The organism is Streptomyces sp. NPDC002032, from assembly GCF_042890765.1.
Lineage (GTDB): Bacteria > Actinomycetota > Actinomycetes > Streptomycetales > Streptomycetaceae > Streptomyces.
In genome coordinates this window covers 55,948-169,607 of the sequence record NZ_JBIASM010000009.1, presented here as the reverse complement: position 1 = coordinate 169,607, position 113,660 = coordinate 55,948, and the positions used below count along the sequence as shown (strand labels likewise).

The 113,660-nt window shown below is 72.9% G+C and carries 109 protein-coding genes and 1 riboswitch (2 of these 110 only partly in view); of the genes, 83 read left to right on the top strand and 26 right to left on the bottom strand.

The genetic code is table 11. The features are described 5' to 3' along the window. Nucleotides 1–644 carry the 3' portion of an HNH endonuclease family protein gene (locus ACFYYT_RS22050; RefSeq protein ID WP_351821061.1) on the top strand. 70 nt of this gene lie to the left of the window's left edge, so 644 of the gene's 714 nt are visible here — the last part of the coding sequence; its start codon lies off the left edge, out of view; it ends in the stop codon at nt 642–644. On the opposite strand, the gene ACFYYT_RS22045 is transcribed toward ACFYYT_RS22050, so the two are convergent. Beyond that, nucleotides 638–1,567: a DUF2470 domain-containing protein gene (locus ACFYYT_RS22045; protein WP_351821058.1), complete on the bottom strand. Its 930-nt coding sequence runs from the start codon at nt 1,565–1,567 to the stop codon at nt 638–640. The genes ACFYYT_RS22050 and ACFYYT_RS22045 overlap by 7 nt on opposite strands. 55 nt (nt 1,568–1,622) lie before the next feature. On the opposite strand from ACFYYT_RS22045, the gene rpsD reads away from it, so the two are divergent. Then, nucleotides 1,623–2,234 carry a 30S ribosomal protein S4 gene (gene rpsD / locus ACFYYT_RS22040; protein ID WP_030294564.1) on the top strand — a complete coding sequence of 204 codons (612 nt, stop codon included), beginning with the start codon at nt 1,623–1,625 and terminating at the stop codon, nt 2,232–2,234. Nucleotides 2,235–2,251: 17 nt separating this feature from the next. Here rpsD and ACFYYT_RS22035 read toward each other — a convergent pair whose 3' ends face one another. Further along, a complete protein-coding gene (locus tag ACFYYT_RS22035) occupies nt 2,252–4,399 on the bottom strand; it encodes an AAA family ATPase (protein WP_351821055.1) in 2,148 nt (715 codons plus the stop codon). 147 nt (nt 4,400–4,546) lie between these two features. Between ACFYYT_RS22035 and ACFYYT_RS22030 the strand changes: the two genes are divergently transcribed. The 14 genes from ACFYYT_RS22030 (at nt 4,547) to nusB (ending at nt 17,740) form a co-directional block, all read left to right on the top strand. After that, entirely contained in the window at nt 4,547–4,999 is a 453-nt protein-coding gene (locus ACFYYT_RS22030; RefSeq protein WP_351821052.1) for a DUF948 domain-containing protein, read from the top strand. A gap of 8 nt (nt 5,000–5,007) precedes the next feature. Further along, nucleotides 5,008–5,361: a DUF6167 family protein gene (locus ACFYYT_RS22025; RefSeq protein WP_351821050.1), complete on the top strand. Its 354-nt coding sequence runs from the start codon at nt 5,008–5,010 to the stop codon at nt 5,359–5,361. Next, nucleotides 5,361–8,045: an alanine--tRNA ligase gene (alaS, locus tag ACFYYT_RS22020; protein WP_351821047.1), complete on the top strand. Its 2,685-nt coding sequence runs from the start codon at nt 5,361–5,363 to the stop codon at nt 8,043–8,045. Before ACFYYT_RS22025 ends, alaS begins: the two co-directional genes overlap by 1 nt. Before the next feature lie 2 nt (nt 8,046–8,047). Continuing rightward, the gene (gene ruvX / locus ACFYYT_RS22015) at nt 8,048–8,518 is read left to right on the top strand and encodes a Holliday junction resolvase RuvX (RefSeq protein ID WP_351821045.1); all 471 of its coding nucleotides are present in this window, start codon (nt 8,048–8,050) and stop codon (nt 8,516–8,518) included. Nucleotides 8,519–8,644: 126 nt separating this feature from the next. Continuing rightward, nucleotides 8,645–10,429 carry an endolytic transglycosylase MltG gene (gene mltG, locus ACFYYT_RS22010; protein ID WP_351821042.1) on the top strand — a complete coding sequence of 595 codons (1,785 nt, stop codon included), beginning with the start codon at nt 8,645–8,647 and terminating at the stop codon, nt 10,427–10,429. A 6-nt stretch (nt 10,430–10,435) separates the two neighbouring features. After that, nucleotides 10,436–11,263: a shikimate dehydrogenase gene (locus ACFYYT_RS22005; RefSeq protein WP_351821039.1), complete on the top strand. Its 828-nt coding sequence runs from the start codon at nt 10,436–10,438 to the stop codon at nt 11,261–11,263. Between the two features lie 213 nt (nt 11,264–11,476). Continuing rightward, nucleotides 11,477–12,661, top strand: coding sequence for a chorismate synthase (gene aroC / locus ACFYYT_RS22000; RefSeq protein WP_351821036.1), 1,185 nt, complete (start codon nt 11,477–11,479; stop codon nt 12,659–12,661). Between the two features lie 35 nt (nt 12,662–12,696). Further along, nucleotides 12,697–13,179, top strand: a complete 483-nt coding sequence (locus tag ACFYYT_RS21995) for a shikimate kinase (protein WP_351821146.1) — start codon at nt 12,697–12,699, stop codon at nt 13,177–13,179. After that, nucleotides 13,176–14,267, top strand: coding sequence for a 3-dehydroquinate synthase (gene aroB, locus ACFYYT_RS21990; RefSeq protein WP_351821033.1), 1,092 nt, complete (start codon nt 13,176–13,178; stop codon nt 14,265–14,267). Before ACFYYT_RS21995 ends, aroB begins: the two co-directional genes overlap by 4 nt. Continuing rightward, a complete protein-coding gene (gene aroQ, locus ACFYYT_RS21985) occupies nt 14,264–14,704 on the top strand; it encodes a type II 3-dehydroquinate dehydratase (protein ID WP_266837915.1) in 441 nt (146 codons plus the stop codon). The genes aroB and aroQ overlap by 4 nt, the downstream gene beginning before the upstream one ends. 46 nt (nt 14,705–14,750) lie before the next feature. Further along, nucleotides 14,751–15,497 carry an AAA family ATPase gene (locus tag ACFYYT_RS21980; RefSeq protein WP_351821029.1) on the top strand — a complete coding sequence of 249 codons (747 nt, stop codon included), beginning with the start codon at nt 14,751–14,753 and terminating at the stop codon, nt 15,495–15,497. 72 nt (nt 15,498–15,569) lie between these two features. Beyond that, nucleotides 15,570–16,676, top strand: coding sequence for an aminopeptidase P family protein (locus ACFYYT_RS21975; protein ID WP_351821027.1), 1,107 nt, complete (start codon nt 15,570–15,572; stop codon nt 16,674–16,676). Nucleotides 16,677–16,735: 59 nt separating this feature from the next. After that, complete coding sequence (gene efp, locus ACFYYT_RS21970; RefSeq protein WP_351821024.1) at nt 16,736–17,302, top strand: elongation factor P; 567 nt, start codon at nt 16,736–16,738, stop codon at nt 17,300–17,302. A gap of 3 nt (nt 17,303–17,305) precedes the next feature. Then, nucleotides 17,306–17,740, top strand: a complete 435-nt coding sequence (nusB, locus tag ACFYYT_RS21965; RefSeq protein ID WP_351821021.1) for a transcription antitermination factor NusB — start codon at nt 17,306–17,308, stop codon at nt 17,738–17,740. 213 nt (nt 17,741–17,953) lie between these two features. On the opposite strand, the gene bldD is transcribed toward nusB, so the two are convergent. Continuing rightward, nucleotides 17,954–18,454 (bottom strand): transcriptional regulator BldD, encoded by a 501-nt coding sequence (bldD, locus tag ACFYYT_RS21960; RefSeq protein WP_007263032.1) that lies wholly within the window; start codon nt 18,452–18,454, stop codon nt 17,954–17,956. A gap of 265 nt (nt 18,455–18,719) precedes the next feature. Between bldD and pyrR the strand changes: the two genes are divergently transcribed. The 14 genes from pyrR (at nt 18,720) to ACFYYT_RS21890 (ending at nt 35,254) form a co-directional block, all read left to right on the top strand. Beyond that, on the top strand, nt 18,720–19,316 hold the full coding sequence (pyrR, locus tag ACFYYT_RS21955; protein WP_351821018.1) for a bifunctional pyr operon transcriptional regulator/uracil phosphoribosyltransferase PyrR: 597 nt from the start codon (nt 18,720–18,722) through the stop codon (nt 19,314–19,316). A 104-nt stretch (nt 19,317–19,420) separates the two neighbouring features. Continuing rightward, nucleotides 19,421–20,410: an aspartate carbamoyltransferase catalytic subunit gene (locus ACFYYT_RS21950; RefSeq protein WP_351821015.1), complete on the top strand. Its 990-nt coding sequence runs from the start codon at nt 19,421–19,423 to the stop codon at nt 20,408–20,410. A 2-nt stretch (nt 20,411–20,412) separates the two neighbouring features. Next, a complete protein-coding gene (locus ACFYYT_RS21945) occupies nt 20,413–21,699 on the top strand; it encodes a dihydroorotase (RefSeq protein WP_351821012.1) in 1,287 nt (428 codons plus the stop codon). Further along, nucleotides 21,696–22,277, top strand: a complete 582-nt coding sequence (locus ACFYYT_RS21940) for a hypothetical protein (RefSeq protein ID WP_351821009.1) — start codon at nt 21,696–21,698, stop codon at nt 22,275–22,277. Before ACFYYT_RS21945 ends, ACFYYT_RS21940 begins: the two co-directional genes overlap by 4 nt. Beyond that, nucleotides 22,274–23,431, top strand: a complete 1,158-nt coding sequence (carA, locus tag ACFYYT_RS21935; protein WP_351821006.1) for a glutamine-hydrolyzing carbamoyl-phosphate synthase small subunit — start codon at nt 22,274–22,276, stop codon at nt 23,429–23,431. The genes ACFYYT_RS21940 and carA overlap by 4 nt, the downstream gene beginning before the upstream one ends. Next, nucleotides 23,424–26,732: a carbamoyl-phosphate synthase large subunit gene (gene carB, locus ACFYYT_RS21930; RefSeq protein ID WP_351821003.1), complete on the top strand. Its 3,309-nt coding sequence runs from the start codon at nt 23,424–23,426 to the stop codon at nt 26,730–26,732. The genes carA and carB overlap by 8 nt, the downstream gene beginning before the upstream one ends. Nucleotides 26,733–26,824: 92 nt before the next feature. After that, nucleotides 26,825–27,934 (top strand): quinone-dependent dihydroorotate dehydrogenase, encoded by a 1,110-nt coding sequence (locus tag ACFYYT_RS21925; RefSeq protein WP_351821143.1) that lies wholly within the window; start codon nt 26,825–26,827, stop codon nt 27,932–27,934. Next, nucleotides 27,931–28,773, top strand: coding sequence for an orotidine-5'-phosphate decarboxylase (pyrF, locus tag ACFYYT_RS21920; RefSeq protein ID WP_351821000.1), 843 nt, complete (start codon nt 27,931–27,933; stop codon nt 28,771–28,773). Before ACFYYT_RS21925 ends, pyrF begins: the two co-directional genes overlap by 4 nt. Nucleotides 28,774–29,051: 278 nt before the next feature. Further along, on the top strand, nt 29,052–29,375 hold the full coding sequence (locus ACFYYT_RS21915) for an integration host factor (protein WP_030234009.1): 324 nt from the start codon (nt 29,052–29,054) through the stop codon (nt 29,373–29,375). 61 nt (nt 29,376–29,436) lie between these two features. After that, on the top strand, nt 29,437–30,000 hold the full coding sequence (gmk, locus tag ACFYYT_RS21910) for a guanylate kinase (protein WP_351820997.1): 564 nt from the start codon (nt 29,437–29,439) through the stop codon (nt 29,998–30,000). 58 nt (nt 30,001–30,058) lie between these two features. Next, nucleotides 30,059–30,331, top strand: a complete 273-nt coding sequence (rpoZ, locus tag ACFYYT_RS21905) for a DNA-directed RNA polymerase subunit omega (protein WP_004948662.1) — start codon at nt 30,059–30,061, stop codon at nt 30,329–30,331. Nucleotides 30,332–30,429: 98 nt separating this feature from the next. Beyond that, nucleotides 30,430–31,665 carry a bifunctional phosphopantothenoylcysteine decarboxylase/phosphopantothenate--cysteine ligase CoaBC gene (gene coaBC, locus ACFYYT_RS21900; RefSeq protein ID WP_351820994.1) on the top strand — a complete coding sequence of 412 codons (1,236 nt, stop codon included), beginning with the start codon at nt 30,430–30,432 and terminating at the stop codon, nt 31,663–31,665. Nucleotides 31,666–31,861: 196 nt separating this feature from the next. Beyond that, nucleotides 31,862–33,070: a methionine adenosyltransferase gene (gene metK, locus ACFYYT_RS21895; protein ID WP_351820992.1), complete on the top strand. Its 1,209-nt coding sequence runs from the start codon at nt 31,862–31,864 to the stop codon at nt 33,068–33,070. Nucleotides 33,071–33,154: 84 nt separating this feature from the next. Then, the gene (locus ACFYYT_RS21890; protein ID WP_385323427.1) at nt 33,155–35,254 is read left to right on the top strand and encodes a primosomal protein N'; all 2,100 of its coding nucleotides are present in this window, start codon (nt 33,155–33,157) and stop codon (nt 35,252–35,254) included. A gap of 131 nt (nt 35,255–35,385) precedes the next feature. On the opposite strand, the gene ACFYYT_RS21885 is transcribed toward ACFYYT_RS21890, so the two are convergent. Next, complete coding sequence (locus ACFYYT_RS21885; protein ID WP_351820986.1) at nt 35,386–35,925, bottom strand: hypothetical protein; 540 nt, start codon at nt 35,923–35,925, stop codon at nt 35,386–35,388. Between the two features lie 251 nt (nt 35,926–36,176). Here ACFYYT_RS21885 and fmt point away from each other — a divergent pair, with 251 nt between their 5' ends. The 7 genes from fmt (at nt 36,177) to ACFYYT_RS21850 (ending at nt 42,064) form a co-directional block, all read left to right on the top strand. Then, entirely contained in the window at nt 36,177–37,121 is a 945-nt protein-coding gene (gene fmt / locus ACFYYT_RS21880; protein WP_351820983.1) for a methionyl-tRNA formyltransferase, read from the top strand. Nucleotides 37,122–37,232: 111 nt separating this feature from the next. Beyond that, nucleotides 37,233–38,726 carry an RsmB/NOP family class I SAM-dependent RNA methyltransferase gene (locus tag ACFYYT_RS21875; protein ID WP_388608950.1) on the top strand — a complete coding sequence of 498 codons (1,494 nt, stop codon included), beginning with the start codon at nt 37,233–37,235 and terminating at the stop codon, nt 38,724–38,726. A gap of 237 nt (nt 38,727–38,963) precedes the next feature. Beyond that, complete coding sequence (gene rpe / locus ACFYYT_RS21870) at nt 38,964–39,650, top strand: ribulose-phosphate 3-epimerase (protein WP_351827181.1); 687 nt, start codon at nt 38,964–38,966, stop codon at nt 39,648–39,650. A gap of 137 nt (nt 39,651–39,787) precedes the next feature. Then, the gene (locus ACFYYT_RS21865) at nt 39,788–40,801 is read left to right on the top strand and encodes a sugar-binding transcriptional regulator (RefSeq protein ID WP_281205210.1); all 1,014 of its coding nucleotides are present in this window, start codon (nt 39,788–39,790) and stop codon (nt 40,799–40,801) included. Nucleotides 40,802–40,897: 96 nt separating this feature from the next. Further along, nucleotides 40,898–41,119 (top strand): CarD family transcriptional regulator, encoded by a 222-nt coding sequence (locus tag ACFYYT_RS21860; protein ID WP_030157491.1) that lies wholly within the window; start codon nt 40,898–40,900, stop codon nt 41,117–41,119. Between the two features lie 82 nt (nt 41,120–41,201). After that, nucleotides 41,202–41,660 carry a ribonuclease domain-containing protein gene (locus ACFYYT_RS21855; protein WP_351827178.1) on the top strand — a complete coding sequence of 153 codons (459 nt, stop codon included), beginning with the start codon at nt 41,202–41,204 and terminating at the stop codon, nt 41,658–41,660. Beyond that, complete coding sequence (locus ACFYYT_RS21850) at nt 41,657–42,064, top strand: barstar family protein (protein WP_351827176.1); 408 nt, start codon at nt 41,657–41,659, stop codon at nt 42,062–42,064. Before ACFYYT_RS21855 ends, ACFYYT_RS21850 begins: the two co-directional genes overlap by 4 nt. 124 nt (nt 42,065–42,188) lie before the next feature. On the opposite strand, the gene ACFYYT_RS21845 is transcribed toward ACFYYT_RS21850, so the two are convergent. From ACFYYT_RS21845 to ACFYYT_RS21825, 5 genes are all read right to left on the bottom strand, one after another. Then, nucleotides 42,189–42,674, bottom strand: a complete 486-nt coding sequence (locus ACFYYT_RS21845; protein WP_351827174.1) for a group II truncated hemoglobin — start codon at nt 42,672–42,674, stop codon at nt 42,189–42,191. Continuing rightward, entirely contained in the window at nt 42,671–43,000 is a 330-nt protein-coding gene (locus ACFYYT_RS21840; protein WP_351827171.1) for an antibiotic biosynthesis monooxygenase, read from the bottom strand. The genes ACFYYT_RS21845 and ACFYYT_RS21840 overlap by 4 nt, the downstream gene beginning before the upstream one ends. Nucleotides 43,001–43,077: 77 nt before the next feature. Then, nucleotides 43,078–43,569: a hypothetical protein gene (locus tag ACFYYT_RS21835; protein WP_351827170.1), complete on the bottom strand. Its 492-nt coding sequence runs from the start codon at nt 43,567–43,569 to the stop codon at nt 43,078–43,080. A gap of 55 nt (nt 43,570–43,624) precedes the next feature. Next, nucleotides 43,625–45,274, bottom strand: coding sequence for an FAD-dependent oxidoreductase (locus ACFYYT_RS21830; RefSeq protein WP_351827186.1), 1,650 nt, complete (start codon nt 45,272–45,274; stop codon nt 43,625–43,627). Between the two features lie 98 nt (nt 45,275–45,372). Then, entirely contained in the window at nt 45,373–45,645 is a 273-nt protein-coding gene (locus ACFYYT_RS21825; protein WP_388608943.1) for a UBP-type zinc finger domain-containing protein, read from the bottom strand. Nucleotides 45,646–45,922: 277 nt separating this feature from the next. Between ACFYYT_RS21825 and ACFYYT_RS21820 the strand changes: the two genes are divergently transcribed. The 28 genes from ACFYYT_RS21820 (at nt 45,923) to ACFYYT_RS21685 (ending at nt 74,554) form a co-directional block, all read left to right on the top strand. Then, a complete protein-coding gene (locus ACFYYT_RS21820; protein ID WP_351827167.1) occupies nt 45,923–46,747 on the top strand; it encodes a type 1 glutamine amidotransferase domain-containing protein in 825 nt (274 codons plus the stop codon). A 33-nt stretch (nt 46,748–46,780) separates the two neighbouring features. Further along, nucleotides 46,781–48,430, top strand: coding sequence for a thiamine pyrophosphate-binding protein (locus ACFYYT_RS21815; RefSeq protein ID WP_351827165.1), 1,650 nt, complete (start codon nt 46,781–46,783; stop codon nt 48,428–48,430). Between the two features lie 36 nt (nt 48,431–48,466). Next, complete coding sequence (locus ACFYYT_RS21810) at nt 48,467–48,898, top strand: nuclear transport factor 2 family protein (protein ID WP_351827162.1); 432 nt, start codon at nt 48,467–48,469, stop codon at nt 48,896–48,898. Between the two features lie 13 nt (nt 48,899–48,911). Beyond that, nucleotides 48,912–49,367: a nuclear transport factor 2 family protein gene (locus ACFYYT_RS21805; RefSeq protein ID WP_351827159.1), complete on the top strand. Its 456-nt coding sequence runs from the start codon at nt 48,912–48,914 to the stop codon at nt 49,365–49,367. Nucleotides 49,368–49,371: 4 nt separating this feature from the next. Next, nucleotides 49,372–49,776: a nuclear transport factor 2 family protein gene (locus ACFYYT_RS21800; protein WP_351827156.1), complete on the top strand. Its 405-nt coding sequence runs from the start codon at nt 49,372–49,374 to the stop codon at nt 49,774–49,776. Nucleotides 49,777–49,792: 16 nt separating this feature from the next. Next, complete coding sequence (locus tag ACFYYT_RS21795; protein WP_351827153.1) at nt 49,793–51,409, top strand: GMC oxidoreductase; 1,617 nt, start codon at nt 49,793–49,795, stop codon at nt 51,407–51,409. Next, on the top strand, nt 51,402–52,013 hold the full coding sequence (locus ACFYYT_RS21790; RefSeq protein WP_351827151.1) for a DJ-1/PfpI family protein: 612 nt from the start codon (nt 51,402–51,404) through the stop codon (nt 52,011–52,013). Before ACFYYT_RS21795 ends, ACFYYT_RS21790 begins: the two co-directional genes overlap by 8 nt. Before the next feature lie 11 nt (nt 52,014–52,024). Next, the gene (locus tag ACFYYT_RS21785; RefSeq protein WP_351827148.1) at nt 52,025–52,447 is read left to right on the top strand and encodes a VOC family protein; all 423 of its coding nucleotides are present in this window, start codon (nt 52,025–52,027) and stop codon (nt 52,445–52,447) included. Nucleotide 52,448: 1 nt separating this feature from the next. Beyond that, complete coding sequence (locus tag ACFYYT_RS21780; RefSeq protein WP_351827146.1) at nt 52,449–54,272, top strand: AGE family epimerase/isomerase; 1,824 nt, start codon at nt 52,449–52,451, stop codon at nt 54,270–54,272. 37 nt (nt 54,273–54,309) lie between these two features. After that, the gene (locus ACFYYT_RS21775) at nt 54,310–54,660 is read left to right on the top strand and encodes an STAS domain-containing protein (RefSeq protein ID WP_351827143.1); all 351 of its coding nucleotides are present in this window, start codon (nt 54,310–54,312) and stop codon (nt 54,658–54,660) included. Continuing rightward, entirely contained in the window at nt 54,657–56,801 is a 2,145-nt protein-coding gene (glgX, locus tag ACFYYT_RS21770; RefSeq protein WP_351827142.1) for a glycogen debranching protein GlgX, read from the top strand. Before ACFYYT_RS21775 ends, glgX begins: the two co-directional genes overlap by 4 nt. 27 nt (nt 56,802–56,828) lie before the next feature. Continuing rightward, nucleotides 56,829–57,140 carry an STAS domain-containing protein gene (locus ACFYYT_RS21765; RefSeq protein ID WP_351827139.1) on the top strand — a complete coding sequence of 104 codons (312 nt, stop codon included), beginning with the start codon at nt 56,829–56,831 and terminating at the stop codon, nt 57,138–57,140. 38 nt (nt 57,141–57,178) lie between these two features. After that, nucleotides 57,179–57,625: an ATP-binding protein gene (locus ACFYYT_RS21760; RefSeq protein ID WP_385315405.1), complete on the top strand. Its 447-nt coding sequence runs from the start codon at nt 57,179–57,181 to the stop codon at nt 57,623–57,625. After that, nucleotides 57,607–58,866, top strand: coding sequence for a PP2C family protein-serine/threonine phosphatase (locus ACFYYT_RS21755; RefSeq protein WP_351827134.1), 1,260 nt, complete (start codon nt 57,607–57,609; stop codon nt 58,864–58,866). The genes ACFYYT_RS21760 and ACFYYT_RS21755 overlap by 19 nt, the downstream gene beginning before the upstream one ends. Beyond that, nucleotides 58,866–59,612, top strand: coding sequence for a MinD/ParA family protein (locus ACFYYT_RS21750; RefSeq protein WP_351827132.1), 747 nt, complete (start codon nt 58,866–58,868; stop codon nt 59,610–59,612). Before ACFYYT_RS21755 ends, ACFYYT_RS21750 begins: the two co-directional genes overlap by 1 nt. A 70-nt stretch (nt 59,613–59,682) precedes the next feature. Further along, nucleotides 59,683–60,423 carry a type 1 glutamine amidotransferase domain-containing protein gene (locus ACFYYT_RS21745; RefSeq protein WP_351827129.1) on the top strand — a complete coding sequence of 247 codons (741 nt, stop codon included), beginning with the start codon at nt 59,683–59,685 and terminating at the stop codon, nt 60,421–60,423. A gap of 61 nt (nt 60,424–60,484) precedes the next feature. Continuing rightward, complete coding sequence (locus tag ACFYYT_RS21740) at nt 60,485–61,969, top strand: aldehyde dehydrogenase family protein (protein ID WP_351827126.1); 1,485 nt, start codon at nt 60,485–60,487, stop codon at nt 61,967–61,969. A 9-nt stretch (nt 61,970–61,978) separates the two neighbouring features. Continuing rightward, nucleotides 61,979–62,599, top strand: a complete 621-nt coding sequence (locus tag ACFYYT_RS21735) for an NAD(P)-binding domain-containing protein (protein WP_351827124.1) — start codon at nt 61,979–61,981, stop codon at nt 62,597–62,599. Further along, on the top strand, nt 62,590–63,126 hold the full coding sequence (locus ACFYYT_RS21730) for a (2Fe-2S)-binding protein (protein WP_351827121.1): 537 nt from the start codon (nt 62,590–62,592) through the stop codon (nt 63,124–63,126). The genes ACFYYT_RS21735 and ACFYYT_RS21730 overlap by 10 nt, the downstream gene beginning before the upstream one ends. A gap of 5 nt (nt 63,127–63,131) precedes the next feature. Further along, a complete protein-coding gene (locus tag ACFYYT_RS21725) occupies nt 63,132–65,621 on the top strand; it encodes a xanthine dehydrogenase family protein molybdopterin-binding subunit (protein WP_351827119.1) in 2,490 nt (829 codons plus the stop codon). Beyond that, complete coding sequence (locus ACFYYT_RS21720; RefSeq protein ID WP_351827118.1) at nt 65,618–66,439, top strand: FAD binding domain-containing protein; 822 nt, start codon at nt 65,618–65,620, stop codon at nt 66,437–66,439. Before ACFYYT_RS21725 ends, ACFYYT_RS21720 begins: the two co-directional genes overlap by 4 nt. A 38-nt stretch (nt 66,440–66,477) precedes the next feature. Then, entirely contained in the window at nt 66,478–67,770 is a 1,293-nt protein-coding gene (locus ACFYYT_RS21715) for an MFS transporter (protein WP_351827115.1), read from the top strand. Then, the gene (locus ACFYYT_RS21710) at nt 67,767–69,269 is read left to right on the top strand and encodes an ATP-binding protein (protein ID WP_351827112.1); all 1,503 of its coding nucleotides are present in this window, start codon (nt 67,767–67,769) and stop codon (nt 69,267–69,269) included. The genes ACFYYT_RS21715 and ACFYYT_RS21710 overlap by 4 nt, the downstream gene beginning before the upstream one ends. A 109-nt stretch (nt 69,270–69,378) precedes the next feature. Continuing rightward, entirely contained in the window at nt 69,379–69,720 is a 342-nt protein-coding gene (locus ACFYYT_RS21705) for a nuclear transport factor 2 family protein (protein WP_351827110.1), read from the top strand. Nucleotides 69,721–69,811: 91 nt separating this feature from the next. Continuing rightward, a complete protein-coding gene (locus tag ACFYYT_RS21700; RefSeq protein ID WP_351827104.1) occupies nt 69,812–70,456 on the top strand; it encodes a TMEM175 family protein in 645 nt (214 codons plus the stop codon). Between the two features lie 73 nt (nt 70,457–70,529). Then, on the top strand, nt 70,530–71,825 hold the full coding sequence (locus tag ACFYYT_RS21695) for a transposase (protein ID WP_351827101.1): 1,296 nt from the start codon (nt 70,530–70,532) through the stop codon (nt 71,823–71,825). Continuing rightward, nucleotides 71,825–72,964 (top strand): XdhC family protein, encoded by a 1,140-nt coding sequence (locus ACFYYT_RS21690; protein WP_385315423.1) that lies wholly within the window; start codon nt 71,825–71,827, stop codon nt 72,962–72,964. The genes ACFYYT_RS21695 and ACFYYT_RS21690 overlap by 1 nt, the downstream gene beginning before the upstream one ends. A gap of 147 nt (nt 72,965–73,111) precedes the next feature. Then, the gene (locus ACFYYT_RS21685) at nt 73,112–74,554 is read left to right on the top strand and encodes a GuaB1 family IMP dehydrogenase-related protein (protein ID WP_351831524.1); all 1,443 of its coding nucleotides are present in this window, start codon (nt 73,112–73,114) and stop codon (nt 74,552–74,554) included. Here ACFYYT_RS21685 and ACFYYT_RS21680 read toward each other — a convergent pair. The 6 genes from ACFYYT_RS21680 to ACFYYT_RS21655 form a co-directional block, all read right to left on the bottom strand. Next, the gene (locus ACFYYT_RS21680; protein WP_351831522.1) at nt 74,551–75,867 is read right to left on the bottom strand and encodes a histidine kinase; all 1,317 of its coding nucleotides are present in this window, start codon (nt 75,865–75,867) and stop codon (nt 74,551–74,553) included. The genes ACFYYT_RS21685 and ACFYYT_RS21680 overlap by 4 nt on opposite strands. Continuing rightward, nucleotides 75,864–77,591 (bottom strand): cation acetate symporter, encoded by a 1,728-nt coding sequence (locus ACFYYT_RS21675; protein WP_351831519.1) that lies wholly within the window; start codon nt 77,589–77,591, stop codon nt 75,864–75,866. The genes ACFYYT_RS21680 and ACFYYT_RS21675 overlap by 4 nt, the downstream gene beginning before the upstream one ends. Before the next feature lie 85 nt (nt 77,592–77,676). Continuing rightward, nucleotides 77,677–77,952 (bottom strand): hypothetical protein, encoded by a 276-nt coding sequence (locus tag ACFYYT_RS21670; RefSeq protein ID WP_351831517.1) that lies wholly within the window; start codon nt 77,950–77,952, stop codon nt 77,677–77,679. Between the two features lie 267 nt (nt 77,953–78,219). Continuing rightward, nucleotides 78,220–79,053, bottom strand: coding sequence for a LytTR family DNA-binding domain-containing protein (locus tag ACFYYT_RS21665; RefSeq protein ID WP_351826750.1), 834 nt, complete (start codon nt 79,051–79,053; stop codon nt 78,220–78,222). Nucleotides 79,054–79,151: 98 nt separating this feature from the next. Then, entirely contained in the window at nt 79,152–80,108 is a 957-nt protein-coding gene (locus tag ACFYYT_RS21660; RefSeq protein WP_351826751.1) for an SCO0930 family lipoprotein, read from the bottom strand. Nucleotides 80,109–80,225: 117 nt separating this feature from the next. After that, nucleotides 80,226–81,251, bottom strand: coding sequence for a GDSL-type esterase/lipase family protein (locus ACFYYT_RS21655; protein WP_351826752.1), 1,026 nt, complete (start codon nt 81,249–81,251; stop codon nt 80,226–80,228). Between the two features lie 352 nt (nt 81,252–81,603). Here ACFYYT_RS21655 and ACFYYT_RS21650 point away from each other — a divergent pair, with 352 nt between their 5' ends. The 3 genes from ACFYYT_RS21650 to ACFYYT_RS21640 all read left to right on the top strand — a co-directional run bounded on the left by ACFYYT_RS21650 (nt 81,604) and on the right by ACFYYT_RS21640 (nt 88,241). Then, on the top strand, nt 81,604–83,058 hold the full coding sequence (locus tag ACFYYT_RS21650; RefSeq protein ID WP_351826753.1) for an amino acid transporter: 1,455 nt from the start codon (nt 81,604–81,606) through the stop codon (nt 83,056–83,058). A gap of 10 nt (nt 83,059–83,068) precedes the next feature. Further along, nucleotides 83,069–83,524, top strand: coding sequence for an Lrp/AsnC family transcriptional regulator (locus tag ACFYYT_RS21645; protein ID WP_007262967.1), 456 nt, complete (start codon nt 83,069–83,071; stop codon nt 83,522–83,524). A 73-nt stretch (nt 83,525–83,597) separates the two neighbouring features. Further along, on the top strand, nt 83,598–88,241 hold the full coding sequence (locus ACFYYT_RS21640) for a hypothetical protein (RefSeq protein ID WP_351826754.1): 4,644 nt from the start codon (nt 83,598–83,600) through the stop codon (nt 88,239–88,241). A gap of 39 nt (nt 88,242–88,280) precedes the next feature. Here the strand turns inward: ACFYYT_RS21640 and ACFYYT_RS21635 are convergent, their stop codons facing one another. The 5 genes from ACFYYT_RS21635 to ACFYYT_RS21615 form a co-directional block, all read right to left on the bottom strand. Next, nucleotides 88,281–88,577 (bottom strand): WhiB family transcriptional regulator, encoded by a 297-nt coding sequence (locus ACFYYT_RS21635; protein WP_351826755.1) that lies wholly within the window; start codon nt 88,575–88,577, stop codon nt 88,281–88,283. Between the two features lie 84 nt (nt 88,578–88,661). Then, on the bottom strand, nt 88,662–90,029 hold the full coding sequence (locus tag ACFYYT_RS21630; RefSeq protein WP_351826756.1) for an NtaA/DmoA family FMN-dependent monooxygenase: 1,368 nt from the start codon (nt 90,027–90,029) through the stop codon (nt 88,662–88,664). A 51-nt stretch (nt 90,030–90,080) separates the two neighbouring features. After that, nucleotides 90,081–91,256 carry an LLM class flavin-dependent oxidoreductase gene (locus tag ACFYYT_RS21625; protein WP_351826757.1) on the bottom strand — a complete coding sequence of 392 codons (1,176 nt, stop codon included), beginning with the start codon at nt 91,254–91,256 and terminating at the stop codon, nt 90,081–90,083. Between the two features lie 64 nt (nt 91,257–91,320). Beyond that, the gene (locus ACFYYT_RS21620) at nt 91,321–91,455 is read right to left on the bottom strand and encodes a hypothetical protein (protein ID WP_362861649.1); all 135 of its coding nucleotides are present in this window, start codon (nt 91,453–91,455) and stop codon (nt 91,321–91,323) included. 82 nt (nt 91,456–91,537) lie between these two features. Further along, complete coding sequence (locus ACFYYT_RS21615; RefSeq protein WP_351826759.1) at nt 91,538–92,281, bottom strand: GNAT family N-acetyltransferase; 744 nt, start codon at nt 92,279–92,281, stop codon at nt 91,538–91,540. A gap of 148 nt (nt 92,282–92,429) precedes the next feature. Between ACFYYT_RS21615 and ACFYYT_RS21610 the strand changes: the two genes are divergently transcribed. The 4 genes from ACFYYT_RS21610 (at nt 92,430) to ACFYYT_RS21595 (ending at nt 96,469) form a co-directional block, all read left to right on the top strand. After that, nucleotides 92,430–92,528 carry a putative leader peptide gene (locus tag ACFYYT_RS21610; RefSeq protein WP_351826760.1) on the top strand — a complete coding sequence of 33 codons (99 nt, stop codon included), beginning with the start codon at nt 92,430–92,432 and terminating at the stop codon, nt 92,526–92,528. 609 nt (nt 92,529–93,137) lie between these two features. Further along, nucleotides 93,138–93,767: a cell envelope biogenesis protein OmpA gene (locus tag ACFYYT_RS21605; protein WP_351826761.1), complete on the top strand. Its 630-nt coding sequence runs from the start codon at nt 93,138–93,140 to the stop codon at nt 93,765–93,767. Nucleotides 93,768–93,911: 144 nt separating this feature from the next. Further along, the gene (locus ACFYYT_RS21600; RefSeq protein ID WP_351826762.1) at nt 93,912–94,712 is read left to right on the top strand and encodes a carbon-nitrogen hydrolase family protein; all 801 of its coding nucleotides are present in this window, start codon (nt 93,912–93,914) and stop codon (nt 94,710–94,712) included. A 59-nt stretch (nt 94,713–94,771) separates the two neighbouring features. Then, entirely contained in the window at nt 94,772–96,469 is a 1,698-nt protein-coding gene (locus ACFYYT_RS21595) for an NAD(P)/FAD-dependent oxidoreductase (RefSeq protein WP_351826763.1), read from the top strand. Nucleotides 96,470–96,564: 95 nt separating this feature from the next. Here ACFYYT_RS21595 and ACFYYT_RS21590 read toward each other — a convergent pair whose 3' ends face one another. From ACFYYT_RS21590 to ACFYYT_RS21575, 4 genes are all read right to left on the bottom strand, one after another. Continuing rightward, nucleotides 96,565–96,966 carry a hypothetical protein gene (locus ACFYYT_RS21590; protein WP_351826764.1) on the bottom strand — a complete coding sequence of 134 codons (402 nt, stop codon included), beginning with the start codon at nt 96,964–96,966 and terminating at the stop codon, nt 96,565–96,567. 9 nt (nt 96,967–96,975) lie between these two features. Further along, nucleotides 96,976–97,653: a DUF5995 family protein gene (locus tag ACFYYT_RS21585; RefSeq protein WP_351826765.1), complete on the bottom strand. Its 678-nt coding sequence runs from the start codon at nt 97,651–97,653 to the stop codon at nt 96,976–96,978. A gap of 77 nt (nt 97,654–97,730) precedes the next feature. Next, nucleotides 97,731–99,164 carry a solute carrier family 23 protein gene (locus tag ACFYYT_RS21580; protein WP_351826766.1) on the bottom strand — a complete coding sequence of 478 codons (1,434 nt, stop codon included), beginning with the start codon at nt 99,162–99,164 and terminating at the stop codon, nt 97,731–97,733. Nucleotides 99,165–99,239: 75 nt separating this feature from the next. Beyond that, nucleotides 99,240–100,463 (bottom strand): MFS transporter, encoded by a 1,224-nt coding sequence (locus tag ACFYYT_RS21575; protein ID WP_351826767.1) that lies wholly within the window; start codon nt 100,461–100,463, stop codon nt 99,240–99,242. Between the two features lie 55 nt (nt 100,464–100,518). On the opposite strand from ACFYYT_RS21575, the gene ACFYYT_RS21570 reads away from it, so the two are divergent. Next, the gene (locus ACFYYT_RS21570) at nt 100,519–101,694 is read left to right on the top strand and encodes an ROK family transcriptional regulator (RefSeq protein ID WP_351826768.1); all 1,176 of its coding nucleotides are present in this window, start codon (nt 100,519–100,521) and stop codon (nt 101,692–101,694) included. Nucleotides 101,695–101,793: 99 nt separating this feature from the next. On the opposite strand, the gene ACFYYT_RS21565 is transcribed toward ACFYYT_RS21570, so the two are convergent. Further along, entirely contained in the window at nt 101,794–104,151 is a 2,358-nt protein-coding gene (locus tag ACFYYT_RS21565; protein ID WP_351826769.1) for a chitinase C-terminal domain-containing protein, read from the bottom strand. A 311-nt stretch (nt 104,152–104,462) separates the two neighbouring features. Next, a riboswitch (FMN riboswitch) is annotated at nt 104,463–104,592 on the top strand. A 152-nt stretch (nt 104,593–104,744) separates the two neighbouring features. Here ACFYYT_RS21565 and ribD point away from each other — a divergent pair. From ribD to ACFYYT_RS21515, 10 genes are all read left to right on the top strand, one after another. Continuing rightward, nucleotides 104,745–105,884, top strand: coding sequence for a bifunctional diaminohydroxyphosphoribosylaminopyrimidine deaminase/5-amino-6-(5-phosphoribosylamino)uracil reductase RibD (gene ribD / locus ACFYYT_RS21560; protein ID WP_388608911.1), 1,140 nt, complete (start codon nt 104,745–104,747; stop codon nt 105,882–105,884). Next, nucleotides 105,885–106,523 (top strand): riboflavin synthase, encoded by a 639-nt coding sequence (locus tag ACFYYT_RS21555; RefSeq protein WP_351826770.1) that lies wholly within the window; start codon nt 105,885–105,887, stop codon nt 106,521–106,523. Further along, nucleotides 106,520–107,173: a nicotinamide mononucleotide transporter family protein gene (locus ACFYYT_RS21550; RefSeq protein WP_351826771.1), complete on the top strand. Its 654-nt coding sequence runs from the start codon at nt 106,520–106,522 to the stop codon at nt 107,171–107,173. The genes ACFYYT_RS21555 and ACFYYT_RS21550 overlap by 4 nt, the downstream gene beginning before the upstream one ends. Beyond that, nucleotides 107,170–108,471: a bifunctional 3,4-dihydroxy-2-butanone-4-phosphate synthase/GTP cyclohydrolase II gene (locus ACFYYT_RS21545; protein ID WP_351826772.1), complete on the top strand. Its 1,302-nt coding sequence runs from the start codon at nt 107,170–107,172 to the stop codon at nt 108,469–108,471. The genes ACFYYT_RS21550 and ACFYYT_RS21545 overlap by 4 nt, the downstream gene beginning before the upstream one ends. Nucleotides 108,472–108,561: 90 nt before the next feature. Further along, entirely contained in the window at nt 108,562–109,047 is a 486-nt protein-coding gene (gene ribH / locus ACFYYT_RS21540) for a 6,7-dimethyl-8-ribityllumazine synthase (RefSeq protein ID WP_007262951.1), read from the top strand. Nucleotides 109,048–109,082: 35 nt separating this feature from the next. Next, complete coding sequence (locus ACFYYT_RS21535) at nt 109,083–109,364, top strand: phosphoribosyl-ATP diphosphatase (RefSeq protein WP_351826773.1); 282 nt, start codon at nt 109,083–109,085, stop codon at nt 109,362–109,364. 75 nt (nt 109,365–109,439) lie between these two features. Further along, on the top strand, nt 109,440–110,288 hold the full coding sequence (gene hisG / locus ACFYYT_RS21530; protein ID WP_351826774.1) for an ATP phosphoribosyltransferase: 849 nt from the start codon (nt 109,440–109,442) through the stop codon (nt 110,286–110,288). 54 nt (nt 110,289–110,342) lie between these two features. Then, a complete protein-coding gene (locus ACFYYT_RS21525) occupies nt 110,343–110,807 on the top strand; it encodes a PH domain-containing protein (RefSeq protein WP_351826775.1) in 465 nt (154 codons plus the stop codon). 200 nt (nt 110,808–111,007) lie between these two features. Continuing rightward, on the top strand, nt 111,008–112,369 hold the full coding sequence (locus tag ACFYYT_RS21520) for a hemolysin family protein (RefSeq protein ID WP_351826776.1): 1,362 nt from the start codon (nt 111,008–111,010) through the stop codon (nt 112,367–112,369). After that, nucleotides 112,366–113,418, top strand: a complete 1,053-nt coding sequence (locus ACFYYT_RS21515) for a hemolysin family protein (protein WP_351826777.1) — start codon at nt 112,366–112,368, stop codon at nt 113,416–113,418. The genes ACFYYT_RS21520 and ACFYYT_RS21515 overlap by 4 nt, the downstream gene beginning before the upstream one ends. A gap of 26 nt (nt 113,419–113,444) precedes the next feature. On the opposite strand, the gene ACFYYT_RS21510 is transcribed toward ACFYYT_RS21515, so the two are convergent. After that, nucleotides 113,445–113,660: the 3' end of an AAA family ATPase gene (locus tag ACFYYT_RS21510; protein WP_351826778.1), read on the bottom strand. The gene runs 1,746 nt beyond the window's last position; 216 of the gene's 1,962 nt are visible here — the last part of the coding sequence; its start codon lies off the right edge, out of view — the gene reads right to left on this strand; it ends in the stop codon at nt 113,445–113,447.

Genomic DNA, 113,660 nt, shown 5'->3' with positions numbered 1-113,660 from the left:
ACCCGGGGGAGGCTCGGGCCAGTGCCGCCGCCCTCGTGGGGAGGGTGCCGCTCGCGTCCGCCGGCTTCCCGCCGGACGCGGCCACCGCGCGGGCGCGGCTGGCCGGGCTGAAGGTCGAGTGGGGCAAGAACTGGCAGACGTACAAGAGGGAGGAGTTCGGCCGCTACTGGTCGGACGAGACCGATGCCGTTGGCGGACGCAACGGCTGCGACACCCGGGACGACGTGCTGCGCCGGGATCTGAGCGAGCTGCGCGAGGGGGACCGCAACCCCTGTGTAGTGGTGTCCGGGGTGCTGCACGATCCGTACACCGGCGGGGAACTCCCCTACACCTACCGGCGCGCCTCGCAGATCGAGACGGACCACGTGGTGGCGCTCGGTGCCGCCTGGCGGGGCGGCGCGTACGCGTGGACGCCGCAGCGCAGGCTGGAGTACGCCAACGACCTGGACGTGCTGCTCGCCGTGGACAAGCGGACGAACCAGGACAAGGGCAGCAGGACCGCCGACAAGTGGCGGCCGCCGCGGCAGGCGTACTGGTGCGAGTACGGCCGCCGGTACACCGGCATCAAGGCCAAGTACGGCCTGTCGGTGACCCCGCCGGAGAAGGCGGCCCTCCAGGAGCTGCTGGGCTCCTGCCCTCAGTGAGCGGCGGCCGCGAAGAGCTGGTGCACCGCCCGGCGCAGGCCGCAGATGTCCGCCACCGGCTCCGGGAAGTCGAAGCGGGCGTCGAAGGAGTCGAAGGAGGAGCGGCCCGTGCCGGTGAAGCGCACCCGCAGGCCGAGCCGGTCCAGGGCGAGGGGGACGGCCCTCAGCCCGGCGCCGGCCCGGGGGCCCAGCAGGCCGCACAGGTCGGCGACCCGCTCCGCGTGGGCGGCGTGCAGGTGCTGGAGCAGCTCCGCCTCGTGCGCGGCCATCGGGTCCGGCGCGGCGCCGGCCAGTTCCCCGGGGTCCACGCGCTCGGCGCCCCACAGGTCGTCCACCGCGATCTCGCCGACCTCCAGGCGGAGCATCATCCAGGCGGGGCGGACCGGCCGCGGGCCGTCGCCGGGCGGCTCCGGGGACTCGGACAGGCCCAGCAGCTCGCCCACCGGCCGCCGCTCGGCGAGCAGCGCGGCGCACCCGGCCCGGTCGGCTCCGCGCACCGGGGTCAGCCACCCGGCGAGCCGGGCGCGGCCCCGTATACGATGGGGAACGGACACCGGCGCCACGTCCGTGATCTCGATCACGGCGGTGAGGTCGTCGTCCTGGGCGTGAGCGGCTGCCCTGGCAGCTGCGGATTCCCCGGAAACTAGGAGAATCACGTCCCCGTCCGGGGTGACGGTCCGTGTGACCGGCGCCCCTTTCCCGAGTTCGTCGGGCTCGTGCGTGTCACGAGCATCCGGCAGGGTGAGGGATACTGAGGCGTTGGACTCTACGAGGGTTCGTACGCGTTCGGCTCCGGTGAGCTGCCGAACGCCTTCCCTGGGACGCGGCTGACCTTGCTTATCGTCGGCGCAAGCGGATTCTGTTTCGTCTGAATCCGGACTGCGCTGCGCACTGGGCAGGGGGATCCCATGTGGTCGAGACATTACGTCCTCCTCGCTAAGGTAAGCCTCACCTAACTTACATGGAGGTAGGTTCCACGTGAACCAGAAGCGACCCAAGGTCAAGAAGTCGCGTGCCCTCGGCATTGCGCTGACCCCGAAGGCCGTCAAGTACTTCGAGGCCCGCCCCTACCCGCCGGGCGAGCACGGCCGTGGCCGCAAGCAGAACTCGGACTACAAGGTTCGTCTGCTGGAGAAGCAGCGTCTGCGCGCTCAGTACGACATCTCTGAGCGTCAGATGGCCCGCGCGTACGACCGCGCCAAGAAGGCCGAAGGCAAGACGGGCGAGGCGCTGGTCGTCGAGCTCGAGCGTCGCCTCGACGCCCTGGTCCTGCGTTCGGGCATCGCCCGGACCATCTACCAGGCCCGCCAGATGGTCGTTCACGGCCACATCGAGGTCAACGGTGGCAAGGTCGACAAGCCGTCGTTCCGTGTCCGCCCGGACGACGTCATCACGGTGCGCGAGCGCAGCCGCGAGAAGGTTCCGTTCCAGGTTGCCCGTGAGGGTGGCTACGCAGGCGAGGGCGAGACCCCGCGCTACCTGCAGGTCAACCTGAAGGCCCTGGCCTTCCGCCTGGACCGCGACCCGAACCGCAAGGAAATCCCGGTCATCTGCGACGAGCAGCTCGTCGTCGAGTACTACGCCCGCTGATCCAGCGGCCGTAGCCCTCACAGGCTGGTCCCGGCCCGCCGTCCCCTCCGGGGGGCGGCGGGCTTCCGCGTTCCCGCGCCCCGCTCGCCGCCCGCCTCCGCGCGCAGCACCAGCGCCGCCGGCGTCAGCTGCCGGCCCTCGGCGGCGTACGCCGCGTACCGCTCCGGGCCCAGCAGCTCGCCCGCCCGCTCCCGGCACATCAGCCGGGGCGCGTTGAAGTACCCCGACCCGAACAGGCGCAGGCCCACCCCCTCCCACATCGGCTCCGCCGCGCCCTGGAGCACCGCCGCCTCGGCCGCGGCGCCCTCGGCGACCGTGACCAGGGCCAGCAGCTCCACCGCCAGCACCAGCCCGACCAGGTCGCGGAAGGTGTGGTTGACGCCCACGCACTCGGTCAGCAGCCGCCGCGCACCGGCCGTGTCCCCCGCGTCCAGCGCCGCGTACGCCAGCACGTAGAGCGCGTACGCCTTCGTCCAGCGCTCCCCGCGCTCCTCGCAGATGTCCCGGACCTCCTCGCACAGCGCCACCGCCCCCGCCAGGTCCCCCTGGAAGGCCAGCGCCATCGCCAGCTCCACCTGGCACATCAGCACGTTGCTGTTGAGCTCGCCCGTCTCCCGGTAGCGCTCCAGCGCGGTTCCCAGCAGTTCCCCGGCCCGGACCATGTCGTCCGAGACCAGCGCCAGGCAGCCCAACCGGTGCACCGCGTACGCGGCCGCCACCCGGTTCCCGGTCCGCTCGGCGCCGGCCCGGCACTCGTGCAGCGCGCCCAGGGACGCCACGGAGTCGCCCTGGAGCGCGGCGACGTAGCCGAGCACCCACAGCGCCTTCAGCCGCGAGCCCTCGTACTCCTCCTCCACCGGACCGCACTCCAGGGTCCGGTCCAGCCAGTGCCGCCCCTCGGTCAGCCGGCCGCAGCCCGCCCAGTAGAACCACAGCGTGCCCGCCAGGTACTGGCCCAGGTGCGGCTCCCCGGGCTCGTCCAGGCAGCACTCCAGCGCGAGCCGCAGGTTGGCCAGCTCCGCCTCCGCCAGCGCGGCCACCTCCGCCTGCCGCGGGCTGAACCAGTCCAGCTCGCACCAGGTGGCCAGTCCCACATACCAGTCCCGGTGCCGCCGCCGCAGCCGGCCGGCGTCCCCCAGCGACTCCAGCCAGCCCGCCCCGTAGACCCGTACGGTCTCCAGCATCCGGTAGCGCACCCCGGCCGGGGTGTCCTCGCGGGTCAGCAGCGACTGCGCCAGCAGCTCCCCGACCAGATCGACCACCCGGTCCACCGGCAGGTCGGGGCCCGCGCACACGTACTCGGCGGCCTCCAGGTCGAACAGCCCGGCGAACACCGACAACCGGGCCCACAGCAGCCGCTCCTCGGCGGTGCACAGCTCGTGGCTCCACCCGATCGCCGTCCGCAGCGCCCGGTGCCGGGGCAGCGCCCCGCGCGTCCCGCCCGTCAGCAGCGCGAAGCGGTCCTCCAGCCGGGCCAGCACCTGCTCCGGCGACAGCGCCCGCAGCCGGCCGGCCGCCAGCTCCAGGGCCAGCGGGATCCCGTCGAGCCGCGCGCACAGCTCCGTCAGCGCGGGCCGGTTCGCCGCCGTCACCGCGAAGGCCGGGTCCGCGGCCGCAGCCCGGGCGGTCAGCAGCTCCAGGGCGTGCGGCGGGTCCAGCGGGGCCAGCGGGAGGACCGACTCCCCTTCCACCCCGAGCGGGCGGCGGCCCGCGGCGAGCACCCGCAGGCCGGGGGAGCCCAGCAGCAGCTCCCGCACCAGCTCCGCCGTCTCCTCCACCAGCTGCTCGAAACCGTCCAGGACCAGCAGCAGCCGCCGCTCCGCGAGGTGTCCGGCCAGGACGGTCCGGGGCGGCCGGGTGGTGTGGTCGGTCAGCCCGAGGGCCTCGGCCAGGGTGAACTCCAGCAGCGCGGGATCGCGTACGGAGGACAGTGCGGCCAGCCACACGCCGTCGCAGTAGCGTTCCTGCGCCCCTTCGGCGGCGGTCCGGGCGGCCGCGAGGGCCAGCCGGGACTTGCCGACGCCGCCCACCCCGGTCACCGTCACCAGCCGGGAGGACTCCAGGAGCCGGTCCAGTCCGGCGAGTTCACCACCCCGGCCGACGAAGGCGCTCAGCTCCGAGGGAAGATTGCCGGACGGCCCTCGTCGAGGGGGTCTCTGTCGCATGGGACACGGAGGGTACTGCTCCGGACGCGCTCCGTACAAGGCGGTGGCGCCGGGCCCCGGATTCCGGTACTGCGGCGGATCTCCGGCGCGATAGGGTCGGAGGACGACTTTTCCCCGTAGGTTCGCAGATTCAGGAAGCGGTGCAACGTGTCCGGTGGTGAGGTGGCCGGGATCCTCGTGGCCGTCTTCTGGGCCATCCTGGTCTCCTTCCTCGCCGTGGTGCTGGTGAGGCTCGCCCAGGTGCTCAAGGCGACGACCCAGCTCGTCGCCGACGTGACCGAGCAGGCCGTTCCGCTGCTCGCGGACGCCTCGAACACCGTCCGCTCCGCGCGCACCCAGCTCGACCGGGTCGACGCGATCGCGAGCGACGTCCAGGAGGTCACCTCCAACGCCTCCGCCCTGTCCTCCACCGTGGCCTCCACCTTCGGCGGCCCGCTGGTCAAGATCGCGGCCTTCGGCTACGGGGTCCGCAAGGCCCTGGGCAAGGCGGACGACGTACCGCAGAAGACCGACCGGCGTACGCGCGGTGACGGCGGCCGCCGTACCGTGATCGTCGGCCGTACCGTGCCGGGCGCCCGGCGCCGGAAGCAGAAGGGCTGAGACCGCCTATGTTCCGCCGAGCCTTCTGGTTCACCGCAGGCGCCGCCGCCGGCGTGTGGGCCACCACCAAGGTCAACCGCCAGCTGAAGAAGCTGACGCCTGAGAGCCTCGCCGCCCAGGCCGCCGACAAGGCGGTGGAGGCGGGGCACCGCCTCAAGGACTTCGCCCTCGACGTCAAGGCGGGAATGACGCAGCGCGAGGACGAGCTGAACGACGCACTGGGGCTGACCCAGGACCCCGACCGCCCCGACAACGTCACGGCCCTCCCCGGGCCGCGGCGGCTGCGGGCGATCGAGCACCACCGGAACGACCAGACCACTGACCGATCGAAATTTTCGTACAACCGGAATGAGGACCACTGATGGAGTCGGCTGAAATCCGCCGCCGCTGGCTGAGCTTCTTCGAGGAGCGCGGTCACGCCGTTGTCCCTTCGGCGTCGCTCATCGCGGACGACCCGACTCTGCTGCTGGTGCCCGCGGGCATGGTGCCCTTCAAGCCCTACTTCCTGGGCGAGGTCAAGCCGCCGGCCCCGAGGCTGACCAGCGTGCAGAAGTGCGTCCGCACGCCGGACATCGAAGAGGTCGGCAAGACCACCCGCCACGGCACGTTCTTCCAGATGTGCGGCAACTTCTCCTTCGGGGACTACTTCAAGGAAGGCGCCATCAAGTACGCCTGGGAGCTGCTCACCAGCTCCGTGGCGGACGGCGGCTACGGCCTGGAGCCCGAGAAGCTCTGGATCACCGTCTACCTCGACGACGACGAGGCCGAGACGATCTGGCGTGACGTCATCGGCGTCCCCGCCGAGCGCATCCAGCGCCTGGGCAAGAAGGACAACTTCTGGTCCATGGGCGTCCCCGGACCCTGCGGCCCGTGCTCGGAGATCAACTACGACCGCGGCCCCGAGTTCGGCGTCGAGGGCGGCCCGGCCGTCAACGACGAGCGCTACGTGGAGATCTGGAACCTGGTCTTCATGCAGTACGAGCGCGGCGCGGGCGACGGGAAGGAAGACTTCCCGATCCTCGGCGACCTGCCGTCGAAGAACATCGACACCGGCCTCGGCCTCGAACGCCTCGCGATGATCCTGCAGGGCGTGCAGAACATGTACGAGACCGACACCCTGCGCGTGGTCATGGACAAGGCCACCGAGCTCACCGGCGTCCGGTACGGCGCCGCCCAGGGCACCGACGTCTCGCTGCGCGTGGTCGCCGACCACATCCGCACCTCCGCCATGCTCATCGGCGACGGCGTCACCCCCGGCAACGAGGGCCGCGGCTACGTGCTGCGCCGCATCATGCGCCGCGCCATCCGCAACATGCGCCTCATGGGCGCCACCGGCCCGGTCGTCCAGGACCTGATCGGCGTCGTGATCGACACGATGGGGCAGCAGTACCCGGAGCTGATCACCGACCGCAAGCGCATCGAGACCGTCGCGCTCGCCGAGGAGGCCGCCTTCCTCAAGGCCATCAAGGGCGGCACGAACATCCTCGACAGCGCCGTGACCGAGACCAAGGCCACCGGCGGCACGGTCCTCTCCGGCGACAAGGCGTTCCTGCTCCACGACACCTGGGGCTTCCCGATCGACCTCACCCTGGAGATGGCCGCCGAGCAGGGCCTCTCCGTGGACGAGAGCGGCTTCCGCCGCCTGATGCAGGAGCAGCGCGACCGCGCCAAGGCCGACGCCAAGGCCAAGAAGACCGGCCACGCGGACATGTCCGCCTACCGGGAGATCGCCGACGGCTCCGGCGCCACCGAATTCACCGGCTACGCCACCACCCAGGGCGAGTCCACCATCGTCGGCCTGCTGGTCAACGGCGTCTCCGCGCCCGCCGCCTCCGAGGGCGACGACGTCGAGGTCGTACTGGACCGCACCCCCTTCTACGCCGAGGGCGGCGGCCAGCTCGCCGACCAGGGCCGCATCAAGCTCGACTCCGGCGCCGTCATCGTCGTGCGCGACGTGCAGCAGCCCGTCCCGGGCGTCTCCGTCCACAAGGGCTCCGTCCAGGTCGGCGAGGTCACGGTGGGCGCCTCCGCGTACGCCGCGATCGACATCAACCGCCGCCGGGCCATCGCCCGTGCCCACTCGGCCACGCACCTGACCCACCAGGCGCTGCGCGACGCCCTCGGCCCCACGGCGGCCCAGGCCGGTTCCGAGAACTCGCCCGGCCGCTTCCGCTTCGACTTCGGCTCCCCGAACGCCGTCCCCGGCACGGTCCTCACCGACGTCGAGCAGAAGATCAACGACGTCCTCTCCCGCGAGCTCGACGTCACCGCCGAGATCATGAGCATCGACGAGGCGAAGAAGCAGGGCGCCATCGCCGAGTTCGGCGAGAAGTACGGCGAGCGCGTGCGCGTCGTGACCATCGGCGACTTCTCCAAGGAGCTGTGCGGCGGCACGCACGTCGGCAACACCGCCCAGCTGGGCCTGGTGAAGCTGCTCGGCGAGTCCTCCATCGGCTCCGGCGTGCGCCGCGTCGAGGCCCTGGTGGGCGTGGACGCGTACAACTTCCTCGCCAAGGAGCACACGGTCGTCGCCCAGCTCCAGGAGCTGGTCAAGGGCCGTCCGGAGGAGCTGCCGGAGAAGATCGCCTCCATGCTCGGCAAGCTGAAGGACGCCGAGAAGGAGATCGAGAAGTTCCGCGCGGAGAAGGTCCTCCAGGCCGCCGCCGGTCTGGCCGCGGGCGCCCAGGACATCCGCGGTGTCGCCCTCGTCGTCGGCACCGTCCCGGACGGCACCGGCGCCGACGACCTGCGCAGGCTGGTCCTCGACGTCCGCGGGCGGCTCGGTCAAATGTCGGGGCAGGGCGACCGCCCGGCCGTCGTGGCCCTCTTCACCACCGCGAACGACCGCCCGCTGACCGTGATCGCCACCAACGAGGCGGCCCGCGAGCGCGGCCTCAAGGCCGGTGACCTGGTCCGTACGGCCGCCAAGACCCTCGGTGGCGGCGGCGGCGGCAAGCCGGACGTGGCCCAGGGCGGCGGCCAGAACCCGGCCGCCATCCCGGAGGCCATCAGCGCCGTCGAGCGCCTCGTCGTCGAGACGGCCTGACGATGACGCTGCGCCGTGGCCGCAGACTGGCCATCGACGTCGGAGACGCCCGGATCGGGGTCGCCTCGTGCGACCCCGACGGGGTGCTCGCCACACCGGTGGAAACCGTGCCGGGCCGGGACATCCCGTTCGCCCACCGGCGGCTGCGGCAGCTCGTCGAGGAGTACGAGCCCCTCGAAGTCGTGGTCGGCCTCCCCCGCTCGCTCAGCGGGCGGGAGGGGCCGGCCGCGGCCAAGGTGCGCGTCTTCGCGAACGAACTCGCCAAGGGCATCAAGCCGGTGACGGTACGTCTGGTGGACGAGCGGATGACCACGGTCACCGCGGCCCAGGGGCTGCGGGCTTCGGGCAGGAACGCCAAGAAGGGCCGTGCGGTCATCGACCAGGCGGCCGCAGTGGTGATCCTCCAGAACGCTCTTGAGACCGAACGGGTATCAGGTAATCCGCCCGGCGAGTGCGTCGAAGTGGTTGTCTGATCGCGATACGGTAACGTTCCGCGCGATGTGGCGGCATTCGAACAGCCGTCGCCCACCACTTCAGAGGCGGAACCGGGTGCCGCGGCAACGAAGCCGCTGCCTCCGTCTCGCGGCTCTAGGGGACCGATGACTGAGTATGGCCGGGGCCGCGCCCCCGAACCCTGGCACCCGGAGGACCCCCTCTACGGGGACCAGGGCTGGACCGGGCAGGCGACCCAGCAGGGTCAGGAGCCCTACGCAGGCGGCCAGCAGCAGTATCAGCACGAGCCGCAGTACCAGGGGCCCCAGCACCCGGAGCCGCAGTACCAGCAGTACCCCCAGCAGTACCCGGAGGGGGAGCAGCAGTACCCCCAGCAGCAGCAGTACGTGCCGCAGGACCAGCAGCTCCACCAGCAGCAGCACCAGCCCCAGCCCCAGCCGGTCTACGACGGCCAGGGCTGGGACACCGGGCAGGAGCCGCAGGTCCAGTACCAGGCCGCGGCGCAGGTCCATGCCCAGGCGCAGGCGCAGGCGCCGGGCCAGTTCCAGGGCGAGGCGCCGGGCCAGTACCAGGGCGGGCCCGCGCCGGTGGACCCGTACGCGGGCGTGGACCCGTACGCCCAGCCCGTCGCCGTGGGCTATCCCGGCGAGGCCCCCGACCTCTACACCACCCCCGACGCCTTCCCGCCGCCGCGGCCCCCCGGCCGGCGCCACCTCGACCCGGACCCGGCCGACGAGCCGCTGCCCGAGGAGCCCGAGGAGTCCCTCCTCCCCGCCGACGCCGACGACGAGCCCCCCGGCCGCGGCGGCCGCCGCGCGGGCCGCGGCAAGGGCGGCAAACCCAAGCGCAGCGGAGCGGCCTGCCTGGTCGCGGCCCTCGTCATCGTCGCCGTCGTCGGCGGTGGCGGCTACTACGGGTACTCGTACATCAAGGACCGCTTCGGTGCCACGGAGGACTTCGCCGGCAGCGGCTCGGAGGAGTCCATCGACATCGAGATTCCCAAGGGGGCGGGCCTCGGACAGATGGGCCGCATCCTGAAGGAAGCGGGGGTCGTCGCGAGCGCCCAGGCCTTCGTGGACGCGGCCAACGCCAACCCCAAGGGCAAGTCCATCCAGCCCGGCGTCTACACACTGAAGAAGAAGATGTCGGGTTCGGCGGCCGTCGCCGTCATGATCGACCCGACCAAGCTCAACGTCATCACCGTCACCGAGGGCATGCGCAACACCAAGGTGTACGAGGCGATCGACAAGAAGCTCGGCAAGCCGGCCGGCACCACCAAGGACATCGCGGCGCGCGAGGCCAAGAACCTGGGCCTGCCGGCCTGGGCGGGCAACGACCCGAAGCTGATCGACCCGCTGGAAGGCTTCCTCTATCCGACGCGCTATGACCTCGGCAAGGACAGCACCCCCGAGTCTTTGCTCAAGCAGATGGTCAAGAACGCGACGGCCAAGTACACGGAGCTGAACGTCGAGGGCAAGGCAAAGGAACTGGGCCTCGAGAACCCGCTCCAGGTCGTCACGGTCGCCAGCCTCGTCAACGCCGAGGGCAAGAACCACGACGACTTCCGGAAGATGGCGGAGGTGGTCTACAACCGCCTCAAGAAGTCGAACGACGTCACGAACCAGAAGCTCCAGTTCGACTCGACGTACAACTACGTCAAGAACCAGAGCGAGATCAACTTCAATCTGAAGGAAGCCCAGGCCTTCGACCACCCGTACAACACGCACGTCGTCAAGGGACTGCCGCCCGGCCCCATCGGCAACCCCGGCCTGGAGGCGCTGACCGCTACGCTCAACCCGGACCACGGCGGCTGGATGTTCTTCGTGTCGGTCGACGGTCACACCACGACCTTTACCAAGACGTACGACGAGCACCTCAAGCTCGTCGCCGAGTTCCAGGAACGGCAGAAGCAGCAGAAGAGCGGCGGGTAGCGGAACATGTCAGAAATACGGGCCGCGGTGCTGGGTTCGCCCATCGAGCACTCCCTCTCACCGGTGCTGCACCGCGCCGCCTACCGGGAGCTCGGCCTCGGTGACTGGTCCTACGACCGGTTCGAGATCGACGAGGCCGCGCTCCCCGGGTTCGTGGCCGGGCTCGGCCCCGAATGGGCGGGGCTGTCCCTGACCATGCCGCTCAAGCGGGCGGTCATCCCGCTGCTCGACGCGGTCAGCGACACCGCCGCCGCCGTGGAGGCGGTCAACACGGTCGTCCTCACCCGGGACGGCCGCCGCCTCGGCGACAACACCGACGTCCCCGGGATCGTTGCCGCGCTCAACGAGCGCGGCGTCGAGAAGGTCCCCGCAGCCGCCGTCCTCGGCGCCGGGGCCACCGCCTCCTCGGCGCTGGCCGCCCTCGGGCGGATCTGCACCGGCGAGGTCACCGCGTACGTCCGCTCCGCCGCCCGCGCCGCCGAGATGCGCGAGTGGGGCGAGCGGCTCGGCGTCACCGTCCGGACGGCCGACTGGTCGCGGGCGGCCGAGGCGCTGGCCGCGCCGCTGGTCATCGCGACCACCCCGGCCGGGGCCACCGACTTCCTCGCCGAAGCCGTGCCGAAGACCCCGGGCACCCTCTTCGACGTCCTCTACGACCCCTGGCCCACGGCGCTGGCCGCCGCCTGGACGGGCCGCGGCGGGACCCTGCTCGGCGGCCTGGACCTGCTGGTCCACCAGGCCGTCCTCCAGGTCGAGCAGATGACCGGGGCCGCCCGCGGCCCCCTCGCGGCCATGCGGGCCGCCGGCGAAGCCGCCCTGCGCGCCCGCCACTGAGCCACCGCCGGGTCGCCGCCGGGCGGGGGCGGTCGCCCCGCACGCGTAGGGAACGGATAGCTCCGCGGGTCAGGGTGGGCGCCGTACCCGTCGTCCGACTGCTGGACCGGGACCGGTGCACCCGCCCGGACGTGGGAGGATCGGGTGAGGCGGGTCAGGGCCGCGCACCCGGTCGCGCCGTTGCAGTGCCAGGCGCGAGCATGAGGAGCATCGTTGAGCAGGTTGCGTTGGCTGACCGCAGGAGAGTCGCACGGACCGGCCCTGGTCGCGACGCTGGAGGGCCTTCCCGCCGGCGTCCCGGTCACCACCGAGCTGGTGGCGGACCACCTGGCCCGGCGCCGGCTCGGCTATGGCCGCGGTGCCCGGATGAAGTTCGAGCAGGACGAGATCACCTTCCTCGGCGGCGTCCGGCACGGGCTGTCGCAGGGCTCCCCGATCGCGGTCATGATCGGCAACACCGAGTGGCCCAAGTGGGAGACCGTCATGTCGGCCGACCCGGTCGACCCCTCGCTGCTCAAGGACACCGGCCGCAACGCGCCGCTGACCCGCCCGCGCCCCGGCCACGCCGACCTCGCGGGCATGCAGAAGTACGGCTTCGACGAGGCCCGGCCGATCCTGGAGCGCGCCAGCGCCCGTGAGACCGCCGCCCGCGTCGCCCTCGGCGCCGTCGCCCGCTCCTTCATCAAGGAGGTCGCGGGCATCGAGATCGTCTCCCACGTGGTGGAGCTCGCCGCGGCGAAGGCCCCCTACGGAGTCCTCCCGACCCCCGCCGACGTCGACAGGCTCGACGCCGACCCGGTGCGCTGCCTCGACGCCGACGCGTCGAAGGCGATGGTCGCCGAGATCGACCAGGCCCACAAGGACGGCGACACCCTCGGCGGCGTCGTCGAGGTCCTCGCCTACGGGGTGCCCGTCGGCCTCGGCTCGCACGTCCACTGGGACCGCCGCCTCGACGCGCGCCTCGCCGCCGCCCTCATGGGCATCCAGGCCATCAAGGGCGTCGAGGTCGGCGACGGCTTCGAGCTGGCCCGCGTGCCCGGCTCTCAGGCGCACGACGAGATCGTCTCCACCCCCGAGGGCCTCAAGCGGACCACCGGCCGCTCCGGCGGCACCGAGGGCGGTCTGACCACCGGTGAGCTGCTGCGCGTACGGGCCGCCATGAAGCCCATCGCGACCGTGCCGCGCGCCCTCGCGACCGTCGACGTGGCGACCGGCGAGGCGACGGTGGCCCACCACCAGCGCTCCGACGTGTGTGCCGTGCCCGCCGCGGGCATCGTCGCCGAGGCCATGGTCGCGCTCGTGCTCGCCGACGCCGTGGTCGAGAAGTTCGGCGGCGACTCGGTCGGCGAGACCCGCCGCAACGTGCGCTCCTACCTCGACAACCTGCAGATCCGGTGACCGCCGCCGGACCGCTGGTCGTCCTCGTCGGACCCATGGGGTCCGGCAAGTCCACGGTGGGGGCCCTGATCGCCGAACGGCTCGGCGTCGCCTACCGGGACACCGACGCCGACATCGTCGCCGCCACGGGCCGGGAGATCTCCGACCTGTTCGTCGACGAGGGCGAGCCGTACTTCCGCGAGCTGGAGCGGCAGGCCGTCGCGGCCGCCGTCGCCGGGCACACCGGAGTCCTCGCCCTCGGCGGCGGCGCCGTCCTCGACGGGGGCACCCGCGCCCTCCTCGGCGGACTGCCCGTGGCCTACCTGTCGATGGACGTCGAGGAGGCCGTGCGCCGCGTCGGGCTCGGCGCCGCCCGCCCGCTGCTCGCCGTCAACCCGCGCCGCCAGTGGCGCGAGCTGATGGACGCCCGGCGCCACCTGTACACCGAAGTCGCGCGCGTCGTGGTGACCACCGACGACCGCACCCCCGAAGAGGTCGCCCAGGCGGTCCTCGACGCTCTGGAGTTGAAGGACGTATGACAGACCAGGTGACGCGGATCAACGTCGGCGCCAGCGCCGGACACGACGCGTACGACGTGCTGGTGGGCCGGCAGCTGCTCGGCGAGCTGGGCGGCCTGATCGGTACGAAGGCCCAGCGGGTCGCCGTGATCCACCCCGAGGCCCTCGCCTCGACGGGTGAGGCGCTGCGCGACGACCTCGCGGCGCAGGGCTACGAGGCCGTCGCCATCCAGGTGCCGAACGCCGAGGAGGCCAAGACCATCGAGGTGGCGGCGTACTGCTGGAAGGCGCTCGGCCAGTCCGGCTTCACCCGCACCGACGTGATCGTCGGCGTCGGCGGCGGCGCCACGACCGACCTCGCGGGCTTCGTCGCGGCCTCCTGGCTGCGCGGGGTGCGCTGGATCGCGGTGCCGACCACCGTCCTCGCGATGGTCGACGCGGCCGTCGGCGGCAAGACCGGCATCAACACCGCCGAGGGCAAGAACCTCGTCGGCGCCTTCCACCCGCCGGCCGGGGTGCTCTGCGACCTCGCGGCCCTGGACTCGCTGCCGGTCAACGACTACGTCAGCGGCCTCGCCGAGGTCATCAAGGCCGGATTCATCTCCGACCCGGTGATCCTCGACCTGATCGAGTCCGACCCGGCGGCCGCCCGCACGCCCGCGGGCCCGCACACGGCCGAGCTGATCGTGCGCTCCATCCGGGTCAAGGCCGACGTGGTCTCCAGCGACCTCAAGGAAGCCGGACTGCGCGAGATCCTCAACTACGGCCACACCCTGGCGCACGCCATCGAGAAGAACGAGCGCTACAAGTGGCGGCACGGCGCCGCCGTGTCCGTCGGCATGGTCTTCGCGGCCGAGCTCGGCCGGCTGGCGGGCCGGCTCGACGACGCGACGGCGGACCGGCACCGCGAGGTCCTCGCGGCCGTCGGGCTGCCGCTGACCTACCGCGGCGACCAGTGGCCCAAGCTGCTCCAGACCATGCAGGTCGACAAGAAGTCCCGCGGCAACCTGCTGCGCTTCATCGTCCTGGACGGCCTGGGCAAGCCCACCGTCCTGGAGGGCCCGGACCCGGCGCACCTGATCGCCGCGTACGGCGAGGTCTCCGCGTGAGCCGCAAGGTGCTCGTGCTGAACGGCCCGAACCTGGGCCGCCTCGGCTCCCGCGAGCCCGACGTCTACGGGGCCACCTCGTACGCCGGTCTCGTCGAGAGCTGCCGCACCCTGGGTGCGGAGCTCGGCTTCGACGTGGAGGTCCGCGAGACCAACGACGAGGGCGAACTGGTGCGCTGGCTGCACGAGGCCGCCGACGGCAAGGTCCCCGTCGTGATCAACCCGGGCGCCTTCACGCACTACTCGTACGCCATGCGGGACGCGGCGGCGCAGCGCACCGCGCCGCTGATCGAGGTGCACATCTCCAACCCGTACGCCCGCGAGGAGTTCCGGCACACCTCCGTCATCGCGGCCGTGGCCACCGGCACCGTGGCGGGCTTCGGGCTGGGCTCCTACCGGCTGGCGCTGCGTGCGCTGGCGGAAGAGGTCACGGCCTGAGATAACGTTCTCGCATCAGTCGCCTGAACGAGACGGAGTGGCGCGGATGCAGCACGGAGTGGGGGGCTGGAGTCCGCCGACGGGTCAGCACCCGGCGGCGCCCCCGCCGCCGCCGATACCCCCCGCGCAAGGCTGGCCGGTGACGCCGGTGACGCCGGTGCCCGAGGCCACGGGGCACATCCCGCTGCCCCCCGCCGTGGCCGTGCCGCCCGCGCCCCCCGCTCCGGGCACCGGCGGCGCGACCCTCGCGGTGCTGCTCATCGGCCCGGCGGGGGCCGGCAAGACCACCGTGGCGCGGCACTGGGCGAACACCCGCCCGGTGCCGACCGCCCACATCAGCCTCGACGACGTCCGCGAATGGGTGCGCTCCGGCTTCGCGGACCCGCAGTCCGGCTGGAACGAGCACTCCGAGGCCCAGTACCGCCTGGCCCGCCGCACCTGCGGCTTCGCCGCCCGCAACTTCCTGGCCAACGGGATCTCCTGCATCCTCGACGACGCCGTCTTCCCCGACCGCCCCGTGGTGGGGCTCGGGGGCTGGAAGCGGCACGTGGGGCCCGGGCTGCTGCCCGTGGTGCTGCTGCCCGGCCTGGAGATCGTCCTGGACCGCAACGCCGCCCGCTCCGGCAACCGCCGGCTCTCCGACGAGGAAGTCGCCCGCATCCACGGCCGGATGGCCGGCTGGTACGGCTCGGGGCTGCCGATCATCGACAACTCCCACCTCGACGTGGAGGGCACCGCCCGGGCCCTGGACGAGGCCCTCGCACGGGCTCTGGCGGCCCCCGGGAGCTGGTAGCCGGCCCCCCGCAGGCCTCGTCCGGCCGCGCTCGCCGGGCCGGATGCGCGGGGCGCTCGTACGCTCGAAGACATGTCAGACGTGTACGCGACCCGCAGGGGGCTGCTCCGCGACCGCTGTACGGCCGCGGGCAGCTCCGCCGCACTGATCACGCGTCCGGCGAACGTCCGCTACCTCGCCGGGGCGTCCCCGCTGGGCGCCGTCCTGCTGGTCGGGCCCGCCGACGACGTGCTGTTCTGCGCCGCCGCACCCACCGGCGAGGCGGACGAGGGGCGGCTCGACGAACGGCTGCGCCTGTCCGTCCTGCCCAATGCCGGAGCGGACCCGGCCGTGGCCGCGGCCGATCTGGCCGCCGCCGGCAGCGCCGAGTCCCTCGCCGTCGAGGAACACCACCTGACCGTCGGCCGCCACCGGGCCCTGCGCTCGGTCGCGCCCCGGCTGCGGCTGGCCGACCTCGGTTCCGCCGTGGAGCAGCTGCGCCTCGTCAAGGACGAGGAGGAGATCGCCTGCCTGCGGATCGCCGCCGAGATCGCCGACCAGGCCCTCGGCGAGCTGCTGGAGTCGATCCTCGTCGGCCGCACCGAACGCCACCTGGCGCTGGAGCTGGAACGCCGCCTCGTGGACCACGGCGCCGACGGACCGGCCTTCCCGACCTCCGTCGGTACCGGCCCGCACTCCGGCCGCTCCCGGCACCGGCCCTCGGACCGGCGGGTGGAGGAGGGCGACTTCCTCTCCGTCTGCCTCGGCGCGAACTACCGGGGCTACCGCTGCGAGATCGGCCGGACCTTCGTGATCGGCACCACCCCCGCCGACTGGCAGATCGAGCTGTACGAGCTCGTGTTCGCCGCCCAGCGGGCCGGCCGGGAGGCCCTCCTGCCGGGCGCCGCCTACCGCGACGTGGACCGCGCGGCACGCTCCGTGCTGGACTCCGCGGGGCACGGAGAAGCCCTCGCGGGGTGGATGGGACACGGGGTGGGCCTCGAAATCGACGAGGACCCGCAGCTTGCACCTACGGCAATGGGTAAACTGGACGCTTGCGTGCCGGTCACCGTCGAACCGGGGGTTCACCTCCCGGGCCGGGGAGGTGTCCGGATCGATGACACGCTCGTCGTACGCCCCGAGGCGGACGGCGGTCCCGAGCTACTCACCATTACGACCAAGGAGCTGCTCGCGCTCTAGCCCGCGTGGCCGGGCTGTGCGCGCACCCGTGGTCTTCCAGTGCAGGAGATTCCGCAACCGTGGCTTCCACGAACGACCTCAAGAACGGCATGGTGCTGAAGCTCGACGGGGGCCAGCTCTGGTCCGTCGTCGAGTTCCAGCACGTCAAGCCCGGCAAGGGCCCGGCCTTCGTGCGTACCAAGCTGAAGAGCGTCATGTCCGGCAAGGTCGTCGACAAGACGTTCAACGCCGGCACCAAGGTCGAGACGGCCACCATCGACCGCCGCGACATGCAGTTCTCGTACATGGACGGCGACTACTTCGTCTTCATGGACATGAGCACCTACGACCAGCTGATGGTCGACCGCAAGGCCGTCGGCGACGCCGCCAACTTCCTCATCGAGGGCTTCACCGCCTCCGTGGCCCAGCACGACGGCGAGGTGCTCTACGTCGAGCTCCCGGCCGCCGTCGAGCTGACCATCCAGCACACGGACCCGGGCGTCCAGGGCGACCGCTCCACCGGCGGCACCAAGCCCGCCACGCTGGAGACCGGCTACGAGATCCAGGTCCCGCTGTTCGTGACCACGGGCGAGGTCGTCAAGGTCGACACCCGCACGAGCGACTACCTCGGCCGGAAGAGCAACTAACCCGTGGCTGCTCGGAGCAATGCGCGCAAGCGCGCCTTCCAGATCCTGTTCGAGGCCGACCAGCGCGGGGTTCCCGTGCGCGAGGTCCTCGCGGACTGGATCCGCCACTCGCGGTCGGACGACCGGCAGCCGCCGGTCAACGAGTTCACGATGAACCTCGTCGAGGGGTACGCCGACAAGGTGAACCGGATCGACGAGCTGATCGTCACCTACGCCGTGGACTGGGACCTCGACCGCATGCCGGTCGTGGACCGCAACATCCTGCGGCTGGGCGCCTACGAGCTGATCTGGGTCGACGAGACCCCGGACGCCGTGGCGATCGACGAGGCGGTCCAGCTGGCCAAGGAGTTCTCGACGGACGAGTCGCCCTCGTTCGTGAACGGACTGCTGGGCCGGTTCAAGGACCTCAAGCCGAAGCTGCGGCGCAGCGAGAGCTGACACGGAGCACCGCGCCGTACGGAAGGGCCCGCAACGCACGCGTTGCGGGCCCTTCCGGCTGCCCGGGCCGGGACGGGGCCGTTTCCGGCCACCGGGGGCGCGGAGCGCGGGGCGCGCACAGACGAAACCGGCGGGTGCCGGGACCCGTGAAGGGGTCCCGGCACCCGCCGGTAAACGTTTCTGCTGGCCGCTGGCCGCTGGTCCTGCCGGGGACTAGATGTCCTCGTGGGCCACCGCGCGGCGCGCGTCCGCGTCCAGGACGCCCCAGCTGATGAGCTGCTCGGTCAGGACGGAGGGGGACTGGTCGTAGATGACGGCCAGGGTGCGCAGGTCGTCCTGGCGGATCGACAGCACCTTGCCGTTGTAGTCGCCGCGCTGGCTCTGGATCGTCGCCGCGTAGCGCTGGAGCGGGCCGGCCTTCTCGGCGGGAACGCCCGCCAGGCGCTCCAGGTCCAGGCGCAGCTTCGGCGGCGGCTCGGCCGCTCCGCCGGGAGTGGTGCCCGGCAGCAGTTCCTGCACCGGAACCCCGTAGAAGTCCGCCAGCTCGGCAAGGCGCTGGACGGTCACGGCGCGGTCCCCGCGCTCGTAGGACCCGACCACCACGGCCTTCCAACGGCCCTGGGACTTCTCCTCGACACCGTGGAGGGAGAGGCCCTGCTGGGTGCGGATGGCGCGGAGCTTGGCCCCGAGCTGTTTGGCGTATTCGCTGGACATAACGCTCCCGGACGCTGTGACGCTGTGACGACATGGACGACAGGCGACATGGTTGACATGCGGCTCCGTCGCGCGGCTGGTAACTCACTGTGAGGTTACGCAGCGTTACGTGGATGCGTCAAGCCGAATGCTCCGCGACACCCGCGCGCGGGGGGTCCCGGACCGCCCCCGTGCGCGGCCGGGCGCCCGGTCCTGGTACCGTGGACGGCGTACATCAGACGTCCTTTAAGGTCCGTCCCGTGAGGCGGAGAAGGAGGTCCTTTTCATGGACAGCCAGACTTCCCGTGCTTCCCAGGAAGCCGGATCCGAGGCGGCGCGCCCCGTACTGGAGGCGCAGGACATCGCCCGGGTCCTGACCCGCATCGCCCACGAGATCGTCGAACGCGCCAAGGGCGCCGACGACGTGGTGCTCCTCGGCATTCCCACCCGCGGCGTGTTCCTCGCCGGCCGGCTGGCCGCCAAGCTCGAAGAGATCACCGGCACGAAGATCCCGGTCGGCTCCCTCGACATCACCATGTACCGCGACGACCTGCGCCTGAAGCCCGCCCGGGCGATCGGCCGCACGGAGATCCCCGGCGACGGCATCGACGGCCGGCTGGTGGTCCTCGTCGACGACGTGCTCTTCTCCGGCCGCACCATCCGCGCGGCCCTCGACGCCCTCGGCGCCATCGGCCGGCCGCGCGCCGTGCAGCTCGCGGTCCTCGTCGACCGGGGCCACCGGGAACTGCCGATCCGCGCCGACTACGTCGGCAAGAACCTCCCCACGTCGCTGCGGGAGACCGTCAAGGTCCAGCTCCAGGAGGAGGACGGCCGCGACGCCGTACTGCTCGGGCAGCGGACCGACCAGGCCTCCGGGCAGTAGCCCGTACGGACGCCGGGCCCCCGCACGGGGGTCCGCGCCGCAGCCTGCCCTGCCCGCGTTCCAGTCAGCCCGCCTGTCTGCCTCCCGACTTACGGAGTAACCGGATGAAGCGCCACCTCATCTCGGCCGCCGATCTCACGCGCGACGACGCCGTCCTCATCCTCGACACCGCCGAGGAGATGGCCCGCGTCGCGGACCGGCCGATAAAGAAGCTGCCCACCCTGCGCGGCCGCACCATCTGCAACCTGTTCTTCGAGGACTCCACCCGCACCCGGATCTCCTTCGAGGCGGCCGAGAAGCGCCTCTCCGCCGACGTGATCAACTTCGCGGCGAAGGGCTCCAGCGTCTCCAAGGGCGAGTCCCTCAAGGACACCGCCCAGACCCTGGAGGCCATGGGCGTGGACGCCGTGGTCATCCGGCACAGCGCCTCCGGCGCCCCCTACCGGCTCGCCACCTCCGGCTGGATCGACGCCCCGGTGATCAACGCGGGCGACGGCACCCACCAGCACCCCACCCAGGCCCTGCTCGACGCCTTCACCATGCGCCGACGCCTCGTCGGCCGGGACGCCGGGCTCGGCAAGGGGCTCGACGGCCGCCGGATCACCATCGTCGGCGACGTCCTGCACAGCCGCGTGGCCCGCTCCAACGTGGACCTGCTGCACACCCTGGGCGCCGAGGTGACCCTGGTCGCCCCGCCCACGCTGGTGCCCGTCGGCATCGAGTCCTGGCCGTGCGGGATCTCGTACAGCCTCGACGAGGTGCTGCCGAAGTCGGACGCCCTCATGATGCTGCGCGTACAGCGCGAGCGGATGAACGCCGCCTTCTTCCCGACCGAGCGCGAGTACTCGCGCCGCTACGGCCTGGACGCCGCCCGGATGGCCCGGATGCCCGAGGACGCCATCGTGATGCACCCCGGCCCGATGGTCCGCGGCATGGAGATCACCGCCGAGGTCGCCGACTCCGACCGCTGCACGGTCGTCGAGCAGGTCGCCAACGGCGTCTCGGTCCGCATGGCCGTCCTCTACCTCCTGCTCGGAGGCTCCGAGCCCGCCGTCACCACCACCGCCGCCCCGCGCACCGAGGAGAACAAGTAACCATGAGCAAGATCCTTATTCGTGGCGCGAAGGTGCTCGGCGGCGAGACGCGGGACGTCCTGATCGACGGCGAGACCATCGCCGAGGTCGGCAGCGGCCTGTCCGCCGAGGGCGCGACCGTCATCGAGGCCGAGGGCAAGACCCTGCTCCCGGGCCTCGTCGACCTGCACACCCACCTGCGCGAGCCCGGCCGCGAGGACTCCGAGACCGTCCTCACCGGCACCCGCGCCGCCGCCTGCGGCGGCTACACCGCCGTCTTCGCCATGGCCAACACCTTCCCCGTCGCCGACACCGCCGGCGTCGTCGAGCAGGTCTGGCGCCTGGGCAAGGAATCCGGCTACTGCGACGTGCAGCCCATCGGCGCCGTCACCGTCGGCCTGGAGGGCAAGCAGCTCTCCGAGCTGGGCGCCATGCACGAGTCCGCCGCCCGCGTCACCGTCTTCTCCGACGACGGCAAGTGCGTGGACGACGCCGTGATCATGCGCCGCGCCCTGGAGTACGTGAAGGCCTTCGGCGGCGTCGTCGCCCAGCACGCGCAGGAGCCCCGCCTCACCGAGGGTGCCCAGATGAACGAGGGCGTCGTCTCGGCCGAGCTGGGCCTCGGCGGCTGGCCCGCGGTCGCCGAGGAGTCGATCATCGCGCGCGACGTCCTCCTCGCCGAGCACGTCGGTTCCCGGGTGCACATCTGCCACCTGTCCACCGCCGGCTCCGTCGAGATCGTCCGCTGGGCCAAGTCCCGCGGCATCGACGTCACCGCCGAGGTCACCCCGCACCACCTGCTGCTCACCGACGAGCTCGTGCGCTCGTACGACCCGGTCTACAAGGTCAACCCGCCGCTGCGCACCGAGCGCGACGTCATGGCCCTGCGCGAGGCGCTCGCCGACGGCACGATCGACATCGTCGCCACCGACCACGCCCCGCACCCGCACGAGGACAAGGACTGCGAGTGGGCCGCCGCCGCCATGGGCATGGTGGGCCTGGAGACCGCGCTCAGCGTCGTCCAGCAGACGATGGTGGAAACCGGACTGCTCGACTGGGCGGGCGTCGCCGAGCGGATGTCCTTCGCCCCGGCGCGCATCGGCGGCCTCCCGAACCACGGACGGCCCGTCTCGGCAGGTGAACCCGCCAACCTGACCTTGGTCGATACCTCGTACCGTGGTGTCGTGGACCCCGCGCACTTCGCCTCCCGCAGCCGCAACACGCCTTACGAGGGCCGTGAGCTGCCGGGGCGCGTCACTCACACCTTCCTGCGGGGCCGGGCAACGGTCGTGGACGGGAAACTGGCGTGACACCTGCAGTGATCCAACTGGCCGCCGAGGCCGCCGAACGACGGTCGGCGGAGGTGACGGACTGGGGCGCCCGCATCGCGTGGGTGGCCGGTCTGCTCGTCTTCATCGCGTTCGTGTACTGGCTGATGCGGCAGGGCTGGAAATGGCGCGGCGCACTGCAGAGCGATCTGCCGGAGCTGCCCGCCGCCCCCGGCGGGCTCCCCGCGCACCGCCTGGCCCTCACCGGCCGGTACCACGGGTCCACCACCGCCGGGCAGTGGCTCGACCGGATCGTCGCCCACGGCCTGGGAGTGCGCAGCCGGGTCGAGCTCACGCTCACCGACGCGGGCCTGGACGTGGTCCGTCCGGGTGCCACCGACTTCTTCGTACCGGCCGCGCAACTGCGCGGCGCCCGCCTCGACAAGGGAATCGCGGGCAAGGTACTCACCGAGGGCGGTCTCCTCGTCGTCACCTGGGCGCACGGCGACAAGCTGATCGACTCCGGATTCCGCTCCGACCGCGCGGCCGAACACGCCGCCTGGGTCGAAGCCATCAACCTCATGAACCCATCCATCACGACGGAAGGCGCCGAACGATGACGACCTCCACCAGGGGAGCAGCCAAAGCTCCCGCCGTACTCGTCCTGGAGGACGGTCGGATCTTCCGCGGCCGCGCCTACGGCGCTGTGGGGGAGACCTTCGGCGAGGCCGTGTTCTCCACCGGCATGACCGGCTACCAGGAGACCCTCACCGACCCGTCGTACCACCGGCAGGTCGTCGTGATGACCGCCCCGCACGTGGGCAACACCGGCGTCAACGACGAGGACCCCGAGTCCTCCCGCATCTGGGTGGCGGGCTACGTGGTCCGCGATCCCGCCCGCGTCCCCTCCAACTGGCGCTCGCGGCGCACGCTGGACGACGAGCTGGTCGCCCAGGGCGTCGTCGGGATCTCCGGCATCGACACCCGCGCCCTGACCCGCCACCTGCGCGAGCGCGGCGCCATGCGCGTCGGCATCTTCTCCGGCGACGCCGTCATGGACGACGCCGTCCTGCTGGCCAAGGTCCAGGACGCCCCGCAGATGAAGGGCGCGAACCTCTCCGCCGAGGTCGCCACCAAGGAGACGTACGTCGTCCCCGCGATCGGCGAGAAGAAGTTCACCGTCGCCGCCGTCGACCTCGGCATCAAGGGCATGACCCCGCACCGGATGGCCGAGCGCGGCATCGAGGTGCACGTGCTGCCCGCCACCGCCACCGTCGAGGACGTCTACGCGGTCAGCCCGGACGGCGTCTTCTTCTCCAACGGCCCGGGCGACCCGGCCACCGCAGACGGCCCCGTGGCCGTCATGCAGGCGGTCCTGGAGCGCAAGACCCCGCTGTTCGGCATCTGCTTCGGCAACCAGATCCTGGGCCGTGCGCTCGGCTTCGGCACCTACAAGCTGAAGTACGGCCACCGCGGCATCAACCAGCCGGTGCAGGACCGCACCACCGGCAAGGTCGAGGTCACCGCGCACAACCACGGCTTCGCCGTCGACGCGCCCCTCGACAAGGTGTCCGAGACCCCCTACGGCCGCGCCGAGGTGTCCCACGTCTGCCTGAACGACCAGGTCGTCGAGGGCCTGCGGCTGCTCGACCGGCCCGCCTTCTCCGTCCAGTACCACCCCGAAGCGGCGGCCGGCCCGCACGACGCCGCCTACCTCTTCGACCGCTTCACGTCTTTGATGGAAACCGCCCGTATGGAGGCCGAGCGTGCCTAAGCGCACCGATATCCAGTCCGTCCTGGTCATCGGCTCCGGCCCGATCGTCATCGGACAGGCCGCCGAGTTCGACTACTCCGGTACCCAGGCCTGCCGCGTCCTCAAGGCCGAGGGCCTGCGGGTCATCCTGGTGAACTCCAACCCGGCGACGATCATGACCGACCCGGAGATCGCCGACGCCACGTACGTCGAGCCGATCACCCCCGAGTTCGTCGAGAAGATCATCGCGAAGGAGCGCCCCGACGCGCTCCTGCCGACCCTCGGCGGCCAGACCGCGCTCAACACCGCGATCTCCATGCACGCGCAGGGCGTACTGGAGAAGTACGGCGTCGAGCTCATCGGCGCCAACGTCGAGGCCATCAACAAGGGCGAGGACCGCGACCTCTTCAAGGGCGTCGTCGAGGCCGTCAAGGCCAAGATCGGTTACGGCGAGTCCGCCCGCTCGGTCATCTGCCACACCATGGACGACGTCATCCAGGGCGTCGACACCCTCGGCGGCTACCCCGTCGTCGTGCGCCCCTCCTTCACCATGGGCGGCGCCGGCTCCGGCTTCGCCCACGACGAGGACGAGCTGCGCCGCATCGCCGGCCAGGGCCTCACGCTCTCCCCGACCACCGAGGTGCTCCTGGAGGAGTCCATCCTCGGCTGGAAGGAGTACGAGCTGGAGCTGATGCGCGACACCAAGGACAACGTCGTCGTCGTCTGCTCCATCGAGAACTTCGACCCGATGGGCGTCCACACCGGCGACTCCATCACCGTCGCCCCGGCGATGACGCTGACCGACCGCGAGTACCAGCGGCTGCGCGACATCGGCATCGCGATCATCCGCGAGGTCGGCGTCGACACCGGCGGCTGCAACATCCAGTTCGCGATCGACCCGGCCGACGGCCGCGTCATCGTCATCGAGATGAACCCGCGCGTCTCGCGCTCCTCGGCGCTCGCGTCGAAGGCCACCGGCTTCCCGATCGCCAAGATCGCCGCCAAGCTGGCCATCGGCTACACCCTCGACGAGGTCCCCAACGACATCACCGAGAAGACGCCGGCCTCCTTCGAGCCGTCCCTCGACTACGTCGTCGTCAAGGCCCCGCGCTTCGCCTTCGAGAAGTTCCCGCTCGCCGACTCCACCCTCACCACCACCATGAAGTCGGTGGGCGAGGCCATGGCGATCGGCCGCAACTTCACCGAGGCCCTCCAGAAGGCCCTGCGCTCGCTGGAGAAGAAGGGCTCGCAGTTCACCTTCGTCGGCCCCGTCGGCGAGAAGGAAGAGCTCCTGGCCGCCGCGGTGCGCCCCACCGACGGCCGCATCAACACCGTCATGCAGGCCATCCGCGCCGGCGCCACCCAGGAAGAGGTCTTCGAGTCCACGAAGATCGACCCCTGGTTCGTCGACCAGCTCTTCCTGATCAAGGAGATCGCCGACGAGCTGGCCGCCGCCGAGAAGCTCCACCCCGAGCTGCTCGCCGAGGCCAAGCGCCACGGCTTCTCGGACCACCAGATCGCCGAGATCCGCGGTCTGCGCGAGGACGTCGTGCGCGAGGTCCGCCACGCGCTGGGCGTCCGCCCGGTCTACAAGACGGTCGACACCTGCGCCGCCGAGTTCGCCGCGAAGACCCCGTACTTCTACTCGTCCTACGACGAGGAGTCCGAGGTCGCCCCGCGCACCAAGCCCGCGGTGATCATCCTGGGCTCCGGCCCGAACCGCATCGGCCAGGGCATCGAGTTCGACTACTCCTGCGTCCACGCCTCCTTCGCCCTCAGCGACGCCGGCTACGAGACCGTGATGGTCAACTGCAACCCCGAGACCGTCTCGACGGACTACGACACCTCCGACCGCCTGTACTTCGAGCCGCTGACGCTCGAGGACGTGCTGGAGATCGTGCACGCCGAGTCGCTGGCCGGCCCCATCGCCGGTGTCGTCGTCCAGCTCGGCGGCCAGACCCCCCTGGGCCTCGCCCAGGCGCTCAAGGACAACGGCGTCCCCGTCGTCGGCACCCCGCCGGAGGCCATCCACGCCGCCGAGGACCGCGGCGCCTTCGGCCAGGTCCTCGCCGACGCCGGACTGCCCGCGCCCAAGCACGGCACCGCCACCACCTTCGCGGGCGCGAAGGCCATCGCGGACGAGATCGGCTACCCGGTCCTGGTCCGCCCGTCCTACGTGCTCGGCGGCCGCGGCATGGAGATCGTCTACGACGAGACCCGCCTGGAGTCGTACATCGCCGAGTCGACGGAGATCTCCCCGACCCGCCCCGTGCTGGTCGACCGCTTCCTCGACGACGCGATCGAGATCGACGTGGACGCCCTCTACGACGGCCACGAGCTCTACCTCGGCGGCGTCATGGAGCACATCGAGGAAGCCGGCATCCACTCCGGCGACTCGGCCTGCGCCCTGCCCCCGATCACTCTCGGCGGCTTCGACATCAAGCGCCTGCGCGCCTCCACCGAGGCCATCGCCAAGGGCGTCGGAGTCCGCGGCCTGATCAACATCCAGTTCGCCATGGCGGGCGACATCCTCTACGTCCTGGAGGCCAACCCGCGCGCCTCCCGGACCGTCCCCTTCACCTCGAAGGCGACCGCCGTCCCGCTCGCGAAGGCCGCCGCCCGCATCTCGCTCGGCGCCACCGTCGCCGAACTGCGCGAAGAGGGCATGCTCCCGAAGAACGGCGACGGCGGCACCCTGCCGATCGACGCGCCGATCTCCGTCAAGGAGGCCGTCATGCCGTGGTCGCGCTTCCGCGACATCCACGGCCGCGGCGTGGACACCGTCCTCGGCCCCGAGATGCGCTCCACCGGCGAGGTCATGGGCATCGACGCCGTCTTCGGCACCGCCTACGCCAAGTCCCAGGCCGGCGCCTACGGCCCGCTGCCCACCAAGGGCCGCGCCTTCATCTCCGTCGCCAACCGCGACAAGCGCTCGATGATCTTCCCGGCGCGCGAGCTCGTCGCCCACGGCTTCGAGCTGATGGCCACCTCCGGCACCGCCGAGGTGCTGCGCCGCAACGGCATCAACGCCACCGTGGTGCGCAAGCTCAGCGAGGGCGAGGGCCCGGACGGCGAGAAGACCATCGTCCAGCTCATCCACGACGGCCAGGTCGACCTGATCGTCAACACCCCGTACGGCACCGGCGGCCGCCTCGACGGCTACGAGATCCGCACGGCGGCCGTGGCGCGCAGCGTCCCCTGCCTGACCACGGTCCAGGCGCTCGCCGCCGCCGTCCAGGGCATCGACGCGCTCAACCGCGGCGACGTGGGCGTCCGCTCCCTCCAGGAGCACGCGGAGCACCTGACCGCAGCCCGCGACTGACGACAAGCCCGTACGAAGGAGGGGGACCCCGGCGCGCCGACCGCGCGCCGGGTGTCCCCTTCCTCATGAGCGCAGAGGGATCCTCAGGCACCGTGTACAAACTCTTCTTCAACCTCGTCTTCAAGCGGATGGACCCGGAGCGGGCCCACTACATGGCCTTCCGCTGGATCCGCCTCGCCGCCCGCACGCCCGTGCTGCGGACCTTCGTCGCGGCGGCCCTCGCGCCCCGTTACGAGGCGCTGCGCACCGAGGCCCTGGGACTGCGGATGCACGGCCCCTTCGGGCTCGCGGCCGGCTTCGACAAGAACGCCGTCGCCATCGACGGCATGTCCATGCTCGGCTTCGACCACATCGAGATCGGCACGGTCACCGGCCGGGAGCAGCCCGGCAACCCCAAGAAGCGGCTCTTCCGCCTCGTCCCGGACCGCGCGCTGATCAACCGGATGGGCTTCAACAACGAGGGTTCGGCCGCGGTGGCCGAGCGCCTGGCCGCCCGCACCCCGGTCTTCAACACCGTCGTCGGCGTCAACATCGGCAAGACCAAGGTGGTGCCGGAGGCCGAGGCCGCCGCCGACTACGTGCTCTCCACCGAGCGCCTCGCCCGGCACGCCGACTACCTGGTCGTCAACGTCTCCTCGCCGAACACCCCGGGCCTGCGCAACCTCCAGGCCACCGAGTCGCTGCGGCCGCTGCTGAGCGCCGTGCGCGAGGCCGCGGACCGGGCCGTGCCGGACCGCCGGGTGCCGCTGCTCGTCAAGATCGCCCCCGACCTCGCCGACGAGGACGTCGACGCCGTCGCCGACCTCGCCCTGGAACTGGGCCTGGACGGCATCATCGCCACGAACACCACCATCGCGCGCGAGGGCCTCGGCCTGAAGTCCCCGCCCTCCCTCGTCAAGGAGACCGGCGGCCTCTCCGGCGCCCCGGTCAAGGAACGCTCCCTGGAGGTCCTGCGGCGCCTCTACGCGCGCGTGGGCGACCGGATGGTCCTCGTGGGCGTCGGCGGCATCGAGAACGCCGAGGACGCCTGGCAGCGCATCCTCGCGGGCGCCACCCTGATCCAGGGCTACAGCGCCTTCATCTACGAGGGTCCCTTCTACGCCCGCGCCATCCACAAGGGCCTGGCCGCGCGCCTGGCCACGAGCCCGTACGCGACCCTCGCCGAAGCGGTGGGCGCCGAGACCCGAAAGGCCGCGCTGTGAGCCCTGTGACCCCCTTCGGAAGCCGTCTGCGCGCCGCCATGGACGCGCGGGGGCCGCTGTGCGTCGGCATCGACCCGCACGCCGCCCTGCTCGCCTCCTGGGGCCTGGACGACGACATCGCGGGCCTGGAGCGGTTCTCCCGCACGGTCGTGGAGGCCCTCGCCGACGAGGTGGCCGTCTTCAAGCCGCAGGCGGCCTTCTTCGAGCGGTTCGGCTCGCGCGGCGTCGCGGTGCTGGAGCGCACCGTCGCGGACGCCCGGGCCGCGGGCACCCTGGTGCTCATGGACGCCAAGCGGGGCGACATCGGCTCCACGATGGCCGCGTACGCCTCCGCCTTCCTGGACCCGTCCTCCCCGCTGTTCTCGGACGCGCTGACGGTCTCCCCGTACCTGGGCTACGGCTCGCTGGAGCCGGCCGTCCGGCTGGCGCGGGAGTCGGGCGCGGGCCTGTTCGTGCTGGCCCTGACCTCGAACCCGGAGGGCGCCGAGGTCCAGCGGGCCGTCCGCGCCGACGGGCGGACCATCGGGGCGACGATGCTGGCGCACCTGGCGGCCGAGAACGCGGGCGCCACGCCGATGGGCTCCTTCGGCGCGGTGGTCGGCGCGACCCTGGGCGACCTGTCCTCGTTCGACCTGGACATCAACGGGCCGCTGCTGGCCCCCGGCATCGGCGCCCAGGGCGCGACGCCGGCGGACCTGGTGACGGTCTTCGGCAAGGCCGTCGGCAACGTCGTCCCGAACGTCTCCCGGGGCGTCCTGAAGCACGGCCCGGACATCGCCGCACTCCGCGCGGCCGCGCGCGGTTTCGCGGCCGAAATCCGCGAGGCCGTCTCCGCCTGACCGCGCCCGGGACGCGTACATGGCACGCCGTGACGAAATTCGAACGTCTTTCCCCGGACAAAACCGGGGTAGTTTGTCCGTGATGTACGGTTCAGTGGAGGCTGACCAGGACTTTTCGTCCGTTCTCGCTGACTGGAGCGGCCTTGGCCGCTAGTCTCCGACCAGAGTGAACGAGCAGCGAGCGATTTCCGGCGCTGCTCGAAGGCTCGCCTGGCGTGGTGCCTTCGGGCTCCTCGCCGGTCCGTATCCGACAGTTCGACATCCGAGGTGACGTAGGCGTGGCTCTTCCGCCCCTTACCCCTGAACAGCGCGCAGCAGCGCTCGAAAAGGCCGCCGCGGCTCGCCGGGAGCGGGCCGAGGTGAAGAATCGACTCAAGCATTCCGGCGCCTCCCTCCACGACGTCATCAAGACGGGTCAGGAGAACGACGTCATCGGCAAGATGAAGGTCTCCGCCCTTCTCGAGTCGCTTCCCGGCGTCGGGAAGGTCCGCGCCAAGCAGATCATGGAGCGCCTCGGCATCTCCGAGTCCCGGCGTGTCCGAGGTCTCGGTTCCAACCAGATCGCCTCTCTGGAGCGCGAGTTCGGCGGCAGCGGCGCCTGAGGCGTCGCCCGAAGTTCTCCCGGCGTTCTCAGGCAGTCCCGAGAACCTGGATAATCGCTCTATGGCAGCAGAGGTTCGTCCGCGGCTGACCGTGCTCTCCGGCCCCTCGGGGGTCGGCAAGAGCACGGTCGTCGCGCATATGCGCAAGGTTCACCCCGAGGTATGGCTCTCGGTGTCGGCCACCACCCGCAAGCCGCGGCCCGGTGAGCGACACGGAGTCCACTACTTCTTCGTCAACGACGACGAGTTCGACAAGCTGATCGCCAACGGCGAGCTGCTGGAGTGGGCCGAGTTCGCGGGCAACCGCTACGGCACACCGCGCGGCGCGGTATCGGAACGCCTGGAGAACGGCGAACCGGTGCTGCTGGAGATCGACCTCCAGGGCGCCCGGCTCGTGCGCGAGTCCAAGCCCGACGCCCAGCTGGTCTTCCTCGCACCGCCGAGCTGGGACGAGCTGGTCCGCCGGCTCACCGGCCGCGGTACGGAATCGCCGGAGGTGATCGAGCGCCGCCTCGACTCGGCGAAGATCGAACTGGCTGCTGAATCCGAGTTCGACACCACCCTGGTCAACACCTCCGTCGAGGACGTGGCGCGCGAGCTGCTAGCCTTGATGAAAGTTGTTTGATCGTTGATCGATATGTCGGTCAATGTTTGATCTTTCACCCATCTTCGGAAGGTAGAGCGTGTCCTCTTCCATCACTGCGCCCGAGGGCATCATCAACCCGCCGATCGACGAGCTGCTCGAGGCCACGGACTCGAAGTACAGCCTCGTGATCTACGCGGCCAAGCGTGCGCGTCAGATCAACGCGTACTACTCGCAGCTCGGTGAGGGCCTGCTTGAGTACGTCGGCCCGCTGGTGGACACCCACGTCCACGAGAAGCCGCTTTCGATCGCGCTGCGCGAGATCAACGCGGGCCTGCTGACCTCCGAGGCCATCGAGGCCCCGGCCCAGTAGGGCACGGAACAGTCCTTTCACCACAGGCCCGGCAGAACATCTGCCGGGCCTGTGGTGTGTCATAGGTGCGTAGACGATTCACGGATGGGGAGCGCGTGGTGGACAAGCCGGGTAAGCCGAAGGTCGTGCTGGGGGTCAGCGGCGGGATCGCCGCGTACAAGGCCTGCGAGCTGCTGCGCCGGCTGACCGAGTCCGGGCACGACGTACGGGTGGTGCCCACGGAGGCCTCCCTGCACTTCGTCGGCGAGGCCACCTGGGCCGCGCTCTCCGGCAACCCGGCCTCCACGCGGGTCTGGGAGAGCGTCCACGAGGTGCCCCACGTGCGCATCGGCCAGGGCGCCGACCTCGTCGTCGTCGCCCCCGCCACCGCGGACATGCTGGCCAAGGCCGCCCACGGGCTCGCCGACGACCTGCTCACCAACACCCTGCTCACCGCCCGCTGCCCGGTGGTCTTCGCGCCCGCGATGCACACCGAGATGTGGGAGCACCCCGCCACCCGGGAGAACGTGGCGACGCTGCGCCGGCGCGGCGCGGTCGTCATCGAGCCCGCCGTCGGGCGGCTGACCGGCAAGGACACCGGCAAGGGGCGGCTGCCCGACCCCGAGGAGATCTTCGAGGTCTGCCGCCGCGTGCTGGCGCGCGGGACCGCCGGGCCCGATCTGGCCGGGCGGCACGTCGTGGTCAGTGCGGGCGGCACCCGTGAGCCCCTGGACCCGGTCCGCTTCCTGGGCAACCGCTCCTCCGGCAAGCAGGGGTACGCCCTCGCCCGCACCGCCGTCGCGCGCGGCGCCCGGGTCACCCTGGTGGCGGCCAACACCGCGCTGGCCGACCCGGCCGGGGTGGACGTCGTACGGGTGGGCACGGCGCTCCAGCTGCGCGAGGCCGTGCTCAAGGCGGCCGCCGACGCCGACGCCGTGGTGATGGCCGCGGCCGTGGCCGACTTCCGGCCCGCCCGGTACGCCGACGGCAAGATCAAGAAGCAGGACGGCCGGGAGCCCGAACCGGTGGCCCTCGTGCGCAATCCCGACGTCCTCGCGGAGATCTCCGCGGAGCGCGCCCTGGCGGGCCAGGTGGTGGTCGGTTTCGCCGCCGAGACCGACGACGTCCTCGCCAACGGCCGGACCAAGCTCCGCCGCAAGGGCTGTGACCTTCTCGTGGTCAACGAGGTCGGCGCGGCCAAGACCTTCGGTTCGGAGGAGAACGAGGCTGTGATCCTCGCCTCCGATGGAACCGAGACCCCCGTTCCCTATGGTCCGAAGGAAGCCCTGTCCGATGTGATTTGGGACCAGGTGGCCTCGCGGCTCGCGCCGGGGGCCGACTCGCGACGCGCCTGAGCGTTGCCCTTCTCGACGGGAAATCCGTACGTCAGAATGGAGTGCCGCAGGTCACATGGCTCCCATAAGGCGAGACGGGTGGTCCGCCGGACGGTGGCGACCGATAAACTGCAATCTCGGAACGTGACCGGGCGCAGCCTCCGGTGTGGTTCCGCCAAATGATCAGCCAGCAGCCGCTGCAACCCCAGGGAGCGTTGTGTCCCGTCGCCTGTTCACCTCGGAGTCCGTCACCGAGGGTCACCCCGACAAGATCGCTGACCAGATCAGTGACACCATCCTCGACGCGCTCCTCACCGAGGACCCGACCTCGCGTGTGGCCGTGGAGACCCTCATCACGACCGGTCTCGTGCACATCGCGGGCGAGGTGACGACGAAGGCGTACGCGCCGATCGCCCAGCTCGTCCGCGACAAGATCCTCGAAATCGGCTACGACTCGTCCAAGAAGGGCTTCGACGGCGCCTCCTGCGGCGTGTCGGTGTCCATCGGCGCGCAGTCCCCCGACATCGCGCAGGGCGTGGACACCGCCTACGAGAAGCGCGTCGAGGGCGACGAGGACGAGCTCGACAAGCAGGGCGCCGGCGACCAGGGCCTGATGTTCGGCTACGCGTGCGACGAGACCCCGGAGCTGATGCCGCTCCCGATCCACATCGCGCACAAGCTCTCGCGCCGCCTGTCCGAGGTCCGCAAGAACGGGACCATCCCGTACCTGCGCCCCGACGGCAAGACCCAGGTCACCATCGAGTACGACGGTGACAAGGCCGTCCGCCTCGACACGGTCGTCGTGTCCTCGCAGCACGCCGCCGACATCGACCTGGACTCGCTGCTCGCCCCCGACATCCGCGAGTTCGTCGTCGAGCACGTGCTCGCGCAGCTCGTCGAGGACGGCATCAAGCTGGACACCGAGGGCTACCGGCTGCTGGTGAACCCGACCGGCCGCTTCGAGATCGGCGGCCCGATGGGCGACGCCGGCCTCACCGGCCGCAAGATCATCATCGACACCTACGGCGGCATGGCCCGCCACGGCGGCGGCGCCTTCTCCGGCAAGGACCCGTCCAAGGTCGACCGCTCCGCCGCGTACGCGATGCGCTGGGTCGCCAAGAACGTGGTGGCCGCCGGTCTCGCCGCGCGCTGCGAGGTCCAGGTCGCGTACGCCATCGGCAAGGCCGAGCCCGTCGGCCTCTTCGTCGAGACCTTCGGCACCGCCAAGGTCGACGTCCAGAAGATCGAGGACGCCATCGGCGAGGTCTTCGACCTGCGCCCGGCCGCGATCATCCGCGACCTCGACCTGCTGCGCCCGATCTACGCCCAGACCGCCGCCTACGGCCACTTCGGCCGCGAGCTGCCGGACTTCACCTGGGAGCGCACCGACCGCGTCGACGCCCTGCGCGCGGCCGCCGGTCTCTGAGCGGCACCGCACGACGGCGGACGGCCCCGGACCCCTGTGGTCCGGGGCCGTCCGTTGTCGGCGGCGTTTGGTAAGAATGCAGGTGTGAGCAGCGCGAACGATTCCCCGCCGGAACAGCTCGCACTGATCCGGGAGATGGTCGCCGAGGCGAAGGCCAAGGCGCCCAAGGCCAAACCGCGCACCTGGCGCGGGGCCGCCCTCGCCGAGGAGCTGCCGGTCGCGCGGATCCTCGTCAACAAGGGCGTGCTCCACCTCGACCAGCTGTGGGACTACGCCGTCCCCGCCGAGCTGTCCGAGGCCGCGCAGCCGGGCGTCCGGGTCCGGGTCCGCTTCGGCGCCGGGTCCCACCAGGTGCACGGCGGCCGCCGCGAGGGCGGCGGCCTCATCGACGGGTTCATCGTCGAGCGCCGCGCCGAATCCGACTACCACGGCGCGCTCGCCGCCCTCGCCCACGTCGTCTCGCCCGAGGTCGTCCTCGGCCCCCGCATGCTCGCCCTCGCCCGGGCCGTCGCCGACCGCTACGCGGGCAGCCTCGCCGACGTGCTCCAGCTCGCGCTGCCCCCGCGCAACGCCCGCGCCGAGGCCAAGCCCTCGCCCGAGCCGCTGCCCCCGCCCGCCGCGCCCGAACCGGGCGGCTGGGCGCGCTACGGCGCGGGCCCCGCCTTCCTGCGGGCCCTGGCCACCGGCGCGGCCCCCCGCGCGGTCTGGACGGCCCTGCCCGGCCCCGGCTGGGCCGATGAGCTCGCCCGGGCCGTCGCGGCCACCCTCGCCTCCGGCCGGGGCGCCCTCGCCGTCGTCCCCGACGGGCGCACCGCCGCCCGCGTCGACGCCGCCCTGACCGCACTGCTCGGCGAGGGGCGGCACGCCCTGCTCACCGCCGAGTCCGGACCGGAGAAGCGCTACCGGCAGTGGCTCGCGGTCAGCCGGGGCTCGGTGCGGGCCGTCGTCGGCACCCGGGCCGCCATGTTCGCCCCCGTACGGGACCTCGGGCTCGTCGCCGTCTGGGACGACGGGGACTCCAGCCACAGCGACGACCACGCCCCCTTCCCGCACGTCCGCGAGGTACTGGAACTGCGCGCCGTCACCGACGGCTGCGGCTTCCTCGCCGGGAGCACCAGCTGCACGGTGGAGGCCGCCCAGCTCGTGGAGTCCGGCTGGGCCCGCCCGCTCGTCGCCGGCCGGGAGACGGTGCGGGCCGTCGCTCCGCGCATCCGCACCGTCGGCGACGAACTGCTGGCCCGCGACGGGGCGGCCCGCCAGGCCCGGCTGCCCAGCCTGGCCTGGGAGACCGTCCGGGAAGGCCTGAAGACCGGCCCCGTGCTGGTCCAGGTGCCGCGCCGGGGGTACGTGCCCCGGCTCGCCTGCGAGCGCTGCCGCACCCCCGCCCGCTGCCGGGTCTGCGCCGGGCCGCTGGAGGCGCCCGACGAGCGGGACCTGCACTGCGGCTGGTGCGGACGGGCCGAGACCGCCTGGCACTGCGAGGAGTGCGGCTCCTTCCGGCTGCGGGCCCAGGTGGTGGGCGCGCGGCGGACCGCCGAGGAGCTGGGCCGCGCCTTCCCCGCCGTGGCCGTACGGACCTCCGGGCGCGACCACGTCCTGGACGAGGTGCCGGACCGGCCCGCGCTGGTGGTGTGCACCCCGGGCGCCGAACCGGTCGCCGCGGGCTCCGGGTACGCGGCGGCGCTGCTGCTCGACGGCTGGGCCATGCTCGGCCGGCCCGACCTGCGGGCGGGGGAGGAGGCGCTGCGCCGCTGGATCGCCGCCGCCTCGCTGGTCCGCCCCGAGGGCCAGGTCGTGGTCGTCGCCGAGCCGACGCTGCGGCCGGTCCAGGCGCTGGTGCGCTGGGACCCCGTCGGGCACGCCGTACGGGAACTGGCCGAGCGGGCGCAGCTGGGCTTCCCGCCCGTGTCCCGGATGGCCGCCGTGGCCGGGCGGGGGGAGGCGCTGGAGGCCTTCCTCGCCGCCGCCGAGCTGCCGCCGGACGCGGAGGTCCTGGGCCCCGTACCGCTGCCCGGGCGGCGGGGGGAGCCCTCGCCGGGGGAGCGGGCCCTGGTACGGGTGCCGCCGGGGAGCGGGGCCGCGCTGGCCGCCGCGCTCAAGGCCGCGCAGGCCGCCCGGATGGCGCGGGGGGTCGCGGTGGGGGACGCGGTCCGGGTCCGGATCGACCCGCCCGACATCGGCTGACCCCCGGGCCGCCCCCCGGACCGCGGCGCCAAGAGCCCCCGGCGGGAGCGACCGTGGGGGTCGTCCCGCCGGGGGCGGATCGTGGGGCGGCCGTAGGGGGTCGGCGTCCCGGCGGCCGGAGGGGTACGCGCTCAGCCGTTGCGCGGGCCCGGGAAGGCCGGGGGGCGTGCGAGCGGTCCGGCCGCGGCGGCCCCGGCCCCGGCCTGCGACTCCTCGCGCACCGGCTGCGGGGGGACCGAGCGGGCGGCGGGGATGGTGGGGAGCGGTCCCAGCGTCCTGGTCGTGGCGCCCTCGGCCTGCGGCTCCGCGGACTCGGCGGCCTGCGCGCGGCGCGCCCCGTAGCGGCGGTGCACGGCCTGCTTGGTGACGCCGAGGGCCGAACCGACGGCGTCCCAGGAGAAGCCGAGGGAGCGGTCGAAGTCCACCGCCGCGGTGACCAGCGTCTCGACGCTGTCCCGCAGCTCCTGGGCGAGCCGCACGGTGGGCGCGGGCGCCCGGCCGTAGACGACGAAGCCCGTGGAGGGACCGGAGCGGCGGGGACGGTAGACGTTGCCGAGCTGAGCGGTGAGCGTGCGCAGAGCGTCCACCTGCCGGCGAACCCGCTCGATATCCCTCACCAGGAGGTGCAGGCTGGCCCGTGCTTGGGCGTCATGGGTGGCGTGGTCGGCCATGGAGAAGCCTCTCGAACCGGTGCTGAAGAGCGGATCGGGCCGCATACACCGTTCTTGATCGCGGCCCGTTTCGGTCAATCTGTCTTGACCAACGCGCCATACGGCATTGAAGTCACGCTCCGGGGGCGTGTCGGCATATGCGAGAGGCGCGTGCGTGTGCGTACGCCCCCTCGCCGCCGCAGGTGGGCGCCCCCGGGCGGGGCCCATACACTGGTGCGTTGCTGACAGCCGAGATAGCGAGGTAGACCCCAGTGAAGCTCGTCTTCGCAGGCACCCCCGAGGTCGCCGTGCCCGCCCTGGACGCCCTGATCGCCTCCGGGCGGCACGAGGTCGCCGCCGTGATCACCCGGCCCGACGCCCCCGCCGGACGCGGCCGCAGACTGGTCGCCAGCCCCGTCGCCGAGCGGGCCGAGGAAGCCGGGATCGAGGTGCTCAAGCCCGCGCGGCCGCGTGACGAGGACTTCCAGGCCCGGCTGCGCGAGATCGCCCCGGACTGCTGCCCCGTCGTCGCCTACGGGGCCCTCATCCCCAAGAGCGCCCTGGACATCCCCCGGCACGGCTGGGTCAACCTGCACTTCTCGCTGCTGCCCGCCTGGCGCGGGGCCGCGCCCGTACAGCAGTCGATCATGGCGGGGGACCAGGTCACCGGCGCCTCCACCTTCCGCATCGAGGAGGGCCTGGACACCGGCCCCGTCTACGGGATCCTCACCGAGGACGTCCGCCCCACCGACACCAGCGGCGACCTGCTGACCCGGCTGGCGTTCGCCGGCGCCGGACTGCTCGGCGCGACCATGGACGGCATCGAGGACGGCACCCTGCGCGCCGTGCCGCAGCCCGCCGAGGGCATCTCCCTCGCGCCGAAGATCACCGTCGAGGACGCCCGCGTCGACTGGAACGCCCCCGCGCTGCGCGCCGACCGCGTCGTGCGCGGCTGCACGCCCGCGCCGGGCGCGTGGACCGTCTTCCGCGGCGAGCGGCTCAAGCTGATCTCCGTCGGGCTCGTCCCCGACCGCACCGACCTGGCGCCCGGGGTGCTGTCCCCGGCCAAGAACAACGTGTACGTGGGCACCGGCTCGCACGCCGTCGAGCTGCTGTGGGTGCAGCCGCAGGGCAAGAAGCCGATGAAGGGCGCCGACTGGGCCCGCGGGGTGCGGATCGCTCCCGGCGAGCGCCTGGGCGGGGCCGACGTAGGCTGAACCACGGCCGGTCCGCCGGCCGCCACGCCCCGCACCACCGGCGTCAGGCCCCAGCACCCCGCACCACCTCGCGACCCCCGCAGCACCTCGTAACCCCGGAGCACCTTTCACGTGAGCGAACAGCCCGCCCGTCGTCCCGCCACCGCCCCCGCGGGCGCCGGCAAGCCGTCCGGCAAGCAGGGCGGCAAGCCCGCCAGGCCGCACCGGCGGCCGAAGAAGGACCCCGTCCGCATGCTGGCCTTCGAGGTGCTGCGGGCGGTGGACGAGCGCGACGCCTACGCCAACCTCGTCCTGCCGCCGCTGCTGAAGAAGGCCCGCCAGGACGAGAACTTCCAGGCGCGCGACGCGGCCCTGGCCACCGAGCTCGTGTACGGCACCCTGCGCCGCCAGGGCACCTACGACGCGGTGATCAAGGCCTGCATCGACCGGCCGCTGCGCGAGGTCGACCCGCCGGTCCTGGACGTGCTCGCGCTCGGCGCCCACCAGCTCCTCGGCACCCGCATCCCCACCCACGCCGCGGTCTCGGCCAGCGTGGAGCTGGCCCGGGTGGTGCTCGGCGACGGGCGCGCGAAGTTCGTCAACGCCGTCCTGCGCAAGATCGCCGCGCACGATCTCGACGGCTGGCTGGAGCGGGTCGCGCCGCCCTACGAGGACGACGCCGAGGAACACCTCGCGGTCTACCACTCGCACCCCCGCTGGGTCGTCAGCGCCCTGTGGGACGCGCTGGGCGGCGGCCGCGCCGGGATCGAGGACCTGCTGGAGGCCGACAACGAACGGCCCGAGGTGACGCTGGTCGCGCGCCCGGGGCGGTCCACGCCCGAGGAGCTGCTGGAAGCGGTCGGCGAGGACTCGGCGCTGCCGGGCCGCTGGTCCCCGTACGCGGTCCGGATGGCCGAGGGCGGCGAGCCGGGCGCGCTGGAGGCGGTCCGCGAGGGCCGGGCCGGCGTCCAGGACGAGGGCAGCCAGCTGGTGGCGATGGCCCTCGCGGCGGCGCCCGTCGAGGGCCGCGACGCCCGCTGGCTGGACGGCTGCGCGGGCCCGGGCGGCAAGGCGGCGCTGCTGGGCGCGCTGGCCGCCCGGCGCGGGGCCTTCCTGCTGGCCTCCGAGAAGCAGCCGCACCGGGCGCGGCTGGTGGAGCGCGCGCTGGCGGGCAACCCGGGCCCGTACCAGGTCATCGCGGCCGACGGCACCCGGCCGCCGTGGCTGCCGGGCTCCTTCGACCGGGTCCTGGTCGACGTCCCCTGCTCCGGCCTGGGCGCGCTGCGGCGCCGCCCCGAGGCCCGCTGGCGGCGGCGTCCCGAGGACCTGGAGAGCTTCGCGCCGCTCCAGCGCGGGCTGCTGCGCCAGGCCCTGGAGGCCGTACGGGTCGGCGGGGTCGTGGGCTACGCGACCTGCTCCCCGCACCTGGCGGAGACCCGGGTCGTGGTGGAGGACGTCCTCAAGGGGCGGGGCGCCGGCGCCCAGGCGGTGTCGGCGGAACTGATCGACGCCCGGCCGTACATGCAGGGCGTCCCGGCCCTGGGCGAGGGCCCCGACGTCCAGCTCTGGCCGCACCTGCACGGCACGGACGCGATGTACCTGGCCCTGCTGCGCCGCACCGCGTAGCGCCCCGCGCCGGGGCGGCCGCGCCGGGGCGGCCGCGCCGGGGCGGCCGCGCCGGAGCGCGGCGCCCCCGGTGCGGTCCGGCAGGGCGGTGCGGGCCCGTCCCTCCGCGGGTACCGTCCGGTACCCGTACCTGAAGGACACGTGAAATCTGCCGCCGGATCCATTAAGTGACGCTACGAGAACCCCGAGTTCCGGGGGCATGGCCGGAAGTGGCCGAGGGCATGGCACGCTTGGGGCATGGCCGTTCAGATCAATCCCAGCATCCTGTCCGCCGACTTCGCCCGCCTCGCCGAGGAGGCGCGGGCCGTCGAGGGGGCCGACTGGCTGCACGTCGACGTCATGGACAACCATTTCGTCCCGAACCTGACCCTCGGCGTCCCGATCGTGGAGTCGCTGAGCCGCGCCACGGACATCCCGCTGGACCTGCACCTGATGATCGAGGACCCGGACCGCTGGGCGCCGCAGTACGTGGAGGCCGGGGCCGGTTCCGTCACCTTCCACGCGGAGGCCGCCGCGGCCCCCGTCCGCCTGGCGCGGGAGATCAGGGCCCAGGGCGCCCGGGCGGCGATGGCGCTCAAGCCCGGCACGCCCATCGAGCAGTACGAGGACATCCTCCCCGAGCTCGACATGGTGCTGATCATGACCGTCGAGCCCGGCTTCGGCGGCCAGTCCTTCCTCGACATCATGCTGCCCAAGGTCCGCCGGACCCGGGAGCTCATCGCGAAGCACGGGCTCGACCTGTGGCTCCAGGTCGACGGCGGGGTCTCGGCCTCGACGATCGAGCGGGTCGCGGAGGCCGGCGCCGACGTGTTCGTGGCCGGCAGCGCGGTCTACGGGGCGGTGGATCCGGCCGCCGCGGTACGCACCCTGCGCGAGCAGGCGGGCGCGGCCATCGCCGCCGCGCCGTGGGCTTGCGACCACTGAGCCGGCGTTGGTGGACGGCTCGGTGAACGGAAGCCGTCCAGGCTGATCAACGGCCGTCGGATCTGACAGGATGAACGGCGAGTCGAGAGTGTGAACACGACAGTGTGAACAGCAGTGAGGAGAACGCGGTGTCTGCAATGTCGGCGGGACGGTCAGCCCTGCGGATGGGACCCGCGGAGCTGGTACAGGCGGCGGCCATGGCCCGGCGCTTCTACCTGGAGGGCAAGTCCAAGATCCAGATCGCCGAGGAGTTCGGCGTGAGCCGCTTCAAGGTGGCCCGGGTCCTGGAGACCGCCCTCGAACGCGACCTCGTACGCATCGAGATCCGGGTGCCGGCCGAACTGGACGCGGAGCGTTCCGACGCCCTCCGCGCCCGGTACGGGCTGCGGCACGCCGTCGTGGTGGAATCGCCCGCCGACGCGACCGAGGACGCCCCGGACCCCGAGAACCTCGGCGCGGTCGCCGCCGACCTGCTGGGCGAGCTCGTCAACGAGGGCGACGTCCTCGGCCTGGCCTGGGGGCGCTCGACCATCCACATGGCCGCCTCGCTGCACCGGCTGCCGCCCTGCACGGTCGTCCAGCTCACCGGCGTGTACGACGCCGGGACGGCCGAGCGCGGCTCCGTGGAGGCCGTCCGCAGGGCCGCGCAGGTGTCGGGCGGCGACGCCCACCCCATCTACGCGCCGATGCTGCTCCCGGATCCGGCGACCGCGGCCGCGCTGCGCGGCCAGACGGGCATCGCGCGGGCCTTCGAGTACTTCGACAAGGTGACGGTCGCCGCCGTCTCGATCGGCTCCTGGGAGCCCGGCATCTCCACCGTCCACGACATGCTGACCGACGAGGAGCGGGCGCACTACGCCTCCCTCGGCGTGGCCGCCGAGATGTCCGCGCACCTCTTCGACGCGGACGGCCGCAGGGTCGGACGGGACCTCGGGGAGCGCTGCATCACGGTCGAGGCGGACCGGCTGCGCCGGATCCCCGAGGTGGTGGCCATCGCGGGCGGGCTGCGCAAGGCCTCCGCCATCGGCGCGGTGCTCCGCTCCGGGCTGGTGACCAGCCTCGTCACCGACACGGCGGTGGCGGACTACCTCCTGACGGAGTCCGCTCCGGGGCTGCGTCCGGCGCTCGACCGGGCGGACCCTGACGACTGACGGGGCCGCCGCACCGAGCCGGTGATCCGGAAGGTGCCGGAATCGAGACCCGAACAGCGGACCGCGAGGCGGCTCCGGGGGCGCATACTGGCTTCAATGACTAAGTCCGCAGTACCTCGCCGCCATTTGCCGTCCAGCCCGTTCAAGGCCCCCGTGGAACCGCCGCTCCGGCAGTTCAGCGTCGGCGACCGGGTGAGTCACGACGAGCACGGCCTCGGCCGTGTCGTCGGTATCGAGGAGGGGATCGCCGTCCTGGTCGACTTCGGGTCGGTCCAGAAACGAATCCTGAGTCCGTACACCAAGATGTCCGCGCTCTGAGATCTCCGGGTCTCCGGGGCCGCCGGGTCCCGAAGCCGTCGGACGATTCGCGAGCGAATCGGATATTTGGCACGATCGGCGCATGATCTTTCGGAACGTGCCCCGGTCGTTGCTGCGCGTGCTGGGTGCGCTGTTCCTGTGCGCCGCGCTGGCCGGCGCGGCGGGCTGCGGCGGGAAATCCGCCCCGGCACCGCCTGCCGCCAGCTCCAGCGCCGCCACCGGCGCCAGTGCCGGTGTTCGTGATGCCCCCGGCTGGGCCGCGGGGATGGCCACCGTACGGGCCGACGCGCTGCCGCAGCAGGCGCGCGAGGTGCTGGCCCTGATCGACAAGGGCGGGCCGTACGCGTACCGGCAGGACGGGACCGTCTTCGGGAACTTCGAGAAGGTCCTGCCGAAGCAGAAGCGCGGCTATTACCACGAGTTCACGGTGCGCACGCCCGGGGAGCGCGACCGCGGGGCCCGGCGGATCGTGACGGGCGGGGGCGGGGAGTTCTACTACACGGACGACCACTACCAGACCTTCAAGGCGGTTCTCCGATGAGCCTGGACCCGCAGTCCCTCGCGCCCGCGCTGGCCGCCGCCGAGGAGGCGGGCTGGACCGTCCTGCGGCTGGACCTGGACGGCGTACGGAGCAAGGCCGCGCTGATGCGGCGCTGCGCGGAGGCGCTGGGGGCGCCGGAGTGGTTCGGCGCGAACTGGGACGCCCTCGCGGACGCGCTGACCGACCTGTCGTGGCTGCCGCGGGCGCCGGCCCGGCTGCTGGCCGTGACCTCCTGGCGGGGGTACGCCGCCGAGCGGGCCGGGGACTGGGAGACGCTGCGGGAGATCCTGGAGGAGGCGGTGGACTTCTGGCGCGGGCAGCGGGACGCCCCGCCGCTGACCGTCCTGCTGGCCGGGCCCGGCCCGGCGGCCGCCGCCGCGGGCCGCGAGCGCCGGCGGGGCTGACCGTCCAGCCGACGGGACCGGCGGGACCGGCGGGGCTGATGGGCCTGGCGGGGCTGATGGGACCGGAGCGCCCGGCGGGCCCGGAGCGCCGGATGGGGACGGCTGCCGCCGCCCCCACCGCCCGTTACTCGGGTGCCGGTGCCGTGGTCTTCGGGACCCACGGAGGGGTCTGGCCCCAGGACCAGACCGGGATCTTCGCCGCGTCCACCGGGGGCGGGTTGGGTCCGGAGTAGATCAGGGCCATCCGGGTGCCCCACTCGATGTAGTAGACGAACACCGCCCGGAACTCGGGGTCCGTCGGGAGACCGACCTCGTCGGCCGTGTCCAGCAGCAGGTCCACCCAGCGGCGGCGCTGCTCCTCGGTGATGCCGCGCCCCAGGTGCTTGGTGGCCATGTGCTGGTGGCCGCCGTGGTGCGCCGTGTACTCGGCCGGGCCGCCGAAGACCTCCGACAGCCAGACCGCGACGTGCTGGGGGTGCTCCGCGTCCATGCCGGCGAAGACCGGGGCCAGGATCTCGTCGCGCAGGGCGTACCCGTAGAAGACGTCGGTGAGGCGCCGCAGGGCCTCCGCACCGCCCATCCACTCGTAGATCGTGGGCGTCGTGCTCATGACTGACCGGCGGCCTTTCCCGGACCCGCCACACCGGTCACGAGGTAGTGCTGCATCTCCTCGATGGCCGTCACGTACGGGCGGATCGCGCTGAAGAACGCCGGGAAGTGCTCACCCTTGCGGAAGCCGTTCAGGTGCGCGTCGATCGAGGTCCAGCGGATGCGGAGGATGTAGCGCTCCTTCTCCTCCTCGCAGCGGGCCAGCTCGTAGTCGATGCACTCGGGCGAGGCGGCCAGGGCCTCGGCGGCCCTCGCGTACGCCTCCTCGAACGCCTGCTGGTCCTGCGAGGCGATCCGGTAGCGGATGTACTCGACGGTCGTGGTCATGGTGTGCGTGCCTCTCCCTGGGATCAGGTGGTCCCGGCTACCCTTCCGGGATCATGCGTGCCCGGTGACGCTTTCCCTTACTCGGACTGCGACTTCTGGATGTCGGGGCCCTGGGCGCGCACCTGCCGCACCTTGTCGAGGGAGTCGCGCAGCTCGCCGAGCCAGGCGTCGGTGTTCTCCCCGACGAGGCGCACGCACCAGGCGAGGGCGTCGGCCCGGCTGCGCGCCACGCCGGCGGCGACCAGGGTGTCGAGCACCTGGCGCTCCGACTGGCGCAGCCGGGTCATGACGGGGACGGCGAGGTGGGTGAAGAGGGTGGTCTCGGTACCCGACCGGACGCCCCAGGCGACCTTGCGGCGGTAGAGCTCCTCCGCCTCGCGGGCGACCTCGACGCGCTGCTCGCGGGTGCGCTCGCGGAACTCCTTGACGGACTCGGACGCCGGGACGGTGCCGACGACGGTGATCTCCTCCCGGTCGACGGTGACCGAGACGAGGGACTCGTAGACGTCCACCGGCAGGCGCTCGGCGAACCACGTGCGGAGCTTCTCGCTCTGTTCGGCTGTAATCATGTAATCAACGTTGCATCCACTCTCCCCATGAGCGCAAGGGCCCGCGCGTTCGCTCTCAGCCCATCGAGCGGTAGCGGTGGATCAGCGACACCGCCATCGCGCCCTCGCCGACGCCCGAGGCGACCCGCTTGACCGAGTGGGCCCGTACGTCGCCCGCCGCGAAGACCCCGGGGACGCTGGTCTCCAGCGGGTAGGGGGCCCGCTCCAGGCTCCACTCGGCCGGGAGTTCGCCGCCGTTGGAGATCAGGTCGGAGCCGGTGAGGACGAAGCCGTACTCGTCCCGCTCGACCACGGAGGCCAGCCAGTCCGTGTGCGGACGGGCGCCGATGAAGGTGAACATGAAACGGGCCGGGGTCTCGGTGTCCTCGCCGGTGTCCGCGTCGTGCAGGGTGATCCGCTCCAGGTGCTCGTCACCGTCGAGCGCGACCACGGTGGTGCGGACCCGGACCTCGATGTTCGGCGTGCGCTCGATCTCGTCGATCAGGTAGCGGGACATGCTCGCGTCCAGGGAGGCCGCCCGCACCAGGACCGTCACCCGGGCCGCGTACTTCGCGAAGTGCACCGCCGCCTGGCCGGCCGAGTTGGCCCCGCCGACGATGAACACGTGCTGCGAGATGCAGGCCGAGCTCTCCGTGGTGGCCGCGCCGTAGTACAGGCCCGCGCCCTCGAAGCGGTCCGCGCCGGGGGCCTGGAGCCGGTTGTACGAGACCCCGGTCGCCAGGAGCACCGTCTCGGCGCTGATCTCCGTACCGTCGGCCAGGGTCAGGATCTTCGCCGGATCGTCGCGGGTCAGGGAGAGCACCTCGACCGGGTGCAGGATCTCGGCGCCGAACCGGGAGGCCTGGATGGTGGCCCGGCGGGTGAGGTCGCCGCCGGAGAGGCCCGAGGGGAAGCCCAGGTAGTTCTCGATCAGGCTGGAGGTGCCGGCCTGGCCGCCCGGGGCCCGGGAGTCCAGCATCAGCGTGGTCAGGCCCTCGGAGGCCGCGTACACCCCGGCCGCGAGCCCGGCCGGACCGGCGCCGACGATGACGCACTCGTAGTGCGGGCGCGAGGCGGTGGTGGCCAGGCCCAGCCGCCGGGCGAGTTCGGTGTCGGACGGGGCGGAGAGCACCGAGCCGTCGGGGAAGCGCACCAGCGGGAGCGCCGCGTCGGCCTGCGCGGCGGCGATCACGGTCAGCGCCTCCGGGTCCCGCTCGACGTTCAGGAAGCGGAACGGCTGGCCGTTGCGGGTGAAGAAGTCCCGCACGGCGTGGGTGCCGGGGGAGACCAGATGACCGGCGACGATGATCCCGTCGTAGGCGGGCCGGTAGGTGGCCAGCCAGTCGGACAGCAGGTCGTCCAGGACCGGGAAGAGCCGCTCGTGGGGCGGGTCCCAGGGCTTGAGCAGGTAGTAGTCCAGCCGGACCCGGTTGATGGCGGTGATGGCCGCGTCCGTCTCCGCGTAGGCCGTGAGCAGGACCCGGCGGGCGTCCGGGAAGCGGCTGACGGCTTCCAGGAGGAACTCGACGCCCGTGACGTCGGGCATCCGCTGGTCGACCAGGAACAGGGCGGGGTCGTGGCCGCGCTCGTCGAGGGAGTCCAGGATCTTCAGCGCGTCGGCGGCCGAGGAGGCGCCGAGCACCCGGTAGCGGTCCCCGTAGGCGCTGCGCAGATCACGGCGGACGGCGCGCAGCACCTGTGGGTCGTCGTCCACCGCCAGGATCACGGGCTTGCGGCTCTCCGCGCGTTCGGCGGCGGCGGTGGCGCCCGGGGCGGAGGCCGCGGCGGCGGTGGTGGTGGGCGCGCCGGCGCCCTTGCGGGCGTTCACGCCGGATCCAGCATCAGCTGGTCGGCGTAGCACCAGGCCCAGTCCTCGCCGGGCTCGTGCGAGGCCGCGATCGGGTGCTCGGTGGTGCGGTAGTGCCGTGTGGCGTGACGGTTCTTCGACGAGTCGCAGCAGCCGACGTGCCCGCAGCTCAGGCACATCCTCAGGTGCACCCAGCCGTCACCGGACAAGAGGCACTCCTCGCAGCCCTCGGTGGTGGCCTTCACCGGACGTATCCGGTCGACGTGTGTGCACAACAGGTCCATCGTCATCGTCCCCGTCCCTCTCCTCGCGCACTCGTGCTCCCCGGCCCGCCCGTGGTGCCCGGCGCGTCCAGACCATAAGTCGGGGGCCGGGGGAAGGTTCATCGATCCGGCCGAAGTCAGGAAGTCCGGCGAGTACTTCATGACCTCGCGGGACGACTAGGTGAGGTGCCCCGGCGACCTTGCCCGCTACCTCACGAAGTCGCATTCACGCCCTTTGACGCAGGCCCGCGCCGCACGCAGTGTGGGGGACGCCAAGGACAACAGGCGGCGCCAGGAGGAATCTGTGAGCAGAAAGATTCTGGTCATTGTCTCCGAACACGGTTACTGGGCCGAGGAACTGATCGGTCCCGTATCGAAGTTCGACGAGCGGGGATATGAGGTCGTATTCGCCACGCCGACCGGAAAGCGTGCGCACGCACTTCCGCCGAGCCTCGACGCGCACTACGTCGACCCCCCGCTGGGCCGCTCGGTGACCACCGAGGAGAACGCCCGGCTGGGCCGCGAGTTCGAGCAGTCGAGCCGGCTCGACTCGCCGCTCGACATCGAGGCCTGGGTGCCCGAGCGCCCGTACACGAGCGACGAGGGCTACCTGCGCAAGCTGGAGCAGTACCACCGCGACCTGGACAAGCTGGACGCCGACATCGCGGACTACGACGCGATCCTCATCGTCGGCGGCAGCGGCCCGATCGCCGACCTCGCCAACAACGAGCGCGTGCACGCCCTGATCCTGGCCTTCCGGAAGGCCGGAAAGGTGGTGGCCGCCGAATGCTACGGGGTCGCCTGCCTGGCCTTCGCCCGGGACTGGGACGACCGCAGGAGCATCCTGTGGGGCAAGCACGTCACCGGCCACTGCAAGGAGTACGACTACAAGGACGGCACCGGATTCCTCGGTACCGACTTCAACATGGGCCCGCCCCCGTACCCGCTGGAATACATCCTGCGCGATGCGACCGGCCCGCGCGGCGCCTATCACGGAAATTTCGGGAAGCCGGTCTCCGTCATCGTCGACTTCCCCTTCGTCACCGGACGCTCGACCCCCGATTCCTATCTCACGGGGCAGAAGATCGTGGAAGTCCTGGAAGACGGACTCACCCGCTACGGCTGGTAATTCCGCGATCCGCGGGAGAAGAGGGGGAATACCGTGAACGCGGAAGCCACTCCCGGCCGGGAAAGGCTCATCGAGCAGTTCAAGGCCGACGGCCTGACGGTGATGTTCGGAAATCCCGGAACGGTGGAACAGGGATTCCTCGACGCGGTGGACGCGGCGGCGGACTTCCACTACGTCCTCGCGCTCCAGGAGACGGTGGCCGCGGGCATCGCCGACGGCTACGCCCGCGCCACCGGCGGCGCCGCCCTGCTCCAGCTGCACTCCGGCGTGGGCCTGGGCAACGGCATCGGCATGCTGTACCAGTCGCTGCGCGGCCACACCCCGCTCGTCGTGGTCGCCGGTGACGCCGGTGTCCGCTACGACGCCATGGACGCCCAGATGGCCTGCGACCTGGTGGCCATGGCCAGGCCCGTCACCAAGTACGCGACCCGGGTCACCGACCCGCGTTCCGTGCTCCGCACCGTCCGGCGGGCCGTGAAGATCGCCCTCACCCCGCCGCGCGGCCCCGTCTTCGTGGCGCTGCCCATGGACGTGCTCGACGAGCTCAACTCCGAGCCCGTGCTGCCCGCCACGGTGCCGCTGACGGACGTCGCCCCCTCGCCCGCCTCGGTGGGCCGGGCCGCCGAGCTGCTGGCCGGCGCGCAGCGGCCGGTCGTCCTCGTCGGGGACGGGGTGGCGCTCTCCGGGGCGCAGGCCGAGCTCGTGGCCGTCGCCGAGCTGCTGGGCGCCGACGTGTACGAGGTCGACTCCTCCGAAGTGAACATCGCCGCCTCGCACCCCCTGCGGCGCGGCCAGACGGGCCACATGTTCGGCCCGCACAGCAGGGAGCTGGTCGCCGCCGCGGACGGGGTGCTGATCGTGGGCACCTACGTCTTCCCGGAGGTGTTCCCCGAGCTGGAGAACCCCTTCCGGCCGGGCGCGAAGGTCGTGCACATCGACCTCAACGCCTACGAGATCGCCAAGAACCACCCCGTGGACCTGGGGCTGGCCGCCGATCCGCGCCACGCGCTGCGCGCGCTGGCCGGCGTACTGGAACAGCGGCTGACCCCGCGGCGCCGGGCGGCGGCCGCGGCGCGGCTCGACGTACGGACCCGGGAGCGGGCCCGCGAGGACGCCGCCGCGGCGGCGGACGACGACGGCACGCCGATGGCCGTCTTCCTGCGGACGCTGGCCGAGCGCACCGGCCGGGACCTGATCGTCTTCGACGAGGCGCTGACCACCTCGCCGCTGGTGACCCGGTACCTGCCGCCGGAGCGGCCCGGCGACTACCACCTCACCCGGGGCGGCTCGCTGGGCGTCGGCTTCCCGGGGGCGGTCGGCGCGAAGCTCGCCCACCCGGAGCGGCTCGTCGTCGGCTTCGCGGGCGACGGCGGGTCGATGTACACCTACCAGGCGCTGTGGACGGCGGTCCGGCACGGGATCGACGCCAAGTTCGTGGTCTGCAACAACCGCAAGTACCGGCTCCTCGACGACAACATCGCCCAGTACTGGCGCGAGCGGGACATCGCCGCCCACCCCTTCCCGGGCTCCTTCGACCTCGGCAGCCCCGAGATCGACTTCGCCGGCCTGGCCAGGGCGCTGGGCGCCGACGGCACCCGGGTGGAAAAGCCCGACGAGGCGGTGGCGGCCGTGGCGCGGATGCTCGCGCACCCGGGCCCCTACCTCGTCGACATCCAGATCTGAGCAGCGCTCACACACCGACGGACAGGAGGAGACCGCATGCCCGCCGAGCGGCTGACCGAGGACGCGATCCGCACCTTCACCGAGAACTGGTACGTGGCCCTGGACCGGCACCTCCCGCTGGACCGGGTGCTCGCCTTCATCACCGAGGACCTGGAGTTCAAGGTCCCCGAGGACACCTTCCTCGGCCACCAGGGCTTCGGCCGCTGGTACGCCGCCGTGACCGGCCGGTTCTTCGACGAGGTCCACACCGTCACCAAGGTGGAGCCCGTCATCGAGGGCGACCGGGCGATCGTGCGGGTCCTCGTGAACTGGCAGGCCAAGATCTGGGACCCGCCGGCCGCGCGCAGCCAGTGGCTCGGCTTCGACGCCGACCAGACCTGGACCGTGGTGGCCGGCCCGGACGGGCCGCTGATCCAGCAGTACACCGTCAACGAGCTGGCGCCGATGCCCGGTTCCGGCGCCCTCTGAGAAGGCGGCGACCATGACCGAAGTGACGCGCGAACGGGTCGAGGCGGCCTACCGGGCCCTCGGCTCCGGCGACCGGGCGCGGATCCTGGAGTACTACGCCGAGGACCTGCGCTGGCTGGTCCCGGGCAACCACCCGCTCGCCGGCTGGTACGAGAGCCTGGACGCCTTCCTGGAGCTGATGGGCCTGACCCACAAGCTCACGGGCGGCACCTTCCGGATGGACCTGGAGGCGGTCCTGGTCGGCGAGGACTGCAGCGCCGACGTGTGCCGCAACGTCGCCCGGCGCGAGGGCGCCGACCCGGCGGGCAGCACCCCGTACGAGCGGATGGACTACCCGGTCTTCCACTTCATGCGCTGGCGGGACGGCCGGATCGTCGAGGGCCGCGACGGGCTCTTCGGGGACACGGCCTCCGCCTTCAGCCAGTTCTGGGCGCCCTTCGCGCCGGACGGAACCCGCAGGGACCGATAGGGGGATGACTGCAGTGAGCGCGACGGACGACGCCCGAGAGAGCCTCATCGAGGTCCTTCGGAAGTATTACGAGTACGCCAACGCCGGGGACTGGGACCGCTGGTGCGACCTGTTCGCCGAGGACCAGGTCATGGACGAGCAGCTGGCCGGACACGTCGAGGGCCTGGAGACCCTGCGCTCGATGATGAAGGGCATGGGGTCCATGTACCGGGCCTTCCGCAACGAGCCCGTGCACTTCCTCGTCGACGGGGAGAAGGCCGCGGCCGTCTCCCACATCACCGCCGTCAGCCCCTCCGGTGAGGCCATCGAGGCCGAGGTCATGAACTTCTTCCGGATCGTGGACGGACGCATCGCCTACATGGCGAACTACCACGACACCGTCCCCTTCCAGGTGCTCGGCCAGGGCTGAGGGGAGGAGGGGCATCGTGGCCACAGAGCAGTACGACTACGTGATCGTCGGTTCCGGCACCGCCGGCAGCGTCCTGGCCGGCCGGCTCTCCGAGGACCCGGACGTCTCGGTCCTCGTCCTGGAGGCGGGCGGCTCCCGCGTCCCGCCCGAGGTGGACGACCCGTCCTCCTGGTACAAGCTGCTGGGCGGCCCCGTGGACTGGGGCTACACCAGCGTCCCGCAGCCGGGGCTGGGCGGGCGGCGCACGTACGAACCGCGCGGCAAGGCCCCGGGCGGCAGCAGCAACCTCTACATCATGATGCACGTCCGGGGCCACGCCTCGGACTTCGACAACTGGGCGTACCAGGGCGCGGCGGGCTGGGCGTACGAGGACGTGCTCCCGTACTTCGCCCTGCTGGAGGGCCAGGAGGACGCCACCGCGCCCACCACCGGCACCGAGGGCCCGCAGCGGATCACCCACGCGGGCCGGCACCACCCCAATCCCGTCTCCCGCGCCTTCATCGACGCGGCCGTCGAACTGGGCCACCAGGAGATCGCCGACTTCAACACCGACGGCCCCCGGCGGGGGCTCTTCGGCACCGGCTGGCACCACATCGACGTCGCCGACGGCCGCCGCCAGGGCGTCCTGGCCGCCTACCTGGAGCCCGCGCTGGGCCGGTCCAACCTGACCCTGCGCACCGGAGCCCAGAGCACCCGGCTGCTGTTCGACGGCGACGCCTGCACCGGCGTCGAGTACGTGCAGCAGCGGCCGCCGCAGACCTTCGCGGGCCGGACCGTGCGCGACGGGCACAGCCGGGACGCGGCCCCCGGGACGCACACCGTACGGGCCCGGCGCGAGGTGATCGTGGCGGCGGGGGCGATCGAGTCGCCGAAGCTGCTGCTGCTCTCCGGGCTCGGGCGGCCCGAGCAGCTGCGCGAACACGGCATCGAGCTCACCGCGGCCCTGCCCGGGGTCGGGGAGAACTTCCACAACCACGTCCTGGCCGGGCTGATGGCGGAGGTCACCCAGGAACTGCCGCCGCCGGCGCAGAACCTCTCCGAGAGCGCTCTGTTCCTGTCCTCGCGGCCCGGGCTGCCGGCCCCCGACCTGCAGATCGCCTTCGTCCACGTCCCGTTCGACGTGATCGTCGGCCAGGACCACCCGAACACCGTCTCCATCCTGCCTGGGGTCGTGCGTCCGGTCTCGCGCGGCTGGATCCGGCTGGCGAGCGCCGATCCGCTGGCCCACCCGCTGATCCACCCGAACTACCTGGGTGACCGGTGGGACCTCGAACGGATGGTGCAGGGCGTCAAGACCGCCCGGGAGCTCTTCGCCACCTCCGCCTTCTCGCCCTGGTACAAGCAGGAGCTCACGCCGGGGCCGGGCACGGCGAGCGACGCGGAGCTGCGGACCTGGGTCCGCCAGAAGGCCGAGAGCTACCACCACCAGGCCGGCTCCTGCCGCATGGGCATCGACGACCTCGCGGTGGTCGACCCCGAGCTGCGGGTGCACGGCGTACGGAACCTGCGCGTCGTCGACGCCAGCGTGATGCCCGCCGTCCCGTCGGGCAACTGCCACACCGCCATCGCGATGATCGCCGAGCGTGCCGCGGACTTCATCGCCGGCCGGAACAGGGGGGCTTCCCGTGCCTGACGCGGTCCTGCGCGACGGCGCGCTCACCGGGACCCGGATCGCGGTCCTGGTCGAGAGCGACTTCTACGAGCCGGAGATCTTCTACTACCAGCGCCGGTTCGCGGAGGAGGGCGCCGAGGTCGACTTCCTGACCCGGCTGTGGGGCAACGACTCCATCACCTTCACCGGACACGAGTACCGGGCGCCCTTCACCGCCGACCGGTCCCTGGAGGGGCTCGGCGACGAGGAACTGCGCCGCTACTCCGCCCTCATCGTGCCCTCGGGCATGGTGGCCGACCGGCTGCGCTACACGGAGGACGTGGACGTACTGGCCCCGGCGACGGAGCTGCTGCGCCGGGCCTTCGAGGAGCCGACCGTCCTCAAGGGGATCATCTGCCACGGCATGTGGCTGGCCTCCTCGATCCCGGGGAAGGTGCGGGGCCGCAAGGTGGTCTGCCACAACAACCTCATCGGCGACGTCCGCAACATGGGCGCCGAGTACGTCGACGAGGACGTGGTGGTGGACGGGGACCTGGTCACCGGCCGCACCGGCGCCCACCACCACCTCTTCGCCCGCCGGATCATCGAACTGATCGCCGCCGGGCGGGGCCGGCGGGCCGGCTGATGCCGGGCCCGATGGTCTGGTCGCACGTGGGCCTGAACTGCGCCGACCAGAAGACCACCGAGGAGTTCTACACCCGCCACTTCGGCTTCGCCCGGGCCCGGGTGGTCGACCTCGGGGAGAGCCGGATCGTGTTCCTGCGCAAGGGGGACGCGTACCTGGAGCTCTTCGCGGCGGAGGTCGGCCCGGCCCGCGCGGGCCAGGACGACGGGCCGCCGGCGCCGGGCCGCGTACGGCACCTGGCGTTCCAGACCGACAGCGTCGACGCGTTCCTCGCGGAGCTGGGCGACGCCGCCGAAGTGACCCTGGGGCCGCTGGACTTCGACGACTTCATCTGCGGCTGGCGGACCGTCTGGGTCCGCGATCCCGACGGGGTGATCGTCGAGGTCAGCCAGGGATTCGAGGACGACCGCTCACACGACAAGGACGGTGCATGACATGGCGGGCTCGTTGGGCTTCTCCTTCTCCGACACGATCGCGGGCTACGTCGTCCGCTTCGATTCCGCCTCGCGGCTGCTGCGGCTGAAGACCGCGGACGACCGCGAGTTCGAGGTCTCGCTCGCCGGGGACCCGAGTGCCGAGCTGGTGCGCAACCTGGACGAGCCGTACGTCGACGCCTCCGGGCACATCGACGAGATGCTCTCCCCGGGCCGCTTCCTCTACCTCTACGGGGTGCACTACCCGGAGCACGGCGGCCGGTTCGACGCCAAGCGCCTGGTGTTCCTGGGCCGCGGCGCGGAGGACTACCGGTTCGAGGAGACCAGCTGGTGGGTCAAGCAGATCGAGTCGCTGGCGGACTTCTACCGGCGGGCGCAGTTCGGCGACGGGCCGGTGGACTTCACCGAGTACCGCACCGAGGTCCGCCTCGGCGGCGACAAGACCGCCAGCCACGTCCAGGAGACCGACACGATCTCCCGCCTGGTCTACGGCATGGCCTCGGCCTACCTGCTGACCGGCAAGGACGAGTACCTGGAGGTCGCCGAACGGGGCACCGAGTACCTGCGCAAGCACATGCGGGTCGTGGACAGTGAGGAGGACGTGGTCTTCTGGTACCACGGCATCAGCGTCGACGGGGACAGCGAGCGCAAGCTGTTCACCTCGGAGTTCTCCGACGACTACGACGCGATCCCGATGTACGAGCAGATCTACGCGCTGGCCGGCCCCATCCAGACCTACCGGGTCACCGGTGACGTCCGGATCAAGAACGACGCGGACGCCACCATCCGGCTGTTCGACAAGTTCTTCAAGGACGAGGAGCAGGGCGGCTACTACTCGCACATCGACCCGATCCTCTTCAGCCCCGACCACGAGTCGCTGGGCGAGAACGCCGAGCGCAAGAACTGGAACTCGGTCGGCGACCACGCGCCCGCGTACCTGATCAACCTGTACCTGGCGACCGGCGAGCAGAAGTACGCCGACTTCCTGGAGTACACCTTCGACACCATCGCGGACAAGTTCCCGGACTACAAGAACAGCCCGTTCGTCCAGGAGCGCTTCTTCCGCGACTGGTCGCACGACACCGCGCACAGCTGGCAGCAGAACCGCGCGGTCGTCGGGCACAACCTCAAGATCGCCTGGAACCTGATGCGAATGAACTCGCTGAAGGCCAAGCCCGTCTACGAGGAGCTCGCCCGCAAGATCGGCGAGATCATGCCGGCCGTCGGCAGCGACCTCCAGCGCGGCGGCTGGTACGACGTGGTGGAGCGGGTGAAGCACGGGGACGAGGAGGCGTACCGATTCGCCTGGCACGACCGCAAGGCCTGGTGGCAGCAGGAGCAGGCGATCCTCGCCTACCTCATCCTGGGCGGCACGGTCGGTGGCGAGGCGAACCTGCGCGAGGCCCGGCAGGCGCAGTCCTTCTACAACACCTTCTTCCTCGACCACGACGAGGGAGCCGTCTACTTCAACGTGCTCGCCAGCGGTACGCCGTACCTGCTCGGCACGGAGCGGCTCAAGGGCAGCCACTCGATGTCCATGTACCACTCGGCGGAGCTCTGCTACCTGGCCGCCGTCTACAACAACCTGCTCGTCAACGGCCGGGAGATGGACTTCCACTTCCAGCCCGACCCGGCCGGCCTGCCCGACCGCATCCTGCGGGTCTCGCCCGACCTGCTGCCCCCGGGCTCAGTGCGGATCGCGTCCGTGGAGATCGACGAGAAGCCGTACGAGGAGTTCGACGCCGACGAGCTGACCGTGCACCTCCCCGACGTCCAGGGCCGGGTCAAGGTCAAGGTCCGGCTCCGGCCGGTGACCCAGAAGTAGCGCTCAACGGGGGGCGCCCCAACTAGAGGGGAAAGCAATGACTCTGACCGTGAAGGAACGCCGGAACAAGTCGGGCACCGTGCTCGTCGCCACCGGCGAGATCAACAGCGAGACCTCCGGTGCCCTGCTCCAGGCACTCCTGCCGCTGGTCCGCGAGGGCCGGCCGCTGCGCATCGACCTCACCGCCGTCACCTACGTGTCCAGCGCGGGCCTGCGCACCCTGCTCGTCGTCTACCGCGAGGCACAGCACGCCGGTGTCGCGGTCACCCTGTACGGGGTGAGCGAGGAAGTCCGGTTCGTCATGTCGGCCACCGGCTTCCTCGACTTCTTCCAGACCGGCGAGGCCGAGGCCGCCGCGGCCAAGGCCAAGGCCAGGGCCGCGCGATGAGCGAGACCACCTCCGAGCAGGTGCTGCGGGTGGACGCGTACCCGACCCACGAGGTGGGCGGGTACCGCGTCCGGGCCGGCAAGCCGTTCCCGTTCGGGGCCAACGTGGTCCCCGGCGGGGTCAGCTTCTCCGTCTTCTCCGACCAGGCCACCTCCATGACCCTGGTCATCTTCAAGCGCGGCGAGCCCGAGCCGATGGCCGAGCTGGAGTTCCCCGAGGAGTTCCGCACCGGCAGCGTCTTCGCCATGACGGTCTTCGGCCTCGACCACGAGAACATCGAGTACGGGTACCGGGCCGACGGCCCCTTCGACCCGGCCTCCGGGCACCGTTTCGACGCCCGCCAGGTGCTCTCCGACCCGTACGCGCGGCTGATCGCCGGCCGCGACGTGTGGGGCGTGGAGCCGGACCGCAGCCGCGGCTACCAGTACCGCTCGCGGGTCTGCCTCCAGGACTTCGACTGGGGCGACGACACCCCGCTGCGGATCCCCGCCGAGGACCTCGTCGTCTACGAGGCCCATGTCCGCGGCTTCACCCGCCACCCCTCCTCGGGGGTCACCGCCCCCGGCACCTTCGCGGGGCTGCGGGAGAAGATCCCGTACCTGAAGGAACTCGGGATCAACTGCATCGAGCTGCTGCCGGTGTTCGAGTTCGACGAGAGCGACAACCCGCGCAGCAACCCGGAGACGGGGGAGCGGCTCTTCGACTACTGGGGCTACAACACCGTCTCGTTCTTCGCGCCCAAGGCCGGCTACGCGGCCACCGGACGCTACGGGATGCAGGGCGACGAGTTCCGCACCCTGATCAAGGACCTGCACGCGGCCGGCATCGAGGTCATCCTCGACGTCGTCTTCAACCACACCGCCGAGGGCAACGAGCTGGGCCCGACCATCTCCTTCAAGGGCCTCGACAACGCCACGTACTACATGCTCACGCCGGAGGGGTACTACTTCAACTTCAGCGGCACGGGCAACACGGTCAACTGCAACCACCCCGTCGTGCGCAACTACGTGCTCGACTGCCTGCGCCACTGGGTCGCCGACTACCACGTCGACGGCTTCCGCTTCGACCTCGCGGCCATCCTCGGCCGGTCCGCGGACGGCACCCCGCTGCCCAACCCGCCGCTGCTGGAACTGCTCGCCTTCGACCCGGTCCTGCGGCACACCAAGCTCATCGCCGAGGCCTGGGACGCGGGCGGCCTCTACGAGGTCGGCAACTTCCCGGCCTACGGCCGCTGGGCGGAGTGGAACGGCAAGTACCGCGACACGGTGCGCAGCTTCCTGAAGGGTGACCCCGGGGTCACCGGGGAGCTCGCCACCCGGATCGCCGGCTCGCCGGACCTCTACTCCACCCGGGGGACATCGGCCTCCGTCAACTTCCTGACGGCGCACGACGGCTTCACCTTGGCCGACCTGGTCTCCTACAACGACAAGCACAACGAGGCCAACGGCGAGGGCAACAACGACGGCGGCAACGACAACGCCAGCTGGAACTGCGGCGCCGAGGGGCCGACCGAGGACGCCGGGGTCAACGCGCTGCGGCTGCGGCAGATGAAGAACGCCCTCGCGATCCTCTTCACCAGCCAGGGCATTCCGATGCTGCTGTCCGGGGACGAGGTCGCGCGGACCCAGCAGGGCAACAACAACACGTACTGCCAGGACAACGAACTGTCCTGGTTCGACTGGGACCAGGTCGACGACAACGCCGAACTGCTGCGCTTCACCCGGCAGATGATCGCCTTCCGGCGGCACCACCGCGAGCTGCGCTCCACCAGCCACCCCACCGGCCGGCTGCGCGACAGCCTGGGCCTGCCGGACATCAGCTGGCACGGGGAGCGGGCCTGGCAGCCCGACTGGTCGCAGGAGAGCCGGCTGCTGGCGGTGGCCCGCTGCGGGGCCGGTGACGAGGACGTGGTCTACGTGGCCATGAACTCCCACTGGGAGGCGCACGACCTCGAACTCCCCGCGCTGCCCGGCGGCCGCAGCTGGCACCTGTTCGCGGACACCGGCGCGGAGGCGCCGCACGACATCCGCACCCCGGGGACGGAACAGGAGCTGGACAACGCCGGGAAGTACCTGATCGGCCCGCGGTCGGTGGTGATCCTGGTGGGCCGCGCGAACGACCCCGACCCCCGAGGCGACTGAGACGCCCCGACCGAAGGAGACCCTGACATGCCGCTTTCCGTGTCCCTGAGCATCGAGGGCGACACCACCGTGATCGAACTCACGGGCGAGCTGGACGCCAAGACCGCGCCGGACTTCCACCGCACCATCGAGAAGGCCGCCGGGCACGGCACCACCACCGTCGAGATCCGGATGGCCGGCGTCGGCTACATGGCCAGCGCCGGGCTCCGCTCGCTGGTCTTCGCCCAGCAGAAGGTGGCCTCCGGGGTCACCATCAAGGTGGTCGGAGCCATCGAGCCCGTCTCCCGGACGATCCGCACGGCCGGGCTCGACCGCAGCATCCAGCTCGCCGACGGCTGAGCGCGACGGCCGGCCGCGCGGTGAGTGAGACGGTCGAAGTGGCGAGCACGCCCGCCGTACTGGAGGTGCCCGCGACGGTGGGGGCACTGGGCGAGATCGCCTCCTTCGTCCTGCTGCTGGCCGGCCGGGCGGGCCTCGGCAAGGGGGCCACGTACCGGATCCGGCTCGCGGTGGACGAGCTGGCCACGAACATCGTCATGCACGGGTACCGGGGCGGCGACGGGCGGATCACCGTCCGCGGCCGCTCCGGTCCCGACGGGGTGCGGATCGTCATCGAGGACACCGCCCCGGCGTTCGACCCCGTCGAAGGCCGCCTGCCCCCCGCCCCCGGGGTCCCCCCGGAACGGCGGCGGGTCGGCGGCCTCGGCATCCACCTGGCCCTGACCAGCGTGGACGCGTACTCGTACGCCTACAGGGACGGCCGCAACATCAGCACGCTGACGGTGAAAGCCGAGGGGACGGACGCATGCCCTCCACGATCGTGATCATCCTGGACGTGTACCCGCCCCCACCGGCCGGACTGCTCGAAGCGCTCCGGCTGATGGACGCGGAACTCGTCACGCGCACGTTGTCCGAACTGCTCGTCGGGCGGCTGGATTCGCTGCCCGCCGCAGACGTACTGCTGGCCCCGGCCGAGGCCGACGGGGTGGCCGTACGGACCGCCGTGCGCCGGCTGCGCCGCTGGGCCGGGGCCCCCGTCGTGGTCGTCTGGACCGTCACGGAGTTCGCGGCCCTGGAGCGGCACGTGCGCCTGGGCCACGACTACCTCGTACCGCCCTTCCTGCCCGCCCTCGTCGGGGCCCGCCTGCACAGCTGCACGGAGCGCGCCGGACTCGGCCGCACCCTGCGCGAGGCCGACGCCCGCGCCGAACTCATGGGCTACGAGAAGGAACTGGAGATCGGCCGCGAGATCCAGGCCGGCTTCCTGCCCGAATCCCTGCCCGTCCCGGCGGGCTGGGAGATCGACGTGCGCTTCCGCCCGGCCCGCCAGGTCGCCGGGGACTTCTACGACGTCTTCGAACTCTCCCGGGGCCGGCGCCTGGCCGTCGTCGTCGCCGACGTCTGCGACAAGGGCGTGGGCGCCGCCCTCTTCATGGCCCTCATCCGCTCCCTGCTGCGCCACACCGCCGAGAACAGCGGACTCCAGCACCTCATGGCGGCAACCCGCCCCGGCGGCAGCCGCCGCACCCCGGTCGTCGGCGCGACCCCGCTGCTCAACGCGGTCACCGCCACCAACGGCTATCTCACCCGCAACCACCTGCGGCAGGGCTACTTCGCCACCCTGTTCTTCGGCGTCCTGGACCCGCTCACCGGCAGCCTCGTCTACATCAACGGCGGCCACAACCCGCCCTTGGTGCTCTCCGGGGACGGCGCGGTGCCCCGGCCGCTGGAGGTGACGGGACCGGCCGTCGGGGTGCTGCCCGACTGCGTCTACACCCTCGGGTACGCCCAGCTCGATCCGGGCGACACCCTCTTCGTGTTCACCGACGGGGTCCCCGAGGCGCGCTGCCCCGAGGGCAGTTTCCTCGGGGACGAACGGATGCTGGAACTGCTCGCCGGCCCCCCGGCGAGCGGGCGGGACGTGGTGGACCGGATGGACCTGGCGGTGCGCGAGCACACCGGGACCGCCGAACAGCACGACGACGTCACCATGCTGGCCCTGCACCGGCCACGTGCGGCGCGGGGGCCGCACGGGGACGGCGCCGGCTACCGGGTGGTGGCCTGATGACCCGGACCATCGTGGTGCACTCGCACCGCGGCGGCACCGGGAAGTCCTCGGTGCTCGCCAATCTGGCCGTGCTGCTGGCGGCCGGGGGAGCGCGGGTGGGGGTGGTCGACACCGATCTCCAGTCGCCCACCCTGGACCTGCTGTTCGGGCTCGGGCCGGGCGCGTTCTCGCTCACCGACTACCTGCTCGGCCGCTGCGAGATCGAGGCCGCGGCCCGCCGGACCGCCCTGTCCGGGCTGTACGTCGTCCCCGCCCGGTCGGGGACGGCGGCCCTGCGGGAGCTGATGACCACCGGGTACGACGTGGGGCTGCTGCCGGAGGGTTTCGACCGGCTGGCCCAGCGGCTCATGCTCGACGTGCTGCTGCTCGACACGCACGCGGGGCTCAACAACGAGTCGGTGACCGCCATGGGCAGCGCCGACGTCGTCCTGATCATGGCGCGGGCGGACCGCGTCGACCTCTCCGGGGTCGAGGAGACCGTCGCCCTGGCCGGGCGGCTGGCCTGCCGGCGGGCCCTGGTGCTGAGCATGGCACCCGAGGGCTTCGACCGGGACGCGGTGCGCCGCCGGGCCGAGGAGGTCTACGGGGCCCCGCTGGCCGGAATTCTCCCGTACGTGCCGGAAATGGCGGCCCTGTACGGGGAACGCATATTCGCGCAGGCGCTGCCCGACCACCCGCTGGTCGGCGAATTCCACGCGATCCTCACGGCGTTGGACGCACGTGACGAAGTATCACGGGCCTGACGTCCACCCCTTACGCCCCTGACAGGGGGCGTGTTGAATCGGCTCCGAATCCAGGAACAAGGAGAGAATCATGAAGATTCTCGTCGTCATGACGGCAAAGGCCACACTCCATCTGCTGGACGGGGAACAGCACCCCTCGGGATTCTGGGCCGAGGAATTCGTCGTTCCCTACCGCCTCTTCCGGGACGCCGGACACACCGTGGACCTGGCGACGGTCGGCGGCCGGGCCCCCACCGTCGACCGGACCAGCATCGACCCCGGATTCCTGCGCTGGGTGCGGCCCGAGGGCTCCCCGGACGAGGACGCGGCCAACGCCGCCGAGTACGTCCGCGTCATCGAGTCGACCCCCCAGCTCCAGCGCCCCCTCGCCCTGGAAGACCTGGGCGAGAAGGACGTCGCCGGCTACGACGGCATCTACATCAGCGGCGGCCACGGAGCCATCGGCGACCTCCCCAAGTCCGACGAACTGGCGCAGGTGCTGCGCTGGGCGCTGGCCCAGGACAAGCCGCTCGCCACCGTCTGCCACGGCCACACCGCGCTGCTGGCGCTGCGCGACGGCGAGGGGAACTGGCCGTTCGAGGGCTACCGGATGACCGCCTTCTCGCACAGCGAGGAACTGGTCACCAACATGGCCGGCCGGCTCCCGCTGATCCTGGAGGCCGAACTCACGCGGCTCGGCGCCCGCTACGAGAAGGCCGAAGCGATCTGGGACTCGCACGTGGTGGTGGACCGCAGGCTCACCACCGGCCAGAACCCGTACTCCTCCAAGGCCCTCGCCGAGACGTTCCTGAAGCAGCTCGAACAGGCCTGAGGGGTGTCCGGCGGATGAGAGCCGGACACCTCCTGCCCCCGCGACACCGGAAGGTGCAGCCATGACCCAGCGCGTGCTCGGCGACCGACCCCTGGCCAACCCCGGGAAGCTGTTCATCGGCGGCAGATGGGTGGCCGCCCGGGACGGCCGGACCGAACCGGACGTCAGCCCGATCGACGGACAGGAGATCGTTCCGGTGGCCCAGGCCACCGCGGCCGACGCGGACGCCGCCGTCACGGCGGCCCGCACGGCGTACGAGGAAGGGCCCTGGAGCCGGCTGTCCGCCCAGGAGCGCGCGCTGCGGCTGAACCGCGTCGGCGAGCTGATCGAGCGGGACCTGGAGGAGATCGCCCTGCTGGAGACGGTGGACATGGGCAAGCCGTTCGCCTTCTCCAGCACCGTCGACGCCCCCATGGCCGCCCAGCTCATGCACTACTACGCGGGCGCGGTCACCCGGGTCGACGGCTCCTCCCGGGCCCCGGCCGGCGGACAGCTCGCCTACACCCTGCGCGAACCGCTGGGCGTGGTCTGCGCCATCACCCCGTTCAACTTCCCGCTGCTGCTGTCGATGACCAAGATCGCCCCGGCCCTCGCGGCGGGGAACACGGTGGTCCACAAGCCCTCCCCGGCCACTCCGCTCACCGCCCTGAAGATCGCCGAACTCTTCCAGGAGGCGGAGATCCCCGACGGGGTGCTGAACGTCATCACCGGCCCCGGCGTGGAACTCGGCGAGACGCTCACCGACCACCCGGGCATCGACAAGATCGCCTTCACCGGCTCGACCGCCGTCGGCCAGTCCATCATCCGCAAGTCCGCCGGCACCCTGAAGAAGGTCACGATGGAACTCGGCGGCAAGTCCGCCAACATCGTCTTCGCCGACGCCGACCTCGACGCCGCCGAGGAACTCGCCTTCTTCGGCATCTACTACAACAAGGGCGAGATCTGCACCGCCGGGTCCCGGCTCCTGCTGCACCGCCCCATCCACGACGAGATGGTCGAACGCCTCGTCGCCCGGGCCGCCGCCCTGCGGCCCGGGGACCCGCGCGACCCGGCCACCCTCTTCGGACCGCTGGCCCACCGGGGCCAGTTCGACAAGGTCAGCTCCTACATCGAGGTCGGCGAGAAGGAGGGCGCGCTGCTGCGCACCGGAGGGACCGGCTGGACCCCCGAAGGCGCCTCCAGCCAGGGCCTGTACTTCCTGCCCACCGTCTTCACCGGCGTCGACAACGGGATGCGGATCGCCCAGGAGGAGATCTTCGGACCCGTCCTGTCGATCATCCCCTTCGACACCGAGGAGGACGCCGTACGCATCGCCAACGACAGCGCGTACGGCCTCGCCGCCGGGGTCCACACCAAGGACCTGCGGCGGGCCCACCGGGTCGCCTCGCAGATCAAGGCGGGCACCGTCTGGGTCAATTGCTACAACCAGTACGACCCCTCGGTGCCCTACGGCGGCTACAAGGCCTCCGGCTACGGGCGCGAGTGCGGACCGGAATCCCTGGAGAGCTACACCCAGACCAAGTCGGTCTGGATCGGCATGGATTGAGGAGCCCCCATGCGGACAGGCATCATCGGCACCGGGCGGATCGGCTCGGTCCTCGCCCGGATCCTGGTGGCCTCGGGCCACCAGGTGGTCCTCGCCAACGCGCGCGGACCGCGCTCCCTCGGCCCCCTGCTGGCCGAACTCGGACCCGACGCCGCGGCCGCGGGCCCGGTGGAGGCGGCCGGCCTGGCCGACCTCCTGGTGCTGATGGTGCCGTTCGAGACCGTGCGCGGGCTGCTGCCCCCGCACGTCGTGCAGGACAAGGTGCTCGTGGACGCCACCAACGCCTTCGCCGGTCCCGGCGTCGCGGCCGACCTCGGCGGGCGCGGCTCCAGCGAACTCGTCGCCGAGTGGTATCCCGGCGCCCGCGTCGTGAAATCCCTGAACACCATGCACTTCGAAACCCTCGCCGTCGCCGGCCGCGCCTCCGGGCGGGAGCCGGAGAGCCGCCTCGCCCATTTCACGGCGGGCGACGACGTGAAGGCGAAGGAAATCGTGGCGGGAATCATCACGGACCTCGGATTCGTGCCCGTCGACACCGGCCCGCTGCACTCCGGAGGAATTCTCCAGCAGCCCGGCGGTCCCCTTTTCAACCGGCCGCTCACGGAAGCGCAGGCGCTCGCATGGATCTGACTCTGAACGTGAACGGAAGACCCGAGGAGTTCTCGGCCCGGCCCAACGAACTCCTCGTGGAACGGCTCCGCGACGGACTCGGACTGACCGGCACCAAGGTGGGCTGCGACACCGGCCAGTGCGGGACCTGCGTGGTCCGCCTCGACGGCCGCTCCGTCAAGAGCTGCCTGATCCTCACCGCCGCGGCCGCCGGCGCCGAGATCACCACCATCGAGGGGGTGACCACCCGGGGCGGCGAGCTGACCGGCCTCCAGGAAGCCCTGCGCCAGGAGCACGGCACCCAGTGCGGGTTCTGCACCCCGGGCATGGTCATGGCGCTGGGCGAGCTCGTCGAGAGTGCCGAGGGGGGCGAGGCCCCCACCGAGCCCGAGATCCGCGAATGGCTCACCGGCAACCTGTGCCGCTGCACCGGCTACCACAGCGTGGTCCGCGGGGTGCAGCGCGCCTGCGCCCCCGCCGCCGGATCCGCCGAGGCTGCCGAGGGTACGGAGACGGCCGCGGCCGGTGCGTCCGGACGGGAGGGCTGAGGACGATGACCGCAGTGACGGGGGAGACCGCCGTGACCGGCGGGGCCGCGACCGTGGACACCGCCGCACCGGCGCAGGCCGCGCCGGGTGAGGCGCCGCCCGCGCCGGGCGCCGTACCCGAGGAGCACACCGTCCTCGGCACACCGATGGACGCCCGCGAGGACCCGCAGCTGCTGCGCGGCGAGGCCACGTACGTGGCGGACATCGACCTGCCGGGCACCGCGCACATGGCCATCCTGGGCAGCCCGGTGGCCCATGCCAGGATCCTCGGCATCGAGACCAAGGGCGCCGAGCAGATGCCGGGCGTCCTGAAGGTGGCCACCGCCGCCGACTTCACCGACGTGATGCCGCTGCCCTGCATCTGGATCCCCGGCGGGGTCGAGAGCCACTTCCCGCCCCACCCCTACGGACTGCCCGGCTCCCGCACCGTGCTGAGCGGCGACACCGTCCGGCACGTCGGCGACCCGGTCGCCGTGGTCGTCGCCGAGACCCCGCGCCAGGCCGCCGCCGCGCTCGCCGCCATCCACGTCGAGTACGAGCCGCTGCCCGTGGTCACCCGCGCCGACGACGCCCTCGCCGAAGGCGCGCCCCAGCTCCACGAGGCCGTCCCCGGGAACCTGAACGCGTACTGGACCTGCGGCGACAAGGACCGCACCGACGCGGCCATCGCCGCCGCCGAGGTGACGGTGGAGCTGGACCTCGTCAACCAGCGCACCATCAACAGCCCCATCGAGCCGCGCGGCGCGGTCGGCGACTACAACGCGGCCACCGACGAGTACACCCTCTACGCCTCCACCCAGGGCCCGCACAACCACCGCTTCCTGCTCGCCGGGCTGGTCCTCGGCATCCCCTTCAACAAGCTCCGGGTGATCGCCCCCACCGTCGGCGGGAGCTTCGGCACCAAGGGCTACCTCTACCCCGACATGGCGCTGGTCCTGCTCCTGTCGAAGGCGCTGCGCCGTCCGGTGAAATGGGTGGACACCCGCACCGGACTGATGAACTCCACGGTCCAGGGCCGCGACCACCGCCAGCACGTCACCCTCGCCGGCACCCGCGACGGCCGCATCACCGCCGTGCGCTGCACCAGCTACGCCAACCTCGGCGCCTACCCCTCCACCATCGGCCCCGGCGTCGCCACCGCCCTGATGGGCCGCTCCATCAGCGGCATGTACGACATCGACGCCGCCTTCTGCGAGGTCTACGCCGCCTTCACCAACACCGTCTCGCTCGGCGCCCAGCGCGGCAGCGGGCGCGCCGAGGCCGCCTTCCTGATGGAACGCCTCGTCGACCGCTACGCCTCGGAGATCGGCATGGACCCGGCGGCGGTGCGGCGCATGAACCTCGTGCCGAAGGAGAAGTTCCCGTACGACAACGGTCTGGGCTGGACCTACGACTCCGGGAACTACCAGCTGAACTTCGACAAGGCCATCGCCCTGTCCGACTACGCCGGGATGCCCGCCCGCAAGGCCGAGGCCCGCGCCCGCGGCAAGCGGCTCGGCGTCGGCATCGCCACCTACGTCGCGATCTGCGGGGTCGGACCCTCCACCCGGATGTCCAAGGAGGGCATGCTCGGCGGCACCTGGGAGAGCGCGAACATCCGCGTCCACCCCACCGGCGAGGTCACCGTCACCGTCGGCTCCGCCTCCACCGGCCAGAGCCACCACACGGTCTTCGCGATGGTCGCCGCCGACGAGCTCGGCATCGACCCGGCCCAGGTCCAGGTCTTCGAGGCCGACACCCAGAAGGCCCCGTACGGGCAGGGCACCTACGGCTCCCGCTCCTACAGCATGGCCGCGCCCGCCATCGCGCTGACCGCCCGCAAGATCAAGGCCAAGCTCGTCAAGGCGGGAGCCGTCTTCCTGGACGTCCCCGAGGAGAAGGTCGTCTACCGGGACGGCGCGGTCCACGAGGACGGCAACCCGCAGAACACCAAGACCTTCGCCGAGCTGGCCATGGCCATGTGGTACGGCTGGGGACTGCCCCCGGAGATCGAGCCGGCCCTCGACGAGACCACCCACTTCGACCCGCCGGACTTCAACTACCCCTTCGGCACGCACGTCGCGGTCGTCGAGGTCGACGAACTGACCGGCGAGACCGAGGTGGTGGCCTACACCGCCGTCGACGACGCCGGGAACATCGGCAACCCGAAGATCGTCCACGGCCAGATCGAGGGCAGCATCGTGCACGGCCTCGGCCAGGCCCTGATGGAAGCCGCCGAGTACGACGAGAACGGGCTCCTGATCAGCTCCGACCTGAACCACTACGCCCTGCCGCGCGCCGCCGACGTGCCCTTCTTCGCCCTCGACAAGACCGTCACGCCCTCCCCGCACAACCCGCTCGGCGCCAAGGGGGCCGGCGAGATCGCCACCGTGCCGCCCGCCGCCGCCGTGGTCAACGCCGTCGTCGACGCCCTCTCCGACCTGGGCGTCCGGCACATCGACATGCCGCTGACCCCCGAGAAGGTCTGGCGCCGCCTCCAGGGAGAGACGCAGTGATCCTCACCGAGTTCGACTACGTCCGGCCCGCCGGGCTCGACGAGGCCCTGGACCTGCTCGCCGCCCCCGGCGCCCGGGTGCTGGCCGGCGGCCAGAGCCTGCTGCCCGGCCTGCGCACCGGCGCCGAGACGGCCCGCCTGCTGGTCGACGTACGGCACCTGGCGGAGCTGCGGGGCATCGCGTCCGACGGGGGGACCCTGCGGATCGGCGCCCTGACCACCCTCGCCGAACTCGCCGCGCACCCCCTGGTACGGGCCGGGGCGCCCGAACTCGCCGCGGCGGCCCGCGCCAACGGCGACCCCCAGGTGCGCAACCTCGGCACCACCGGCGGCAACCTGGCCGTCACGGGCCGGCCCACCGACCTCCCGGTCGCCGCCGTCGCCGCCGACGCGGTGGTGGAGCTGGCCGGCCCCGGCGGACGCACCCGGATGGCGGCCGAGGCGTTCGCCGCAGCCGGCCCGCCCGCCGGATCGGTGCTCACCGCCCTGCTGGTGCCCGACGCGGGCCCGGCCGCGGCCTTCGAGAAGGCCGCCGACCGGGCCACCCGCTACCCGCTGTGCGCCGCCGCCGTACGCCTCACCGCCGACGGGCCGCGGATCGCCGTCACCGGAGCCACCCCCCGAGCCCTGCGCCTGCGCGGGGTCGAGGACCGGCTGCGCGGCGGCCCGTACACCACCGAGGCGGTGCTCGCGGCCTTCCGCGCCGAGCCCCGGGAGCTGTTCGTCCCCGGGCGCGGCACCTCGGCCGAGTACCTCGGCCACCTCGCGGGGGTACTCACCGCCCGCGCGCTGGCCGGGGCGGCCCGGACCAGCACCTGAGCGCCCACCGGGCACCAGGAGGAGGGGAGTTGACGCAGATGGCCGAACCGACCGAGACGACGCCCGCGGGAGACGCCGTGCACCCCGCGGGCCACCACCGGGCCGCCGCCCGTCCGGCCGCCGCCCGCGCGGCCGGTCCCGTCAGACCGTCCGGCTTCTGGGTGGTGGGCGCGGTCCTCGTCCTGCTGATGCTCTCCTCCTCCGTGCCCTCCGCCCTCTACGTGCTCTACCAGCAGGAATGGGGCCTGTCCCCGGGGAACGTCACGGTGGTCTTCGCCGTCTACGCCGTCACCGTGCTCGCCGGACTCCTCCTGTTCGGGTCCCTCTCGGACAGCCTGGGCCGCCGGCCCGTGCTCGGCGCCGCACTGGTCCTGGCGATCGTCTCCATGGGCCTGTTCGCCGGGGCCCGGGGGCTCGGCCTGCTGCTCGCCGCCCGCGCCGTCCAGGGCCTGGCGGTGGGCCTGGCCACCGGGGCGATGGGCGCCGCCCTGCTCGAACTCAGCCCGCGCTCGCGGCCCGCGCTCGGCGCCCAGGTCAACAGCGCGGGACCGACCATCGGCATCGGCCTCGGCGGGCTCGGCGCCGGACTCCTCGTCCAGTACGCCCCCGCGCCCACCGTGCTCAGCTACCTGCTGCTGGTCGGGGCCTTCGCGCTCACCCTGATCGGCGTCGCGCGGATGGACGAGAGCGCTCCCGGGGCGGGCGGCCGGCTGCGGGTGGTGCCGCGCCGGATCCGGGTGCCGGCCGCCGCGCGCGGCCGCTTCGCCGTACTCGTCACGACCATCGTCGCCGTATGGACCGTCGGCGGCTTCTACCTCTCCCTCGGCCCCCACCTGGCCCTGTCCCTGCTCCACACCACCAACTACCTCGCCGGCGGGGCCACGGTGGCCCTGCTCGCGGGCGCCGCCACCGCCGCCCAGCTGCTGCTGGGCCGCACCGAACCGCTGCGCACCGCCGTGCTGGGCCTGCTCGGGCTGCTCGCCGGACTCGCCCTCGTGCTGCTCGCGCTGGGACTGGGCTCGGCGGCCGTCTTCCTCGTCGCCACCGCCGTCCTCGGCAGCGGCTGGGGCGCCGCCTTCCTGGGCTCCTTCCGGGCGCTGAGCTCGCTCGCCGAGCCCGCGCACCGCGGCGAACTGACCGCCGCGGTCTACGTGTTCGCGTACCTCGCCATGAGCGTTCCGGCGGTCCTCGCCGGACTGCTGACCGACATCCACGGCCTGCAGCGCACTTCGGTCGGCTTCATGGCCGCCGTCGCCGGAGTGTGCGCGCTGGCCCTGTTCACGACCCTGCGGCTGGCCGCGCGCACCAGGGCGGAAGGGAGCACGGCGTGAGCGCCGCCGCGACGCACGGCAGGGAAGAGAAGGAACTGCGGGACGCCCTGTACGGGCTGGAGATCTTCGCCGGGCTCACCGAGGACCAGCTGGACTGGCTCGTCTCGGTGTCCGAGCCGCGGGTCCTCGCCGACGGGGAGGTCCTCTTCCGCGACGGGGAGGAGGCCGGGTGCTTCCACGTCCTGCTCTCCGGCGGGCTCGTCGTCACCAAGGTCGTCGACGGCCGCGAGGAGGTCCTGACCCGCCACTCCACAGAGCAGGACGGCGGCGCCGCCGAGGAACACGACGGCAAGCCGTCGGCAGCCCACCGCTTCACCGGCGAGCTGCCCCTGCTCACGGACGGCTCGTACGTGGCCACCGCGGCCGCGAGCGGCCCCGCCACCACCGTCGTCGCCTATCCGAAGCCGGTCTTCTTCGAGATGCTGACCCGCTGCCACGGGGTGGCGGCCGTCCTCCTTCCCGTGCTGGCCTGGCGGATCAAGTCCTCCGAGGTGCAGGCCCGCAAACGGGCCACCGTCGAAGCGCTCGGCACCCTCGCCGCCGGGCTCGCGCACGAGCTGAACAACCCGGCGGCCGCCGTGGCCCGCGCCGCGCAGGAACTGCTCCCCGCCCTGGAACGGCTGACCGGCACCGCCTACGCGTGGGGCGCGGCCGCCACGGCCGCGGAGCGTACGGTCATGGACCGGATCGCGGTGGAACTGGACGAGCTCCCGCCGCCCGACACCACCGACCCGCTCGCCCAGGCGGACGCCGAGGAGGAGATCGCCGACTGGGCCGAGGAGGCGGGCGCCGAACGCCCCGGGCTGCTCGGCTCCGGGGCCGCCGACCTCGGGCTGGAGCCGCACTGGCTGCCGGAGCGGCTGGCCGGGGTCGCCACGGCCTCCCTGCCCGCCGCCCTGGACCACCTCGGGGCGCTGCTGGAGGCCCGCTCGCTGGCCGCCGAGCTGCGCGCGGCGGGCCCCAGGATCTCCCAGCTGGTCGCCGCCACCCGGGACTACGCCAACCTCGACCGGGCTCCGGAACAGCGCTTCGCGGTCGCCGAGGGCCTGGAGAACACCCTGGTCGTGCTGCGCGCCAAACTCGCCGGAATCACCATCGTCCGCGCCTATGACCCCGGCCTGCCCGAGCTCACCGGCTACCCGGGGGAGCTGAACCAGGTGTGGACCAACCTGGTCGACAACGCGGCCGAGGCCATGGAGGGCGCGGGCACGCTCACCCTGCGGGTCCGCGCCGAGGGCGTCTGCATGGTCGTGGAGGTCGGCGACACCGGGCGGGGCATTCCCGAGGACGTGCTGCCCCGCATCTTCGAACCCTTCTACACCACCAAGGACGTGGGGAAGGGCACGGGCCTGGGGCTGCACCTCAGCTACCGGATCGTGACCCAGCGCCACCACGGGTCGATCACGGCCCGCTCCCGTCCGGGCGAGACCCGGATGGTGGTCCGGCTGCCCCTCGCGCCGGCCCCGCCGGCCCCGCCGGCCCCGGCCACCACCGGCTGAACCCGCGCCGGCCGCACCCGCGTCCGAACCGTCACCCGCCGGAGCGGCGCGGCGGCGGTCCGGACGTCAGCACGGCACCACCCGTCACCCCAGGAAGAGGAGTCGAATCATGGCCAAGTACGACATCGCCACGCTGCACCCGGTGTTCGTCCGCCAGATGGAGGCGCTGGCCGCCCTGGACATCGAGGCGGTGATGAAGAACTACACGGACGACGCCGTCCTGCTGCGCTTCGAGGGCGCCTCGGTGGGCATCGAGGCAGTTCGCGAGACGTTCACCGGCTATCTCACGGTGAAGCCCACGCTGGTCGAACTCCAGGAGTACATCGAGACCGAGGACACCATCTTCTACCGGGCGATCATGAACCTGAACGGCGAGCCGGAGCACGCGTTCGGGACACTTGTCGTCCGCGATGGCCGAATCTGGCGCCAGACCGCCGGATTCGGCGGCTGAGGCCCCTTTCCTGGGTAGCGTGTGCGGGGAGGGCGGGGCATACGCTCTCCCCGCACACGTGAATGATTCGGTGAAGGGGAGGCCGGGGGCGATGGAGCAGGAAACCAACCGGGTGGAGGCGTTCAGCGACGGCGTATTCGCCATCGTGATCACCATTCTGGTATTGGAGTTAAAGGTTCCGGATGAGGGCGGAACGGCGCTGTGGCACGGCCTGTGGGAACAATGGCCGCACTACGCCGCCTATCTGGTGAGTTTCCTCATCATCGGCGTGATGTGGGTGAACCACCACACGATCTTCAGTCACCTCAAGCGGGTCGACCGGCCGCTGTTGTTCCTGAATCTTCTGGTGCTGATGGTGGTATCGGTGATTCCGTATACGACCAACGTCCTCGCCGAGCACCTTACGGACGAGGATTCGGCCAACGTGGCCGCCATCCTCTACAGTGCGTGGACCGTCGTGTACGCTCTCGCCTTCTTGGGATTCTGGTGGTACGTCACCCAGGTCGGTCACCTCTTCCACGAAAAGGTGGACAAGGAGGGGGCCCGGGCCACCCGGATGCGGTTCGGACTGGGTGCGGTCGCCTACCCCTTGACCGTCGTCCTGTCCTTCTTCTCGGCACCTCTCACTCTCGTCGCACACTTTGTTATCGCGCTCTACTATGCGGCGAACCAGATCCCCATCCCGCTCGTGGTAGAGGAAGAGCGGCTCGAATCTGCCAGCGACCTCAGGAAGTAGCCGCTTGGGCCTACGGCCGTTCTCCGCGGTCAAGTAGGGTAACGGATCTAGTCTGGTCGCGGGGGAGGCCCAGATGGCTCGCGCAGTCCTGCCGGAGGAATCCGCCAAGGAAATCTCCGATTTGATCGATGCGCTGATCTCGCTTTTCTTCGAATCATTACCCCGGCGGGACCAGCGAAACTGGGCCCGCGTTTACCTGAACGGCCTCGTGCGGACCACCGGGAAGAAAACGATCCGTAACATCGCCGGAACGGGGGCCAGTTCCGTCGAACAGAGCCTCCAGCAGTTCATCAGCAAGTCACCGTGGGACTGGACCCCCGTCCGCCGGTCCCTCGCCCAGCACCTGGAACGCACGGCCCAGCGCCCCCTCGCCTGGGTCGTGCAGCCCATGGTCATAGAGAAGGCCGGCGACCGCTCCGTCGGAGTCGGCCGCCAGTTCGTCCCCCAGCTCGGCCGCACCGCCAACTGCCAGCAGGCGGGCGGGATCTGGCTCGCCTCCAGCGACGCCAGCTTCCCCGTCGAATGGACCCTCACCCTCCCCGGGCCCTGGACCAGCGAACTGCTGCACCGGCGGCGGGCCGGCATCCCCGACACCGCACGCTCCCAGACCCCCGCCCAGGACGCCGTACACGCCGTCCAGCGGATGGCCGCGACCTGGCAGCTCCAGCGCCGCCCGGTCGTCATGGAGGTCTCCAACCCCGACCTCCCCCAGACCATCGAAGCCTTCGCCCTCCACGACATCCCCTTCGTCCTCAAGGTCGACGGCTCCCTGCCCGTCTCCTTCGGCGGTGCGGGCCGTCACAAGCCCGGGCCGCACACCGCGCCCGCCCGCGAGCTGATCGACTCGCTGCGCTCCCAGCGCCGGGTCGTCGAATGGACCCGGCACGGCCGCGCCGAGGGAGCGGTGACCCTGCTCACCTCGGCGCCCATCCTCGCCACCGCCGGCGAGGACCGGGCCGCCGCCGCCCCGCCCTCCGGGCTGCTGCTGGTCGGCGCCTGGACCGAAGCGGCCCTGCTGCCCTCCGAGTTCTGGATCACCAACATCGCCGACCGGCCCCTCGCCCAGCTCTTCCTGCTGGCCAAGCTCACCGACCGGGTCTCCCTGGACTTCGCCGAGACCTGCGAACCCGTCGGCATCCGCGATTTCGAGGGCCGCTCCTTCCGCGGCTGGCACCATCACGCCACCCTCGCCAGCGTCGCCCACGCCGCCCGGCTGCTGGCCGCCGGCGGCCGCCACCCCGACCCCGTGGCCCTGGCCGCCGCCGCCCCCGCCCGCTACCCGGGCACCCCCGGCGGCAGACCGCCCGCCGTCCTGCCCCCGAGACCGCTCATCCCCGGGCAGTCCCCGCACCGCGAATTCATCCGCTGATGCTCGACATCGCCGGGGGCCTGCGGGCCTGGTGCGCCGAGCGCCGTGAGTTCGCGCTCGCCACCGTCGTCGCCGTCAGCGGCAGCGCGCCGCGCGGACCGGGCGCCTCACTGGCCGTGGACGCCGGGGGCACCGCGCTCGGCTCCCTCTCCGGCGGCTGCGTCGAGTCCGCCGTGCACGAGCTCTGCCTGGAGGCCATCGCCTCCGGCCAAGGTGGCGTGCACCGCTTCGGCTACAGCGACGACGACGCCTTCGCGGTGGGGCTGACCTGCGGCGGGATCCTGGACGTGCTGGTCACCCCGGTGCGCGGACAGGACCCCGTCCGGCCCGTGATCGGCTCCGTGCTCGACGCCGCCGCCGGCGGGACCCGCGCCGCGCTCGCCCGCGTGGTCAGCGGCCCGCCCGGGCAGCTCGGGGGCGCCCTGGCCGTCCACGCCGACGGCAGCTACGTGGGAGGCCTGAGCGGCGGCGCGGCCCTGGACCGGGCCGCCGCCGACCGGGTCCGCGCCCTGCTCCAGGCCGGGCGCACCGGCACCGCCGAGCTCGGCACCGCCGGCGGACTGTGCGGGCAGCCGCTGACGCTGCTCGTGGAATCCGCCGCCGAACCGCCCCGGCTGATCGTCTACGGGGCCATCGACTTCGCCTCCGCCCTGGCCCGGATGGGCGCCTTCCTCGGACACCGGGTCACCGTCTGCGACGCCCGGCCCGTCTTCGCGACTCCCCAGCGCTTCCCGGGCGCCGACGAGGTGATCGTGGACTGGCCGCACCGCCACCTGGCCGCCGAACACGCCGCCGGACGCCTGGACACCCGTACGGCCGTATGCGTCCTGACCCACGACGCCAAGTTCGACGTACCCGTCCTCGCGCTGGCCCTGCGGCTCCCGCTGGCCTACGTCGGCGCCATGGGCTCGCGCCGCACCCACGCCGACCGGCTGGCCCGGCTGCGGGCCGAGGGGGTGACCGAGGCCGGCCTGGCCCGGCTCAGATCGCCCATCGGCCTCGACCTGGGCGGACGCACCCCCGAGGAGACCGCCCTGGCCATCGCCGCCGAGTTCACCGCCGTCCGCCACGCCGCCCCCGCCACCCCCCTCACCGGCGGATCCCTCCCCCTGCACGGCCGCGGGACCAAGGTCCCGTAGGAACCGACCAACCGGACCGGTGCGTCCTGGACGATCGCCCCGGGCGGTGTGAGCCCCGGGGCATGGGAGAATGAAGTACGTGCGTTTCCTCGGCTGACCCCGTCAGCCACCAGAAGGAATCCTTCGATCGACTGGGATGTTCAGCACGTGCGTTTCCTCAATGACCTGAAGCCGCCGTACGACCTGACGTACGACGATGTGTTCATGGTGCCGAGCCGCTCCGCGGTCGGCTCCCGCCAGGCCGTCGACCTCTCCTCTCCCGACGGGACCGGCACCACCATTCCCCTCGTCGTGGCGAACATGACCGCCATCGCGGGCCGCCGGATGGCGGAGACCGTGGCCCGCCGCGGTGGAATCGTCGTCATCCCCCAGGACATTCCGATCGAGGTCGTCACCGACGTCATCTCCTGGGTCAAGACCCGCCACCTCGTGCTCGACACCCCGATCACGCTGGCGCCCACCCAGACCGTCGCCGACGCGCTCTCCCTGCTGCCCAAGCGGGCCCACGGCGCCGGTGTCGTCGTCGACGGCGAGGGCCGCCCCGTCGGCGTCGTCACCGACCACGACCTGACCGGCGTGGACCGCTTCACGCAGCTCTCCGAGGTCATGTCGAAGGAGCTGCTGCTCATCGACGCCGACATCGACCCCCGCGACGCCTTCAACCAGCTCGACGCGGGCCACCGCAAGCTGGCCCCCGCCGTCGACGGGGACGGCCGGCTCGTCGGCATCCTCACCCGCAAGGCCGCCCTGCGCGCGACCCTCTACACCCCGGCCACCGACGCCAACGGCAAGCTGCGCATCGCCGCGGCCGTCGGCATCAACGGCGACTTCGTCGCCAAGGCCAAGCAGCTGCTCGACGCGGGCGTCGACACGCTGGTCATCGACACGGCCCACGGCCACCAGGAATCGATGATCAACGCGATCAAGGCCGTCCGCGCCCTGGACCCGCAGGTCCCGATCGTCGCGGGCAACATCGTCGCCGCCGAGGGCGTCAAGGACCTCATCGAGGCCGGCGCCGACATCATCAAGGTCGGCGTGGGCCCCGGCGCCATGTGCACCACCCGCATGATGACCGGCGTCGGCCGGCCGCAGTTCTCCGCGGTGCTGGAGTGCGCCGCCGAGGCCAAGAAGTACGGCAAGCACGTCTGGGCCGACGGCGGCGTCCGCCACCCGCGCGACGTGGCCATGGCGCTGGCCGCCGGTGCGTCCAACGTCATGATCGGCTCCTGGTTCGCCGGGACGTACGAGTCCCCGGGCGACCTCCAGCAGTCCGCCGACGGGCGCTTCTACAAGGAGTCCTTCGGCATGGCCTCCGCCCGCGCGGTGCGCAACCGCACCTCGGAGGAGTCGGCCTACGACCGCGCCCGCAAGGCGCTGTTCGAGGAGGGCATCTCCACCTCGCGGATGTTCCTCGACCCGGCCCGCCCGGGCGTCGAGGACCTGATCGACTCGATCATCGCCGGTGTCCGCTCCTCCTGCACCTACGCCGGTGCCGGCTCCCTCGCGGAGTTCGAGGAGAACGCCGTCGTCGGCATCCAGTCCGCGGCCGGCTACGCCGAGGGCAAGCCGCTGCACGCCAGCTGGAGCTAGGCCGTCTCTGGGGACACCCCCTGATCCCCTTCGCGGTGGCCCCGGCCCGTCCCCTCCGGACGGCCGGGGCCACCGGCGTGTCCGGGCGGGGCGGCGCCCGCCGGGGGCGAGGTGTGCACGCCCGCGCGGTACTTGGGGATCCGGACCGTGATCTTCATGCCCGCGCCGACGGCCGTTTCCATGACCAGCCCGTACTCGTCCCCGTAGACCTGCCGCATCCGCTCGTCGACGTTCGGCAGCCCGATGCCCGAGGAGGCCCCCGGCCGCTCCCCGGCCAGGATCCGCCGCAGCAGCGCCGGATCCATGCCGACGCCGTTGTCCTCGATGGTCAGCACCGCCTCCGCGCCCGCGTCCCGGGCGGCGATCGTGATCCGGCACTCCTCGGTGGAGTCCTCCACCCCGTGCTTCACCGCGTTCTCCACCAGCGGCTGGAGGCACAGGAACGGCAGCGCCACCGCCAGCACCTCCGGCGCCACCTGCAAGGTGACCTTCAGCCGGTCCCCGAACCGGGCTCCGGCCAGCGCCAGGTACTGCTCGATCGAACGCAACTCCTCCGCCAGGGTGGTGAATTCACCGTGCCGGCGGAAGGAGTACCGGGTGAAGTCCGCGAACTCCAGCAGCAGCTCCCGCGCCCGCTCCGGATCGGTCCGCACGAACGAGGCGATCGCGGCGAGGGAGTTGAAGATGAAGTGCGGGGAGATCTGCGCCCGCAGCGCCTTGATCTCGGCCTCCATCAGCCGGGTCCGCGCCCGGTCCAGTTCCGACAGCTCCAGCTGGACGGAGACCCAGCGCGCCACCTCCGTCGCCGCCCGCACCAGCACCGCCGACTCTCGCGACCCGTAGGCGACCAGCGCCCCCAGCAGCCCGTCCTCACCCGTCAGCGGGGCGAACACCGCCCACTTCAACGGGCAGCCGGGCCGCGGGCACTCCGTGCGCACGCTCAGGCTGCGGCCCGACTGCAGCATCAGCGCCACCCGGGCCATCGCCCGGCGCTGATGGTGGTCGGCGCCCGGCCCGTCCCAGGCCAGCACCGCCTCCCGGTCGGTCAGGCACAGCGCCTCCGTGCCCAGCAGCGAGCGCAGCCGTCGGGCGGCCTTGCGCGCGGCGTCCTCGGTGAGGCCCGCCCGCAGCGGGGGAGCGGCCAGCGAAGCCGTGTGCAGGGTGTGGAAGGTGGCCCGCTCCACCGGGGTGCCCAGGTCCGGCCCGGCGGACCGCTCCCCGCCTCCGGCGTGCCACCGGCCCGCCGCCCAGCCCAGCCCCAGCAGCAGGGCCGCGCCCGTCAGGGCCAGCACCGCGAGCGCCGCCCCGGTCACCGCGCGCCCCCCGGCGCCCGCTCCCCGCTGACGTCCTCGGGCAGGTGCAGCCGGGCCAGCGCGGCGGCCGTCCCCGCCGGGATCCGGGACCGGGTCGCCAGCGACACCCCCGCCATGGTGAGGAAGCCCAGCGGCACCGACCACACCGCGGGCCAGGCCAGCAGCGCGTGCGCCCAGCCCTGCGGCACCACCCCCACCCGGGTGGCCAGCACCGCGCCCAGCGCCGCCCCGCCCCCGGTCAGCAGCCCGGCCACCGCGCCGGGCGGGGTCAGCCCGCGCCACCAGATGCCGAGCACCAGCAGGGGGCAGAAGGAGGACGCCGATACGGCGAAGGCCAGCCCGACCGCGTCGGCGACCGGCACCTCGGTGGCCACCGCCCCGCCGGCCAGCGGCACCGCCATCGCCACCACCACCGCGAGCCTGAACGTCCCCACCCCGCGCCGGGGCAGCACGTCCTGGTGCAGCACCCCGGCCACCGCCATGGTCAGCCCCGAGGCCGTCGACAGGAACGCCGCGAAGGCGCCCCCGGCCAGCAGCGCCCCGAGCAGGTCCCCGAGCCGGCCGCCCAGCATCCGCTCCGGCAGCACCAGCACCGCCGCGTCCGCGTCCCCGGTCAGCGCCAGCTCGGGCGCGTAGATCCGGCCGAGGGCTCCGTACACCTGCGGCAGCAGGTAGAACACCCCGAGCAGGCCCAGCACGACCAGGGTGGTGCGCCGGGCGGCCCGGCCGTTGGGGCTGGTGTAGAAGCGCACCGCCACGTGCGGCAGGCCCATCGTGCCGAGGAAGGTGGCCAGGATCAGCCCGTACGTGGCGTACAGCCGGTGCTCGCCCCCGGACAGCGGCCGCGACCAGCCCGGCGCGTCCGGGCCGGGGCCCGCGTGCGCGTCCGGGACCAGGCTGCCGGGGGCGAACTCCAGCCGGGTGCCGCCCGCCACGGCGTGCCGGCCGGACTCCAGGGACAGCGGTACGCCCGCGTACGGGACCCCGTCGACCCGGCCCGTCACGCGCACGGTCAGCGGGGCGTCCAGGCTGAGCCGTACGTCCTCGCCCAGGGTGACGGCGGTGTGCTCGCGGAAGACGGCCGGCGCGTCGAAGGAGGCGCGGGGCGAGCCGTCCCCGGCCCAGGCGGCGATCAGGAAGAAGGCGGGCACCAGCAGGGCGGTGAGCTTCAGCCAGTACTGGAAGGCCTGGACGAAGGTGATGCTGCGCATGCCGCCTGCCGCCACGGCCGCGGTGACCACGAAGGCCACCACCACCCCGCCCACCCAGTGCGGGGCCCCGGTCAGCACCTCCAGCGTCAGCCCGGCCCCCTGCAACTGCGGCAGCAGGTACAGCCAGCCCACCCCCAGCACGAACAGCACCGCGATCCGCCGCACCGCCCGCGACTGGAGCCGGTCCTCCGCGAAGTCCGGCAGCGTGTACGCGCCCGAGCGCCGCAGCGGGGCCGCGACCAGCACCAGCAGCACCAGGTACCCGGCCGTGTAGCCGACCGGGTACCAGAGCATCTCCGGCCCCTGGAGCAGCACCAGCCCCGCCACCCCCAGGAAGGAGGCCGCGGAGAGGTACTCCCCGCTGATGGCGGCCGCGTTGAGCCGGGGGCCCACGGTGCGGGAGGCGACGTAGAAGTCGGAGGTGGTCCGCGATATCCGCAGGCCGAGCGCCCCGACCAGGACCGTGACCAGGACGACGGCGGTGACCGCGGTCAGCGCGTACGTCTGGTTCAACAGGGCTTCCTTCGCCGGGGGGAGCGGGGTCCTGGGAGTGTACGCAGGCCCCCGCCCCCGGCAACAGGCGCGATCCGGGCGGCGGTCAGCGGGCCGGATCGTGGTGCCGGGCGCAGTCGCGCAGGGCGATCTCCAGCTCCACGTACGACTCCTCCGCCCGGCGGAACGCCAGCGTCAGGGCCGCCTCCACGCGGGGCGGCAACTGGCCGCGGGTGCCTTCCTGGGCCTCGTAGAGGACCTCGGCCCAGCGGGCGGCCGCGCTGCGCAGCCGGGCGAGCAGGACCTCGGCCTCGGCGGGACCGGCGGCCCGGGTCCGGGGCAGACCGCTCAGCGCGTCCAACAGCGCCTGGATCTCGGACATTCAGCTCCTCCCCGGCCGGAAGATCCACGATACGCGCGGCCCGCGCCCGGGGCGGGCGGTCGCGCCGCCGCTGCGGCCGACGGCCCCGGTGGATCGCCGTACGCGGGCTCCGGCGCGACGAACGGTGCTCCGGTACGCCGGACGGTCGCCCGGGCGGGCGGACCGGCGGGCCGGGCACGGCGGACGGCGGCCCCCGGGGGCGCCGGTGCGGCGGGGGCGGCGGGGGCGGGCGGGTGCCCGGCCGCGCTCCGGGGGCGGCCGGAGGGTTCAGCCCGTCGCCTGGCGCATCAGCAGGTCCCGGAGTTCGCGCGCGTGGCGGCGGCTGACCTGGAGTTCGGCCGGGCCCACGCGGACGCTCGTGGTGCCCGCGTCGATCCGCAGCTCGTCGATCCGGCCCAGCGCCACCAGGTGGCGCCGGTGGATGCGGACGAACCCGCGGGACGCCCAGCGGTCCTCCAGCGTGGACAGCGGGATCCGCACCAGGTGGCTGCCCTCGTCGGTGTGCAGCCGGGCGTAGTCGCCCTGGGCCTCCACGTACGCGATGTCCGCGATGGCCACGAAGCGGGTGACGCCGCCCAGTTCGACCGCGATCTGCTCCGGCGCCCGCTCGGCGGCGGCGGTGGCGGCCGCGGCGGCGGTGGTGGCGGGGGCCGCGCCGGCCGGTTCCGCCTCCGGCTCCGGTCCGGGCCGCGCCGGAGCCCCGTCGGGCCGCTCCAGCAGCGCGCACGCCCGCCGCACCGCCTCCGCCAGCCGCTCCGGCCGTACGGGCTTGAGCACGTAGTCCACCGCCTTGAGGTCGAAGGCCTGGACGGCGAAGCCCTCGTGGGCGGTGACGAACACGATCAGCGGCGGCCGGGCGAACCCGGCCAGCAGCCGGGCGATGTCCAGCCCGGTCAGCCCGGCCATCTGGATGTCCAGGAACACCACGTCGATGCCCTCCGGCCCGTCCGGACCGCTCTCCAGCGCCAGCGTGACGCGGCGCAGCGCCCCGGTGGCGTCCGACGCGCCCTCCGCGCTGCGCACCCGCGGGTCGGAGCGCAGCAGGTAGAGGAGTTCCTCCAGGAGCGGCTTCTCGTCGTCGACGGCCAGTACGCGCAGCATGGGGGTCACTGTAGGCAACGGGGCGGCCGCGGGGAACGGTGCGCGGCCCCCGCCCGGGGGGAGGGGGGCGGGGGCCGCGCGGACCGGGGAGGGAGCGGCTACTGGACGGTGATGAGCTTGCCGTCGGGGGCGACGGCGTACCAGGTGCCGCCCACGCCCTGGCCGTTGGTGTCGCCGGCCTTCTTGTCGCCGGTGAAGGTGTAGACGGGCCAGCAGTTCACGGTCTGCTGCTTCTTGCCGTCCGGGCGGTCGAGGACCAGGTAGTTCTTCTCGATGATGCCCTTGGCGTTGGCCTTGTCCACCGGCGGTACGACCGGCCACTTGGCGACGCAGTCGCCCTCGCACTTGGAGACCATCGGCCAGGCGGTGTCGGGCTTGAAGCGGTAGACGGTCATGCCGTTGCCGTCGACGATGTGCTCGCCCAGCCTGGCGTCCTTGGCGACGGTCAGGGCGCCGGCGGTCTGGCCCGCGCCGGCGGGGGCGCCGGCGGGCGCGGCCGCGGGCTTCGCGGCCTTCTTGCCGTCGGGGGCGAGCGCGAACCAGGTGCCGCCGACGCCCTGCCCGTTCAGGTCGCCCGCCTTGGTGTCCTTGGCGAAGCGGTACGCGGGCCAGCCGGCCACCGTCAGCTGCTTGCCGCCGTCCTTGCGGACCACCTCGCCGAGCAGGGACGGGTCCATGCCGGTCGCCGCGGCCGCGTCGCCCGCCGGGACCGCGGGCCAGGCCTTGGCGCAGTCGCCGTCGCAGTTCGAGGTGGGCGGCTTGGCGGTGTCCTTGTCGAAGCGGTACAGGGTCAAGCCGGCGCCGTCGGTCAGGACCGAGCCGAGCCGGTCGGTGGCGGCGATCGTCAGCTGTCCGGCGGAGGCGCCCGCGGCGCCCGCGCCGTTCTGGGGGGTCTTCTCGCTGCCGTAGGGGTCGGAGGCGGGGGCCTGGGCGTCGGCGACGGCGCCGGCCGGCTTGGCCGCGTCGGCCGCCTTGTCGGCCCCGCCGCAGGCGGTGGCCGCGAGGGCGACGACGACCGCGACCGCTGCCAGGGAAGTTCCGCGCTTGATACCCATGTTGATCTCTCCCACGTGTGGTGTCCGCCGGGTCCGCCGTCGGTGGCCCGGCAACTTGTGCAGGACACGGGGCCGCGGGCCCGCCGCGTTCAGTGGGAGCGGTATGAGCTGTTTCACTCAGCCGGCGTCGAACCCGGCCCGCCGGGCGGCCGTGACCACAGCGAGGCCGAGGACCCGGTGCCCGGCGTCGTTGGGGTGCAGTCCGTCCGCGAGGTGCCCGGGCTCCAGCAGCCCGCGGCCCGGGAGCAGCGCGAGGCGGTCGTCCCCGGCGCCGATCCGGTCCCGGACGGCCCGCTCCATGGCGTCGCGCAGAGCCCCCAGGGTGGCGCCCAGGCGGTTCGGGGTGCGTTCGGCGTCCGGGCGCAGCAGGGGCGACAGGAGCAGCAGGGGGGTCCGGGGGTGGCCCTGGCGGACGAGGTCGAGGAATGTGCGTGTGGTCTCGTACAGCAGGGGGGCGGTGTAGGGCACGCGGGACCAGCAGTTCGTGCCGAAGGCGAGGGTGAGGGCGTCGGCGCGCAGGGTGGCGAGCTGTTCGGCGGTGGCGAGCTCCCCGCGGGCGGCGCCCGCGTAGCCGAGGTTCACGGTGTCCCAGCCCAGGGCCCGCCCCGCGACGGCGGGCCAGCCGTGCGCGGGCCGGGTGGACCACCAGCCCTCGGTGATGGAGTCGCCGTGCACCACCCAGCGGGGGGCCGCGGGGGCCGGGGCGAGCGGGCCGCCGATCCCGCGCAGGCCGAGGACCAGCGGGGACTGCGCCTCGGGCGGGTACAGCACGAAGGGGCCGCCCGCCGCCCCGCCGCCCCGGGGCAGCTCCAGGCGTACGACGGACTCCGTCGCGGGCTCGGTGAACACCTCGGTGAGCAGCCCGTGGCGGTTCCACAGGGCGAAGCCGTGCGCGAGGTCGCGCAGCGCGTCGGTGGGGCCGGGGACGGTGGCCCGGTAGCGGACCTCCACCGCGTGCGCCGGGCCGGCGGTGAACTCCAGCCGGACCCCGATGGGCAGGGTGGCGCGCTCGCCGGTGTCCCAGGGCAGCCGCATGGTGTCGGCCGGATCGGCGCGCACGGGGCGGCCCTCGTCCAGCCAGGCGACCCCGCGCAGGAAGGGCCCGGGGTCCAGCCACCGCTCGTCGGACTGCGTCGGCCCCACTGATCGCCTCCGGTCCTCGGGTACAGGGGAGGAGAGGCACGCTGCGCCATGCCTGACGTGGTGTCAAGAACGGGGGTCGAGGGAGGCCTGCGCAGTGATCGATCATCTGTGCGCAACGAACGGCCATCCCGGACAGATCCGCGCAATGATCGTTCGCCAATGTGCAAGGATGGTGCATTACGGGCGGTATCACTCAGCTCGTAGGCTCACTCGCTGTACGTGGAGTGGCGCGGACCGCCTGCTCGGCGGTCCCCCCATGCCCAGGCAGGGCTCACCCCTGCCTGTGAACTGCTCCGGACCGCTGCGGTCGACGCCTGACAGTCCCCATCCGCAGTGTCAAAGGAGTCCCTTCGTGCTCGATCACGGCCAGGCGCCACCGCTCACGTCCGAGCCCCGCAAGCCCGCCCACCCCCTGCTGCGCCGCAAGCCCGTGGAGAAGCTGGTCGCCGAGGGCGGCCAGGGCGAGGGCGGCACGCTGCGCCGCTCGCTCACCATGTGGCAGCTGACGATGATCAGCATCGGCGCCACCCTGGGCACCGGCATCTTCGTCGTCCTCGGCGAGGCCGCCCCCAAGGCCGGCCCGGCGGTCACGATCTCCTTCATCATCGCGGGCCTGACCGCGCTGTTCTCGGCCCTGTCCTATGCCGAGCTGGCCGGTTCCGTGCCGGTCTCCGGCTCCTCGTACTCGTACTCGTACGCGACCATGGGCGAGTTCATCGCCTGGATCTGCGGCTGGTGCCTGGTCCTGGAGTACGCCGTCTCCGTCGCGGCCGTCGCCGTCGGCTGGGGCCAGTACCTCAACGAACTGCTCGACGGGACCATAGGCGTCACCCTGCCCCAGAGCATCTCCGCCCCGATGGGCGAGGGCGGCTTCATCAACCTGCCGTCGCTGGTCGTGGTCCTGCTCGCCATGGTCTTCCTGATGCGCGGCGCCAAGGAGAGCGCCACGATCAACTCGATCATGGTCGCGGTGAAGATCGTCACGCTGCTGCTCTTCATCGGCATCGGCGTCATGGGCATCAAGTCCGGCAACTACACGCCGCTCGCGCCGCTCGGCGTCACCGGCATCAGCGCCGCCGCCTCCACGCTCTTCTTCTCCTACATCGGCTTCGACGCCGCCTCCACCGCCGGTGAGGAAGCCAAGAACCCGAAGAAGGACCTGCCGCGCGCGATCATGCTCTCGCTGGGCATCGTCACCATCCTCTACGTCCTGGTCGCCTTCGTCGCCGTCGGCGCCATGCCGTGGCAGGACTTCGAGGGCACCGAGGCCGCGCTCGCCCAGATCATGACCAACGTCACCGGCCACAGCTTCTGGGGCGTCGTCCTCGCCGCCGGCGCCGTCGTCGCCATCGCCTCCGTCGTCTTCGCCGTCCTCTACGGACAGACCCGCATCCTCTTCGCGATGTCCCGCGACGGCCTCGTCCCCAAGGTCTTCGCCAAGGTCGACGAGAAGTCCGGCGCCCCCCGCGCCAACGTGGTCATCGTCTCCCTCTTCTGCGGTGCGCTCGCCGCGTTCATCCCCCTGGGCGAACTGGCCAACGCCACCAGCATCGGCACGCTCTTCGCCTTCGCCCTGGTCAACGTCGCCGTCGTGATCCTGCGCCGCACCAAGCCCGACCTGCCCCGCACCTTCAAGGTGGCGCTGTTCCCGGTCACGCCGATCCTCGGCTTCCTCGCCTGCGCCTACATGATGTACAGCCTGCCCGTCGCCACGTGGGTCGCCTTCGGTGGCTGGATGGCCGTCGGCCTCGTGGTCTACTTCCTGTACGGCATCCGCCGCTCCACACTGGCCACAGCAGAGAAGTGATCCACCCGCAGTGCGACTGAACGATCTCGACGAACGCATCGTGCACGCCCTCGCCGAGGACGCCCGCCGCTCCTACGCGGACATCGGCTCCGAGGTCGGCCTCTCGGCCCCCGCCGTGAAGCGGCGCGTCGACCGGCTCCGCGCCGAAGGCGCCATCACCGGCTTCACGGTCCGTGTGGACCCCGCCGCGATGGGCTGGGAGACCGAGGGCTTCATCGAGATCTACTGTCGCCACAACACCTCGCCGGACGACATCCGGCGAGGACTGGAGCGGTACCCCGAGGTGGTGTCCGCGTCGACCGTCACCGGCGACGCGGACGCCCTCGTCCAGGTCTTCGCCTCCGACATGCGCCACTTCGAGCGGGTGCTGGAACGCATCGCGGGCGAGCCCTTCGTGGAACGGACCAAATCCGTCCTCGTCCTCTCGCCGCTCCTGCGCCGCTTCACCTCGGGCGCCCCGGCCTGACGGCCCCGGCCTGACGGCCCCGGGCCCCGGTGCGGCCGACGGGTTGTCAGCGCCGCGTGCCAGGATCGCCGGCATGAAGATCCAGATCCGGCCGCCGGCCGATCCGCACGTCTCGACCGTCTACCCGGACTGGGCCGCCGCGCACGACCCCGCCCGGGCCGCGGAGGCCGCAGCGCTCTTCGAACTGGTCCGCGGCACCATCCACACCGCCCGTGAGAAGCCCGGCCGGTTCGTGGACGGCCTGGAACGGCGCGTGCGCGACCTGGAGCCCGCCCACCTGCCCTGGTTCTGGGACACCGTCGGGCACCGGCTGATCTCCTGGCACCGGCGCTCCGCCGCCCGCGCCTACACCCTGGCCCGCACGGCCGAACGCACCCACGCCCTGCCCGTCTACCCCGACTGGCACCGGGCCAACGTGCTGCTCCTGGCCCGCCACGGCGCCCTCCCCGCCTCCGAGACCGGCGCCCACCAGGCCTGGCTGGCCGCCACCCTCGACCCGGTCCCGGCGCACGAGGAGTTCGTACGGGTCCTGGAGGCGCTGGCCGCCTCGCCCGCCGGGCCGCCCGCCGACCTCGCCCGCCGCGTCCGCCTCTCCGCCCGCGCCGCCGGCCTCGCCGCCGCCGAGGACGCCCGGGTGCTCGGCGCCGTCCTCGGCGCCGCCCGCGGCAAGGACGTCCCCGACCGGCTCCTCGACGCCGTCACCCCCCTGCTCGCCGAGCACCCCCCGGCCGACGGCACCGCCGCCCTCCTCCTCGACCTGTTCCCCGAGTCCCGCGGCGACGCGAGCGCCTGGCTGCGGCTGCTCCTGGCCTGTGGCGCCGCCGACGCGGCCGCGGCCGGCCGGATCGACCCCGAAGGCGGCCCCGGCGGCTGGTTCGCCCGCTACACGCACCGCTTCGGGCACGTCCGCTCCGGCAGCGGCATCACGCGCCGGCCCCTGCCCGCGGAACTCTTCGAGCTGCTGACCCGCTGGGCCCCCCGGCTGCGCGCCGCCGCCACCCCGCTGCGCCTGCACGAGGACCGCTACCGCCACCCCGGGCTCGACGCCGACCTGCTCGACGCCTGCCTCGCCGAGGGCATCGCCGTCGAGGACCCCGGACCCGCCGTGCGCCTGTACTTCTGGGACGGCGACTCCCGGCGCGACCTCAAGGCCCTCGCCGCCGACCCCGTCTTCGGCCCCCGCCTGGAGGGCACCGTCCACCAGGCCCTGCGCGGCGGCGGCAGCGCCATCACCCGCCTGCCCCGGAACGCGGGCATCACCGCCGAGGTGCACGGCCGCGTCGAGGGCCTGCTCGCCGCCCTGCGCGGCGGCGGCCTCGCCGCCGCCGACGAGGCCGTGGAGGAACTGCGCACCCTGCTGGACCGCCCGACCGCCCGCGCCCTGGACGGCATCGAGGAGGCCCTCGGTGCCCTCGACCTCACCGGCCCCCTCGGCCGCGCCCTGCGCGCGGGACTCCCCGAGGAATGGGCCTGGCCCGCCCTCGAAGAGGCCGTCGCCGAGCTGGGCGGCCCCGACCGGGTCGTCGGCGTGACCAGTACCTGGCCCGTCCTGACCGTCTACGGCCCGGACCGCGCCATCGCCGTCGACCACGCGGGCCCGCGCGCCTCCTGCGCGTTCCGGGTCCCGCCGGGCGCGGCCCCGCAGGCCGACGCCGGAGCCGCCGACGCCGGAGCCGACCCCGCCGACGCCGCGCCCGCGCTCGCCGTGCACTACGCCGGCGGGCAGTTCCTCGTCTCCTGGAGCAGCGCCCCCCAGGGCACCTTCGGGGACCGCGCCTTCTGGACCGACCGCCCCGACGAGGTCTTCGAGCCCGCGGACAAGCTCGGCCTGCGCCGCTACGGCGGCATGATCCAGGGCGGCCTCGGCTACCAGTTCGCCACCCCGGACGGCACCGGCCGCCACGACGGCGTGCGCGTCCTGCGCCCCGGCGACCGCGAGGGCATCTCCCCGCACGAGGTCCAGATGAGCGACGGCCACCACCACTGGAGCGCCGAGACCTTCTGCCGCTGGGGCAGCTGGACCCGCGTCGACCCCGCCACCGGCGAGCCCGGCACCGACCGCACCCCGCCCGCCTTCCACACCGCCGCCCCCGTCCCGCCCGGCCACGAACTCTTCGGGGACCTCCAGACCCTCGCCGTCCTGCCCCCCGGCGCGCCGCGCTCCCCGCTCGGCCAGGACGGCCGCCTCGCCGGCTTCCGCGTCCTCAACCGCACCCCCTACGCCGGCCCCTCGCCCCGGGAGTTCCTGCTCCAGGGCGCCGACGGCCGCAGCGCCGCCTACCGCAGCCGCCGCCTCGGCCGCCGCCCCTGGGCGGTCCTGCGGATGCCCCGGGGCGGCGAGGACGCTGTCCTGGCCGGCCAGGAGACCATCCGCTGCCACGCCGCCGAGGACAATTCCCTGCTCTGGCAGGTCCAGGGCTTCCCCGGCTCCGGGCGCCGCCGCGTCCCCGGCTTCGGGGACGGCGCCGGACCCGTCCCGCCGCCCGCCTTCTGGCACTTCCTGACCCCCCGCGACGAAGCCTCCTCCACCGCCCTGCGCGCCGTCGCCGACCCCGCCGTACGGGACCTCCTCGACGCCGCCGCGAGCGGGGACGCCCCGCCGCGGCTGCCCGCCGCCCTCGAACCCCGCATCGCCGAAGGGGTCGCCCGAGCCGCCCGCCTCGCCGCCGACGTGCTGCGCCGCCGCCGGGCCCTGTCCCGCCGGGTCGCCGCCCTGCGCGCCGCACCGGCCGTGTCGCTGCGCACCGAAGTCCCCGACACCGTCCTCGCCCCCGCCCTGTACGGACTGCTGCCCGAGCACCGCCGCCACCAGGGACCGGCGCCCCAGCCGCAGCCCGCCCTGCTCACCGCCGTCGCCGCCGACGGCCGTCACCTGCGCGGGGAGATCGACGAGGAGACCCGCCGTCTCGCCCGGCCCGCCGAACCGGCCCCCTGGGAGCCCCTGGTGGGCCGGATCGGCGCCGTCGCCTGGCGGGCCTGCGCCGCCACCACCCCCGACGGCGAACGGGCGGCCCTCGCCGCCCTGCTGGGCACCTGGAGCGGGCAGCCGTTCGCCGAGCCGGGCAGCGCCTGGCGCACCGGCCGGGCGGCCCCGGAGGCCCTGGCCGCCGTCCGCGCCGCCGGCCACCCGATCGCCTCCGGCGCCGGAACGGGCAGGGCCTGGTTCCTCCAGCGGGCGGCCGACCCGGCACCCGCCGGCGCCGAGGACTGCGAGAGCCTCACCGTCGACGCGGACGACGCCGCACGCCTGCCCCGGCTGCTGGAACTGCTCGCCGAGCGGGGACCGTTGACGCAGACGCCCGCCGCCCGGGAGGCCTTCGCCCGGCTCACCGGCGTACGCGGCCCCGTCGCCGCCCTGGTCCTCGCCGGTTTCCCGGGCCGCGACCACCACGGCGAGCACCAGCGCCTGCTGGCCGGGCCCCCGTACAAGGCCACCAAGGCCGTGATCGGCACCTACGACGAGTTCTGCCGCACCCTCGGTGCCGCCGGACGCCGGGCGGTCCTCGCCGCGGGCCTGCCGCAGGACCCCGCCGAACTGTGGGAGCCCGCCGGCCTGACCGCCGCGGCCGAACGGATGGGCGCCGCCTGGGCCGGGCTGCTCGGAGCCCGGGAACACACCGACGAGGAACTGGCCGCCGCCCTGGAGGCCGAGCTGGGCCTGCACGAGCGCTGGGCCCGCAGCCTGCCCGCCGGCCGCGCCCCGGCCGAGGAGCCCTTCGGCGAGGCCGGCTTCGTCCTCGCCGGCAGCCGCCAGGGCGGCCTGCACCTGCACCACGCCCGGGCGGACGGCGCCGCCGGGCCGTGGATCCCCGGGGCCGCGCCCGCCCACCGCACGGCCGCCTCCGTGATCGCCTGGGCGCTGACCGAACGCCCCGTCGCCGACCCCGCGCACCGGGGGGCCCTGGCCCTGCACCGGCGGCTGCGCGAGCAGCTCGCGGACCCCGGCGCGCTGATCCCCGTAGGGACCCTGCCGGAGCTGGGGCGGTCGGTGGCCGGGGACCCCGCCTTCACCCCGTACCGGGGGACGGTGCTGCCGTGCCCGCGGCCGCTGCCGGACGGCGTCGTCCCCGCCACGGTCCACGACGACGGGACCTTCGTCGTGGCCGCGCCCTCGGGCGACGCCTTCGTCCGGGCGGCCGCCCTGACCGCCCCGGGCACGGCCGAGCGGGCCGCCGAGGTGTGCGGGACCGGGACCCGGGCCTGGCTCCTGCGCGACCTGCTGCGCACGGTCCGGCTGCTGGAATGCCTCGACCGGCTGGCGGCCCGCGCGGCGGACACCCCCGTGCCCGCGGGCGGATACGAGAGCGACCCCTCGCTCAGCGCGCCCGGCCTGGTCGGCGAGGTCTCCGGCACGCTCGGGGTCGGCGCGGACGCGGCCGCCCTGTACCTCCAGCTGCTGGCCCTGGCCCGGCCCACCGACCGGTGCGTCCGCCGCTGGAACGGCTGGACGGCGGCCCGGCACAAGGCCGCCCGGGCGGAACTGGAGGCGGCCGGGGCCGTGGTGGCCGGCAAACGGGCCCGCGCGGGCCGCACCGCCTTCGCGCCGGGCGAGTGGACGGACCTGAAGGCCCCGCACCTGCCGCTGGAAACGGCCAAACTCGAAAGCCACCTGGCGTGGGCGGCGGGCAAGAACCTGTACGCGCCGATGCTGCGGCTGCTCGCGCCGCTGCCCCCGCACGAACTGTTCGCCCGCGCCTGGGAGGCGGCGAGGCCGTAGCCGAGGGGAGGGGCGCCGGCGGGAGGGGCGCCTGCGGCGTTACACCGCCACGCGCCGGGCCGGGGCACCGCTGAGCAGCCGGCGCCGCTCCTCCTCCGTCAGCCCGCCCCACACCCCGAACGGCTCGCGGGTGCTCAGCGCGTGCTCCAGGCAGGCCGTCCGCACCGGACAGCCGGCGCAGACCCGCTTCGCGGCCTCGTCCCGCCCCTCGCGGTCGTCGCCCCGCTCCCCGGCGGGGTGGAAGAAGCGTCCGGGGCCCAGGCCCCGGCAGGCCGCGCGCGCCTGCCACTGCCAGTGCCGGGGTCCGGCGCCGGGCTGGCGGGAGACGTCGTTCATGGCAGTTCCCTTCCGTAGGCTTCGTCGCTCCTCCCGCGTGTGACCGCGAGGCGCGCCCCGAAACCCCGGATCCGGTGCTCCTCGTCAGGAACCGGTGGGAGCCGTCACCGCGGGCACGGCCAGTCCCAAGTGGTCGCGCAGGGTGGGCCCCTCGTACTCGCGCCGGAAGACGCCCCGCTCCTGGAGCAGCGGTACGACCGTGTCCGCGAAGGCGTCCAGGCCGCCGGGCGTCAGGTGGGGGACGAGGATGAACCCGTCGGCCGCGTCCCGCTGGACCAGATCGTCGATGGCCGCGGCGACGGTGGCGGGCGAACCGACGAAGGACGGGCGTCCGGTGGTCTCGATGACCAGCTCGCGGATCGACAGCTGCCGGGCGGCGGCCAGCTCCCGCCACTCCTTGGCCGTGGCCAGGGGGTCGCGGAACATGCGGACGCTGGCCCGGCCCAGGGCGATCGTGTTCTCCCCGGGGTCCGGGTCGATCTCCGGGAGCGGGCCGTCCGGGTCGTACGCGGACAGGTCCCGGTTCCAGACGTGCTCCAGGTACTTGATCGCCGTGGCCCCGCTGACCTGCGCGAACCGTACCTCGCGGGCCTGTTCGGCGGCGTCGGCGTCGGTGTCGCCGAGGACGAAGGTGGCCGCGGGCAGGATCTTCAGCTCGTCCGGGGTGCGGCCGTACCGGGCCAGCCTGCCCTTGACGTCGGCGTAGAAGGCCCGCCCCTCCTCCAGGGTGGCGTACCGGCCGAAAACGGCGTCGGCCCCGGCCGCGGCGAACTCCCGGCCCTCGTCCGAATCACCCGCCTGGAAGATCACCGGGCGGCCCTGGGGGCTGCGCGGCACGTTGAACCGGCCCGCGATGTCGAACTGCCGTCCCCGGTGGACGAAGGCGCCCGCGCCCGCGTCCCGCAGGAAGACCCCGCTCACCGGATCGGCGAGGATCTCGCCGCCGTCCCAGGAGTCGAACAGCTCGTGGGCGGTGGCCAGGAACTCCCGCGCCCGCTCGTAGCGGTCCTCGCGCGCCAGGAAGCCGCCCCGGCGGAAGTTCTCCCCGGTGAAGGCGTCCCAGGAGGTCACCACGTTCCAGGCGGCCCGGCCGCCGGAGAGGTGGTCGAGCGTGGCGAACTGCCGGGCCACCTCGTACGGCTCGTTGAAGGTGGAGCTGATCGTGCCGGTCAGCCCCAGGTGCTCGGTCACGGCGGCCAGCGCGGCCAGCACGGTGAAGGTGTCGGGCCGGCCGACCACGTCCAAGTCGTAGATCCGGCCGCCCTGTTCGCGCAGCCGCAGCCCCTCGGCCAGGAACAGGAAGTCGAACCGGGCGCGCTCGGCGGTCCGGGCGAAGTGGACGAACGAGTCGAAGTCGATGTGGCTGCCCGCCTCCGGATGGCTCCACACGGTGGTGTTGTTGACCCCGGGGAAGTGCGCGGCCAGGTGGATCTGCTTGAGCGGCTTGCCCATGGCGGTACGTGTCCTCGCGTCGTGTCGTATCGGGTCCTGCGGGCGCGGCGCTCAGGCGGCGGGCCGGGCGTACCGGTTCGCGGGGCGGGGCAGCCCCAGCAGGCCGCGGAGCGAGGAGGCCTCGTAGGAGCGCCGGAAGACCCCGCGCCGCTGGAGTTCGGGCACCAGGCCGCGGGTGATCGCCGGGAGGTCGTGCGCCAGCACCCCCGGGCGCAGCCGGAACCCGGAGAGGCCGGCCCGCCGCCAGTCCAGCAGCAGGTCCGCGAGCTGTCCCGGGGTGCCCGCGAAGAGCAGCGCGTCGCCGGAGTACGCCGACCCGTGGACGGAGTCCAGCCGCTGGAGCCGCCGGGTCGCGGCCGCGGGGCCGGAGTCGAGGAAGACGGTCAGCTCCCCGAACACGTGCAGCGGGCTCCCGGCCGTGCCCGCCTCCTCCTGGGCGGCGCGGATCCCGGCCACGGCGGCGCGCGCCTGGCCGGCGTCCCTCGGGGTCACGTAGCCGACGTCGGCGCCCCGGGCGAGCAGCGGGTAGCCGGCCGGGTCCGGCGCGAGCGCGCTGACCGGCGGCTGGCCCTGCGGGGGGCGGGGGGTGATGGAAGGGCCCCGGACCCGGAAGTGCGGGCCCTCGAAGTCGACGGGATGCAGCTTGTCCCGGTCGACGAAGCGGCCCGTGGCCACGTCCCGGATCTCGGCGTCGTCCTCCCAGCTGTCCCACAGCCGCCGTACCACCTCCACGTGGTCGCCCGCCTCGGCGAGCAGCGCACCGGCCGGCTCCAGCGGGTCGCGGCGGCCGAAGTGGCGTGCCTCGTCGGGGCGTTCGGAGATCTGCACGCGCAGGCCTGCCCGGCCGCGGCTGACGTGGTCCAGCGTGGCCACGGCCTTCGAGACGTGGAAGGGCTCGGTGTGGGTGGTGCTCACGCTCGGCACCAGGCCGATGTGCCGGGTCAGTGGGGCGACCCGGGCGGCCACCAGCACCGCGTCGAGCCGGCCGCGCACCAGGTCGGTGCGGCCGTCGGCCTCGGAGGGGTCGGTGGACTGCAGGCCGAGCGCGTCCTCGAAGGTGACGAAGTCCAGCAGGCCCGACTCGGCCTCGGCGACCGTGTCGGCCCAGTACCGGGCCGTGGTCAACTCGGCCGGGCGGGCCCCCGGTTCGCGCCAGGCGGCCGGGTGCCAGCCGGCGCCTTCGAGGGCGACGGCCAGGTGGACCGGGGCGGTTTCGGATGCGGGCACGGCGGCGCCGCCTTCCTGATCGGGGCGGGCCGGCGCGGCGGACGCCGCGGCGGCGGGGGCGTGATCAGGGGGGACAGAGCGAGGCGCAGACCCGCTGGAGGTCGATGTGGGTGCGGGCGTACAGGCGCACCGCGCGGCGCGGGGCGAACACGGGAGCCGGACGGAGGGCGGGACGACCGCTGATCTGCAACGTGTTCACCGCCACGGCCCTCTCGCCTCCGTCCGTGCTCCCGTTCCCACGACGCTACGGGAGACTCCGGCGGCACTCAATGAACCCTGTGTTAAGCCGTGTTACGGCCGTCCGCGGGGGCCGCCGGGGCCGCGGAGGCCGCGGGGGTGCGCACGCCGATGAAGACCGGCTCGCGGCGCAGGGTGAACCCCATCGCCTCGTACAGCCGGACGGCGCCGGTGTTCTCGGCCGCCGCGTGCAGGAAGGGGGCTTCCCCGCGGTCCCGGATCCCGGCCGCGACCGCCCGGATCAGCCGCCCCGCCAAGCCCTTGCCCCGGTGGTCGGGGTGGGTGCAAACGGCGCTGATCTCCGTCCAGCCGGGCGGATGCATGCGCTCCCCGGCCATCGCGACGAGCCGGCCCTCGTGCCGGATGCCGAGGTACGTGCCGAGCTCGACGGTGCGCGGGAGGAAGGGGCCCGGCTCGGTCAGCCGGACCAGCTCCGTCATCTCCGCGACGTCGGCGGGGCCGAGGCGGACGGCCTCCGGCGCGTGCTCGGCGCGCACGGCCCGGCCGTCGAGCTGGACGCCGGGGATGGTCATCACCGTGTCCCAGCCGGGCGGCGGGGCGGGCGGGAGGCCGGTCAGCCACACCGTCTCGCCGGGCCCGGCGAGAGCGGCGAGGTCCGCCCAGGAGGCGGGGTCGTGCGGATCGGCGAGGGCGGCGAACGGGTTCGCGGCGGGCAGGTAGCGGGCGGCGAGCCCGCCGGGGCCGGCCACGGCGAAGGCCTGGTGCGGGCCGGTCAGGGCCGCCCACACCGGGTTGTCGAGCGGGGCGGTGGGGTGGTCGGTGGGCATCGGGTGCGGGGATCCTCTCGTGGGGCGGGCAACGGCCGGTCCCCGCCGCCTTCTTGACGGCTCCGGCTCGGCGCCGTGAGACTGCGGGGGACAGCGTCGGCCAGGGGCAGGTTATGCCCCGCGGACAGCGGGGAGCAGGTCGATTTCCGTGACACCGGTCGAGCACGCGTCCCCGCGCCGCCGCTGGTGGCTGACCCGCCGCCTGCACATCGACCTGCTCCGCGTCGCGAGCGCCACCCCGCACTGACCCGCCCCCGGCCCGCCGCGCCCGGCGCCGTGTCGGGACGCACCGGTCCGTCTCCCGGCTCCGGCTCTGCGCCGCGCCGCGCCGCCGGCACTCCGGCTCCCGGCCCCGCGTCGGGCGTCGCGCTCCGGCTCCATGTGAGCGCCCCGCCCCGGGCCCTGCCCCGCGTCGGCTCGCGGGCGCTGGGTACCGGCTCCGCACCCGGTGCCGGGTGCTGAGCCCGCTTCCCGGGCCCGGTCCCGCACCGGGTGCCGGGCGCCGGCAGTCGGCCCTCGGTTCCGCGTCGGGCGCCGGGCGTCGGGCGCCGGGTTCCGGTTCGGCGTGGGCGTCGCGGCCCGGTGGCTGTCTCGCGCCGGGCGGTCACCGGCCCGTGCTCCGGCTCCGCGCCGGGTGCCGGGCCCGCGCCGGGTGCCGGGTGCCGGGTGCCGGGTGCCGGGGGGCCGGCTCTCGGGTCCGCGTCGGGTTCCGGGTCGCGGCCTCGTGCCGGGTGCGGGGCCGCAGCCGGGGCCCGGTCCGACGTGCTCCCGGCAGGGGCCCGGCGAAAGCGGCCGTTTCGAGATCGACCCACCCCCGGCCAGGGGAGTGGTCCACCACGCCCCCCGGAGGGTCACCGTGCTTCCGACCGTCATGCCCCGCACCACCCCCCTCCCCGCCCCGCGCGGCAGGATCGGGGCCGGCTTCCTGCCGGTGCCGTACCGCTACCACCTCTACCTCGCCGAAGGCTGTCCCCGGTCCCGCCGCGTCCGCACCGCCCTCGCGCTGCTCGGTCTCACCGGCTCCGTCGGCACCACCACCCTCGGCGCCCCCGCCGCCCTCGCCGCCCTGCGCCGGGCCTACGAGGCCGCCGGGCACCACTACGACGGCACCCTCGCCGTCCCCGCCCTCTGCGACACCTGGAGCGGCCGCGTCGTCAGCAACCACACCCCCGACATCCTCGACGACCTCGCCGTCCGCCTCGCCGGGCGCCCCGACCTGGCCCCGCCCGCCCCCGCCCCCTTCGCGCGGCCCCTGCGCACCCTGCTCGACGCGGATGCCCCGGCCGCCGCCCGGTCCGCCGCCCTCGGCCTGCTGGAACGGTGGCTCACCGTGCGCCCGTATGCTCTGGGGGGCCGTCCGACCGTCGCCGACGCGGACCTCTGGGTGGCCCTCCAGGACCCCGCCGTCCTGCCCGCCGCCGGCCCGCACCTGCGCGCGTACGTCCGCCGGCTGCGCGCCCATCCGGCCTTCGGAGCGGCCTCGTAACGCCTCGGCGCAACGAATCGTCGTACTTGCCTGAGAACACGCAACGAATCGATGCGCCCAGCGCAACGGTGACGGCTTGTCGCGGTCGAACGCGCGAACGTACCGTTTTACGACCCCCACCCCACCTGTCACAGAGGTACGCCCATGCCCCCGCTGCGCACCGCACTCCTCCAGAGCTCCGGACGGCTCGGCGACACCGCCGAGAACCTGAAGCGGCTCGACGAGGCAGCCGCGCGCGCCGCACAGGGCGGGGCCGGGCTCCTCGTGACCTCGGAGATGTTCCTGACCGGCTACGCGCTGGACCTCCAGGACATCCCCGGCATCGCCGAACCGGCCGACGGCCCGTCCGCCGTCGCCATCGGCGAGATCGCCCGCCGCCACGGGGTCGCCGTCCTGTACGGCTACCCCGAGCGCGCGGGCGAGGCGGTCTTCAACGCGGCGCAGCTCATCGGCCCCGACGGGACCGCGCTCGCCAACTACCGCAAGACCCACCTCTTCGGCTGCTTCGAACAGGACGCCTTCACCCCCGGCGACACCCCCGTCGTCCAGGCGGACCTCGGCGGGCTCCGCGTCGGCATCATGATCTGCTACGACGTCGAGTTCCCCGAGAACGTCCGGGCCCACGCCCTGGCCGGGACCGACCTCCTCCTGGTCCCGACCGCGCAGATGCACCCGTTCCAGTTCGTGGCCGAACAGCTGGTCCCCGTCAGGGCCTTCGAGAACCAGATGTACATCGCGTACGTCAACCGGACCGGCCCCGAGGGCGAGTTCGAGTTCGTCGGCCTCAGCTGCCTCGCCAACCCGGACGGAGTCACCCGCACCCGGGCCGGCCGCGGCGAGGAGCTGGTCTTCGGCGAGGCCGACCCGGAGCTGCTCGCCGCGTCGCGGGAGAACAACCCCTACCTGCGCGACCGCCGCCCCGGGCTCTACGCCTCCCTCGTCTGAGCCAGTACCGCCGCTCGCCCCGCCGCCCCCTGCCACACCCCGCAAGGAGACGTACCCCCATGACGTCCACGGTGCCCACCACCGCCGTCCCGCACAGCGACGGTCAGCCCCCGATCACCATGTTCGGGCCTGACTTCCCGTACGCGTACGACGACTTCCTCGCCCACCCGGCGGGGCTCGGCCAGATACCGGCGACCGAGCACGGCACCGAGGTGGCCGTCATCGGCGGCGGTCTCTCCGGCATCATCTCCGCCTACGAGCTGATGAAGATGGGCCTCAAGCCCGTCGTCTACGAGGCCGACCAGATCGGCGGCCGGCTGCGCACCGTCGGCTTCGAGGGCGCGGGCACCGAGGGCCTGACCGCGGAGATGGGCGCCATGCGCTTCCCGCCGTCCTCCACCGCGCTCCAGCACTACATCGACCTCGTGGGCCTGGTCACCGAGCCGTTCCCGAACCCGCTCGCCGAGTCCACCCCCTCGACGGTCGTCGACCTCAAGGGCGAGACGCACTACGCCGAGACCATCGCCGACCTCCCGCAGATCTACCGCGACGTGTCCGCCGCGTGGAACGCCTGCCTGGACGAGGGCGCCGACTTCTCCGACATGAACACCGCGATGCGCGAGCGGGACGTCCCGCGCATCCGCGAGATCTGGGCGAAGCTCGTCGAGAAGCTCGACGACGAGACCTTCTACGGCTTCCTCTGCAAGTCCGAGGCCTTCCAGTCCTTCCGCAAGCGGGAGATCTTCGGCCAGGTCGGCTTCGGCACCGGCGGCTGGGACACCGACTTCCCCAACTCCATCCTGGAGATCCTCCGCGTCGTCTACACCGAGGCGGACGACCACCACCGCGGCATCGTCGGCGGTTCGCAGCAGCTGCCGCTGCGCCTGTGGGAGCGCGAGCCCGAGAAGATCGTGCACTGGGCCCAGGGCACCTCGCTGTCCTCCCTGCACGACGGCTCCCCGCGCCCGGCGGTCACCCGCCTGCACCGCACGGCCGGCAACCGCATCACGGTCACCGACGCCGACGGCGACATCCGCACGTACCGCGCCGCGATCTTCACGGCCCAGTCCTGGATGCTGCTCTCGAAGATCGCCTGCGACGACACGCTGTTCCCGATCGACCACTGGACGGCGATCGAGCGCACGCACTACATGGAGTCCAGCAAGCTCTTCATCCCCGTCGACCGGCCGTTCTGGCTGGACAAGGACGAGGACACGGGCCGCGACGTCATGTCGATGACCCTCACCGACCGCATGACCCGCGGCACCTACCTGCTGGACAACGGCCCGGACCAGCCCGCCACCATCTGCCTCTCGTACACCTGGTGCGACGACAGCCTCAAGTGGCTGCCGCTGTCCGCGAACGAGCGGATGGAGGTCATGCTGAAGTCCCTCGGCGAGATCTACCCCAAGGTCGACATCCGCCGTCACATCATCGGCAACCCGGTGACCGTGTCCTGGGAGAACGAGCCCTACTTCATGGGCGCGTTCAAGGCGAACCTGCCGGGCCACTACCGCTACCAGCGCCGCCTGTTCACGCACTTCATGCAGGACCGCCTCCCCGAGGACAAGCGCGGCATCTTCCTCGCGGGCGACGACATCTCCTGGACGGCCGGGTGGGCCGAGGGCGCCGTCCAGACCGCCCTGAACGCGGTCTGGGGCGTCATGCACCACCTCGGCGGCGCGACCGACTCCACCAACCCGGGTCCGGGCGACGTCTACGACGAGATCGCACCGGTCGAGCTCCCGGAGGACTGATCCCTCCCGGACCCCCGTGACCACGGGCCGCCCCCGCGCACGAGCGCGGCGGCGGCCCGTTCTCATGCCCGCCGCCCGTCCTCCAGGGCGCGCGTTCAGATCAGGTGCCTGCGCAGACGGTGGGCGAGGCGCACCTCGACGCGCCGCCCGGCCGGATGGAACTCCGGGTCCGGCCAGAACAGCCACTGCGACGGCTGTGGCGGGTCCGCCCGCCGCACCCCCTCCCGTTTCTGCGCCCGCCGCCCGACCTGCCAGGCGGCAAGCTCCGCCAGCCACAGCCGCCGCGCCTCGTCGAGCTCCTCCACCGCCCGCACCAGCGATGCGGGGTCCTCGTCCAGGTCGCGCGGGATCCCCGCGCTGCGGCACAGGTGGTGGTAGGTGGCGTAGAAGCCGTACGGGGCGAACTCGCTCAGGCAGGTGCGCAGCGCCGACAGCCTCCGGTACGGCGGGCGGGCGGCATCGTGCACCCGGAGCCGGTGCGTCGCGAAGCTGGCCATCCGCCGAGGCTAGAGGGCGTACGCCCCGGTCGCACGGGGTTTCAGGGGGGAGGGGGTGAGCAGGCAGCGGCCGACCAGGCCGACTCCGGCGTCGAGGGATTCGGTGAATTCCCCGGCCAGTTCGGGGGAGCGGCGCAGTGCCCACAGCAGCCGGGCCGCCGCCCAGGCGCCGGAGCGGGCGCGCTCCAGGCTCCAGGAGCCGAGCAGGTGCGTCAGCGGGTCGGCGACCTCCAGGAGGTCCGGACCCGGCATGAGGTCCTCGCGGATGCGCTCCTCCAGGGAGACCAGCGTGTCCCCGACCCGGTGGAAGTCGGCTTCGAGGGCGGCGGGCGCGCAGCCCAGGGCGTGGCAGGAGGAGACGACCGCCAGCGCGAGGTCGTGCCCGATGTGGGCGTTGATCCCGGCCAGCGCGTGCTGGAGCGGCCGCACCCCCGGGTGGCGGCGGTACTGGAGCAGCGGGCGCCAGCAGGCCGGGGCCCGGCCCTCGGCCTCCACCGCCCTCAGGTAGCGCTCCGCGAAGCGCACGCTCAGGGTCTCGGCCCGGCGGGGCGCCGGGAAGCCGCCGTGGCCGATCCGGTGGTGGAGGGTCTGGGTGACCGTCAGGTAGACCCGGTTGAAGACGGCGACGCCGTCCTGCGCGGGGAGCCGCTCGTCGAGGGCGCGCATCCGCGCGAGTACCGCTTCCATGTCAGGCAGCGTGGCAGCCGGGACGGGCCGCGCGGGGAACTTGGCCGTACGCTTCGCCGGTTCGGGCGAAGCCGCCGTCAACGCGGCGTGTCCCGCCCGCCGTCCCGCCCGCCGTCGCGCCCGCCGTCCCGCTCGGCGTCGCCCTCGTCGTAGGCGGAGGTGCCCGAGTCGAGGAGGGGCTCCTGCAGCTTGAGGTGGGGCGGGGCGAAGTAGCGCAGCGTGTGGTAGCCGGTGATCACCACGATGGTGCCCAGGGCGATGCCGCCCAGCTCGAAGCTGTCGCTGAAGTGCAGCTTGACCCCGCCGACGCCGATGATGATGCCCGCCGCCGCCGGGACCAGGTTCAGCGGGTTGCGCAGGTCCACCCCGCCGTTGATCCAGATCTGCGCGCCGAGCAGGCCGATCATGCCGTAGAGGATCACGGTGATGCCGCCGAGCACCCCGCCCGGGATCGCGGCGACGACCGCGCCGAACTTGGGGCACAGGCCGAAGAGCAGGGCGAAGCCCGCCGCCGCCCAGTAGGCCGCCGTGGAGTAGACGCGGGTGGCCGCCATGACGCCGATGTTCTCGGAGTACGTGGTGTTGGGCGGGCCGCCGACCGCCGTGGAGAGCATGGACGCGGCGCCGTCGGCGGCGATGGCGGTGCCGAGCTTGTCGTCGAGCGGGTCGCCGGTCATCTCGCCGACGGCCTTGATGTGTCCGGCGTTCTCCGCGATCAGCGCGATCACCACCGGCAGTGCGATGAGGATCGCCGACCACTGGAACTGCGGGGCGTGGAAGGACGGGAGCCCGATCCAGTCGGCCTTGGCGACGCCGGAGAGGTCGAGCCGCCAGTGGTCCACGGCCTCCGGGCCGCCCGCCGTCGAGTGGATCTGCCCGAAGACCAGGTCGAAGATCCAGGAGACCCCGTACCCGAAGATCAGGCCCAGGAAGATCGCGATGCGCGACCAGAACCCGCGCAGGCAGACCACGGCCAGCCCGGTGAACAGCATGGTCAGCAGCGCCGTCCACTGGTCCTGCGGCCAGTACGTGGAGGCCGTCACCGGCGCCAGGTTGAAGCCGATCAGCATCACGACCGCGCCCGTGACCACCGGCGGCATCGCCGCGTGGATGATCCGCGCGCCGAACCGCTGGACGGCCAGCCCGGCCAGGAACAGCGCCGCGCCGACGACGAACACGGCGCCCGTGACCACCGCGCTGTTCCCGCCGCCGGCCCGGATCGCCGCGGCCACTCCGACGAAGGAGAGGGAGCAGCCCAGGTACGAGGGCACCCGGCCGCGGGTCGCGAGCAGGAAGATGACGGTCGCGATGCCGGACATCATGATCGCCAGGTTCGGGTCCAGGCCCATGAGGACCGGGGCGACGAAACTCGCGCCGAACATCGCGACGACGTGCTGGGCGCCGAGCCCGGCGGTGCGCGGCCACGACAGCCGTTCGTCCGGCCGCACCACCGCGCCGGGGGCGGGGGTCCGCCCGTCTCCGTGCAGGGTCCAGCGCACGCCGAAGCCCATGTCCCACCACTTCCGTTCGATTCGTCAGGCACCTGGCCGGACGCTCCCGGAGGGCGTGGTCGACCAGCCGATATATTACGGCCGGGTTGGGGCAGGTTCGTCCCGATTGGACGGGCCGACCGCCCCCGGCACCGGCTTGCCGCGCAGCACGGCCGCCCCCACGACCAGGGCGAAGGCGAGCAGCGTGACCAGACCGAAGGACACCACGAGCGAGGTCGCGTCCGCCACCGCGCCGATGGCGGACGGGGCGATGAGTCCCGATGTGTACGTGATCGTCGCCACGCCGGCGATGGCCTGCGCGGGAGCCGGACCGCTGCGCGCCGCCGCCGCGAAGGCCAGCGGCACCACCACCGCGATGCCGAGTCCGATCAGCCCGAAACCGGCCAGGGCCGCCGCCGGCTGGTGGACCGTGACCACCAGCAGCCCGCCCGCGGTGGCCAGTACCCCGCCGGCCCGGACCGTGCGCACCGCCCCGAACCGGTCCACGACCCGGTCCCCGGCCAGCCGGGCCAGCGTCATGGTCAGCGCGAACGCGGTGGTCGAGGCGGCGGCCAGCCCCGCGTCCGTGTGCAGTACGTCCCGCAGGTACACCGCCGACCAGTCCATGCTGGCGCCCTCGGCGAAGACCGCGCAGAAGCCGACGAGGCCGATCACCAGGGCCGATTTCGGCGGCAGGGTGAAGTGCGGGGGCGCCTCGCCGGCCTCCCCGCGCAGGTCCAGCACTCCCCGTACGGCGAGCAGCCCGGCCCCCGTCAGGGCGAGGGCGGCGATCAGGTGGTGCAGCCGGGCGTCGGCGCCCGCGTGCGCGGCGAGCGTCCCGGCGGCCGAACCCAGCAGGGCGCCCGCGCTCCACATGCCGTGCAGCGAGGACATGATCGACCGGCCGAGCCGGTTCTCGGTCTCCACGCCGAGCGCGTTCATGGCGACGTCCGCCATGCCCGAGGTGGCTCCGTAGACGAACAGGGCGCCGCACAGCACGGCCAGGTTCGGAGCCAGGCTCGGCAGGATCAGCGACAGGGTCCACAGGGCCAGCAGGCCGCGCAGGGCGGCGCGGGCGCCGAAGCGGTGGTTGATCCGCCCGGCCAGCGGCATCGCGAGGGCCGCTCCGAGGGCGGGGAAGGCCAGGGCCAGGCCCAGGGTGCCCGCGCTGAGCTGGGCGTGGTCCTGGATCCAGGGGATGCGGGTGGCGAACGAGCCGGTGACGGCGCCGTGGGCGCAGAAGACGGCGGCTATCGCGAAGCGGGCGTGGCGCAGGCGCGCCGGGCTGGGGCCGGGATCCCCGGACGTGGGCCGTGTCATGGGCGTAAACTATCAGGGACCCTGCCTGATAGTTAGTGGCTCTCCCCTCCCTAAGATGGGCGCCGTGACCCCTGCCAAGGTGCTGACCCCCGCCGCCGCCCCGTCTCCGGCTCCGGCCCCCGCCTCGCCGAGCACGGCCCGGGCCATCAACGACCGCCTCGCCCTCGAACTCCTCCAGGAGGAAGGGCCCCTGACGGCGAGCCGGCTCAAGCAGCTGACCGGACTCTCCCGCCCCTCCGTCGCCGACCTCGTCGAACGGCTCGCCGAGGCCGGACTGATCGAGGTCGTGGGCGAGTCCGGCGCCCAGCGGCGCGGCCCCAACGCCCGCCTCTACGGGATCGTGGCCCGCCGGGCCCACCTCGCGGCCCTGGACGTACGGACCGACAGCGCGACCGCCGTCGTCACCGACCTGCTGGGCCGCCCGCTGGCCTCGGCGGCCCTGCCGGTCGACGCCGTGGAGGAGGCCGTGGAGCGGCTGGAGGCCCTCACCCGGGAGGCCGGCGCCGAGGCCCTGCACACCGTGGTCGTCGGCGCGCCCGGCCTGGTCGCCCCCGGCAGCGGCGAACTGGCCGGCCCGGTCGGGCTGCCCGTCTGGCACGGGGAGCTGGTCTCCGCCCTCCAGCGGCGGCTGCCCGCCACCGTCGTCGTGGAGAACGAGACCAACCTGGCGGCCCTGGCCGAGCAGCGCGTCGGCGCCGCCCGGGACCTGGACTCCTTCGTGCTGCTGTGGCTGGGCGCGGGGGTGGGCGCCGCCGTGGTGCTGGACGGCCGGCTGCGCCGGGGTGCCTCCGGCGGAGCGGGGGAGATCGGCTTCCTCCCGGTGCCGGGGACGGCGCGGCTGCCCTCCGCCACCGACTGCGGGGGCGGCTTCCACGCGCTGGTGGGGCGGGACGCGGTGAGCGCCCTCGCGGTCGCGCACGGGTTCCCGGGCCCGGTCGAGGAGGCCGTCGCCGGGGCGGCCGGGGCCGCCTTCCTGGAGGCCCTCGCGGAGCGGCTCGCGCTCGGGGCGGCCGCCGTCGCCGCGGTGCTCGACCCCGGCTGCGTGGTCCTCGGCGGTGAGCTCGGCCGGGCCGGCGGCCCCGGCCTCGCCGACCGGGTCGAGCGCCGCCTGGCCACCCTCACCCCCGTCCCGACCCGGGTCCGGGCGACCGCCCTGGGCGGTCCGGCGGTCCTGGAGGGTGCGCGGCTGGCCGCCCGCGAAGCGGCCCAGTCGGTCCTGTTCGGCCCCTGACGGGGCCGCCGCGCGGGCCGGCCGGCGTCCGGACGTGCGAGGACCCGGTGGCCGCCGGGCCACCGGGTCCTCACGTTCGGCGGGGCAGGGGTGCCGGGATCAGCAGGCTCCCTGGTCCTTCCAGACCCCCCAGTCACCGGTGGTGCCGGGCTCCTCGTTCTGCGTCCACCACTGGGCCTTCCAGGTGTGGCCCTTGTGGGAGACGACGGTTCCGCCCGTGGAGACCGAGCCCGCCACGTACGCCGGGGCGGTGCACGTACCGCCCGGAGGCGTCGTCGGAGGCGTGGTCGGGGGAGTGGTCGGCGGGGTCGTCGGCGGGGTGGTGGGCGGCGTGGTGGTGCCCGGCTCCGTCAGCGTCGTGCCGCGCGCCAGGTCCCCGGCGAGGGCGTAGGTGGTGCCGGAGATGTTCACCGTCCAGTTGGAGGGCGTGGACACCGGCAGGTAGTAGTTGAACGCCAGGTCGACCGAGGCGCCCGGGGCCAGCGTCTGCCAGGCCGGGAGCTTCAGGGAGACCCGCTGGAAGTCGCCCTTCAGGCCGCCGACGTTGCTGCCGCTGTGGCCGGTGCTGATCACCTTCGTGCCGAAGCCGGACTGGTCGGAGGCGTTGGCCGGGGCCGAGGTTCCGTAGTCGAACTGGAACTCCGTACCGCCGGGCAGCGTGGTCTTCGTGTTGTTGGTGATCTTCAGCTTCGGGGTGATCGGGTAGTTGGAGTCGCCCAGCTTGAACTCGGTGAACTCCGTCTTGATGTCGACGGCCCGCGCGGGCAGCGCCGCGCCCGCCTTCTTCGCGCCGTACGGGGTGGCGGCCTTGAACTTGTCGTACATCAGGGAGGTGAGCGTGTCGCCCATCTCGTACTGGCCCTTGGCCGCGTTGTAGGAGTAGTCGCCCGCGAGCTCCCACACCATCGTGCCGCCGATGCCCTTGTTCACCACGTAGTCGGCCTTGGCGGCGACGGACTGCTCGTCCTCCGTCGACAGGAAGACCTTCTTCTGCGCGTTCCACAGCCACGGCGCCACCAGCGTGGAGTCGTACTTGCGGGCGTAGGTGCCGCTCAGCGTGGTGTTCGCGGGGAAGCCGTACTTCGTGACGTAGTCGCCTACGACGCCCTTCTCCAGGTTCTTCGCGTGCCACATCGGGTTGGAGCCCGCCGGGGACTCGGCCCCGTTGGTGTCCAGGTCGTGCCAGAGGTTGTCGATGCCGACCGCGCCGTCACCGCACTTGGTCAGGCCCGCGCCCGCCGGGCAGGTGGTGGCCGGGGCCTTGCCCCACAGGCCGTCCGTGCCGCCCTGCACGTTCTTGAAGCCGCGGGTGTAGTACGGCAGGCCGATGTTGATCCGGCCCGACGGCATCGAACCGCGGAAGTAGTGGTAGGCCCAGTCGGTGTTCAGGTAGCCGGTGCCGCCGTACTGGGAGGTGGAGTAGACGCTCGCGGCGGCCAGTTCCCCGTCCTTGCCGTCGTCGAAGAGCGCGGCGTTGGGACCGACGTACTCGTTCCAGGCGCCGTGCAGGTCGTAGGACATGATGTTGACGTAGTCCAGGTACTGCTGCATCTGGAAGGTCTCCATGCCCCGCAGCAGGTAGCCGGAGGACGGGGCGGCGACGGAGAGCAGGTAGTGCTTGCCGTCCGTGGCGCCCGCGCGGTCGAGCTTCTCGCGCAGGGACTTCATGAGGGCCGCGTAGCCCTTGACGAGACCGCCCCGGCGGGCGTTGGACAGCTGCCAGTCCAGCGGGTTGCCCGAGTCCTTCATGGTGGTCGGGTACTCGTAGTCGATGTCGACGCCGTTGAAGCCGTACTTGCGGATGAACTCCACCGAGGAGTCCGCGAAGGTGTCGATGCCGGCCTGGTTGACGGAGCCGTCGGCGTTGGTGGCCATGGAGTAGAAGCCGCCGGAGGCGACGCGGTTGCCGTCGTCGCCGAAGTAGCCGCCGGTCTCCGCCCAGCCGCCCACCGAGATGAGCGTCTTGACGTTCGGGTACTGCTTCTTGAATTTGTTCAGGAGGTTGAAGTGGCCCTTGTAGGGGAGGGCCGGGTCCATCTCCGCGCCGGCGACGCCGGGCCAGGTCATCCCGGTGGCGGCGTTGTTCGCGTTGTCCGCGCCGACGGAGATCTTGTTGTCACCGCCGACGTGCGCGAAGGCGTAGTTGAGGTGGGTGACCTTGGACCACGGGACGTTGTTGGCGAGGTAGGCGGGAGTGCCGTCCTTGCCGGTGCGCCAGCCGGTGAAGTAGCCGATGACGCGGCGCTGGTGGTCCGCGCCCATCTTCTCGCGGCCTTCGGAGTCGTAGACCGAGCAGTACGGGACGTCCACGCCCGCGGTCTTGTACAGACCGTCGGGGCGACAGCTCTCGTTGTCGGCGGCGTGGGACACGCCCGCCGAGAGCCCGCCGACCAGCAGTCCGGCGATGGCGGCGCCGGACGCGAGGAGCAGCGCTCTCGTACGAGTGGGGGACGGCATGGTGCCTCCTGGGGAGGGGAGGATGGCAGGACACGGCGTGCGGTGACGTGCGGGAACGTGACGCTGGTCGGCCTATGACGTGCGCACGTCGGCAGGCCGGGAACCCCGGGGAAGATGAAGGGAACGTTAAGAGGACTAGACCAACCCGTCAATAGGTCTGGACCAAAGCGAGGGCGGCGCGGCTCCGGCACCGGCGCGGCGCGGGTGGCGCGAGAGCGACCCTCGAGAACGGCTGGTTTGTGACCCAGGCCACAGCGCTTCACTCGCATGGCCGTCGGCGGCCCGTGGCACACTGGCCGTAGTACCAGTAGCAGCGCACTCCGGGGTCGGTGTAATTCCGAACCGGCGGTATAGTCCGCGACCCGTCCGCATCCAGCGGCCGGTTGACCAGGTGAAATTCCTGGACCGACGGTTAAAGTCCGGATGGGAGGCAGTGCGCGGCGGGCCAGTCACCGGTACGCCGCCGTCGGCGGTCCATCGGCGTATCCCCAGCGGATACGTGTCGGACGGACCGGTCTTCCGGCCTCGGCGCCCCCGCGTGTGCTCACCCGCTTCATCTGTCGTATCCCGACAGGCCCCGGAGTCCGTGCCCGATGAGGCAGGAGGACCCGGTGGCGACACACGCCGACGTGAACGCGGAGCCCGGCACCGACGTGCGGGCCATGCGGCGCGCCGTCGCACTCGCGGCGCGCGGACTCGGCTCCACCAGTCCCAACCCGGTCGTCGGGTGCGTGATCACCGATGCCTCCGGCACCGTCGTCGGCGAAGGCTGGCACGAGCGGGCCGGCGGCCCCCACGCCGAGGTCCACGCCCTGCGCCGGGCCGGCGCGGCGGCCCGCGGCGGCACCGCGTACGTCACCCTCGAACCCTGTGACCACACCGGCCGCACGGGCCCCTGCACCCGGGCCCTCCTGGAGGCCGGCGTCACCCGGGTGCGCTACGCCGTGTCCGACCCGGACCCGCGGGCCGCGGGCGGCGGCGCCACGCTCCGCGCGGCCGGCATCGACGCCGAGGGCGGACTCCTCGCCGAAGAGGCCGAGGCGGGCAACGCCGCCTGGCTGACCTCCGTACGCCTCGGCCGCCCCCACGTCACCTGGAAGTACGCCGCCACCCTCGACGGGCGCAGCGCCGCCGCCGACGGCAGCAGCCGCTGGATCACCTCCGCCGAGTCCCGGGCCGACGTCCACCGGCTGCGCGCCGAGTGCGACGCCGTCCTCGTCGGCGGCGGCACCCTGCGCGAGGACGACCCGCACCTCGCCGTCCGCGGCGTCGACGGCGCGACCCAGCCCCTGCGGATCGCCCTCGACACCCGCGCGGGCCTGCGCCCCACCGCCCGCATCCTCGACGACGCCGCCCCCACCCTGCTCGTCGTGGGAGAGGACGCCGACACCGGCCACCTGCCCGGCGTCGAGCTGCTCCGCGTGCCCCTGCACGAGGGCCGGGTCGTCATCGCCGGCCTGCTCGAACGGCTCCAGGCCCGCGGCCTGCGCTCCCTGCTCCTCGAAGGCGGCCCCACCCTGGCGGGCGCCTTCCTGCGGGCCGGAGCCGTCGACCGGGTCGTCGGCTACCTCGCCCCCGCCCTCCTCGGCGCGGGCCCCGCCGCCCTCGCCGGCGCGGGCATCGAGAACGTCTCCGACGCGCTGCGCCTCGACATCACCGAGGCCGTCCGCATCGGCCCCGACCTCCGCATCACCGCAGTCCCCACCGTCCGTACGCCCCTCAAGGAGCACTGAGTGTTCACCGGAATCGTCGAAGAACTGGGCGAGGTCACCGCCGTCGAGCGGCTCGCGGACGCCTCCCGCTTCCGCCTGCGCGGCCCCGTCGTGACCGAGGGCGCCAAGCACGGCGACTCGATCGCCGTCAACGGCGTCTGTCTGACCGTCGTGGAGAGCGCCGACGGCGAGTTCACCGCCGACGTGATGCAGGAGACCCTGAACCGCTCCAGCCTCGGCGCGCTCACCGCGGGCTCCCGCGTCAACCTGGAGCGCCCCATGGCCCTCGGCGGACGCCTCGGCGGCCACCTCGTCCAGGGGCACGTGGACGGCACCGGCGAGATCCTCTCCCGGACCCCCTCCGAGCACTGGGAGATCGTCCGGGTCGCGCTCCCGGAGAACCTCTCAAGGTACGTCGTAGAAAAGGGCTCTATCACTGTGGACGGTGTCAGCCTCACCGTGGTGGAGGCCGCTGCCGGTCACTTCAGCATCAGCCTCATCCCCACCACCCTGGCGCTGACCACCCTGGGCATCAAGCAGCCCGGCGACCCGGTCAACCTGGAGGTCGACGTCCTCGCGAAGTACGTCGAGCGCCTCCTCGCGGCCGGGGTCGACCCCCTGACCGCCACCCCCGAGCACCCGAAGGAGACGAACCGGTGAGCGCCCTGACCTGGCTCAACTCCGAGGCCTTCAGCGCCTTCGGCCAGAAGATCATCTGGTCGGACGCGATCGGCAACACCATGGGCCTCGCCGCCCTCGCGCTCGGCTGGCGGCGCTCCATATGGACCTGGCCGACCCAGTTCCTCTCCGGCGCCATCCTCTTCGTCGCGTTCGCCGCCGGGCACCTCTCCGGCAACGCCGGCAAGCAGGTGGTCGTCATGGTGGTCGCGCTGTGGGGCTGGACGATGTGGAGCCGCGGCAAGCGCCGGGCACAGGACGCCTCGCTGGCCGTCCGCTTCGCCACCTGGCGCGAGCGCGGCCTGCTGCTGGGCGCCGCCGCCGTCGGCACCCTCGCCGTCGCCGGGCTGTTCACCCTCTACCCGTGGATGTCCTGGAACCCGCTGCCCGACGCCTACATCTTCGTCGGCACCGTCGTCGCCATGTACGCCCAGGCCAAGGGCCTGGTCGAGTTCTGGTTCGCCTGGCTGCTCGTCGACGCGGTCGGCGTCCCGCTCGCCTTCACCAGCGGGTACGCCTTCTCCGCCTTCGTGTACGTGATCTACGGAGCCCTCGTGCTCTGGGGTGCGTACGACTGGTACCAGCGCTCGCGCACCAACCCCGCCCCGGCCCTCGAAGGAGCAACGGCATGACCCCCCTCAAGCCCGTGCCGGACGTCCCCGCCTCCGCTCCGCAGGAGTCCTTCCGCCTCGACCCCGTCGAGCAGGCCCTGCGCGACATCGCCGCCGGCCGCCCCGTGGTCGTCGTCGACGACGAGGACCGCGAGAACGAGGGCGACCTCGTCATCGCCGCCGAGATGGCCACCCCCGAGATCATCGCCTTCATGATGAGCGAGTGCCGCGGCCTGATCTGCGCGCCCATGGAGGGCCCGGAGCTGGAGCGCCTGGAGCTCCCGCAGATGGTCCATCGCAACACCGAGTCGATGCAGACCGCCTTCACCGTCTCCGTCGACGCCTCCGGCGCCCACGGCGTCACCACCGGAATCTCCGCCGCCGACCGCGCCACCACCCTGCGCCTGCTGGCGAGCGGCGCCTCGGGACCCGAGGACTTCGTCCGCCCCGGCCACGTCTTCCCGCTGCGCGCCAAGCCCGGCGGCGTCCTGGTCCGCAACGGCCACACCGAGGCCGCCGTCGACCTCGCCCGCCTCGCGGGCCTGCGCCCGGCCGGCGCCATCGTGGAGATCGCCGGCGAGGACGGCGTCATGCTGCGCCTGCCCGAGCTGATCCCCTTCGCCCGCAAGCACGGACTGACGATCATCTCCATCGAGGACCTGATCGCCTACCGCCGCTCCGCCGAGCCGACCGTCCGCCGCGAGGCCGAGGTCAGCCTGCCGACCGCGGCCGGCGAGTTCACCGCCTACGGGTTCCGCTCCACCGCCGACGGCGTCGAGCACGTCGCCCTCGTCCACGGCGAGATCGGCGACGGCGAGGGCGTCCTCGTCCGGATGCACTCCGAATGCCTGACCGGCGACATCTTCCAGTCCCAGCGCTGCGACTGCGGACCCCAGCTCCAGGCCGCCATGGCGCGCATCCAGGCCGAGGGCCGCGGCGTGGTCGTCTACCTGCGCGGCCACGAGGGCCGGGGCATCGGACTCCTGTCCAAGCTGCGCGCCTACGAACTCCAGGAGCGCGGCCGCGACACGCTGGACGCCAACCTGGAACTCGGCCTGCCCGCCGACGCCCGCGACTACGGGGCCGGCGCCCAGATCCTCGCCGACCTCGGCGTCCGCAGCGTCCGGCTGCTGACCAACAACCCCGACAAGTCCGCCGCGCTCGTCCGCCACGGCATCGCCGTCAGCGGCCGCGAGCAGATGCCCATCGAGGCGGGCGAGCACAACCTGCGGTACCTGCGCACCAAGCGGGACCGGATGGGCCACGACCTGCCCTGGCTGGAGGGGGCCGTGCCCACCTCCGCCTGCGGCAACCAGTGACACCCGCACACCCGTAGACGTACACCCGTACACCCGTACACGTAACCCGGCACACCCCGACACACCCACGAACAACCGAGGAGCAGAGCTGTGAGCGGCAAGGGCGCACCCGAACTGAGCGTGAAGAACTGCGGCGACCTCCGAGTGGCCGTGATCGCGGCCCAGTGGCACGAGAAGGTCATGGACGGACTGGTCGACGGCGCCCTGCGGGCCCTGCACGAGCTGGGCATCGACGAGCCCACCCTGCTCCGCGTCCCCGGCAGCTTCGAGCTGCCGGTCGTGGCGAAGGTACTCGCCGGTCGCGGTTACGATGCCATCGTCGCCCTCGGCGTGGTCATCCGTGGCGGCACCCCGCACTTCGACTACGTCTGCCAGGGCGTCACCCAGGGCCTGGTACAGGTGTCGATCGACACCGGAGTCCCCGTCGGCTTCGGCGTTCTGACCTGCGACAACGACGAGCAGGCGCTGGACCGCGCCGGGCTCGAGGGGTCGAACGAGGACAAGGGGCACGAAGCGGTCACCGCCGCCGTCTCCACCGCCATGACCCTGCGGACCGTCAGCGAACCCTGGCGCTGAGCGGCGGCGCGGGACCCCTTATTCTGAGGACCATCATGGCGAACGAACCCTCCAAGAGTTTCGAAGAGCTCTTCACCGAGCTCCAGCTCAAGGCCGCCGACGGCGACCCCAGCACCTCGCGCACCGCCGAGCTCGTCGGCAAGGGCGTCCATGCCATCGGCAAGAAGATCGTCGAGGAGGCCGCCGAGGTGTGGATGGCCGCCGAGTACGAGGGCAAGGAAGCCGCCGCCGAGGAGATCTCCCAGCTGCTCTACCACGTTCAGGTGATGATGGTGGCGCGCGGGATCTCCCTCGACGACGTCTACGCCCACCTCTAGGCCGGAGCTCTCCACGGCGGGTCCCGCGCCCCGCTCCCGCACTCCCTTTCGCACCTACGCACCAAAGGAAGCCCCATGCTGCGCATCGCCGTCCCCAACAAGGGCTCACTCTCCGGAGCGGCGTCGGCGATGCTCCATGAGGCCGGCTACCGCCAGCGCAAGGAGTCCAAGGAACTCGTCACGGTCGACCCCGAGAACGAGGTCGAGTTCTTCTACCTCCGCCCGAAGGACATCGCGATCTACGTCGCCTCGGGCAAGCTGGACATCGGCATCACCGGCCGTGACCTGCTGCTGGACTCCGGCGCCAACGCCGAGGAGATCCTGCCGCTGAACTTCGGCCGGTCCACCTTCCGCTACGCCACCAAGCCCGGCACCGCGAAGGGCCCCGAGGACTTCGCCGGCATGACGATCGCCACCTCCTACGAGGGCATCGTCGCCAAGCACCTCGCCGAGATCGGCATCGATGCCTCCGTCGTCCACCTGGACGGCGCCGTCGAGACCGCCATCGAGCTCGGCGTCGCGCAGATCATCGCCGACGTCGTGGAGACCGGCACCAGCCTGCGCAACGCCGGACTGGAGGTCATCGGCGAGCCGATCCTCAAGTCCGAGGCGACCGTCATCCGCCGCACCGGCGCCGGCGTCGACGACCCGAAGGTCGCGCAGTTCCTGCGCCGCCTCCAGGGCGTCCTCGTGGCCCGCAGCTACGTGATGATGGACTACGACTGCCGCGCCGAGCACCTGGAGCGGGCCGTCGCCCTCACCCCCGGCCTGGAGTCGCCGACGATCTCCCCGCTCCACAACGAGGGCTGGGTCGCGGTCCGCGCCATGGTCCCCGCCAAGGAAGCCCAGCGGATCATGGACGACCTGTACGAGCTCGGCGCGCGCGCGATCCTCACCACCTCGATCCACGCCTGCCGTCTCTGACTCGTACGCAGTCCCCGGCCCCGTACGCCCCCTCCAGAAGGCATCACCAGCACCATGAGCGAGTCCGCCGCCCCGCCCGCCCCGCCCGCCCTGCCGGTCACCTTCCGGCCGACCCGCACCCGGGCGGTGCTGCTGGGCGTCGGGCTCGCCATGTTCGCCACCATCACGGCCATCGCCCTGCTGCTGGAGAACCTCGGCCCCGGCGAGCGCCTCAGCTTCGTCCTCACGGCCGCCCTGATGGCCTCCGTCCTCGTCCTGCTCAGCCGCCCCAAGGTGGTCGCGGACGAGACCGGGGTCACCGTGGTCAACCTGACCACCACCCGCCGCCTGGAGTGGGCGCAGATCCTGCGCGTCAACCTCCGCCCCGGCGACCCGTGGGTGTTCCTGGACCTGAGCGACGGCACCAGCCTGCCCGCCCTCGGCATCCAGCCCGGCATCGCCCGGGCCCAGGCGATCGGCGACGCCCGCGCCCTGCGCTCCCTCGTGGAGACCAGGGGAACCGGCGCGACCGACCACTGAGTCCGAGCGGTCTCGTCGCTGCGTCCCATTGCGGCGGCGATCCCAATGACTACCCTGGTGGCGGGGCGCGAACGCGCGCCCTCCCACACGCCCCGGGACCCCGTGGCCCGTGGGCACCATCGACCAGAGGAGTGACTCCCTCCAGCAATGGACGGATCGTCCGGTAGTACACGCGCCGCCCTCCCCCCGAAGGCGGCGGCATGACCATCCCGCTTCTCCTGCTCCTGGCGGCCTTCGCCCTGATCCTCGCCAACGGTTTCTTCGTGGCGGCCGAATTCGGCCTCGTCACGGTGGAGAGACCCGAGGCCGAACGCGCCGCCGCCGAGGGCGACCGCCGTGCCCGCACGGTCGTCGAAGCCCTGCGGGAGCTGTCCTTCCAGCTCTCCGGCACCCAGCTCGGCATCACCATCACCTCGCTCGTCGTCGGCATGCTCGCCGAACCGGCCCTCGCCGCACTCCTGTCGGGGCCCCTGGCCGCGACCGGCCTGCCCCGCGGAGCCGTCTCCGGCGCCGCCGTGCTCATCGGGATGCTGCTCGCCGCAGCCGTCCAGATGGTCGTCGGAGAGCTCGTCCCGAAGAACTGGGCGGTCTCCCGGCCGCTCCAGGTGGCCCGGTTCGTGGCCGGACCGCAGCAGGTCTTCTCCCGGGCCTTCCGGCCCGTCATCGCCGCCCTCAACGCCATCGCGAACCGCCTCGTACGGGCGCTCGGCGTCGAGCCCGCGGAGGAGATGGCCTCCGCCCGCACCCCCGGTGAACTGGTCTCCCTGGTCCGTCATTCGGCCCAGGCCGGCGCCCTCGAACAGGACACGGCCGACCTCTTCGTACGGACCCTGTCGCTGGGCGAGCTCACCGCCCAGCACGTCATGACCCCCCGCGTGAAGGTCAGCGCCCTCCAGCACACGGCCACCGCGGCCGACGTGCTGAACCTGACCCGCGCCACCGGTCTGTCCCGCTTCCCCGTCTACCGCGACCGCATCGACGAGATCACCGGCGTGGTCCACCTCAAGGACGCCCTCGCGGTGCCCGAGTACGCGCGCGGCCGCACCACCGTCGCCCGCATCTGCGTCGCCCCGCTCCTGGTGCCCGGCTCCCTGCCGGTACAGCCCCTGCTGGAACGGCTGCGCAGCGAACAGCCCATGGCCGTGGTCGTCGACGAGTACGGCGGCACGGCCGGAGTGGTCACCCTGGAGGACATCGTGGAGGAACTCGTCGGCGAGGTCCGCGACGAGCACGACCTCGCCGAGGACGCCGGACCCGAACTCGCCGCCGTACCCGCCGAGGACGGCCGCCCCTCCTGGGAGGCCGACGGCAGCTGCCGCGTCCACACCCTGCGCCGCATAGGCCTGGAGGTGCCCGAGGGCCCCTACGAGACCGTCGCCGGCCTCGTCGCCGACCTGCTCGGCCGCATCCCCGCCCCCGGGGACCGCGCCGAGCTCCCCGGCTGGAAGCTGTCCGTCCGCCAGGTCGGCCGCTACCGGGCCGAGCGCGTGCGGCTGGTGCGCACCACACCGCTGGGAGCCGTACCGGCCCCGGCCGAGCTCACCCCGGCGGGTGGCCGGTGAACGCCCTCCAGCTGCTCTTCGCGCTGCTCCTCGTCCTGGCCAACGGCTTCTTCGTCGGAGCCGAGTTCGCGCTCGTCTCCGTACGCCGGAGCCAGATCGAACCCCTCGCCGCGGACTCCGCGCGGGCCCGCCAGGTGCTGCACGGGCTGGAGAACCTGCCGCGCATGATGGCGGCCGCCCAGTTCGGCATCACCCTGTGCTCGCTCACCCTCGGCGCGGTCGCCGAGCCCACCGTGGCACGGCTCCTGGAGCCCCTCTTCGAGGCCGCCCACCTGCCCGAGGGCCTGGTGCACCCCCTCGGGTACGCCGTCGCCCTGGCCGCCGTGGTCTTCCTGCACCTGGTGATCGGCGAGATGGTCCCGAAGAACCTCGCCATGGCCGCCCCCGAGCGGACCGCGCTGTGGTTCAGCCCCGGCCTGGTCGCCTTCGCCCGCGTGTGCGGACCGGTGACCAGCGCGCTGGGCGCCTGCGCCGCGCTCGTCCTGCGGCTCTTCAAGGTCGAGCCCAAGGACGAGGTCGAGGCCGTCTACACCAGCGCCCAGCTCGGCCGCCTCGTCAAGGACTCCCGGCAGGCCGGACTCCTCGAACCGGTCGAGCAGGAACGCCTGGAGGACGCCCTCGGACTGGGCAGCCGCCCGGTCACCGACGTCCTGCTGGCCCGCGAGCGGCTCGTGACCGTCGGCCCGGCCGTCACCCCGCGCCAGATCGAACAGCTGACGGTGCGCACCGGCTACTCCCGGTTCCCCGTCCGCTCCGACACCGGCTCCTTCATGGGCTACCTCCACGTCAAGGACGTCCTCGACCTGGAGGAGCGCGAGCGGGCCGTCCCCCAGCGGGTGTGGCGCAGGATGACCACCCTGTGCTCCACCCTCCCGCTGGACGACGCCCTCACGGTCATGCGCCGTGACGCCACCCACCTGGCCCAGGTCGCCGACCCGGCCGGGAAGGTGCTCGGCCTGGTGGCGCTGGAGGACGTCCTGGAGATGCTCGTCGGCGAGGTCCGCGACCCGGCCCACCGCACCCACCGCACGTACGTGCGCAGCGCCTAGGGCGGCCCGGACGGCCCGAGCCCCCGCTACATCGGCGGGGGCTCGGGCCGTCCCGGGTCGGCGGGGCCACGCCCCGACAGCACCTCCCCGTACGCCTGCATCAGGTCGGCCAGCCGCAGCGTCGACAGGTCCTCCCGCGAGGGCTCACCGGCGAAGCCGGCCAGCCGCAGATCGCGGTAGGCGCAGCTCTTCTCGTACAGGGTGCGCAGGAAGCGGCCGTTGCCGAGCTCGTCGATCCAGCC

Bases quoted from the DNA above. Each gene is read 5' to 3' on its own strand.
- ACFYYT_RS22045 (WP_351821058.1), bottom strand. From the start codon at position 1,567: ATGTCTCGACCACATGGGATCCCCCTGCCCAGTGCGCAGCGCAGTCCG.
- ACFYYT_RS22035 (WP_351821055.1), bottom strand. From the start codon at position 4,399: ATGCGACAGAGACCCCCTCGACGAGGGCCGTCCGGCAATCTTCCCTCG.
- ACFYYT_RS22025 (WP_351821050.1), top strand. From the start codon at position 5,008: ATGTTCCGCCGAGCCTTCTGGTTCACCGCAGGCGCCGCCGCCGGCGTG.
- alaS (WP_351821047.1), top strand. From the start codon at position 5,361: ATGGAGTCGGCTGAAATCCGCCGCCGCTGGCTGAGCTTCTTCGAGGAG.
- ruvX (WP_351821045.1), top strand. From the start codon at position 8,048: ATGACGCTGCGCCGTGGCCGCAGACTGGCCATCGACGTCGGAGACGCC.
- mltG (WP_351821042.1), top strand. From the start codon at position 8,645: ATGACTGAGTATGGCCGGGGCCGCGCCCCCGAACCCTGGCACCCGGAG.
- ACFYYT_RS22005 (WP_351821039.1), top strand. From the start codon at position 10,436: ATGTCAGAAATACGGGCCGCGGTGCTGGGTTCGCCCATCGAGCACTCC.
- ACFYYT_RS21995 (WP_351821146.1), top strand. From the start codon at position 12,697: ATGGGGTCCGGCAAGTCCACGGTGGGGGCCCTGATCGCCGAACGGCTC.
- aroB (WP_351821033.1), top strand. From the start codon at position 13,176: ATGACAGACCAGGTGACGCGGATCAACGTCGGCGCCAGCGCCGGACAC.
- ACFYYT_RS21980 (WP_351821029.1), top strand. From the start codon at position 14,751: ATGCAGCACGGAGTGGGGGGCTGGAGTCCGCCGACGGGTCAGCACCCG.
- ACFYYT_RS21975 (WP_351821027.1), top strand. From the start codon at position 15,570: ATGTCAGACGTGTACGCGACCCGCAGGGGGCTGCTCCGCGACCGCTGT.
- bldD (WP_007263032.1), bottom strand. From the start codon at position 18,454: ATGTCCAGCGAATACGCCAAACAGCTCGGGGCCAAGCTCCGCGCCATC.
- pyrR (WP_351821018.1), top strand. From the start codon at position 18,720: ATGGACAGCCAGACTTCCCGTGCTTCCCAGGAAGCCGGATCCGAGGCG.
- ACFYYT_RS21950 (WP_351821015.1), top strand. From the start codon at position 19,421: ATGAAGCGCCACCTCATCTCGGCCGCCGATCTCACGCGCGACGACGCC.
- ACFYYT_RS21945 (WP_351821012.1), top strand. From the start codon at position 20,413: ATGAGCAAGATCCTTATTCGTGGCGCGAAGGTGCTCGGCGGCGAGACG.
- carA (WP_351821006.1), top strand. From the start codon at position 22,274: ATGACGACCTCCACCAGGGGAGCAGCCAAAGCTCCCGCCGTACTCGTC.
- gmk (WP_351820997.1), top strand. From the start codon at position 29,437: ATGGCAGCAGAGGTTCGTCCGCGGCTGACCGTGCTCTCCGGCCCCTCG.
- ACFYYT_RS21885 (WP_351820986.1), bottom strand. From the start codon at position 35,925: ATGGCCGACCACGCCACCCATGACGCCCAAGCACGGGCCAGCCTGCAC.
- rpe (WP_351827181.1), top strand. From the start codon at position 38,964: ATGGCCGTTCAGATCAATCCCAGCATCCTGTCCGCCGACTTCGCCCGC.
- ACFYYT_RS21865 (WP_281205210.1), top strand. From the start codon at position 39,788: ATGTCGGCGGGACGGTCAGCCCTGCGGATGGGACCCGCGGAGCTGGTA.
- ACFYYT_RS21860 (WP_030157491.1), top strand. From the start codon at position 40,898: ATGACTAAGTCCGCAGTACCTCGCCGCCATTTGCCGTCCAGCCCGTTC.
- ACFYYT_RS21855 (WP_351827178.1), top strand. From the start codon at position 41,202: ATGATCTTTCGGAACGTGCCCCGGTCGTTGCTGCGCGTGCTGGGTGCG.
- ACFYYT_RS21850 (WP_351827176.1), top strand. From the start codon at position 41,657: ATGAGCCTGGACCCGCAGTCCCTCGCGCCCGCGCTGGCCGCCGCCGAG.
- ACFYYT_RS21845 (WP_351827174.1), bottom strand. From the start codon at position 42,674: ATGAGCACGACGCCCACGATCTACGAGTGGATGGGCGGTGCGGAGGCC.
- ACFYYT_RS21840 (WP_351827171.1), bottom strand. From the start codon at position 43,000: ATGACCACGACCGTCGAGTACATCCGCTACCGGATCGCCTCGCAGGAC.
- ACFYYT_RS21835 (WP_351827170.1), bottom strand. From the start codon at position 43,569: ATGATTACAGCCGAACAGAGCGAGAAGCTCCGCACGTGGTTCGCCGAG.
- ACFYYT_RS21825 (WP_388608943.1), bottom strand. From the start codon at position 45,645: ATGACGATGGACCTGTTGTGCACACACGTCGACCGGATACGTCCGGTG.
- ACFYYT_RS21810 (WP_351827162.1), top strand. From the start codon at position 48,467: ATGCCCGCCGAGCGGCTGACCGAGGACGCGATCCGCACCTTCACCGAG.
- ACFYYT_RS21805 (WP_351827159.1), top strand. From the start codon at position 48,912: ATGACCGAAGTGACGCGCGAACGGGTCGAGGCGGCCTACCGGGCCCTC.
- ACFYYT_RS21800 (WP_351827156.1), top strand. From the start codon at position 49,372: ATGACTGCAGTGAGCGCGACGGACGACGCCCGAGAGAGCCTCATCGAG.
- ACFYYT_RS21785 (WP_351827148.1), top strand. From the start codon at position 52,025: ATGGTCTGGTCGCACGTGGGCCTGAACTGCGCCGACCAGAAGACCACC.
- ACFYYT_RS21780 (WP_351827146.1), top strand. From the start codon at position 52,449: ATGGCGGGCTCGTTGGGCTTCTCCTTCTCCGACACGATCGCGGGCTAC.
- ACFYYT_RS21775 (WP_351827143.1), top strand. From the start codon at position 54,310: ATGACTCTGACCGTGAAGGAACGCCGGAACAAGTCGGGCACCGTGCTC.
- glgX (WP_351827142.1), top strand. From the start codon at position 54,657: ATGAGCGAGACCACCTCCGAGCAGGTGCTGCGGGTGGACGCGTACCCG.
- ACFYYT_RS21765 (WP_351827139.1), top strand. From the start codon at position 56,829: ATGCCGCTTTCCGTGTCCCTGAGCATCGAGGGCGACACCACCGTGATC.
- ACFYYT_RS21755 (WP_351827134.1), top strand. From the start codon at position 57,607: ATGCCCTCCACGATCGTGATCATCCTGGACGTGTACCCGCCCCCACCG.
- ACFYYT_RS21750 (WP_351827132.1), top strand. From the start codon at position 58,866: ATGACCCGGACCATCGTGGTGCACTCGCACCGCGGCGGCACCGGGAAG.
- ACFYYT_RS21745 (WP_351827129.1), top strand. From the start codon at position 59,683: ATGAAGATTCTCGTCGTCATGACGGCAAAGGCCACACTCCATCTGCTG.
- ACFYYT_RS21740 (WP_351827126.1), top strand. From the start codon at position 60,485: ATGACCCAGCGCGTGCTCGGCGACCGACCCCTGGCCAACCCCGGGAAG.
- ACFYYT_RS21735 (WP_351827124.1), top strand. From the start codon at position 61,979: ATGCGGACAGGCATCATCGGCACCGGGCGGATCGGCTCGGTCCTCGCC.
- ACFYYT_RS21730 (WP_351827121.1), top strand. From the start codon at position 62,590: ATGGATCTGACTCTGAACGTGAACGGAAGACCCGAGGAGTTCTCGGCC.
- ACFYYT_RS21725 (WP_351827119.1), top strand. From the start codon at position 63,132: ATGACCGCAGTGACGGGGGAGACCGCCGTGACCGGCGGGGCCGCGACC.
- ACFYYT_RS21715 (WP_351827115.1), top strand. From the start codon at position 66,478: ATGGCCGAACCGACCGAGACGACGCCCGCGGGAGACGCCGTGCACCCC.
- ACFYYT_RS21705 (WP_351827110.1), top strand. From the start codon at position 69,379: ATGGCCAAGTACGACATCGCCACGCTGCACCCGGTGTTCGTCCGCCAG.
- ACFYYT_RS21700 (WP_351827104.1), top strand. From the start codon at position 69,812: ATGGAGCAGGAAACCAACCGGGTGGAGGCGTTCAGCGACGGCGTATTC.
- ACFYYT_RS21695 (WP_351827101.1), top strand. From the start codon at position 70,530: ATGGCTCGCGCAGTCCTGCCGGAGGAATCCGCCAAGGAAATCTCCGAT.
- ACFYYT_RS21690 (WP_385315423.1), top strand. From the start codon at position 71,825: ATGCTCGACATCGCCGGGGGCCTGCGGGCCTGGTGCGCCGAGCGCCGT.
- ACFYYT_RS21670 (WP_351831517.1), bottom strand. From the start codon at position 77,952: ATGTCCGAGATCCAGGCGCTGTTGGACGCGCTGAGCGGTCTGCCCCGG.
- ACFYYT_RS21665 (WP_351826750.1), bottom strand. From the start codon at position 79,053: ATGCTGCGCGTACTGGCCGTCGACGACGAGAAGCCGCTCCTGGAGGAA.
- ACFYYT_RS21660 (WP_351826751.1), bottom strand. From the start codon at position 80,108: ATGGGTATCAAGCGCGGAACTTCCCTGGCAGCGGTCGCGGTCGTCGTC.
- ACFYYT_RS21640 (WP_351826754.1), top strand. From the start codon at position 83,598: ATGAAGATCCAGATCCGGCCGCCGGCCGATCCGCACGTCTCGACCGTC.
- ACFYYT_RS21635 (WP_351826755.1), bottom strand. From the start codon at position 88,577: ATGAACGACGTCTCCCGCCAGCCCGGCGCCGGACCCCGGCACTGGCAG.
- ACFYYT_RS21630 (WP_351826756.1), bottom strand. From the start codon at position 90,029: ATGGGCAAGCCGCTCAAGCAGATCCACCTGGCCGCGCACTTCCCCGGG.
- ACFYYT_RS21615 (WP_351826759.1), bottom strand. From the start codon at position 92,281: ATGCCCACCGACCACCCCACCGCCCCGCTCGACAACCCGGTGTGGGCG.
- ACFYYT_RS21600 (WP_351826762.1), top strand. From the start codon at position 93,912: ATGCCCCCGCTGCGCACCGCACTCCTCCAGAGCTCCGGACGGCTCGGC.
- ACFYYT_RS21595 (WP_351826763.1), top strand. From the start codon at position 94,772: ATGACGTCCACGGTGCCCACCACCGCCGTCCCGCACAGCGACGGTCAG.
- ACFYYT_RS21590 (WP_351826764.1), bottom strand. From the start codon at position 96,966: ATGGCCAGCTTCGCGACGCACCGGCTCCGGGTGCACGATGCCGCCCGC.
- ACFYYT_RS21585 (WP_351826765.1), bottom strand. From the start codon at position 97,653: ATGGAAGCGGTACTCGCGCGGATGCGCGCCCTCGACGAGCGGCTCCCC.
- ACFYYT_RS21580 (WP_351826766.1), bottom strand. From the start codon at position 99,164: ATGGGCTTCGGCGTGCGCTGGACCCTGCACGGAGACGGGCGGACCCCC.
- ACFYYT_RS21575 (WP_351826767.1), bottom strand. From the start codon at position 100,463: ATGACACGGCCCACGTCCGGGGATCCCGGCCCCAGCCCGGCGCGCCTG.
- ACFYYT_RS21570 (WP_351826768.1), top strand. From the start codon at position 100,519: ATGGGCGCCGTGACCCCTGCCAAGGTGCTGACCCCCGCCGCCGCCCCG.
- ACFYYT_RS21565 (WP_351826769.1), bottom strand. From the start codon at position 104,151: ATGCCGTCCCCCACTCGTACGAGAGCGCTGCTCCTCGCGTCCGGCGCC.
- ribD (WP_388608911.1), top strand. From the start codon at position 104,745: ATGAGGCAGGAGGACCCGGTGGCGACACACGCCGACGTGAACGCGGAG.
- ACFYYT_RS21545 (WP_351826772.1), top strand. From the start codon at position 107,170: ATGACCCCCCTCAAGCCCGTGCCGGACGTCCCCGCCTCCGCTCCGCAG.
- ACFYYT_RS21535 (WP_351826773.1), top strand. From the start codon at position 109,083: ATGGCGAACGAACCCTCCAAGAGTTTCGAAGAGCTCTTCACCGAGCTC.
- hisG (WP_351826774.1), top strand. From the start codon at position 109,440: ATGCTGCGCATCGCCGTCCCCAACAAGGGCTCACTCTCCGGAGCGGCG.
- ACFYYT_RS21525 (WP_351826775.1), top strand. From the start codon at position 110,343: ATGAGCGAGTCCGCCGCCCCGCCCGCCCCGCCCGCCCTGCCGGTCACC.
- ACFYYT_RS21520 (WP_351826776.1), top strand. From the start codon at position 111,008: ATGACCATCCCGCTTCTCCTGCTCCTGGCGGCCTTCGCCCTGATCCTC.